Source organism: Pseudarthrobacter sp. GQ63 (assembly GCF_059758765.1).
In genome coordinates this window covers 1-96,198 of the sequence record NZ_JCAXEF010000013.1, presented here as the reverse complement: position 1 = coordinate 96,198, position 96,198 = coordinate 1, and the positions used below count along the sequence as shown (strand labels likewise).

80 protein-coding genes and 3 tRNA genes are annotated in these 96,198 nt (G+C 64.2%); 45 read left to right on the top strand and 38 right to left on the bottom strand.

The annotated features are described in order from the left end of the window. Window positions 1–195: 195 nt before the first annotated feature. Window positions 196–1,002 (bottom strand): LysR family substrate-binding domain-containing protein, encoded by an 807-nt coding sequence (locus AC6CHP_RS17505; RefSeq protein WP_188729178.1) that lies wholly within the window; start codon window positions 1,000–1,002, stop codon window positions 196–198. Between AC6CHP_RS17505 and AC6CHP_RS17500 the strand changes: the two genes are divergently transcribed. Beyond that, entirely contained in the window at window positions 1,001–1,405 is a 405-nt protein-coding gene (locus AC6CHP_RS17500; protein WP_104186612.1) for a DUF5997 family protein, read from the top strand. The two genes, AC6CHP_RS17505 and AC6CHP_RS17500, sit on opposite strands and share 2 nt — an antisense overlap. Before the next feature lie 31 nt (window positions 1,406–1,436). On the opposite strand, the gene AC6CHP_RS17495 is transcribed toward AC6CHP_RS17500, so the two are convergent. Next, window positions 1,437–1,817, bottom strand: a complete 381-nt coding sequence (locus tag AC6CHP_RS17495; protein ID WP_498231292.1) for a VOC family protein — start codon at window positions 1,815–1,817, stop codon at window positions 1,437–1,439. A gap of 154 nt (window positions 1,818–1,971) precedes the next feature. Here AC6CHP_RS17495 and AC6CHP_RS17490 point away from each other — a divergent pair, with 154 nt between their 5' ends. Next, window positions 1,972–2,574, top strand: coding sequence for a hypothetical protein (locus AC6CHP_RS17490; RefSeq protein WP_188728494.1), 603 nt, complete (start codon window positions 1,972–1,974; stop codon window positions 2,572–2,574). Window positions 2,575–2,634: 60 nt separating this feature from the next. Further along, entirely contained in the window at window positions 2,635–3,243 is a 609-nt protein-coding gene (locus AC6CHP_RS17485; RefSeq protein WP_498231290.1) for a DUF6919 domain-containing protein, read from the top strand. Between the two features lie 63 nt (window positions 3,244–3,306). Here AC6CHP_RS17485 and AC6CHP_RS17480 read toward each other — a convergent pair whose 3' ends face one another. Together AC6CHP_RS17480 and AC6CHP_RS17475 are read right to left on the bottom strand one after the other, a co-directional pair. Next, window positions 3,307–3,789, bottom strand: a complete 483-nt coding sequence (locus tag AC6CHP_RS17480; protein ID WP_188728490.1) for a pyridoxamine 5'-phosphate oxidase family protein — start codon at window positions 3,787–3,789, stop codon at window positions 3,307–3,309. A 111-nt stretch (window positions 3,790–3,900) separates the two neighbouring features. Further along, window positions 3,901–5,289 carry a flavin monoamine oxidase family protein gene (locus AC6CHP_RS17475; RefSeq protein ID WP_498231300.1) on the bottom strand — a complete coding sequence of 463 codons (1,389 nt, stop codon included), beginning with the start codon at window positions 5,287–5,289 and terminating at the stop codon, window positions 3,901–3,903. A gap of 139 nt (window positions 5,290–5,428) precedes the next feature. Between AC6CHP_RS17475 and AC6CHP_RS17470 the strand changes: the two genes are divergently transcribed. The 3 genes from AC6CHP_RS17470 (at window position 5,429) to AC6CHP_RS17460 (ending at window position 8,078) form a co-directional block, all read left to right on the top strand. Next, a complete protein-coding gene (locus AC6CHP_RS17470; RefSeq protein ID WP_498231298.1) occupies window positions 5,429–6,127 on the top strand; it encodes a TetR/AcrR family transcriptional regulator C-terminal domain-containing protein in 699 nt (232 codons plus the stop codon). A 114-nt stretch (window positions 6,128–6,241) separates the two neighbouring features. Then, window positions 6,242–7,369, top strand: coding sequence for an L-talarate/galactarate dehydratase (locus AC6CHP_RS17465; RefSeq protein ID WP_498231288.1), 1,128 nt, complete (start codon window positions 6,242–6,244; stop codon window positions 7,367–7,369). 10 nt (window positions 7,370–7,379) lie between these two features. Continuing rightward, window positions 7,380–8,078 (top strand): FadR/GntR family transcriptional regulator, encoded by a 699-nt coding sequence (locus AC6CHP_RS17460; protein WP_498231286.1) that lies wholly within the window; start codon window positions 7,380–7,382, stop codon window positions 8,076–8,078. Window positions 8,079–8,273: 195 nt separating this feature from the next. Here the strand turns inward: AC6CHP_RS17460 and AC6CHP_RS17455 are convergent. Continuing rightward, window positions 8,274–8,356 (bottom strand) — tRNA-Leu (locus AC6CHP_RS17455). Between the two features lie 375 nt (window positions 8,357–8,731). Here AC6CHP_RS17455 and AC6CHP_RS17450 point away from each other — a divergent pair. Genes AC6CHP_RS17450 through pknB form a run of 7 tightly spaced genes read left to right on the top strand, consistent with a single transcriptional unit; the run spans window position 8,732 to window position 18,176 of the window. Further along, window positions 8,732–9,475 carry an FHA domain-containing protein gene (locus tag AC6CHP_RS17450; RefSeq protein WP_188728484.1) on the top strand — a complete coding sequence of 248 codons (744 nt, stop codon included), beginning with the start codon at window positions 8,732–8,734 and terminating at the stop codon, window positions 9,473–9,475. After that, on the top strand, window positions 9,472–9,954 hold the full coding sequence (locus tag AC6CHP_RS17445) for an FHA domain-containing protein FhaB/FipA (RefSeq protein ID WP_104186625.1): 483 nt from the start codon (window positions 9,472–9,474) through the stop codon (window positions 9,952–9,954). Before AC6CHP_RS17450 ends, AC6CHP_RS17445 begins: the two co-directional genes overlap by 4 nt. Window positions 9,955–9,956: 2 nt before the next feature. Then, window positions 9,957–11,624 (top strand): PP2C family protein-serine/threonine phosphatase, encoded by a 1,668-nt coding sequence (locus AC6CHP_RS17440; RefSeq protein WP_498231284.1) that lies wholly within the window; start codon window positions 9,957–9,959, stop codon window positions 11,622–11,624. Further along, entirely contained in the window at window positions 11,621–13,018 is a 1,398-nt protein-coding gene (locus tag AC6CHP_RS17435; RefSeq protein WP_104186628.1) for an FtsW/RodA/SpoVE family cell cycle protein, read from the top strand. Before AC6CHP_RS17440 ends, AC6CHP_RS17435 begins: the two co-directional genes overlap by 4 nt. After that, window positions 13,015–14,475 (top strand): peptidoglycan D,D-transpeptidase FtsI family protein, encoded by a 1,461-nt coding sequence (locus AC6CHP_RS17430; protein ID WP_498231281.1) that lies wholly within the window; start codon window positions 13,015–13,017, stop codon window positions 14,473–14,475. The genes AC6CHP_RS17435 and AC6CHP_RS17430 overlap by 4 nt, the downstream gene beginning before the upstream one ends. Next, window positions 14,472–16,202, top strand: a complete 1,731-nt coding sequence (locus AC6CHP_RS17425) for a protein kinase domain-containing protein (RefSeq protein WP_377192474.1) — start codon at window positions 14,472–14,474, stop codon at window positions 16,200–16,202. Before AC6CHP_RS17430 ends, AC6CHP_RS17425 begins: the two co-directional genes overlap by 4 nt. A 15-nt stretch (window positions 16,203–16,217) precedes the next feature. Then, window positions 16,218–18,176, top strand: a complete 1,959-nt coding sequence (gene pknB, locus AC6CHP_RS17420) for a Stk1 family PASTA domain-containing Ser/Thr kinase (protein ID WP_498231279.1) — start codon at window positions 16,218–16,220, stop codon at window positions 18,174–18,176. Window positions 18,177–18,193: 17 nt separating this feature from the next. On the opposite strand, the gene AC6CHP_RS17415 is transcribed toward pknB, so the two are convergent. Genes AC6CHP_RS17415 through AC6CHP_RS17405 form a run of 3 tightly spaced genes read right to left on the bottom strand, consistent with a single transcriptional unit; the run spans window position 18,194 to window position 19,799 of the window. Continuing rightward, window positions 18,194–18,835 carry an anthranilate synthase component II gene (locus AC6CHP_RS17415; protein ID WP_104186637.1) on the bottom strand — a complete coding sequence of 214 codons (642 nt, stop codon included), beginning with the start codon at window positions 18,833–18,835 and terminating at the stop codon, window positions 18,194–18,196. Then, entirely contained in the window at window positions 18,832–19,002 is a 171-nt protein-coding gene (locus AC6CHP_RS17410) for a hypothetical protein (protein ID WP_498231277.1), read from the bottom strand. Before AC6CHP_RS17410 ends, AC6CHP_RS17415 begins: the two co-directional genes overlap by 4 nt. Window positions 19,003–19,004: 2 nt before the next feature. Continuing rightward, window positions 19,005–19,799 (bottom strand): class E sortase, encoded by a 795-nt coding sequence (locus AC6CHP_RS17405; RefSeq protein WP_498231275.1) that lies wholly within the window; start codon window positions 19,797–19,799, stop codon window positions 19,005–19,007. Between the two features lie 174 nt (window positions 19,800–19,973). Here AC6CHP_RS17405 and AC6CHP_RS17400 point away from each other — a divergent pair, with 174 nt between their 5' ends. After that, entirely contained in the window at window positions 19,974–20,225 is a 252-nt protein-coding gene (locus AC6CHP_RS17400; RefSeq protein WP_188728473.1) for a cell division protein CrgA, read from the top strand. 51 nt (window positions 20,226–20,276) lie between these two features. Continuing rightward, on the top strand, window positions 20,277–20,888 hold the full coding sequence (locus AC6CHP_RS17395) for a DNA-3-methyladenine glycosylase I (RefSeq protein ID WP_188728471.1): 612 nt from the start codon (window positions 20,277–20,279) through the stop codon (window positions 20,886–20,888). Window positions 20,889–21,127: 239 nt separating this feature from the next. Here AC6CHP_RS17395 and AC6CHP_RS17390 read toward each other — a convergent pair whose 3' ends face one another. The 3 genes from AC6CHP_RS17390 to AC6CHP_RS17380 all read right to left on the bottom strand — a co-directional run bounded on the left by AC6CHP_RS17390 (window position 21,128) and on the right by AC6CHP_RS17380 (window position 23,558). Beyond that, window positions 21,128–21,595 (bottom strand): carboxymuconolactone decarboxylase family protein, encoded by a 468-nt coding sequence (locus AC6CHP_RS17390; protein ID WP_498231272.1) that lies wholly within the window; start codon window positions 21,593–21,595, stop codon window positions 21,128–21,130. Window positions 21,596–22,124: 529 nt separating this feature from the next. Further along, window positions 22,125–23,003: a rhomboid family intramembrane serine protease gene (locus AC6CHP_RS17385; protein ID WP_498231270.1), complete on the bottom strand. Its 879-nt coding sequence runs from the start codon at window positions 23,001–23,003 to the stop codon at window positions 22,125–22,127. Between the two features lie 9 nt (window positions 23,004–23,012). After that, window positions 23,013–23,558 carry a peptidylprolyl isomerase gene (locus AC6CHP_RS17380; RefSeq protein WP_104186651.1) on the bottom strand — a complete coding sequence of 182 codons (546 nt, stop codon included), beginning with the start codon at window positions 23,556–23,558 and terminating at the stop codon, window positions 23,013–23,015. 155 nt (window positions 23,559–23,713) lie between these two features. On the opposite strand from AC6CHP_RS17380, the gene AC6CHP_RS17375 reads away from it, so the two are divergent. Next, window positions 23,714–24,646, top strand: coding sequence for a hypothetical protein (locus AC6CHP_RS17375; RefSeq protein WP_188728465.1), 933 nt, complete (start codon window positions 23,714–23,716; stop codon window positions 24,644–24,646). Window positions 24,647–24,788: 142 nt separating this feature from the next. Continuing rightward, window positions 24,789–25,664, top strand: coding sequence for a glycosyltransferase family 2 protein (locus AC6CHP_RS17370; protein WP_377192484.1), 876 nt, complete (start codon window positions 24,789–24,791; stop codon window positions 25,662–25,664). A gap of 21 nt (window positions 25,665–25,685) precedes the next feature. On the opposite strand, the gene AC6CHP_RS17365 is transcribed toward AC6CHP_RS17370, so the two are convergent. The 12 genes from AC6CHP_RS17365 to dnaA all read right to left on the bottom strand — a co-directional run bounded on the left by AC6CHP_RS17365 (window position 25,686) and on the right by dnaA (window position 38,995). Further along, window positions 25,686–26,636 (bottom strand): DMT family transporter, encoded by a 951-nt coding sequence (locus AC6CHP_RS17365; protein ID WP_498231268.1) that lies wholly within the window; start codon window positions 26,634–26,636, stop codon window positions 25,686–25,688. A 97-nt stretch (window positions 26,637–26,733) separates the two neighbouring features. Beyond that, window positions 26,734–26,809, bottom strand: a tRNA-Ala gene (locus AC6CHP_RS17360). 71 nt (window positions 26,810–26,880) lie between these two features. Beyond that, window positions 26,881–26,997: a DLW-39 family protein gene (locus AC6CHP_RS17355; protein WP_219816817.1), complete on the bottom strand. Its 117-nt coding sequence runs from the start codon at window positions 26,995–26,997 to the stop codon at window positions 26,881–26,883. 69 nt (window positions 26,998–27,066) lie between these two features. Beyond that, window positions 27,067–27,140: transfer RNA gene (locus tag AC6CHP_RS17350), tRNA-Ile, on the bottom strand. Window positions 27,141–27,237: 97 nt separating this feature from the next. Further along, window positions 27,238–27,936 carry a DUF3566 domain-containing protein gene (locus tag AC6CHP_RS17345; protein ID WP_498231266.1) on the bottom strand — a complete coding sequence of 233 codons (699 nt, stop codon included), beginning with the start codon at window positions 27,934–27,936 and terminating at the stop codon, window positions 27,238–27,240. Next, window positions 27,933–30,608: a DNA gyrase subunit A gene (gyrA, locus tag AC6CHP_RS17340; protein ID WP_498231265.1), complete on the bottom strand. Its 2,676-nt coding sequence runs from the start codon at window positions 30,606–30,608 to the stop codon at window positions 27,933–27,935. The genes AC6CHP_RS17345 and gyrA overlap by 4 nt, the downstream gene beginning before the upstream one ends. 54 nt (window positions 30,609–30,662) lie before the next feature. Beyond that, window positions 30,663–32,750: a DNA topoisomerase (ATP-hydrolyzing) subunit B gene (gene gyrB / locus AC6CHP_RS17335; protein ID WP_498231263.1), complete on the bottom strand. Its 2,088-nt coding sequence runs from the start codon at window positions 32,748–32,750 to the stop codon at window positions 30,663–30,665. A gap of 380 nt (window positions 32,751–33,130) precedes the next feature. Further along, entirely contained in the window at window positions 33,131–33,691 is a 561-nt protein-coding gene (locus AC6CHP_RS17330; RefSeq protein WP_104186669.1) for a DciA family protein, read from the bottom strand. Next, complete coding sequence (recF, locus tag AC6CHP_RS17325; protein WP_188729174.1) at window positions 33,675–34,886, bottom strand: DNA replication/repair protein RecF; 1,212 nt, start codon at window positions 34,884–34,886, stop codon at window positions 33,675–33,677. The genes AC6CHP_RS17330 and recF overlap by 17 nt, the downstream gene beginning before the upstream one ends. A 46-nt stretch (window positions 34,887–34,932) precedes the next feature. Continuing rightward, complete coding sequence (gene gnd / locus AC6CHP_RS17320) at window positions 34,933–35,817, bottom strand: phosphogluconate dehydrogenase (NAD(+)-dependent, decarboxylating) (protein WP_498231295.1); 885 nt, start codon at window positions 35,815–35,817, stop codon at window positions 34,933–34,935. Between the two features lie 103 nt (window positions 35,818–35,920). Further along, complete coding sequence (dnaN, locus tag AC6CHP_RS17315) at window positions 35,921–37,045, bottom strand: DNA polymerase III subunit beta (protein ID WP_427116643.1); 1,125 nt, start codon at window positions 37,043–37,045, stop codon at window positions 35,921–35,923. Between the two features lie 525 nt (window positions 37,046–37,570). Further along, entirely contained in the window at window positions 37,571–38,995 is a 1,425-nt protein-coding gene (gene dnaA, locus AC6CHP_RS17310) for a chromosomal replication initiator protein DnaA (protein WP_104186677.1), read from the bottom strand. Between the two features lie 467 nt (window positions 38,996–39,462). Here dnaA and rpmH point away from each other — a divergent pair, with 467 nt between their 5' ends. The 8 genes from rpmH (at window position 39,463) to AC6CHP_RS17270 (ending at window position 45,185) form a co-directional block, all read left to right on the top strand. Continuing rightward, window positions 39,463–39,600, top strand: a complete 138-nt coding sequence (gene rpmH / locus AC6CHP_RS17305; RefSeq protein ID WP_003800212.1) for a 50S ribosomal protein L34 — start codon at window positions 39,463–39,465, stop codon at window positions 39,598–39,600. Between the two features lie 39 nt (window positions 39,601–39,639). Continuing rightward, entirely contained in the window at window positions 39,640–40,050 is a 411-nt protein-coding gene (gene rnpA / locus AC6CHP_RS17300; protein WP_174178543.1) for a ribonuclease P protein component, read from the top strand. Next, entirely contained in the window at window positions 40,043–40,438 is a 396-nt protein-coding gene (gene yidD, locus AC6CHP_RS17295; protein WP_498231259.1) for a membrane protein insertion efficiency factor YidD, read from the top strand. Before rnpA ends, yidD begins: the two co-directional genes overlap by 8 nt. Before the next feature lie 15 nt (window positions 40,439–40,453). Next, window positions 40,454–41,434: a membrane protein insertase YidC gene (gene yidC, locus AC6CHP_RS17290; RefSeq protein WP_498231257.1), complete on the top strand. Its 981-nt coding sequence runs from the start codon at window positions 40,454–40,456 to the stop codon at window positions 41,432–41,434. Continuing rightward, a complete protein-coding gene (locus AC6CHP_RS17285; protein ID WP_188728450.1) occupies window positions 41,434–42,000 on the top strand; it encodes a Jag family protein in 567 nt (188 codons plus the stop codon). The genes yidC and AC6CHP_RS17285 overlap by 1 nt, the downstream gene beginning before the upstream one ends. A 21-nt stretch (window positions 42,001–42,021) precedes the next feature. Further along, complete coding sequence (gene rsmG / locus AC6CHP_RS17280; protein ID WP_188729172.1) at window positions 42,022–42,672, top strand: 16S rRNA (guanine(527)-N(7))-methyltransferase RsmG; 651 nt, start codon at window positions 42,022–42,024, stop codon at window positions 42,670–42,672. Window positions 42,673–42,761: 89 nt separating this feature from the next. Next, window positions 42,762–43,829, top strand: coding sequence for a ParA family protein (locus AC6CHP_RS17275; protein WP_308421959.1), 1,068 nt, complete (start codon window positions 42,762–42,764; stop codon window positions 43,827–43,829). 63 nt (window positions 43,830–43,892) lie between these two features. Beyond that, window positions 43,893–45,185, top strand: a complete 1,293-nt coding sequence (locus AC6CHP_RS17270; protein ID WP_498231254.1) for a ParB/RepB/Spo0J family partition protein — start codon at window positions 43,893–43,895, stop codon at window positions 45,183–45,185. Between the two features lie 4,112 nt (window positions 45,186–49,297). On the opposite strand, the gene trxA is transcribed toward AC6CHP_RS17270, so the two are convergent. From trxA to AC6CHP_RS17245, 5 genes are all read right to left on the bottom strand, one after another. Next, a complete protein-coding gene (gene trxA, locus AC6CHP_RS17265) occupies window positions 49,298–49,624 on the bottom strand; it encodes a thioredoxin (protein ID WP_104186691.1) in 327 nt (108 codons plus the stop codon). Between the two features lie 35 nt (window positions 49,625–49,659). Then, window positions 49,660–50,616, bottom strand: coding sequence for a thioredoxin-disulfide reductase (gene trxB, locus AC6CHP_RS17260; RefSeq protein WP_498231252.1), 957 nt, complete (start codon window positions 50,614–50,616; stop codon window positions 49,660–49,662). 255 nt (window positions 50,617–50,871) lie between these two features. Further along, entirely contained in the window at window positions 50,872–52,446 is a 1,575-nt protein-coding gene (locus tag AC6CHP_RS17255; protein WP_188728445.1) for a protein kinase family protein, read from the bottom strand. Between the two features lie 165 nt (window positions 52,447–52,611). Next, the gene (gene murJ / locus AC6CHP_RS17250) at window positions 52,612–54,825 is read right to left on the bottom strand and encodes a murein biosynthesis integral membrane protein MurJ (RefSeq protein ID WP_498231250.1); all 2,214 of its coding nucleotides are present in this window, start codon (window positions 54,823–54,825) and stop codon (window positions 52,612–52,614) included. Between the two features lie 72 nt (window positions 54,826–54,897). Then, the gene (locus AC6CHP_RS17245; protein WP_104186702.1) at window positions 54,898–55,398 is read right to left on the bottom strand and encodes an NUDIX hydrolase; all 501 of its coding nucleotides are present in this window, start codon (window positions 55,396–55,398) and stop codon (window positions 54,898–54,900) included. A 207-nt stretch (window positions 55,399–55,605) separates the two neighbouring features. Between AC6CHP_RS17245 and AC6CHP_RS17240 the strand changes: the two genes are divergently transcribed. The 15 genes from AC6CHP_RS17240 to AC6CHP_RS17170 all read left to right on the top strand — a co-directional run bounded on the left by AC6CHP_RS17240 (window position 55,606) and on the right by AC6CHP_RS17170 (window position 74,287). Further along, on the top strand, window positions 55,606–57,129 hold the full coding sequence (locus tag AC6CHP_RS17240; RefSeq protein ID WP_498231248.1) for a CCA tRNA nucleotidyltransferase: 1,524 nt from the start codon (window positions 55,606–55,608) through the stop codon (window positions 57,127–57,129). Further along, window positions 57,126–57,710: a histidine phosphatase family protein gene (locus tag AC6CHP_RS17235; RefSeq protein ID WP_104186705.1), complete on the top strand. Its 585-nt coding sequence runs from the start codon at window positions 57,126–57,128 to the stop codon at window positions 57,708–57,710. Before AC6CHP_RS17240 ends, AC6CHP_RS17235 begins: the two co-directional genes overlap by 4 nt. 589 nt (window positions 57,711–58,299) lie before the next feature. Next, window positions 58,300–58,437, top strand: coding sequence for a hypothetical protein (locus AC6CHP_RS17230; RefSeq protein WP_188810656.1), 138 nt, complete (start codon window positions 58,300–58,302; stop codon window positions 58,435–58,437). A gap of 163 nt (window positions 58,438–58,600) precedes the next feature. Further along, complete coding sequence (locus AC6CHP_RS17225) at window positions 58,601–60,067, top strand: glycosyltransferase family 87 protein (RefSeq protein WP_498231246.1); 1,467 nt, start codon at window positions 58,601–58,603, stop codon at window positions 60,065–60,067. Beyond that, window positions 60,060–61,508: a phytoene desaturase family protein gene (locus AC6CHP_RS17220; protein ID WP_377192512.1), complete on the top strand. Its 1,449-nt coding sequence runs from the start codon at window positions 60,060–60,062 to the stop codon at window positions 61,506–61,508. Before AC6CHP_RS17225 ends, AC6CHP_RS17220 begins: the two co-directional genes overlap by 8 nt. Window positions 61,509–61,577: 69 nt before the next feature. Beyond that, window positions 61,578–63,566 (top strand): penicillin-binding transpeptidase domain-containing protein, encoded by a 1,989-nt coding sequence (locus AC6CHP_RS17215; RefSeq protein ID WP_498231243.1) that lies wholly within the window; start codon window positions 61,578–61,580, stop codon window positions 63,564–63,566. 25 nt (window positions 63,567–63,591) lie between these two features. Further along, complete coding sequence (locus tag AC6CHP_RS17210) at window positions 63,592–65,274, top strand: ABC-F family ATP-binding cassette domain-containing protein (RefSeq protein WP_498231241.1); 1,683 nt, start codon at window positions 63,592–63,594, stop codon at window positions 65,272–65,274. 131 nt (window positions 65,275–65,405) lie between these two features. Beyond that, entirely contained in the window at window positions 65,406–66,179 is a 774-nt protein-coding gene (locus AC6CHP_RS17205) for a DeoR/GlpR family DNA-binding transcription regulator (protein ID WP_498231239.1), read from the top strand. After that, the gene (locus AC6CHP_RS17200) at window positions 66,176–67,369 is read left to right on the top strand and encodes an MFS transporter (RefSeq protein ID WP_188728432.1); all 1,194 of its coding nucleotides are present in this window, start codon (window positions 66,176–66,178) and stop codon (window positions 67,367–67,369) included. Before AC6CHP_RS17205 ends, AC6CHP_RS17200 begins: the two co-directional genes overlap by 4 nt. Window positions 67,370–67,433: 64 nt before the next feature. Beyond that, the gene (locus AC6CHP_RS17195) at window positions 67,434–68,933 is read left to right on the top strand and encodes a bifunctional phosphatase PAP2/diacylglycerol kinase family protein (protein ID WP_498231237.1); all 1,500 of its coding nucleotides are present in this window, start codon (window positions 67,434–67,436) and stop codon (window positions 68,931–68,933) included. Between the two features lie 153 nt (window positions 68,934–69,086). Then, window positions 69,087–70,034: an ABC transporter ATP-binding protein gene (locus AC6CHP_RS17190; RefSeq protein ID WP_188728429.1), complete on the top strand. Its 948-nt coding sequence runs from the start codon at window positions 69,087–69,089 to the stop codon at window positions 70,032–70,034. Next, entirely contained in the window at window positions 70,031–70,882 is an 852-nt protein-coding gene (locus AC6CHP_RS17185) for an ABC transporter permease (protein WP_188728427.1), read from the top strand. Before AC6CHP_RS17190 ends, AC6CHP_RS17185 begins: the two co-directional genes overlap by 4 nt. A 27-nt stretch (window positions 70,883–70,909) precedes the next feature. After that, window positions 70,910–72,262 carry a sensor histidine kinase gene (locus AC6CHP_RS17180; protein WP_188728424.1) on the top strand — a complete coding sequence of 451 codons (1,353 nt, stop codon included), beginning with the start codon at window positions 70,910–70,912 and terminating at the stop codon, window positions 72,260–72,262. Next, window positions 72,259–72,951, top strand: coding sequence for a response regulator (locus tag AC6CHP_RS17175; protein ID WP_188728423.1), 693 nt, complete (start codon window positions 72,259–72,261; stop codon window positions 72,949–72,951). Before AC6CHP_RS17180 ends, AC6CHP_RS17175 begins: the two co-directional genes overlap by 4 nt. A gap of 34 nt (window positions 72,952–72,985) precedes the next feature. After that, window positions 72,986–74,287, top strand: coding sequence for a M18 family aminopeptidase (locus tag AC6CHP_RS17170; protein ID WP_498231233.1), 1,302 nt, complete (start codon window positions 72,986–72,988; stop codon window positions 74,285–74,287). Here AC6CHP_RS17170 and AC6CHP_RS17165 read toward each other — a convergent pair. The 5 genes from AC6CHP_RS17165 to AC6CHP_RS17145 form a co-directional block, all read right to left on the bottom strand. Then, window positions 74,284–74,949 carry a NeuD/PglB/VioB family sugar acetyltransferase gene (locus AC6CHP_RS17165; RefSeq protein WP_498231231.1) on the bottom strand — a complete coding sequence of 222 codons (666 nt, stop codon included), beginning with the start codon at window positions 74,947–74,949 and terminating at the stop codon, window positions 74,284–74,286. The genes AC6CHP_RS17170 and AC6CHP_RS17165 overlap by 4 nt on opposite strands. Further along, entirely contained in the window at window positions 74,946–76,076 is a 1,131-nt protein-coding gene (locus tag AC6CHP_RS17160; protein ID WP_427116792.1) for a DegT/DnrJ/EryC1/StrS family aminotransferase, read from the bottom strand. The genes AC6CHP_RS17165 and AC6CHP_RS17160 overlap by 4 nt, the downstream gene beginning before the upstream one ends. A gap of 85 nt (window positions 76,077–76,161) precedes the next feature. Then, window positions 76,162–77,307, bottom strand: coding sequence for a Gfo/Idh/MocA family protein (locus AC6CHP_RS17155; protein ID WP_427116620.1), 1,146 nt, complete (start codon window positions 77,305–77,307; stop codon window positions 76,162–76,164). A 40-nt stretch (window positions 77,308–77,347) separates the two neighbouring features. After that, the gene (locus AC6CHP_RS17150) at window positions 77,348–78,910 is read right to left on the bottom strand and encodes a sugar transferase (RefSeq protein ID WP_181038133.1); all 1,563 of its coding nucleotides are present in this window, start codon (window positions 78,908–78,910) and stop codon (window positions 77,348–77,350) included. Between the two features lie 188 nt (window positions 78,911–79,098). Continuing rightward, on the bottom strand, window positions 79,099–81,789 hold the full coding sequence (locus AC6CHP_RS17145) for an AAA family ATPase (RefSeq protein WP_498231229.1): 2,691 nt from the start codon (window positions 81,787–81,789) through the stop codon (window positions 79,099–79,101). 582 nt (window positions 81,790–82,371) lie between these two features. Here AC6CHP_RS17145 and AC6CHP_RS17140 point away from each other — a divergent pair. From AC6CHP_RS17140 to AC6CHP_RS17130, 3 genes are read left to right on the top strand one after another with little or no spacing between them, the layout of a single operon-like run. Then, window positions 82,372–84,228 carry a hypothetical protein gene (locus tag AC6CHP_RS17140; RefSeq protein WP_498231227.1) on the top strand — a complete coding sequence of 619 codons (1,857 nt, stop codon included), beginning with the start codon at window positions 82,372–82,374 and terminating at the stop codon, window positions 84,226–84,228. Continuing rightward, window positions 84,225–85,250 (top strand): aminoglycoside phosphotransferase family protein, encoded by a 1,026-nt coding sequence (locus AC6CHP_RS17135; protein WP_498231225.1) that lies wholly within the window; start codon window positions 84,225–84,227, stop codon window positions 85,248–85,250. Before AC6CHP_RS17140 ends, AC6CHP_RS17135 begins: the two co-directional genes overlap by 4 nt. A 37-nt stretch (window positions 85,251–85,287) precedes the next feature. After that, window positions 85,288–86,775 carry an O-antigen ligase family protein gene (locus AC6CHP_RS17130; RefSeq protein ID WP_498231223.1) on the top strand — a complete coding sequence of 496 codons (1,488 nt, stop codon included), beginning with the start codon at window positions 85,288–85,290 and terminating at the stop codon, window positions 86,773–86,775. Window positions 86,776–87,052: 277 nt separating this feature from the next. Here the strand turns inward: AC6CHP_RS17130 and AC6CHP_RS17125 are convergent, their stop codons facing one another. Further along, the gene (locus AC6CHP_RS17125; protein WP_498231221.1) at window positions 87,053–88,522 is read right to left on the bottom strand and encodes a lipopolysaccharide biosynthesis protein; all 1,470 of its coding nucleotides are present in this window, start codon (window positions 88,520–88,522) and stop codon (window positions 87,053–87,055) included. A gap of 362 nt (window positions 88,523–88,884) precedes the next feature. Between AC6CHP_RS17125 and AC6CHP_RS17120 the strand changes: the two genes are divergently transcribed. Both AC6CHP_RS17120 and AC6CHP_RS17115 read left to right on the top strand, forming a co-directional pair. Then, window positions 88,885–89,958, top strand: a complete 1,074-nt coding sequence (locus AC6CHP_RS17120) for a glycosyltransferase family 4 protein (RefSeq protein WP_498231219.1) — start codon at window positions 88,885–88,887, stop codon at window positions 89,956–89,958. 244 nt (window positions 89,959–90,202) lie between these two features. Then, window positions 90,203–91,486 carry a hypothetical protein gene (locus AC6CHP_RS17115; RefSeq protein ID WP_377192538.1) on the top strand — a complete coding sequence of 428 codons (1,284 nt, stop codon included), beginning with the start codon at window positions 90,203–90,205 and terminating at the stop codon, window positions 91,484–91,486. 183 nt (window positions 91,487–91,669) lie between these two features. On the opposite strand, the gene AC6CHP_RS17110 is transcribed toward AC6CHP_RS17115, so the two are convergent. From AC6CHP_RS17110 to AC6CHP_RS17095, 4 genes are all read right to left on the bottom strand, one after another. After that, the gene (locus AC6CHP_RS17110; protein WP_188728402.1) at window positions 91,670–92,011 is read right to left on the bottom strand and encodes a YciI family protein; all 342 of its coding nucleotides are present in this window, start codon (window positions 92,009–92,011) and stop codon (window positions 91,670–91,672) included. An 18-nt stretch (window positions 92,012–92,029) separates the two neighbouring features. Next, complete coding sequence (locus AC6CHP_RS17105; RefSeq protein WP_498231216.1) at window positions 92,030–92,809, bottom strand: hypothetical protein; 780 nt, start codon at window positions 92,807–92,809, stop codon at window positions 92,030–92,032. Between the two features lie 314 nt (window positions 92,810–93,123). Then, window positions 93,124–94,257, bottom strand: coding sequence for a glycosyltransferase (locus tag AC6CHP_RS17100; RefSeq protein ID WP_377192544.1), 1,134 nt, complete (start codon window positions 94,255–94,257; stop codon window positions 93,124–93,126). 92 nt (window positions 94,258–94,349) lie between these two features. Further along, a complete protein-coding gene (locus AC6CHP_RS17095; RefSeq protein ID WP_498231214.1) occupies window positions 94,350–95,921 on the bottom strand; it encodes a tyrosine-protein kinase domain-containing protein in 1,572 nt (523 codons plus the stop codon). Window positions 95,922–96,198 lie beyond the last annotated feature (277 nt).

Sequence of the window (96,198 nt, the reverse complement as noted above, 5' to 3'; positions counted from 1 at the left end):
TCCGAAGGCCAACACGCCGCCACCGACGTCAAAGACCGCACCACCGACGCCGCAGGCAACGTCAAGAACACCTAAATTGTGTGGATAAGAAAACAGGCCGGCTCCTTTCGGAGCCGGCCTGTTGCCGTTAACGCTATGAGTGCTGCCTGCACGGGCTGGCGCCTGCCAGCCCGCGTACGTATGGGGCGAACCAGGCTACCGCTTGCCCTTCTTCCGTGAACCCTTGCCCCGCCCCTTGTCCGGGTTCGGCGCGTACCGCTGGGCCACCTTGGGCGCCTTCTTGGCCCCGGTACCCCGACGGTCCGGTTTGGGCTCTTTCTTGGTTTTCACCGGCTGGGCCGACGGCTGGCGGGAGCTTTGCGCAGTCCGTCCGCGGACAATCCCGATGAACTCCTCAATCACTTCATCCGTTGAATCCGAGGCCCACGCCACGGCGATCTCCGTGCCGGGGGCACCGGTGAGCCGCCGCGCCACGGTGTCCTTGACGTTGAAGTGGCGGGCGACGGACATGGGGAGGATGGCCAGTCCGGCGCCCGTGGCCACCACCTGCAGCGCGGGCCCGGGGCCTCCGAGTGCAGCCACGTCAAGGAAGGACTCCTGTTCCAGGTCGGCCAAGGCCACTTCCTCGAACACGGAAATCTCATGGCCCTTGGGCGCCACCACTACCGGCTGCTCCTCGTACAGCGGAATGACGCTGAGGCCTTCGCGCTCCACGGGGAGCCGGACGAAGCTGAGGTCGGCTGAACCCTCGCGGAGCACCTCAACCTGCGCGCCGTCGTCGGACATAAACGCCTGCAGCGGTACGTCCGGCATCCGCTCTTCCCACCGCCGGATCCATTTGCCCGGGGTTACCCCGGCCACATAGGCAATGCGGAGCAGGCGGGGGGCGGTGTCTTCCGCCTGCCCGGCCGGCTGGTCCTGGTCACCGGGACCGGTTGTCTGGGGGATGTCGTGGGAGGGCACGTCTTCACAGTACCGTCCGCCCGGATACCCTTGAAGCATGACCTCTGCGAACTCCCAGTCCATGAAGCCGGCCACTGTTGCCAAGAAACTTGGCATCTATCTGCCCGCAACACCGCAGGAGTTCCAGGATTCGACCATCACCCGCGCCGAGTTCGCCGAACTGCAGGCCAACCCGCCGGAATGGCTTGCCGAGCTCCGCCGCAACGGCCCGCACCCCCGCCCGGTGGTGGCGCAGAAGCTGAACGTGTCCATCAGCGGCCTGGCGCGCGGCGGCGTTGAGGACGCGCTGACGACGGCGGAGATCACCGCGCTGCTGCAGGCTCCCCCGCAGTGGCTGGTCACCGAGCGGGCCACGCATGCCGCCGTCCGGGCCGAGGCGCAGCGCGTCAAGGAAGAATCCGCGAAGAAGGACGCCAAGAAGGCCCGCGCCAAGGCCGAGTAGGCCCGCTCGAACCGCAACGGTCCCGGGAGGCTCAGTCCTGGTGCAGCTGGATGTAGTTGCCGCAGCCGTCGTCGAACACGGCGCTGATCCCGGAGGGGTCCTCGGCCGGCTCGCCCTTGAAGCTGACCCCCGCCGCCAGCAGCCGCTCATACTCCGCCCGCACGTCCGGCACGCCGAAGACAATGGCCGGGAGCCCGGCGTCGTGCACGGCGTTCATGTACGCGGCGCCGATCGGGTTGTCGCTGGGCTCCAGCAGCAGCCCCACGGAGCCGGCGTCCGAGCCGGGGTCCTTGATGATGTACATGTTGTGCTCGGGCATGGCCATCAGCGTCTCGAAGCCCAGCGTTCCTGTGTAGAAGGCGTGGGCGGCGGCGGGGTCCTTGACGTGGATGCTGCACATTTTGAGTCTCATGGACCCACGGTACGTGGCGTTCAGCCCTCCGGAAAGATGCCCGTTCCGGCCCCGGCCGTCCGGACCATTGACCGGCCATCAGGAACGGGGTGGAATGGAATTACCAGCCCGGGATTCCGCGGCCCGGGCACGCGCTGGAAGTCAGGTGTCGGCCATGGGGGAAGGATTCTTCGAGGGTCTGGTCCAGGGGGCCTGGGCCCTGCTGCTGTGCGGCCCGGTGCTGGTGGCCAGTGTTGCGGCCACCGTCTTCGTGGTCCGGCGCCGCGCCCTTGCCGGAGGAAACGGGCCAACTGAGCGTTCGGACCAGCTGTTCTGGGACCTGTTCCTTGGGGCAGCCGTTGCTGTTCCCGCCTTGCTGATCCCCACGATGGTCTCGCCGTGGACAGGCCTGTTCCTGGGAGCAGCCGGCATTGCCGCCGGCGTGGCCGCCTACCGGGGGACGCCGAAGTATCTTGCGCGGCGTGCGGCGCGCGACGACTACCGGGCGGTGGAGTCCGCGCACCTTGCAGCGCAGGCCCGGCACGACGAGCTGATCGCCCGGTGGCGGCGGTATGAGCTGGATCCGGCCTGCTCCATTGATTATCCCGCGCTGACGGACGTCCGGACCCCCGAGACCTCGGCCCTTATCAAGGCCATGCGGCAGGCTGACGAGCTGCGCGGTGCGCCCCACCGGGGATATCCCGACGCCGTCACCAGCCTGGGTGCCACCCTTGCCGCTGCTGAGAAGGCAGCGGGCGTCCCGGCGGAACAGGCGTAGACGTTACCCGCTGTGTCGCAGGCCGTGGAACGGGTAACCCTGCGGCGATAACATCCAATGATGGATCCCCAGGAGTTGCCAACCCATGACCAGTTCGGCCGGCGGCTGGAGGACCGCGGTGCCTGGCGGCAGGCCACCACCCTGGCTGCGGCCGGCGAACTGACTGCCCGCTGGCTGGAAGGCGAAAGCCAGTACCAGCCCGGAACCTTCGCCCCCGGCTTTGACGACGAAACCCGGCCGATTGCGTCTTCCCTCGCGGAACTGAACCGCAACGGACTCTTCACCAAGGAGTCCCAGCCCGGCCTCCGCCCGGGTCCGGCGGCGCAGCGGCAGTACGTGACGGGGTTCTGCTCCGCGGCCGCCGCCTCAGCCCTGATCGGCCTGTCCTCCCGCACGGAGCTGGTCACCGTGGCGCACGCCCCCGGCGAGTCCAGCAGCGCCGCGATCCCGGTGACGCTGGCAGGCACTGAAGTCACCACGGTGCTGGGTTCCAGCGAGAATCCGGTGGACGAGGAACAGATCCGTGACTGGGCCGAGGAAACCAACGAATCGCTGGCGCTGCTGCTCGCCGACTCCTGGTATCTGGAGGTCTTCGACCCCGCCTGGGGCAGGAATGACCTGCTGCTCCCGGAGGTGCTGGCCGCCCTCTCAGCGGTGGAGCCCGGTTAAGGGCACACAGCAGAAGGGCGGGGCGGCCTCAGCCGCCCCGCCCGTCGAATTCGCTGGCAGGCCCTAGAGGTCCACCGTGCCGCTCTCGCCGACGCTCATCTGGCTGTTGGTGACCTTGGACTTGACCCACTGGAGCACCGTGGCGGCGGTGCCGCCGGGGCTGGTCCAGTATTCTGCCGAGTCCGAGTCAACGCGGAGCAGGCACACCTCAGGGGTGTCCGGACCGTCCGGGAACCATGCTTCGACAGCCTGGTTCCACATTTCGCGGATCTTCTCCCGGTCCGTGACAACCTCGGCCGTGCCCGCAACGGAGACCCATTCGGTGTTCTTGCCAAAGGAGACGTTGACGCGGGGGTCCGCCCGGACATGGGCCACCTGCGAGGTGCCAAGGCCCGTAAAGAACCACATGTCGCCGTCGTCCTTCACGTCCTGGACAGCCAGCGGCCGGCTCACGAGGGCGCCTTCTTCGTTGATGGTGGTCAACATCCCGATGTGGGAACCGTTGATGATGTCCGTAACCTTGCTGATGCTCTCAGTGTCAGTCATATCTCACCTCGTTCGTCTGCGTGCGGGGGAACTCCCCACGGGCCAGCCTATTGGTAAGCATGCTTATTTTCCAGCCCGGAAGGGCCTGTCCGCCCTGCGCTGAAACCGGGGTCAGGCTCCGGCCGGGACGGCCACGCGGGCCGCTTCGAGGATCCGGGCCGCGGTGTGCCGGCCCATCCGAATGGCTCCGTCAACATGCTGGTAGCCTTCGGCGGCCAGGTCGGAGGAGGACCAGTAGATGGGACCCACCGGGGCATGCTGGTCCTTGCCGTAGCGGTGCAGGCCGCCGAGGTCGTAACTTGAGGCGTAGGCGCCGCGGGTCCACTCCTCGGAACCCCAGTCCGATTCGTAGTACACCTCCGGTTCCAGCGCCTCGGCGCCGAGGAACCCGGCAATGGACTCCAGGATGGCGCGCCTGCGCTCTTCGGCACCCAACTCGAAGACGGCGTCGGCCTTCTCATCCGAGACGAACCCCACCAGGGTGCCCCTGGTGTCGCCGAAGTTGGTGTTGTCGTACACCTCCTGGACCAGGGATCCGGCGCCGAAGCAGGTACCGGACAGTCCGGAGTTCCGCCAGAACGGGCGGCTGTAGACGGCGTGGACCTTGATGACCAGGCCCAGCGACTGGTGCTGGTGCATCTGGTGCTGGCGGCGGGGCAGCGGCGGGTTGAAGGAGACGCGTGAATAGAGGTTGGGCGGCACGGCCATGATCACGAACCGCGCGTTGACGGTTGCCCCGTCCGAGACCACTTTGACGCTGTGGCCTTCGGTGTCCGGCTCCCAGTTGATGGTGCGCACCGGGGAGTTAAGGACGACGTCGTCCCCCAGCTCCTGCGCGAGCAGCAGGGAGACCTGCTGCATTCCTCCCACCACGCGCCGGTCCAGGATGAAGTCTTCATCCGTGAGGTGGGTAAAGGACCCCGCCGACGCCGCCATCAGCACGGCCTGCAGGGCAGAGAAGGCGTGGGCCGGCTTGGTGAGCATGCCGCCGGCGATGAAGAGGCCGATGTTGTTGCACGCTTCCTCATTGGACGAGTGCTGCCGCAGCCAGTGATGGAAGGAGATGGTGTCCAGCTCGCGCGCCTTCGGGTGCGCCCATGGCTCGGTGGCTCCGATTTCCGCTGCAAGCCCGTCCAGCAGTGCGGTCAGTTTGTCCATCTCGGCCTTCGTGTCCGGGTCCACGGGGAACGAATCGCCGGTGTAGCGCACGGGGACCCCGTCCGCGCCGATGTACATCGACTCGCCCTCGCGGTACCGGGGGTAGGTCTGCAGGCCCAGTTCGTCCAGGAGTTCCAGGAGTACGGTCTGGTCCGGCGAGACCCACTGGCCGCCGATCTCCAGCATGGCGCCGTCAACCGTGCCGGTCCAGGTGCGGCCGCCCACGCGGTCCCTCGCCTCGAGCACGGCAACGGTCAGGCCGGCCTTCTTCAGTTCACGGGCTGCGGTGAGTCCGGACGGCCCGGCTCCAACGACCACGACGTCGCGGTTCAGGTTCAGCATGATGTCCTCTCTTTGGTCCTGCCAGGTGACGGGAACCACTAAATGAATGGCATTCATTTATTAGAACTATAGCCGGTCCTGTCATGGACGGGAAGTGCCCGGTGGAATAATGCTGGAGACCACCGACGAAAGGGCAGGCATGCCGGCAGTATCAGCCACTCAGGGGCGCCCCGCGGGGAGTGCCGGCACCCAGAGGCGAAGGGCCGGCAGGCCGTCGGCCGCCGTCCTGGACAAGGCCGGAATCACCACGGCGGCACTGGAGCTGATCAACCGCAAGGGATATGACGGCCTCACCATGGCCGCACTGGCCAAGGAACTGGACGTGGCGCCGTCGGCCCTCTACAACCACGTGGCAGCCAAGCGGGACGTCCTCCTCCTGGTGGAGGACCACCTCACCTCACTGGTGGATGTGTCCGGCTTCGGCTCGGCACCGTGGGAGGAAGCCGTCCGCGGCTGGGCCTGGAGCTACCGGAACGTCTTCGCCGAGCACACGCCGCTCATCCCGGTCATCGCCGTCCTTCCGGTGACTGACGCGCCGCAGACCCTGGCCATGTACGAGACCGTCAGCAAGGGATTCCTCGACGCCGGATTCCCGCAGGAGCGGATTGTCTCCTCCATCGTGGCCCTGGAATCCTTTATTTTTGGCTCCGCCTATGACGTGACGGCGCCGGCCGATATTTTCGAGTCGGGCTCCATGGCGAAGGCAACGCCGCACTTCACGGCTGCCGTGCGGAGCGCAGAGGGACAGGTGGACGGGCCGCCCGCAGACGCGGCGTTCAGCCTGGGGCTTGAGGCGCTCATCGCAGGACTGGGCGCCCTGCGGGAGCAGCGGGATTAATCCAGCCTCCCCACAACATTCCCCGGTGGAATGGGTTCCACTTGTAATACAAGTACTCCACTTATATCCTAAGAGGGCGGGCGAAGGAGCCCGCCCCCGCCTGAAGGAGAACCCGTGAGTACCGTCGATCTGATCCGGCACGTCAAGCTGTCCACCGCCCGCCTGCCCCTCGCTGTTCCCATCAGCGACGCGAAGGTCTTCACGGGCCGGCAGAAGCCCATGACCGAGGTCATCTTCCTCTTCGCCGAAATCACCACGGAACTGGGGCACACCGGCGTCGGCTTCAGCTACTCCAAGCGCGCCGGCGGTCCGGCGCAGTACGCACATGCCAAGGAGGTCGCCGGCGGCATCATAGGCGAGGATCCCAACGACATCGCGAAGATCTACACCAAGCTGCTGTGGGCCGGAGCGTCCGTGGGCCGCTCGGGGGTGGCCACGCAGGCCCTGGCCGCAATCGACATTGCCCTCTACGACCTCAAAGCCAAGCGGGCCGGCCTGCCCCTGGCAAAGTTCATGGGCTCATACCGCGACTCCGTGCAGACCTACAACACCTCCGGCGGCTTCCTCAACGCCAGCCTCGAGGAAGTACAAGCCCGCGCCACGCAGTCGCTGGAGGAGGGCATCGGCGGCATCAAGATCAAGGTTGGCCTGCCGGACAGCAAGGAGGACCTCCGCCGTGTCGCCGGGATCCGCGAGCACATTGGCTGGGACGTTCCACTGATGGTGGATGCCAACCAGCAGTGGGACCGTGCCACCGCCCTGCGGATGGGCCGCCAGCTCGAGGAGTTCAACCTCATCTGGATCGAAGAGCCCCTGGACGCCTACGACTTCGAGGGCCACGCGCACCTGGCACAGGTCCTGGACACTCCCATCGCCACCGGGGAAATGCTCGCCTCCGTGGCCGAACACAAGGGCCTCATCAGCGCGAACGGCTGCGACATCATCCAGCCGGATGCGCCCCGGGTGGGCGGCATTACCCAGTTCCTGCGCCTTGCCGCCCTGGCGGATGAGCGCGGCCTGGGCCTGGCACCGCATTTCGCCATGGAAATCCACCTGCACCTGGCCGCCGCCTACCCGCGCGAGCCCTGGGTGGAACACTTCGACTGGCTGGATCCGCTGTTCAACGAACGCCTCGAAACCAAGAACGGCAGGATGATCGTCCCGGACCGCCCCGGCCTGGGCATCACCCTGAGCGACCAGGCGCGCGCCTGGACCACCGAATCAGTGGAGTTCGGCGCGTAACCTAGTTGCCATGAGCCGGAACCTCACCGCGGACCTCGCCGCTGACCTTCGCACCCGCATCGTCGACGGCGTCATCCAGCCGGGCGAGAAGCTCCCCAGCGAAAACACCCTGATCAGCGACTTTGGCGTCAGCCGTACCGTGGTGCGTGCCGCCCTGACCCGGCTGCAGGCCGAGGGACTTGTGGAAACCGAACGGGGAAGGGGCAGCTTTGCCCTCACCCCGCCGTCGGACGGACCCTCTCCTGCTCCGGGGGCGCGTCCGGTGGCCACCATGGAGGACCGGCTGCACCTGCTGGCGTTCCGCATGGGGGTGGAAGCGGAGGCCGCGGCACTGGCAGCGCGCAACCATACAGAGCGGCAGTTGCGGGCCGTCACCGCAGCGCTGGAGGAATTCACCGCAAGCGCGGGGCACCCGGCGCACGCCATGAAGTCGGACTTCGAGTTCCACCGGGCCGTAGCCGCCGCTTCCGGCAACCCCTATTATTCCGATTGCCTCGCGGCGCTGGGCCAGACGATGATCGCGATGCCGCGCACCCGGCTGATGACCGGCGTCGAACACTACGGCCGGGACCACTTTGACCAGGTGGTGCAGGAACACAGGTCCATCGCGGAGGCCATCGCGGACGGGGATGAGGCTGCCGCGGCGGCTGCCATGCGCAGCCACCTGGCGAATTCACGACGCCGGTTCAAGGCATCGGCGCGTCCCTAGCGGGCGGGGAATATCGCCGCCGCGTGGCACCAACCCGGCTCCCGTCGTCGAACCAGGCTGTGCGGCACCCGGGCTTGGACATAACACCCCGTAACACCTGGGTGAGAAGTCCAAACAGCGGTGCAATCAGCATTATGCAAACTCAGTGAACGCAGAAGAGCCCCGGTCCTTAGACCGGGGCTCTTCCTGTTTGCGTGCGCGAGGGGGGATTTGAACCCCCACACCCTTTCGGATACTGGCACCTGAAGCCAGCGCGTCTGCCGTTCCGCCACTCGCGCGCAACTTCTTTCATCCGGCCACGGCCGGTTTCCCGGATCCGCAACCCTGTGAAAGCAGCGAGATCAAGCATAACGGACAGTGGACGGAAATTACCAATTGGGCTTCCGTGCGCCTGCCCGGCTCCGGCGGAACCCGGAAATTCGTGCCCCCGCCCGGGGATGGAACTGGGGCCGGATCCGGCCCGGCTGCGGCTTCGGAGTGAACTTTTGCAGGCGGCGGGCCGTTGTTGATTAAGGTCATTCACAGGCCTGCCCAGTAGTATCGGATGTAGGAGTGGCTGCCGCACGCGCGCACGCTCCTGAGTTGTGAACTGCACGGCGGGTGAAGTTCCGGAACGGAAACTGCCCCGCAGCCGGGGGGAAAGGAGAAGAATCATGGGTCTGCTGGACAAAGTTGAACGCGGCATTGAAAAGGCTGTCCGGGGCGTCTTCTCCACCGGCTCCCGCGCCCAGGTTGAGCCTGTGGAAATCGCCAGCAGGCTGCGCCGCGAGGTGGACCACAAGGCCCTTACGGTCTCGGCCGGCCGCACACTGGCACCCAACGTTTTCGACGTCCAGCTCAGTGAAGACGACTTCAAGAGGGCCCAGGAATGGGGCACCCCGCTGGCCGAAGAACTGTGCGATGTGGTGATCAACCACGTCCGCAGCCAGGGCTACACGCTTCAGGGATCGGTGCGGATTTCGTTCCGCCGGGACACGGAGCTGCGCGCCGGCGACTTTGAAATCATCTCCACCACCGAAAAGACCCAGGGTTCCCCGGCGGGCGCCCCCGCACGCTCCAACGTGCCGGCAGCTCCCAGCCGCCAGCCGGTCCGGCTCCAGCCCGTCCTGGACATCGACGGGCAGCGCTACTCCCTCAACGCGCCGTCCATCGTGCTGGGCAGGTCCTCCGATGCCGACATCCATGTCGAGGACACCGGCGTTTCCCGCCGCCACCTGGAAATCCGCACGGCCGACGGCGTGACCAGCGCAGTGGATATGGGATCCACCAACGGCAGCTACGTCAACGGGCAGAAGGTGTCAGGGAGCACCGAGCTCACTGACGGCTCCACCATCACTATGGGACGGACAAAAATCATCTTCCGCCTTCTGCCTGCCGGCCCTGGTGGCCGCGCATGAGCGACCTGACCATCACAGCCCTGCGCTTTGGCTTCCTCCTGCTCCTCTGGGTGCTGATTTTCAGCATCGTGTCAGCGATGCGGCGGGACCTCATGGTGGGGCGCAAGGCGGCGTCCGGCGCTCCAACCCAACGCGAGGTCCGCAAAAACCCGGGCCTGGCGGAAGCCGCCCCGCAGCCGGTTAAGCAGCAGGCCCACCAGTTGGTTGTCATCGAGGGACCGCTGAAGGGAACCACCCTTCCGCTTGCCGCCAGCCCCATCCTCCTGGGACGGGCCCAGGAGGCCACGCTGGTCCTGGAGGACGACTACGCCTCCGGCCGCCACGCACGGCTGTTCCCCCAGGGCAGCCGCTGGTTCATCGAGGATCTCGGCTCAACGAATGGAACGTACCTGGCGGACCAGCAACTTACCCGTGCCCTGCCGGTTGAGCCAGGGGTACCCGTGAGAATCGGCAAGACGGTTATCGAATTGAGGCCATAGCCGTGGCCGCCACGCAATTCCCCGCAAACGGGCACCAGCCCCCGCGGCGGCCCCTCATCATGCGCTTCGCCGCGCGCTCCGACGTCGGCCGCATCCGCTCCAAGAATGACGATTCCGCCTACGCAGGGCGGCACCTCGCCGTCGTCGCGGACGGAATGGGTGGCCACGCAGGCGGCGATGTTGCCTCCGCCGCCACCGTCCTGGACATGATCCACCTGGACCGCGGCGGCTACCAGGGTGACGCCGGCACGGTCCTTGCCGATGAAATCCAGACCGCGAATTCGCTGCTGTCCGAACTGGTGCACCAGAACCCCAAGCTCGCGGGAATGGGCACCACGGTCACGGCCCTCCTGCTGGCCGAGGGAAAGCTCCACTTCGCACACATTGGCGATTCCCGGGCCTACCGCCTGCGCGACGGCGAGTTCAAGCAGGTGAGCGTGGACCACACGTTCGTCCAGCGGCTCATCGACGAAGGCAGGCTCCGCCCGGAGGAGGCCGAGAGCCACCCGCACAAGAACGTCCTGATGCGGGTCCTTGGCGACGTCGACGCCAGTCCCGAACTTGATCTCGACACCCTGGACGTTCGGCCGGGCGACCGCTGGCTGCTTTGCTCCGACGGGCTCAACTACGTTGCGGGCCACGCCGTGGAGCGGACGGTACGGGAGACCAAGGACCTCCGCGAGTGCGTGGAAACCCTGGTTGACCTGACCCTCGAAGCCGGATCCCCGGACAACGTCACCGTGATCATGGTGGAAATCGTCGAAGAAACGCCCGACGACGTCAGTACGGCCGCCGTCGAAGTCATTCCGTCCACGAATGCCGCCTTGGCCGCTGCCGCGGCAGCCCGGAAGGACACCCCGCCGGAGGGCAGGAATGCCTCTGCCCAGGATGCCGGGGACCCTGCCTCCACCGAAGCGAAGGACTCGGGAGGTTCCAAGGACGCCGGCGGTGCTCCGTCCGTGCAGGCGGGCGCCACCGATCCGCACCTGGGCGAGCACCTGTCCGCGGAAGTCCTGCGGGAAGAGCTGGCGTCGCGACCGCACGAACTTGTGGGTGCTGCCGCTGCGGCCGCCGAGTCCGGTTCCATCCCCACCATCGCGGGGCGCACTGTGGCGCGCAGGGCAGCAACCCTCCTCACCCACAGGGCCGAACAGCCGGGCAACGACGCCGAGGAAGCCCTCGTACCGCCCAAGCCGCGCCGGTGGGTCACCTGGACCATCGCCGCTTCGGTGCTGGTGGCGCTGACTGTGGGCCTGTGGCTGGGCTATGCCTGGACGCAGACCCGGTACTACGTGGGCGAATTCGATTCACGGGTGGCTATCTACAACGGGGTTTCGCAGCGCCTGGGACCCATCGGACTGTCCAGCCTGGAGACCGTCACGGAGATCCGGATGGATTCCCTGCCGCCCTTTTCCCAGCAGCGGGTCCGCCAGACCGTTCCCGCCAACGACCTGTACGACGCCCAGCGCATCGTAAAGAACCTTGAGCTCACCGGGACCACGTCTCCAGAACAGGACTGCCCGGCGCCTTCTCCGTCCCCGGCAGCCTCCACCCCTGCCCCGGCGCCCACGGACTCCGCGGCCGCTGCACCGGCCCCGGACGCTTCGCCTGCGCCGGCGGGCCCATCCCCCTCACCCAGCCCCTCCGTCACCTGCGAGGCGGTCCAATGAGCCAGCTCAGCACCATGCCCAAACCGCGCCGCAACGTAGAACTTGCACTGCTCCTGCTCGCCCTCGCCGTAGGCATCGGCGCCAACATGCTGGTGGGCATCGACCGGGAGAACGCGTTTGATTCCGACTTCTGGTTCCAGTCCGGCCTCCTGGCCGTTGCTGCCCTGGTCTTCCACGGCGTCCTTCGCCTTCGCGCAAAGTATGCAGATCCGGTAATACTTCCGCTCGTGGTCGCGCTGAACGGGATCGGGCTTGCCATGATCCACCGGCTGGACGCCCCCGGTGACGACACCGGAAACAACCAGCTCCGCTGGACACTCATCGCCATGGCCGTGGCCATCGGGGTGATCTGGTTCCTGAAGGACCACAGGATCCTCCGCCGGTTCACCTTCATTTCACTGGCTGCCAGCGCACTCCTCCTGATCCTGCCGCTTGTTCCGGGCATCACCGCCGGCGAGATCCTCGGCGCACGGGTCTGGATCCGCCTAGGCCCCATGACGTTCCAGCCCGGCGAGGTCGCGAAGATCACCCTGGCTATATTCTTCGCTGGTTATCTTTCCTCCAACCGGGACCTGATCCTGCTGGCGGGCCGCAAGGTGGGGCCGCTGCAGTTCCCGCGTTTCAAGGACATGGGCCCCATGATCACCGCGTGGCTGGTCAGCATCGGTGTGCTCATCTTCCAGCGGGACCTGGGCTCCTCCATCCTCTTCTTTGGCCTGTTCATCGTGATGATCTACGTGGCCACCAGCCGGATCAGCTGGGTTGTCATAGGCCTGGCCCTCATCGCCGGCGGCGGGTTCGTGGCCGCCCAGGTGTTCTCCCACGTGCAGCTGCGCATCGACGGCTGGCTCAATGCCTTCACACCGGAGGTCTACGACCGGTTTCCCGGCGGAAGCCGGCAAATCATTCAAGGGCTCTTCGGCATGGCCAACGGCGGCCTGGTGGGCACGGGACTGGGCCAGGGCCGCCCGGACCTGGTTCCCTTCGCGAACAGCGACATGATCATTGCTTCCCTGGGCGAGGAATTGGGGCTCATCGGCCTGTTCGCCGTCGTCCTGATGTACCTGCTGCTGTTCACCCGCGGTTTCCGGGCTGCCCTGGGCACCCGGGACGCGTTCGGAAAGCTCCTTGCCTGCGGGCTGTCCTTCGCCGTGGCGCTGCAGTGCTTTGTGGTGATCGGCGGCGTGACCCGCCTGATTCCGCTGACGGGCCTCACCACACCGTTCCTGGCGGCGGGCGGCTCGTCCCTGCTGGCCAACTGGATCATTGTTGGCCTGCTCCTGATGATTTCGCACACCGCGCGCGGCCCCGTGGACACCACTCCCTTGCCGCCGGGCAAAGGATCGGAAGCACCAGGCATTGATACTCCTACCGAGGCGGTGAAACACCTGTGAACCAGGCAATACGGCATTCATGGGTGGCGGCCGTCGCCATGTTCGCACTCATCTTTGGAGCCATCAGCTACGTCCAGGTGATCGGGGCCGACGAACTCAAGGCCAACCCCTGGAACCAGCGCGCCGTCCTGCAGAGCTTCTGCAACGACCGTGGCGCCGTCATTGTGGGTGGATCCCCCGTGGCGGAATCCGTGGAGACCGGTTCGGAAACCTGCGCCTTCCAGCGCACGTACCCGCAGCCGGAGGCCTACGCAGGGATCACGGGGTACTTCTCGCAGAACTTCGGCGCCACCGGCCTGGAGCAGTCCATGGGAGCGGAGCTTGCCGGCAACTCGGACCAGCTGTTCCTGGACCGGGTGGGGCAGCTGTTCCTCGGAAACCAGCCCAAGGGCGCATCGGTGGAACTCACCATCGACCCCGAAATCCAGCAGCTGGCCTATAGTCTGATCCCGGACGGGCAGCGTGGCTCCATTGTGGTCACCAATCCCAAGACCGGCGCCATCCTGGCCATGGTGTCCAAGCCGTCCTATGATCCGAACCTGGTGGCCACCCAGGACCTCGCCGCGGCCGATGCCAGCATGAATGAACTGATCAAGGTGCCCGGGATCAACCTGAACCCGAACGTCAGCGGACCCACCGGGGAACTGCTGGCCCCTGGCTCAGTGTTCAAGCTGGTGGATACCGCAGCGGCCCTGGCATCCGGGAAGTACAACAAGGACAGCGAACTCCCCAACCCTGCGGAGCTGCCCTTCGAGGGCATCCAGTACCGCCTGCCCAACTACGCGGGCGGCAACTGCTACACCCGGGACACAGCCAGTTTCGCCTTCGCACTCCAGCAGTCCTGCAACACCCCCTTCGCAAGCATTGCCCTGGACCTTGGCCGTGACGCCATTGCCGAACAGGCGGCGAAGTTCGGGTTCGGCCAGGACATGGGCGATCAGCTCAAGCTGGACTACGCCAGCGGCAACACCTTCCCTGATGACCTCGACGGCCCCGGCCTGGCGCAGTCCGTCATCGGGCAGAAGGACGTCAGGGCTACGCCGTTGCAGGTGGCACTGATGACCGCCGCAATCGCGAACGACGGCGTCCAGATGCAGCCCACCCTCATCAAGACCCTGCGCTCCCCGGACCTCCGCGTGATTGATGAACCCCAGCCAAAGCAGTTGCGGACCTCCACTACCCCGGACATCGCCAACCAGATTACGGAGTGGATGGTAAGTGCGGTCAGCGAGGGCATCGCCAACCGGGCGGCTGTTCCCGGCGTCCAGGTGGCAGGAAAGACCGGAACCGCCGAGCTGGGCAACGGAGCGAACAACTCCTGGTTCACCGGCTTTGCCCCCGCAAACAACCCCCAGGTGGGTGTCACGATCGTCATGGAAGGCGTGGACATCACCACCGGAGCCCAGCTAACCAGTCCGAACGCGAAGAGAATTTTTGAGGCGGTGTTGAATAAGTGAGGCCTACAACCGGAATCACCCTCGGCGGGCGGTTCCAGCTGACCACGCGGATCGCGATTGGTGGCATGGGTGAAGTGTGGAAGGCGAAAGACCTCGTCCTGGGCCGCATCGTCGCGATCAAGGTGCTGAAAGAGGAGTACACGGGCGATCCCGGGTTCCTCCAGCGTTTCCGTGCCGAGGCCCGCCACACAGCACTCCTGAACCACGTGGGCATCGCCAACGTCTTTGACTATGGCGAGGAGGAAGGTTCCGCCTACCTGGTCATGGAGCTGGTCCCCGGCCAGCCGCTGAGCAGCATCATCGAACATGAGCAGGTCCTTTCGCCGGACCGTACGCTGTCCATCATCGCGCAGACCGCCCGCGCCCTCTCCGTTGCGCACGCGCAGGGCCTGGTGCACCGCGACGTGAAGCCAGGCAACCTCCTGATCACCCCTGACGGACGGGTCAAGGTCACGGACTTCGGCATTGCCCGCCTCGCCAACCAGGTGCCGCTCACCCAGACCGGCCAGGTGATGGGCACGGCGCAGTACCTGGCACCCGAGCAGGCCACCGGCCAGACAGCCACCGGTTCGTCGGACATCTACGCGCTGGGCGTCATCGGCTATGAGTGCCTGACCGGCCACCGCCCCTTCTCCGGCGAATCCCAGATTGCGATTGCCCTCGCCCAGGTCAATGACGCTCCGCCGCCCCTGCCGGAATCACTGCCCACCCCGGTACGTGCCCTCCTGATGTCCATGCTGGCCAAGGACCCCAAGGACCGTCCGGAGAACGCCATCAAGCTGGCCGAAGCAGCAGAGGCCATCCGCAACGGTGACATCAGCGCAGCCCGCGCAGCCGTCCCGGGAATGCTCCTCTTCGACGCTGACACCGGCCCCATCACGGCTCCGGTAGACACTGCGACGGCGCCGACCGGCGTCATCGGCGCACAGCGGGATGATTCCACAGACCGGACTTCAGCTCTGCCGGTTGTTGGCGCGGGTGCAGCGGGTGCAGCCGCTGGAGCGGCGGCCGGCGCTGCGGGTGCAGCAGCCGACGCCGATGCCCCCCAGGGGACGCTGGCCCGGGCCAACGCCCTCGCTGCGGAGCGCAAGTGGGTTCCGGAAGACACAACGTACGACGACGATCCCGCCGATGAGCCCCAGCGCAAGGGCCGCAGTCCCTGGACCTGGCCGCTCATCGCCCTGATCCTGCTGCTGCTGTTCGCGCTGGTGGGGTTCTTCCTCAGCCAGCGGGGAATCCTTTTCCCCTCCGAGGACCCCACGTCCGGTGTAACCACCAGCAGCGCGGCACCGAGCAGCGCCAGCCCCACCCGGACAAGCCAGTCCGCCACCCCCACGCAGACCCGCTCGACGCCGACGCCGACCACCGAGCCCACCCAGGAACTGGTCAACGTGATACCGGCCGCCTACCTGGGCAAGGACTACCGGCAGGTGCAGGCAGACCTCGCCGCATTGGGCCTCGCCGTTACGGTTGTTCCGCAGGAGAGCACCGCCGATGCCCCTGGACGTGTCCTGGAACTGAACCCCACGGGGGCCGTTCCGGAGGGCACTGCCATCACCGTCGTTTACGCCGTGGCGCCCGAACCAGAGCCCACAACATCTGCCCCAGCTCCGGCTCCCACCGCAGCACCCACCACCTCGTCGGTGGCGGCGCCCGCCCTGGAGTCACCCCTGCCCGATTGCACGGACGGCCAGCAGCCGGGTACGCCCCCAACCTGCAACCAGTAGCCGCCAGGACATCCCATGAATGAGTCACCGCGCACCCCATTGCACCGTGAGGACAGCCTCCCGGTGGATAATCGCCGCGTCCTGAGTGGCCGCTACGAACTGGGCGGCCTGATCGGGCGCGGTGGCATGGCAGACGTGTACCGCGGCGTGGACACCCGGCTGGGGCGGACGGTGGCCATCAAGCTGCTGCGCCCGGACCTTGCGCGTGATCCGCAGTTCCAGGCCAGGTTCAAGCGCGAGGCACAGGCTGTGGCCGCCCTGAACCACTCTTCCATCGTCGCCATCTACGACACAGGCGAGCACCTCGTCCACGATGGCTCCGAGGACGTCCGCGTGCCGTACATCGTGATGGAATTCGTGGAGGGGAAAACCCTCCGCGAACTCATCCGCGGCCACGACGTCACCATTGGCCAGGCCATCGACTACTGCATGGGCGTCCTGGGTGCGCTCGAGTACAGCCATAAGGCCGGGATTGTCCACCGGGACATCAAACCGGCCAATGTGATGTACTGCGAAAGCACCAACTCGGTGAAGGTGATGGATTTCGGGATAGCCCGCGCCATCGCGGATTCTTCGGCCACCATGACCCAAACCCAGGCCGTGGTGGGCACTGCCCAGTACCTGTCTCCCGAACAGGCCCGCGGTGAGGCCGTAGACGCGCGGAGCGACCTCTACTCCGCTGCCTGCCTGCTGTACGAGATGCTCACGTCCCGTCCGCCGTTCGTCGGCGACAGCCCCGTTTCGGTGGCCTACCAGCATGTCCGCGAAATAGCGGAGCCGGCGAGCACCCTCAATCCGGAGGTCACTCCGGCCCTGGACAGCGTGCTGGCAAAGGCCCTGCAAAAGAACCGGGACGACAGGTTCCAGGATGCGGCGGCCTTTCGCCGTGCCCTGCGCGCTGCCCGGTCGGGGGTGCCGGTTCCTGCCGTACCGGCCTCCGAAGCCCCGACGGACCCCAACGACCACGTCCCGGCCCCATCTGCTCCGGCCACCGAAGCGTTCGGAGTCACAGGGGCGGGCTTCCTGGACGATGCTCCTACCGGCAGGCTGGCCGCAACGCATGCGTCCGCCGGTGACCGCGGGGCCGGTTTCCCCCTGGCAGCCGGCATGGATGACCGGACCCAGGCGGAGGCGCTGCCGCTTGGCCTCCCTCCGGAACGTGAGCCGAGCCCCCGGCAGAAGTCCCGCCGTCGTGCATGGATTGCCACCCTGGTGGTCTTCACCCTGCTCGTCCTGGCCGGCGGTGCGCTGTGGCTGTACAGCACCGTCAACCGGCCGGCCCCGGAGATTCCGAAAGTCCAGATCCCGGTGGTCGCTGCCATGACAGAATCGGCGGCGCTGCAGGAACTGTACAACGCCGACCTCAAGCCAAGGATTGTCCGGTCGCAGCACGATACCGTTCCCAAGGGCACGGCTATCGGCACCGAACCGGAGTCCGGCGCGTCCATGGATCCGGGGGCGGAGGTGGTCCTGAACATTTCCGAGGGCCCCAGCGCCGTGATGATCCCCGAAAGCCTCCCGGGGAAGACGGAAGCGGCAGCCAGGGATATCCTGCGCCAAAGCGGACTGGTTGGTGCCCCTTCCACCACCACGGCCAACAGCGCCACGGTTCCTGCCGGAATTGTCATCACCACCACCCCCGCGCCGGGCCAGATGGTCGGGGTAGGAACCAGCGTCGAACTGATTGTGTCCACGGGCAAGGTTGCGCTGCCGGAACTGCGGGGACGCACCCGCGAAGAGGCTGAAGCCGCGCTCAAGGAACTGGGCCTGGTCCCTGCGGTGATCGAGGTGGAGAACGCCCAGGTGGAGGCAGGAAGGGTGACGGACCAAAGCGATCCGGTCAACGCCACAGTGGAGCAGGGCAAGACCGTCACGATCGTGGTGGCCAAAGCTCCACCACCACCCCCGCCGAGCCCCGAGCCGACAGCGACGCCGACACCCAAGCCGACCCCCACTGACAAGGATGACGACTGAGCGGGTCAGCCTGCAGGTCAGTGCTGGATCAGCGGACTCAGTTTGGCTGCCCGGGCGGCGGCGCCCTTCATCCCCAGCGACTCCAGCCAGTTTCCCAGCATCTGGTAGCCGCCTTCAGTCAGCACGGACTCCGGGTGGAACTGCACGCCGCACAGCGGCGCCGTCCGGTGCTGGAGTCCCATCACCACACCTGTTGCGGTCTCGGCAGTGATCTCCAGGACGTCAGGAATCGATTCGCGGACGGCTGCCAGCGAGTGGTAGCGCGTAGCGGTAACGGGGGAGGGGAGCCCGGCGAAGACGCTCGTGCCGATGTGCTGGACCAGGGACGTCTTGCCGTGCATCAGCTCCGGGGCGTGCGTGACCTTCCCGCCGAAGGCCTCCGCCAGGGCCTGGTGCCCCAGGCACACACCGAACATCGGCACGCTGTTCTCGCCGCACCACTTGATCAGCTCAATGCACACCCCGGCTTCCGCGGGGTTGCCGGGACCGGGTGAGATGAGCACACCGTCACGGGTGCCGGCCAGTTCAATGGCCTCCGCCAGTGTGACGTCGTCATTGCGGACAACCGTGGTCTCGGCGCCGAGTTCCTGGAGGTAGCCCACCAGGGTGTAGACGAAGCTGTCGTAGTTATCCACCACGAGGATTTTGGTTGTGGTCATGGCTGGCTTGCTGAACCAATCGTTGAGTCGGTGAATTGGGTGTATTCGGACATCCAGGGAAAAAGGAACTGAACCATCAATACCAGTGCGGCAGCGATGAGCACCAATGAGGTGATGATCCGCAGCCACAGGGGCCCGGGAAGCTGCCGGAAGATCCAGCCGTACATGCTCAGCCCTTTCCGATCGCCGCAGCCACCTGGTCCGCGATTTCGGCGGGGGGGCCTGCCGAGGCGGGGCGCCAACTGTCCAGGAGCGAGTAGGCAATGATGCGTTCTTCGGCCCCATAGCGGGGGTTGCAGCTTGTCATGGTCAGGTATCTTTCGGTGGGGACGGTCCCCGGGAGTGTCGGCACCGGTTCAAGGACGTCGGTACGCGATGGCATCACGATCTGGTTGTTCCGGAAGACATAGACGTAATAGCCGTCCTTGGTCTGGACGTAGATCTTGTCCCCGGGAACCAGGGTGTGGATGTTGTCCAAAACGGCGCCGTGGGTCTGGCGGTGCCCGGCAACGGCGAAATTGCCGACTGCTCCCGGCATGGCGGTGGTGCCGTAGTGTCCCAGCCCCAGGGTGTCCAGCACATCGCCGGTGGTGCCCTCCACGATGGGGCGGGTGTAATTCTCGCCGAACCGCGGGATGTACATGATGCCGATAGTGCCGGCGTGGCCGGGTGCGGCGGACACCACCGGCTCGCCGAAGTCCTCACCGGCGGGAGCCGCAGAAGCGTCCGGGGCGGCTGGTCCGGCCGGGGCAGCGCCGCCGAGGTCCTGGGCGAATTCCTTGATCACTTCGCTCTGCCTGGCGTCCGATTCGACGTTGGTCCACCACAGCTGCCAGGCAACGAACAACAGGAGGATGATGCCGGCGGTGATGAGCAGCTCGCCAACCACCTGGACAGCTCCGCGCAGAATTACGACGCCGGCAGGCGCCGCAGCGGCTCGCCCCGCCTTCTCCTGCAACACCACGCGTTCTCCTCGGGGCGGTTCCATCGGGCACCGGCGGCCCGTGAACTACGGCTAGAATTGGCTGCTAGTAAGAATCCAGATTTGACCAAGATCGCGCAGACCGCTGGCAATTTCCTTCTTGCAGGATACCAAGCCCGGAACGCCGAGCTTGCCTCAGCCCGCCAAGGAGAGCCAGTGCCCGAGTCAAAGCCACGCAAGAAGACTGCCAGCACCACCACGCAGGCTTCTTCCCAGACGTACAAGCCGAACGCGGTGTGGTTCAAGCCCGTGATGTTCGGACTGATGATCATCGGCCTTTTCTGGATCATCACGTTCTACATCAGCGAAGGACGCTTTCCCGTCCAGGCGTGGGAGTCGTGGAACATCGTGGCCGGTTTCGGTATCGCCATCGTTGGATTCCTGATGACCACCCGCTGGCGCTCATAGCTTCTTTTCCCGGACGGCCGGCAGGCCGGACCTTAGCCCGTAGGGAAACGCATGCCCCCTGACGATCACGGTGTCCAGTTGGGCGGAGACGGCCTGGCCCGCCCGGCGTGGGCGTCCTCAGACCCGTTGCTGCGGGACTACTACGACCATGAATGGGGCATGCCCGTCAGGGATGAGCAGGGCCTCTACGAACGCATCTGCCTGGAAGGTTTCCAGGCCGGGCTTTCCTGGGCCACTATCCTGCGCAAGCGCCACGCGTTCCGGACAGCTTTTGCCGGCTTCAACCCCGACGCCGTCGCACAGTTCACTGAGGCCGACGTCGAGCGGCTGCTGCAGGACGCCGGCATTGTCCGGAACAGGCTGAAGATACGTGCCGCGGTGACCAATGCCCACGCGACTCTTTCGTTGCGGCAGGACGGCGGCCTGGTGGACTTTGTGTGGCAGTTCCAGCCCGAAGCAACCCCCCGCCCCCGGACCCACGCGGACATCCCCACCCAGTCGGCGGAATCCATCGCCCTCTCCAAGGCCCTCCGGAAGAAGGGCTTCGCCTTCGTGGGCCCCACCACCATGTTCGCCCTTATGGAAGCCATCGGAATGGTGGACACCCATCTGGTGGGAAGCCACCGGCGGGGATCCTCCGGGGTTTGGCCGGACGCAGGCTAGGCGGAAGCGCCCCTGGCAGGCCCGCCCGGTCTACTGCGCCAACGGCGGCCGCATGACACCACGGCCCGCGCGCTTTCCCCAGCTGTTAGGAACCTTATCCACAGCCACCCGCCCATCGGAAGACGTTCAACGTGCCGATCCCCGCCGCGACGGCGGCACGCGCTAATCCTGCACCCCGGACGCAGTTATTAACAGTGTGGAATACCTGTGGATAACGGACGGGGACAGGCCCGGCAGGCTTAGCGCTCCTTGCGGACCGGGTGGTGGCTGGTGATCGACACCCGGTTGAAGGCGTTCATGGCAATGGCCAGCCAGCTGACCACGGAGAATTCCTCCTCCGTCAGGTGTTCCCTGGCATAGGCTTCATCCTGCTCCTGTGAGCTGTGGCCGGGGAGGGACGTGATGCTCTCGGCCAGGGCCAGGGCGGCACGCTCCTTTTCGGTAAACAGTGCGGTGTCCCGCCAGGCCGGCAGGACGGCCAGCCGCTGCGGAGACTCTCCTGCCTGGACCGCATCCCTGACATGGAGGTCCAGGCAGGAGGCACAACCGTTCAGCTGTGAGATCCGCACGTGCAGGAGTTCCATGGTCCTCAGCTCCATTCCCGCCTCCTGCGCCGCTTCCTTGACCTTGAGCCCCAGGCCATTGAGCGCGCGCCACACGGCGGGGTGCTGCTTGTCGAGGAAGATGTGCTTTGTGGTCGCAGTCATGGACCCTCCTGTCGGAAAACGGACGTAAGCCAAGGGTAGGCGCCCGGAGCTTATCCACTTACCAACATGCCGATACCCACAAGTTATCCACAGTTGTGGATACAAGCGGAGTCAAGCTGGGCTGCCGAGGCCTGCACGCTGCAATGCGGGCCTGTACACAGACGTGAACTACAGCGTTGTTGTTTATTAACAATGTGAATAACGGTGTTGATAGTTCCGTTCTGAACGCCGGCCAGGGCCCCTTGGGAAAGGACTTTCCCAAGGTTATCCACAGAACCGCATTCTGCGGCCGGTTTGTCCACTTAAACACACCCATATCCCCAGAGGTTATCCACAACTGTGGAGAAAAGTAGGCCTGTTCTGGGGAAAACGGCCGCAATTCAGCGGTTTGGGAGGATCTGCACAATGAACTACATGCCTGTAAGTTACCAACACTGTGGATAAGGGCTGTGGAAAACAAAAACCCGCCGTCCTCGGGACGGCGGGGTTTTTTGTGCGTGGTGTGGGTATCGGCTGCCCGAACCTGGTCCTAAAGGGAAATCCGGACCCAGCTGAGGGCAATGAGCAGCAGGAGGACTCCGGTCAGTCCTGCCGCCTGGAGGAGCCGCTGCCGCGGACCGCGCGGAGTGTAGGCCAGGACCGCGGCGCAGAGGCCGCCGGTGACAAGTCCGCCCAGGTGCGCCTGCCAGGCGATCTGGGGAATGATGAACCCGATCACCCCGTTGATCGCGATGAGCACCCACAATTGCCGGGTGTCACCGCCACGGTGGCGCTGTACCAGCAGCATGGCCCCGAAGAGGCCAAAGATGGCACCCGAAGCACCGACCACTCCGTACAGCGGCTGACCAGGTGTATAGAGCGGAGTCAGCAGAAGGTAGCCAACAGAGCCGCCCAGCGCTGACAACAGGTACAAGACCAGGAACCGGACGCGGCCCAGGAGCGGTTCAAGGGCCTGGCCGAAAATCCACAGCATGTACATGTTCAGCGCGATGTGGAGGATAAACCCCTGTGAGTGCAGGAATGCGGCCGAAAGCATCCGCCACGGTTCGAATTCCCCGTATTGGGGCTCCGCGTAGTAGTTCGCAAAACCGAGGCTCTGATAGATGCCATCGTTGGGCACCAGCCACTGCAGGACATACATCACACCGCACAAGGCGATGATCCCGAACGTTACCCGTGGCTTGCCGGCAGCTACGGCGCCGCCATAGACGGTCCGCACCTCCGGCGTCGTGCGTTTTGTTTCGTTGACGCAGTCAACGCATTGGAATCCGACGGCGGCCGCCCGCTGGCAGTCGGGGCAGGCCGGTCGTCCGCAGCGCTGGCAGCGGACGTAGGAGGGCCGGTCCGGGTGCCGTGGGCACACCGGAACCTGGGCGGACGGCTCAGCCGCCGGAATTCCGTAGCTCATGGTGCGGTATTACAGCTGTTCGATGTCGATGCTGTTGATGGTGACATCCTCCACCGGACGGTCGCCCATGCCGGTGCGCACGCCCTCGATGGCGTCAACAACCTTCTTGGAGTCGTCGTCTGCCACCTCACCGAAGATGGTGTGCTTGCCCTGCAGCCAGTCGGTGGGGATGGTGGTGATGAAGAACTGCGAGCCGTTGGTGCCCTTGCCCATCCGGATGCCGGCGTTGGCCATGGCCAGCTTGTAGGGCTGGTTGAAGCCCAGTTCGGGGTGGATCTCGTCATCGAACTGGTAGCCCGGACCGCCTGTACCGCGGCCCAGCGGATCGCCGGCCTGGATCATGAAGTCCTTGATGATGCGGTGGAAGATGGTGCCGTTGTACAGGGGCGTACCGCTCTTGTCTTCGCCGGTCTCCGGGTGGGTCCATGCCTGCTCACCCGTGGCGAGGCCAACGAAGTTCTTGACCGTCTTGGGGGCGTGGTTGCCGAAGAGGTTGACGACAATGTCGCCGAGGCTGGTGTGAATGGTTGCTTTTGCAGTTGCGATGGCAGTCATAGGCCCTATTCTTCCACGGCGGCCCTGGGAGCGAACGGCTGCCGTCGCAGTTCCGCGCTGGGTGAAATCCTCCTAAAATCCGCTGGGGGAATAGCAGGTGAACACCAAGCCACGTAGGCTAACCACAGAACCGTCACATTAATCGGGAGGTAGTTGTGAAGAAGTCGGACCGTATTGCCCGTGACCTTGAACTGTCAGTCACCAGCGCAGTGGAGAATGCCAAGGATTGGGCAACCCCCCGTGTGGAAGCAGCCATTGACCGTCTCCAGCATGGCCTGGACACCGCATCTCCAAAAGTCCAGGAAGGCCTGAAGTCCGCGGCCCACAACCTGGCCGACGGTGTAGCAACGGTGACCCCGCGCATCCAGGACGGCCTGGCCCAGCTCGCTCCGAGGATCAACGACGCTGTGGACAACGCGTCGCCCCGCCTGCACGAGGCCCTGGACAAAGCAACCCCGGTGATCCTGAACGCCCGTGACCGCGTGGTTGTGGAATACCTGCCTCGACTTTCGGACCAGATCGGTTCTGCCTCCGACGCCGTGCACCGCACGCTGGAGAACACGCCTGCACGGGTGGACGCCGTCGCCCACAAACTCGGTGACGTGGGAATCATCCACGCCATCCAGGAACAGGCGCAGGCCACCGGTACCCAGCTGAAGGCCGCAGCAACCGAAGCCGGCCGCACGGTGGGAATCCAGCTTGCACAGCCGGAACCCCCCAAGAAGAAGCGCGGCTGGCTGGTTTTCGGTGTGATCGCTGCTGCGGTTGCAGCCGGCGTCGCGGCCTGGAAGGCTTCCAAGCCGGTCGAAGACCCCTGGAAGACCCCGTCCCCGGTAACACCCACGCCGGCACCCGTACCCGCCACCACGGTGAACGAGGTCCAGGAGTCACCGGTAAGCGCGGCAGCTCCGGCAGCCGCCGAGGCCGGCACCTCCTCCGACAAGGCTGAGGAAACCGGCGAGAAGGCAAAGCACGTGGCCGAGGAAGCCGCTGACAGCACAGCGAAGGCAGCCACGGACGCGAAGACCGCTACCAAGAACATCGCCTCCAACATCGGCAACGGTGACAAGGGCGCATCACAGTCCTGAATCAACAGTCCTGATGTACCCGGTCCTCGGTGGGCCGGAACAGCAGCCGGAAGGGCCTCGCCGCAGGGCGGGGCCCTTTTCCCGTCACCGATGGTTTCGGTGTTTCGGAGGCGGGACGCCGTTCGGTGCTAGATTTGAACCGATGTCAGCCGAACAATCCTCTGGGGATGCCTTGAACGACGCAGCAGACCTGCCCCGCGTGTCCATTGTCATCCCGGCGTATAACGAGGAGAGCGTCATCCGGCAGTGCCTCATAGCTGCCATCTACCAGTCCGTCCCGGCCCACGAAATCGTGGTGGTGGACAACCTGTCCAAGGACCGCACGGCCCGCATTGTGCAACAGATGCAGCTTGAGTACCCGGAGACCCCCATCGTCCTGCTCAGCCAGGACAAGGAGCAGGGGCTGATCCCAACCCGGAACTTCGGGCTGGACCATGCCACCGGGGATGTCCTGGGCAGGATCGACGCCGATTCGGTGGTGGAACCGGACTGGGTGGAGCAGGTGCAGAAAGCGTTCCTCGACCACTCCGTCCAGGCAGCCACGGGCCCGGTGGTGTACTACGACATGCCAATGCGCCGCTTTGGCCTCAAGGCAGACGACAAAATGCGCCAGCTCATGTTGAAGCTGGCCAAGCACCAGTACCATTTCCTCTTCGGCTCCAACATGGCGCTGCGTTCCACCGCATGGGAAACCATCCGGGCAGAAACCTGTCGGGACGAAAAGGACGAGATGCATGAGGACATCGACCTGTCCCTGCACCTGGCCGAGAACGATCTGAAGATCCAGTACTGCCCCCAGATGGTGTCCGGGATGTCTGCCCGCAGGCTTGAGGATTCACCGCGGGACTACCGCTACTACGTCACCCGCTTCGACCGGACCTACAAGGCCCACAACGTCAAGAAGATGGCACTGAAGGCTCCCATGGTGGTGTTCTTCTCCGTGTACTTCCCCGCCAAGCTCCTGCGGGCCATCCACACCGTCAATACCGCCCAGCCTGTGCGCCGCGGCGGTCAGTAGAGGGCACGCAGCGCGCCGGCGTCAGTCGGTTCCCAGCTCCGCGAGTGGCCGGTCCGACGGCGGTTCGTTCCGCCCGTTTGCCGCTGGCCTTCCGCGGCGTGCGGCTTTGCCTGACCGCTGGCCCAGCACCACAACGGCGAGACCCGCCAGGATAAGCCCCAGGCCGGCGTAAGTACCGGCGGGAAGTGCTTCGTGGAGGAAGACCGCGGCAAGAAGCGCAGCTCCCGGGATCTCCAGGAGGATGATCATGGAGACCAGGAGCGGACTCATGGTGGCCAGCAGGTGGTTGAACGCGGTATGCCCCACCAGCTGTGCACAGACTGTGATGGCCAGGATCCCCAGCCAGCCGGCGGCTTCAAAGCCCACCAGCGGTTGCCTGCCAAGGAACGCCAGTACGGCAACCAGGGCTGCACACATCCCGTAACAGAGCGTGGTGTAGGTGCCCGTCGTCATGCTTTGCCGGGCTTTTCCCCCTGCCAGTGTGTAGAGGCCGGCCAGCGCCCCGCCGGCAACGGCCAGTAGGTCACCCAGCCGGGCATCCGGCGAAGAGCCCATGTCGAATCCGGTGATCGCAACAACGCCGCCAAAAGCGATGCCGAGGCCAGCCAGCACCTGCCACCGGTGGCGGGTGCCGCGGAAGAGCTGGAAGACCGCTATCCAGGCTGACTGCAGGCATACCAGTGCCGTGGCCGCGGCAACGGAGGTGAGCTGCAGGGAGGTGATGAAGCAGGCGAAGTGCAGGGCCAGCGCACCGGCGGCCAGCACACACCAGCGGAACTCACGTTGGGTGATCCTGCCGAACTGCCGGGGTTCCCGGATGAGGGTGGGAGAGGCCATCACGGCAGCGCCGATGGCGTTGCGCCAGAATGCAATGGCCAGGGCACTCACAGTGGTGGCCCCGAGGGTGGCAGCAATCAACGGGCCGGACGAGGCGACGCCCAGTACGCCGATGGCTGCGAGAAAGAAGTTCACTGCACTACCCTAATGGGCGGTCCGGACCGGATGCTGCGGGGTTCCGGTGCCAAAGCAAAAGTCCCGGCCAGCGTTTCCGCTGACCGGGACTTTCCTATGGTGGAGGCACGGGGACTCGAACCCCGAACCCCCTGCTTGCAAAGCAGGTGCGCTACCAATTGCGCCATGCCCCCATAAGAAGCAACCCGTCAATCATACCCTAGAACCAGGGAGCCTTTGACCAGCTCCTCTCCGGGCTCCGGGGCTAGTCCACCGTATCGGTTGACTTGCTCCAGACATCTTTCCGGGCCTCGGATTCCTGTGCTTTCCGGTAGAGCAGGACGCCTGCGATTGCCGCTGCCACTACAAGCAACTTCTTCACATGCTCCCCGTTCCGGTCCGGCTGCGGGTTACGCAATCCAAACCTACACTTGAACCTGCACAGGTTCCGTGGGCGTACCAGGACTTGAACCTGGGACCTCTTCGTTATCAGCGAAGCGCTCTAACCGCCTGAGCTATACGCCCCGATGCCTCATCGGGCCGAGACATGACTTTACAGCACATCCCGGCCCGATCTCAAATCGGGCCTTTCCGCGGCTGTCAGGCCTGCGGAAAAGGGACTTTAGTCGTCCGTGAGGGTAACGCCGATACCGCCCACCAGGGTGGCGGAGATGTTGTACAGCACAGCGGAAAGCATGGAAAGCGCGGTCAGCAGGACCACGTTCACCACCGCAATGATGGTGGCGAAAGAGGCCACCTGGCCCAGGGAAGCAACCTTCTTCAGCTCAAAGCCGCCGCCCTCGGAGCCGGCCAGCGTGCCCAGCAGGCTGTCCACCTGGTCGAAGATGCCCGTCAGGTCAAGGACGGTCCACAGGACAATGGCGGCCACCACCGTGACGATTCCCAGGGCCACGGACAGGAGGAAGGCCATCTTCAGGACAGACCACGGGTCCACCTTGCTGATGAGCAGCCGGGCGCGCCGGACCTTTGCCTTCGGTGCAGGCTTCACAAGGCCGGGGTTGCCCTGGCCCGGAGCGCCTCCTGCTGGGCGCTGGCCGGCTGCTGCGGGCCGCTGTCCCGGTGCCGGGCGCTGGCCGGGCTGGCCGGGCTGGCCTGCAGGACGGTCGTTCTGGCCCTGTGCCGGACGGTCACCCTGTGCAGGACGCTGGCCGGGAACGGCGGGGCGTTGCCCGGGGGCGGCGGCGGGGGCGGCCGGGCGCTGCTGCGGACGGACGGGAGCGTTTACCCGTGGTGCGGCTGAGGGCCGGTTTCCGTCCGGAGCGGTGCTGTTCGACTTGGGAAATGAGTCGGGATTACTCACTCGTTACCTTCCGTGTAGTCTTCGTTCGGCTCAGCGTCGCCCGAGGCGTCCTCTGACTCAACGGCCGGTGATTCTTCTGCCACTGCTGGGCTGGTGGAATCCTCGGGGGATCCGCCATCTTCAGCCAACGTTACGTCATCCTCCGGCGATTCCTCGCCCTCAAGACCCCGTTCGCTGTTGCGTGCCACCTCGATAATCCGGTCATTTTTGTCCGGCTTGGCAAAGATGACGCCCATGGTGTCGCGTCCCTTGGCAGGGACTCCGGCAACCGAGGAGCGGACCACCTTGCCGCCCTCCATGACCACCAGCACCTCGTCCTCTTCCTGGACAATCAGTGCCCCCACCAGGTCACCGCGTTCTTCCGCGAGCTTGGCTACCTTGATCCCCAGCCCGCCACGGCCCTGGAGCCGGTATTCCTCAACAGCTGTCCGTTTGGCGTAGCCGCCCTCGGTGACGATGAAGACGTAGGAACCGTCGGTCACCACGTTGGCGGCCAGCAGCTCATCCTCTTCGCGGAATTTCATGCCGGTGACGCCGGAGGTGGCCCGGCCCATGGGGCGGAGCGCATCCTCGGTTGCGGTGAAGCGGATGGACTGGCCCTTGCGGGACACCAGCAGCAGGTCGTCGGTCTCGGATACCAGCTGCGCGGAGACCAGCTCGTCCCCGTCGCGGAGGTTGATGGCAATAACGCCGGCGGAGCGGTTGGTGTCGTAATCCTCCAGCCGGGTTTTCTTGACCAGCCCGCGCTTGGTTGCCAGCACCAGGTAGGGAGCCTGCTGGTAGTCCTTCAGGTCCAGGACCTGGGCGATGTGCTCGTCCGGCTGGAATGCCATCAGGTTGGCCACGTGCTGGCCCTTGGCGTCCCGTCCGGCCTCCATCAGTTCGTAGGCCTTGGCACGGTAAACGCGGCCCAGGTTCGTGAAGAAGAGGAGCCAGTGGTGCGTTGTCGTGACGAAGAAGTGCTCCACCACGTCGTCACCGCGGAGCTGGGCACCCTTGATGCCCTTGCCGCCGCGCTGCTGGGAGCGGTAGTTGTCGCTGCGGGTGCGCTTGACGTAGCCGCCCCGGGTGATGGTGACCACCATTTCCTCTTCGGGAATGAGGTCCTCCATGGACATGTCGCCGTCATAACCCATGAGGATCTTGGTGCGGCGGTCATCCCCGTGCTTGTCCACGATTTCGCCCAGCTCGGTGCTGATGATTTCCCGCTGGCGCTGCTCGGAGCCGAGGATCTGGTTGTACTCGGCGATCAAGGCTTCGAGTTCGGCGTGCCGGTCCTGGATCTTTTGGCGTTCAAGGGCGGCAAGGCGGCGCAGCTGCATATCCAGGATGGCCCTGGCCTGCAGTTCGTCGATGTCCAGCAGTTCCATCAGGCCGTCACGGGCTGCCTCGGTGGTGTTGGAGGCGCGGATCAGGGCGATCACTTCGTCCAGCATGTCCAGTGCCTTCAGGAGGGCCCGCAGGATGTGGGCTTCCTCCTCAGCCTTGCGCAGCCGGTACCGGGTACGGCGGGCAATGACGTCCATCTGGTGGGTTACCCAGTGGCGGATGAAGGCGTCCAGGCTCAGCGTCCGCGGAACGCCGTCCACGATGGCCAGCATGTTGGCGGAGAAGTTGCTCTGCAGTTCGGTGTGCTTGTAGAGGTTGTTCAGCACCACCTTGGGCACGGCGTCGCGCTTGAGGACGATGACCAGCCGCTGTCCGGTGCGGCCGGAGGTCTCGTCCCGGAGGTCGGCAATGCCCTGGATCTTCCCGTCCTTGACGAGTTCGGCGATCTTGATGGCCAGGTTGTCCGGGTTGGCCTGGTACGGAAGCTCGGTGACCACCAGGCAGGTGCGGCCCTGGAGCTCCTCGACGTTTACCACGGCACGCATGGTGACCGAACCGCGGCCGGTCCGGTAGGCATCCTCGATGCCCTTGTGGCCCAGGATGGTGGCGCCGGTGGGGAAATCGGGGCCCTTGACGCGCAGCAGGAGTTCTTCCAGCAGTTCCTCGCGGCTGGCCGTGGGGTTGGCCAGGTACCACTGCACCCCGTCAGCTACCTCGCGGAGGTTGTGCGGCGGAATGTTGGTGGCCATGCCGACGGCGATACCCGAGGAGCCGTTCACCAGCAGGTTGGGGAAACGGGCAGGAAGGATGGTGGGTTCCTGGTTCTTGCCGTCGTAGTTGTCCTGGAAATCGACGGTTTCCTCGTCGATGTCACGGACCATTTCCATGGCCAGCGGCGCCATCTTTGTTTCGGTGTACCGCGGTGCGGCAGCGCCGTCATTGCCCGGGGAACCGAAGTTGCCCTGGCCGAGGGCCAGGGGGTACCGCATGGTCCAGTCCTGGATAAGGCGGACCAACGCATCGTAGATCGCGGTGTCACCGTGGGGGTGGTACTGGCCCATGACCTCGCCCACCACGCGGGCGCACTTATTGAAGGAGCGGTCCGGCCGGTAGCCGCCGTCGAACATCGCGTATAGGACCCTGCGGTGGACTGGCTTCAGTCCGTCGCGGACGTCGGGGAGTGCACGGCCCACAATGACGGCCATCGCATAGTCGAGGTAGGACCGCTGCATTTCAGTCTGCAGGTCCACCTGCTCCACGCGGTCTATCAGCACGTCGCCTTCAAGAACGGTGTCCGGAGTGCCGGCTTCGGAGGCCGGGTTCTCGGGTGTTTCGTCGCTCATTTTAATTTCCGTTTCAGGTATATGTCAGTAATCGAATATCTACCGGACCGTGTCCTAGATATCGAGGAACCTGACGTCCTTGGCGTTCTGCTGGATGAAGTTGCGGCGCGACTCGACGTCCTCGCCCATAAGGACCGAGAAGATCTGGTCGGCGGCGAGGGCATCGTCCATCGTCACCTGCAGCAGCGTGCGGTGGTCCGGGTCCATGGTGGTGTCCCACAGCTCGGTGTAGTCCATTTCGCCCAGGCCCTTGTAGCGCTGGATGCCGTTGTCCTTGGGAATCCGGCGCCCGGCAGCCTGTCCGGCCACGAGTTTCGCGTCGCGTTCGCGGTCGCTGTACACGTAGTCGTGGGCGGCGTTGGACCACTTGATGCGGTACAGCGGGGGCTGCGCCAGGTAAACGTAGCCGTTCTCGATCAGGGGCCGCATGTAACGGAACAGCAGGGTCATCAGCAGGGTTGTGATGTGCTGGCCGTCCACGTCGGCATCAGCCATCAGGACGATCTTGTGGTAACGAAGCTTGGAGAGGTCGAAGTCCTCGCCGATGCCTGTGCCGAAAGCGGTAATCATGGACTGGACTTCGGCGTTGCCCAGCGCTTTGTCCAAGCGCGCGCGTTCCACGTTCAGGATCTTTCCGCGCAGGGGAAGGATGGCCTGTGTCTCCGGGTTGCGGCCGCGCTTGGCGGAACCGCCGGCGGAGTCGCCCTCCACGATGTAGACCTCGCATTTCTCCGGGTTCTTCGAGGAGCAGTCGGAGAGCTTGCCGGGCATGCCGAAGGATTCCAGCGGGCTCTTGCGGCGGGCATTGTCACGGGCCTTGCGTGCGGCCATCCGTGCCTGCGCCGCGGAGATCGCCTTCCGGATGACGTCGCGGGCAGGGCCCGGGTTGCGCTCCAGCCAGTCGCCCAGGCCGTCGGTGACCACGCGCTGGACAAAGCCCTTGACCTCGGAGTTGCCGAGCTTGGTTTTGGTCTGGCCTTCGAACTGGGGTTCGGCGAGTTTCACGGAGATGACGGCGGTGAGGCCTTCGCGGATGTCATCGCCGGTCAGGTTGTCGTCCTTTTCCTTGATGATTCCCTTTTCGCGCGCGTAGCGGTTGATCAGGGACGTCATCGCGGCCCGGAAGCCCTCTTCGTGGGTGCCGCCCTCATGCGTGTTGATGGTGTTGGCGTAGGTGTGGACGCTTTCGGAGTACGCGTTGGTCCACTGCATCGCCATTTCCAGGGCAATCTTGCGGTCCTTGTCCTCGGTTTCGAAGGCGATGACGTCCTCGTGCACCACGTCGACCTTCTTGCCCGAGTTCAGGTGCTTGACGTAGTCCAGCAGGCCGTCGTCGTACTGGTACACCACGGTGCGGTGTTCTGCGCTGACCTCGCCCTCGGTGACCACGGCGTCCAAATTCAGGTCGGCGTCGCCGTCCGCTTCAGCGGAAGTGCGCTCGTCCGTGAGCGTGATGCGGAGGCCCTTGTTAAGGAAGGCCATCTGCTGGAAGCGGGCGCGGAGCGTCTCGAAGTCGAACTCGGTCACTTCGAAGATCGCCGGATCCGGGTAGAACGTCTGGGTGGTGCCGGTGCGGTCCGTCTCTTCGCCCTTGACCAGGCTGCCCTGGGGCTTGCCTCCGTCCGCGAAGGACATGCGCCAGACGTGGCCCTGGCGCCGGACTTCCGTATCCACGCGGCTGGACAGGGCATTCACGACGGAGATTCCCACGCCGTGGAGCCCGCCCGAAACGGCGTATCCGCCGCCGCCGAACTTTCCGCCAGCGTGCAGGATGGTCATGACCACTTCAACCGTGGGCTTGTGTTCCGTGGGGTGCATGTCCACCGGGATGCCGCGGCCGTCGTCCACAACCTTCACGCCGCCGTCGGCCTGAAGGACAACCTCAATGTGCGTGCAGTAGCCGGCCAGTGCCTCGTCCACGGAGTTGTCAACAACTTCATAGACCAGGTGGTGGAGTCCGCGGGGCCCTGTGGAGCCGATGTACATGCCCGGACGTTTCCGGACGGCTTCCAGGCCTTCAAGGACAGTGATGTCGCTGGCGCCATATTCACGCTGCGTCCCTGGCGCGGCCGGGGTGTCAGGCGTACGGGCATCCTCGACTGCGGGTTCAGCTGCCAGAATATCTGTATTGTCGTTAGCCACAGGCGCTGTCGACTCCTCTGTTCTCGATGATGGCCGGCCGAATCCTCCCCGGTTACTGCAAGGAAGTCATCCGCCAACAGGCACAAACTTGTAGCGCCGATGTATGGCTGACGGTGGATCCGCACTCCGCGGGCTTGAAACGCGCGGAAAACGGACCCAGTCAACGTTCACCCGCGCCCAGTTATCTACAACGATTCTACCGTGCAGGCGGCCAATTCCCCGCATTCCAGGGCCTTCCACGGGCGGTGGTGTGCCTGCCGGAGGCCGTTAGCCGCGCCTTGGGCGCACTGGCAGGACGGCCTCCGGGTGCCTATACACCCTCCCGCCCTTTTAGGGCTCTACACGCCGTTACGTCGATTTTCAAGAGTGCGCTGCCGGCACTACCCGTAGGTGTCGCGGGGACCCCGCCCGTTCACGGACCTGCCGCCCTTGCGCCAACTTGGTGCAGATGGGCCCAGAACCTGGATGCTCGTGACCACTCCGTCCCCCAGCTCCACCCGGAACTTCTCCAGAAGGCTGGTGCTGAGGAGCCGGAGCTGGGTGGCCCAGGCAGTCGAGTCGCAACGGACGTGGAGGGTGGTGTCGGTAAAGCTCTCGGGAGTGCAGTGGGCCGAAATTTCGGGGCCAACCAAGGTGGCCCATTCGGCCATCACGGATCCGACCGCCACCGGCGACGTCCAGCCGCGCTCCGCCACCAGTCGCCCCACCACCTTGCCCAGGCCGAGGGGATCGCGGCCGCTGGCGTGGAACTGGCTGAAGCCGCGGGTGTCGCGGATGCCTTTTTTGGCTTTGGCAGTGCCCGGGCGGGATGCGGTTCTGCGGATTTCGCCCCGGGCTGCGGCGGCCTCCCGCATCCTGTTCAGGGCAACCTGGGGAGCATCGATGTTGTCGGGGTCGCGGCCGGGCTGAAGCCCGCCGCCTTTTTCACTGTCCCTGCTCATCAATACCTCCCGGGATGACTTTCACCCGCCGTCCGGAGAGCTCTTCCGGGATGTCGGCGTCAACGGCGGCGGTCACCAGGACCTGTTCCGCGCCGGAGACTATTGCGGCCAGTTTACGCCGCCGCTGGACGTCCAGCTCGGCAAAAACGTCGTCCAGGATGAGGATGGGAGCCGAGCCCCCTGTCCGGGTGTCGTCCAGCATCACGTAATAGGAGGCGAGCCGAAGGGACAGGCACATGGACCAGGTTTCGCCATGGGACGCATAGCCCTTGGCCGGTGCCTGGCCCAGGATGAGTTCCAGTTCGTCACGGTGGGGGCCCACCAGCGAGATGCCCCGCTCTATCTCCTTGCGCCGGGAGTCCGAGAAGGCCTTGACATACCGTTCCGCCAGCTGTTCCACGGACAGCTGGCGCAGGTCCTCCACGTCCGCTGCGGCACCCCCGGCAACGGTGCCGGCTGCACGCATCAGCGGGGCGCCGTCGTCGTCCATCTGGTTTTGGAGGCTGGAACGGTAGACGGCGTCGGCGGGTTTGGATGCATCGGTCAGCTCCGCGTAGGCACGGCCCAGGTGCGGCCGCAGCCGTTCCACCAATTCAAGCCGCGCGTGCAGCAGTTCGGCTCCGGCTTTCGCCATGTGCTGGTCCCACACATCCAGGGTCGCCTCATGGGCGGGCGTAAATTTTCCTGCGCGGGCTGATTTGAGCAGCGCATTCCGCTGTTTCAGGACACGGTCGTAATCGCTGCGGGTGGCGGCGTGGTGCGGGACGAGGCTGGCGAGCAGTTCATCGAGGAAGCGGCGTCGGTTGGAAGGATCGCCCTTCACCAGGGCCAGGTCTTCCGGCGCGAACAGCACCGTCTGGCAGATACCCAGGAGATCGCGTGCCCGCACCGGATTGCTGCGGTTGATGCGCCCGCGGTTTGCCCGTCCCGCATTGATCTCCAGTTCCAGGACGGTAATCTGTTCCCCGCGGACCAGCCTGGCCCGGACCAGCGCACGTTCCGTGCCGAACCGGAGCAGGGGCGCGTCCGAGCTGACGCGGTGTGAGCTGAGCGTGGCCAGGTAGCCGATGGCCTCCATCAGGTTGGTTTTGCCGATGCCGTTGTATCCCACAAGGACAGTGACGCCCGGCTCCAGGGCCAGGTCCACCTGGGCATAACTGCGGAAGTCGGTCAGGGAGAGGTGTTCTAGGTACACGCGGTTTTTCGGCAATTCCGGGAACCTCGCGGCTCCCTGCTGGGTATTACTTGGCGGGACGAGTGGCGTGGCCGCCGAACTGGTGCCGCAGCGCGGACACCATCTTCATGGCCGGGGAGCTGTCCTCGCGGGACTCGAACCGGGCGAACAGCGCCGCAGTGATGGCCGGCGCCGGAATTGCATTGGCAATGGCTTCTTCCACGGTCCACCTGCCCTCACCGGAATCCTCGACGTAGTCGTCGATGTTTTGCAGTCCCGGATCCTCATCGAGGGCTTTGACCAGCAGGTCCAGCAGCCAGGACCGGACCACGGTGCCCTTTTGCCACGCGCGGAACGTTCCGGGCAGGTCACTGATGATGTCCTTGGAAGCCAGCAGCTGGTAGCCCTCGGCATATGCCTGCATCAGGCCGTATTCGATCCCGTTGTGGACCATCTTGGCGTAGTGGCCTGCGCCGATCCCGCCCACGTGGACAAAGCTGTCCGCCCGGTCACCCTCGGGACGCAGGGCGTCGAAGACAGGAAGCGCGCGCTCAATATCGGCCGCGTCGCCGCCGGCCATGAGGCCGTAGCCGTTCTGCAGTCCCCAGACTCCGCCGGAGACTCCGCAGTCCGCGAAGTGGATCCCCTTGGCGGCAAGGAGTTCGCCGTGTTTCTGGTCCTCGGTGAACCGGGAATTGCCACCGTCGATCACCAGGTCATCCTCGTTGAGTTTTTCGCCCAGTTCCTTGATAACGGCGTCGGTGATGTCGCCGGCAGGAACCATGACCCAGATGAGCCGCGGCGTGGGAACTGCAGCCAGGAGCTCATCGATGGAGGCGGCGTCCGTAACGTCCGGGTTGCGATCGTATCCGGTGACCTCAACGCCGCCATTGCGCAGCCGTTCGCGCATGTTGAACCCCATTTTGCCAAGGCCGATCAGTCCAATGTGCACGGTGGAACTCATTTCTGCGCTAGGGGTCGGGTGTCATCAGGGGATGCCCAACTAGGTAGCAGTAGGTGTCGTTTTGGGCGCCCAAAACGACACTTGGTGCTACTTAGTTGGGGAGGCGGACCGGCATCACCAGGTAGCGGTAGTCATCCTGGTCTTCGCCGTCGGCGTCTGCCTGGGCTGTGATCATGGCGGGCTTGGGTGCCGTGGTGAAGGAGAACCGGACAAATTTGGTTTCAATCACGCTCAGCCCCTCCACCAGGTAGTGGGGGTTGAAGGCCACGGTGATGTCCTCACCGGAAAGCTGCGCTTCCAGTTCCTCGGACGCCTGGGCGTCCTCTCCGGTGCCGGCGTCCAGGTTTAGCTGGCCCTGCGTGAAGGCCAGGCGCACCGGGGTGTTGCGTTCCGCCACGAGGGAGACGCGCCGCACTGCCTCTACGAGTTCCTGGGTCTGCACGGTGGCGTGGATGGGGGTGGAGTCCGGGAACAGCGAGCGGATCTTGGGGTAGTCGCCGTCAACCAGCAGGGAGGTGGTGGTGCGTCCGCCGCTTTCGAAGCCAATCAGACGGCTCTCGTCATCGGCGAGGGCGAGGTGAATGTCGCCGCTGTTGCCAAGGGTCTTGGCCACTTCGTTCAGGGTCTTGGCCTTAACCAGCGCGCTGGTTGAAATGCCGGGCGTGACCGGCTTCCACGGCACCTCCCGCATGGCCAGCCGGTAGCGGTCGGTGGCGAGGAGCGTAATGAGGTCGTCCTCGATCTCCATCCGCACGCCGGTGAGGATGGGCAGGGTGTCATCCTTGCTGGCGGCGATGATCACCTGGGACACCGCTTGGGCAAAGGAGTCGCCGGGAACGGTACCGCTGATGGGCGGAAGCGCGGGAAGCGGCGGGTACTCGGCTTCCGGCATGGTGGCCAGGTGGAAGCTGCTGCGGCGGCAGGTCAGGGTGACTTTGTTGCCGTCCGTTTCGACGTCGACCGGAGCCGACGGCAGGCTGCGGCAGATGTCTGCCAGGAGCCGGCCGGAAACCAGGATGGTGCCCTCTTCCCTGATGTCCGCTGCGATTTCCAGGCGGGCAGAGGTCTCGTAGTCAAAGCTCGAGAGGCTGACGGTGCCGGCTTCGGCTTTCAACAGCAACCCGGACAGGACCGGTACGGGCGGCCGCGGAGACAACGAGCGGGCTGTCCAGGTGACGGCTTCTGCCAGGACGTCCCGATCGACTCTGAACTTCACGGAAGGGTGCCGCCTTTCATTGCTGCTGCGTTGATGTTCCTGAAACGTCCCGCCGGGAGTTCCGAAGAGTTGTTGCCCCGCTCGTGTTCCTGCATGGTCCGTGCTGCCGGAACCACACGAAAACCCGAGGATGGGAGCGCTGCTGACAGCTTAGCCGGAAGATCCGGGATTAACCCATCCCCCCAAGCCAGCCGGGCCCCTTTGGGCCGGTCGGCCTGGAGAGGTTCGGGAGGGCGGACCGGTCTTGTTGTTTGAGGGATTTCAATTTCTTGGGATTAGTAGTGTTAATAACTGCTGTGGAAACTGTGGATAACTCCCCCTCACCGCGAGATCCGGCGGTTAAGGCCTGTTCATGGACTGTGGGCGGCGGAGGTTTTAAACAGGGTGTGGATGGGGACAACATTTTTCGCGATTTTTCGAATCCACAGGCGCCTTAAGGGTTTTAAGCCCATTAACCGCGGTTGTCCCCTTAAGTATCCACAGGCTTATCCACATGCACCTGTTAATAAGGTATAGAGACGGCGGCTACGAGTCGCGCTGCTGCTGCTTGATCCGGTTGGTCAGCTCCGTCACCTGGTTGTAGATCACACGGCGCTCGGCCATCAGCTCGCGGATCTTCCTGTCGGCGTGGATCACGGTGGTGTGGTCGCGGCCGCCAAGCTCCTGGCCAATCTTCGGCAGCGACATGTCCGTCAGTTCACGGCAGAGATACATAGCGATCTGTCGTGCAGTCACCAGGGTCCGGGTGCGCGATTTGCTGCACAGCTCCTCCATGCTCAGCTTGAAGTACTCGGCGGTCTGCTGGAGGATCTGGCTGGACGTGATCTCCTGGGCGCCGTCGTCGGTGATGAGGTCCTTGAGGACCATCTCGGCAAGGGCCACGTCAACGGGCTGGCGGTTAAGGCTGGCGAACGCGGTGACGCGGATCAGGGCGCCTTCGAGCTCACGGATATTGCTGGAGATTTTTGATGCGATGTACTCGAGCGCGTCATCCGGCGCGGACAGGCCTTCGCTGAGCGCCTTCTTGCGGAGGATCGCAATCCGGGTTTCAAGTTCCGGCGGCTGGATGTCGGTGAGGAGGCCCCATTCGAAGCGTGACTTCATGCGGTCCTCGAACCCTGCCAGCAGCTTGGGCGGCTGGTCCGAGGTGATCACTACCTGCTTATTGTTGTTGTGCAGCGAGTTGAACGTATGGAAGAACTCCTCGAGCGTCCGGTCCTTGCCTGCGAGGAACTGGATGTCGTCGATGAGCAGTACGTCGACGTTGCGGTAGGTGGTCTTGAAGCTTGCACCTTCATCGTCGCGGATGGAGTTGATGAAGTCGTTGGTGAACTCTTCCGAATTCACGTAGCGGACGCGGATGCCGCTGTAGAGCCGGCGGGCATAGTGGCCGATTGCGTGCAGGAGGTGCGTTTTTCCGAGTCCGGAGTCGCCGTAGATGAACAGCGGGTTGTACGCCTTCGCGGGTGCTTCAGCCACTGCGACGGCAGCGGCGTGGGCGAAGCGGTTGGACGAACCGATGACGAAGGTATCGAAGACGTACTTCGGGTTCAGCCGGCCGAACTCGTGCGACGTGCTGGGCAGCATCGGCTGCGGCTTCTGCTCGATCAGCTGGTCCGCGGAGAAGGACGGCTCGACGACGACGGGTTCAGGTTCCGTGTGGATGGGCACCAAATCGGTATCGACGTCGATGGCGCAGCGGATGTCATCGGAGAAGACGTTGTGCAGCGCATCATCCAGTGCGTCCTTGACCTGGGTCTGGAGCACTTCGCGGGTCAGCTCGTTGGGGACGGCCACCAGGAGGGTGGAACCGATCAGGCCCTGGGCCTGCGCGAGGATGACAAAGCCCCGCTGACGTGGTGAAACACGGTGGTCCTGTTCCAGCAGGCTGACAACACGCCGCCAGGAACTTCCGACAGTATTGGCGTGGTTGGCTTCGTCTACTGTCATCAATCGGTTCCCTCAAAACTTGCTTTGCCTGCATTGCCTGCAGCCGCAAGTCATGAACCAGGATGGATTCAGCTTCATCCACAGGGTTATGCACAGTCCGTGGATAATCGGCTACTGGGCCACTCTAGGGGATGAAAAGCCTAGAAGATAGCTGGCAAGTAGCTTGTGGATAATTACACCGGTGTGGTTCGGAAAAGGGGGCTGTGAGCCACTTCATCCACAGGCTCCCGGGGCAGGTTAGGCACAGCTGGGGATAGAGGACACAAGGGGTTCCGGTTTGACTCGGGGGCTTAAATTGCCCTAACGTTGTGAAGTCCTTTGTGTCCGCTTTTTGGCCCCATCTGAATCTCTCAAGCGCAGTGCGTTTGGGCAGCCGGGGGAAGCGTGCATATACAAAACTTAGCGTCGGCCAGTTCTTCCCCATATTGATCGGGTGGGCGCACCTTTGATCCACTGGAGTAACTAACGTGAGCAAGCGGACTTTTCAGCCGAATAACCGCCGTCGAGCCAAGAAGCACGGCTTCCGCCTTCGTATGCGTACCCGTGCCGGCCGTGCCATCCTGGCAGCCCGTCGTGGCAAGGGTCGCACCGAGCTGTCGGCCTAAATACTGACTCGTCGGTAGACATTTCTTTGCGAGTTTAAGGTGCTGGCCACCCGTAACCGTTTGAGGACTGCATCCGATTTTTCAACAACTGTACGTTCCGGTGTCCGCAATGGACGCCGGAACGTAGTGTTATATACGGCAGCCATTGCTGCTGACGAACCCAGCCGGATCGGGTTCATCGTTTCCAAGAGTGTAGGGAACGCTGTGGTCAGGAACCTCGTTAAGAGGAGACTGAGAGAAGCAGGTGCTGCCTCGCTGCGCGAGCACGGTACCGGGTTTGCCATAGTGGTCCGGGCGCTTCCTGCGTCCGCAACTGCCAGCTGGGACCAGCTGCTGTCTGATTACAATGCCGCATTGGAATCGACGATGGTCCGGCTGGCCGGCCGCCCCGCAAGGGCTGCTGCCAAGGATTCGGCCGGTACAACACAGGAGGGGACACCGCGTGCGTAACGCCACCGCCGTCGTCGTTACTTCTCTCCAGCGTGGTGCTGCATCCGTGGGGCTGTTCCTGTGGAACCTGCCCCGGAATATCCTCATTGTTCTTCTCAAGGCCTATCGCAAGGTGATTTCCCCCTCGTACGGCCAGGTGTGCCGGTTCTTCCCCTCCTGCTCGGCCTATGCGCTGGAAGCTGTCACTGTCCATGGCGCTGTCAAGGGAAGCTGGCTCGCTGTCCGGCGCCTTGGCCGCTGCCACCCATGGAACGCCGGCGGTGTGGACCACGTCCCCGCTGGCCATCGGGAATGGCCTGAGCACCAGACCCCCACAATTGTTGTGCTGAACAACCCGGACAAGTACCTGGCTGCTCGGACTGATGGAGAAGGCCGCAGTGCGGCCTGACGAATAGGGATAAGTATGGACTTCTTTGAAACAATTATGTTTCCGTTCAAATGGCTTGTGTCCATCATCATGGTGGGATTCCATGAGGGACTGACTGCCATTGGGCTGCCGGAAGCCTCCGGCTGGACGTGGACGCTGTCCATCATCGGCCTGGTGCTGGTGATCCGTGCCGCCCTGATCCCCGTGTTCGTCAAGCAGATCAAGGCCCAGCGCGGCATGCAGCTGCTGCAGCCCGACCTCAAGAAGCTCCAGGACAAGTACAAGGGCAAGACCGACCAGCTGTCCCGCCAGGCAATGGCGCAGGAACAGATGGCCATGTACAAGAAGCACGGGACCAACCCCTTCTCGGCCTGCCTTCCCATGCTGATCCAGATGCCGTTCTTCTTCGCACTGTTCACAGTGCTGTCCGGTATTTCGACGGCGAGCCGAGAGGGCGAGGGTATCGGTGCGATGAGCCCAGAGCAGGTGGTGCAGTTCGACAAATCCACCATCTTCGGCGCCCCGCTATCGGCAACGTTGCTTCACGGCACGCCCCCCGGTGGCAACGTGGTTGCCGTCTGGATCCTCTCCATTGTCATGATCCTCGCCATGACTGCCTCGCAGTTCATTACGCAGAAGCAGATCATGGCCAAGAACATGTCCGAAGAAGCCATGGCCAGCCCCTTCATGCGCCAGCAGAAGATGATGCTTTACATCCTTCCGATTGTCTTCGGTGTTGGCGGCATCAACTTCCCGATCGGCGTCCTCATCTACTGGACCACCACCAACCTGTGGACCATGGGACAGCAGTTCTTTGTGATCCGCCGCATGCCGACGCCGGGATCCCCCGCCGCAAAGGCCCTCGCCGAACGCCGGGCTGCCAAGGGCCTTCCGGCCCTCCCGATCCTGAGCGGCAAGAAGGATGAGGCAGCCGACGCCGCTGCTGCCGCCGCGGCCGTGGCCCAGGCCAAGGGCCAGCGTATCCAGCCACAACGCAAGAACAGGAAGAAGAAGTAATGTCTGCCGAGAGCACCGAACACGCCCTGTCCGAGGAGATCATTGACGATCAGGACGCGTCCGAGAACGGGGAGGCTTCCCTGACCAAGGCTTCCTCAGCCAGCCGCCTGGAGGAAGAGGGAGACGTGGCAGCGGACTACCTCGAGGAGCTGCTGGACATCGCCGACATCGATGGAGACATCGATATTGAGGTCCGTAACGGACGGACCTACATCTCCATCGTGACCGAGGAAGAGTCAGATGCCCTGGACAGCCTGGTGGGTGAGGACGGCGAAGTCCTCGAGGCCCTCCAGGAACTGACCCGGCTTTCGGTGCTGTCCGCAACCGAGAACCGCTCGCGGCTGGTGCTGGACATCAACGGTTACCGGCAGGAGCGTACCGGCCACCTGCAGAAGGTTGCCGAGGACGCCGCCGCTTCAGTGAAGGAAAGCGGCCAGCCGGTGGCACTTGAGCCGATGAGCGCCTACGAGCGGAAGATCGTCCATGATGCCGTTGCTGACCTGGGACTGGTCAGCGAATCCGAAGGCGAAGGCGCCGGACGCCACATCGTTGTATCCGCCGAGTAGAGAATGGCTGATCCGCTAACCATGGTTGACATTACGCCAGCTGAGCTTTCGGCCGCGGAGAAGATCTTCGGCGACCGGTTGGACCTTGCTAAACGCTATGTTGAACACCTGGCGACCTCCGGCACGGAGCGCGGCCTCATTGGACCGCGGGAGATCCCCCGCCTGTGGAGCCGGCACGTCCTTAACTGCGCCGTCATTGAGAGTGCGATCCCCGAGGGGAGCCACGTCGCCGATGTCGGCAGCGGTGCAGGCCTGCCCGGGCTGTGCCTGGCGATTGCCCGGCCGGACCTGGAGCTGACCCTCATCGAGCCGCTGGAACGCAGGGTGATGTGGCTCCAGGAAGTTGTTGACGACCTGGGCCTGGACAACGTCACAGTCATGCGGACCCGGGCTGAACTGGCCGTGGGGCACGTTGAGGCGGATGTGGTGACGGCCAGGGCTGTTTCGGCCCTCAGTAACCTCGCAGGCCTGACCATTCCGCTTCTTGGCGGCAAGGGCGAAGTAGTGGCCATCAAGGGCCGCAGTGCCGCCGAGGAGATCGAAAAAGCCGCCAAGACCATCCGTAAGCTTGGGGGCGTCGAGACGTCGGTTCTTACGGTTGGTGAGAACCTCCTGGAGGAACCCACCACCGTGGTTCGCATCGTTGTAAACAAGTCCCAAAAGAAGGCCTAGTTCGGGCCCGGTGGCCTAACTCTGGCGGGTCCAGCGGTTAGGCTAGACAACGGCAGCAAATTTGGCTGAACGAGAGTGAGTGTGCCCCAGTGACCAGTAGTGAAGCCTCCACACAACGGATACCCCCGTTTGTGTCTTTGGGGTCAGCACGTTCTGTCGCTGGTCCTATCGCGACCCCCGCCAGAGGCGGGATTCACCCGGAACGGGTTTCGAAGGCCGCCAAGTCAGCAGCCGTTTCACGTGAAACAACTGCTGGCGGTAGATCCAACGTTATTGATGCGATCGACGATTCCAGCCCCATTGCCCGTGAGCTGGCGCATGAAACCAAACGCCGTGAACGCCTGGTAGGCCGCCAGCTGCCGCGCCCTGAGAACACCCGAATCTTCACGGTCTCCAACCAAAAGGGTGGGGTGGGGAAGACCACCACCACCGTGAACATTGCGGCGGCGCTGGCGGCGGCTGGCCTCAATGTCCTGGTGATCGACATCGACCCGCAGGGCAACGCTTCGACCGCCCTGGGGATCGAACATCACGCGGACGTGGACAGCATCTACGATGTCCTGATCAACGACGTACCCCTCGCTGATGTGGTGGCACCGTGCCCGGACATCGGAAACCTGATCTGCGCACCCGCCACCATCCACCTGGCCGGCGCGGAAATTGAGCTGGTGTCCCTCGTGGCCCGTGAGCAGCGGCTCCGGCGAGCCATTGACGTTTATGCCAAAACCCGGGAAAAGAACGGGGAACAGCGGCTTGATTACATCTTCATCGATTGCCCGCCGAGCCTTGGACTGCTGACCGTCAATGCTTTCTGCGCAGCCAACGAGGTACTCATCCCGATCCAGTGCGAGTACTACGCACTTGAAGGACTGAGCCAGCTGCTGAAGAACATCGAGATGATCCAGAAGCACCTGAATGCCGATCTGGTGGTGTCGACGATCCTTTTGACCATGTACGACGGCCGTACCAACCTCGCAGCCCAAGTTGCGGCCGAGGTTCGCCAGCACTTCCCGGATCAGGTCCTCTCTGCCGTGGTTCCGCGCTCGGTGCGCATCTCGGAAGCACCGAGCTACCAGCAGACGGTAATGACGTACGACCCTTCCTCCAGTGGAGCCCTGTCTTATCTGGAAGCCGCTGCTGAAATAGCAGAGCGCTAAAATCTTCAAACTGCAACGACGGGAGCCTGGCAACGCCTGGCTCTACCACTGGAGGGATTACCAATGAGCGAGAAACGACGCGGCCTGGGCCGCGGTCTGGGTGCGCTGATTCCAAGTTCCGCCGCCGCCAACGGGTCGGGTAACGCGACAACCGTCTCGCGTCCGGTAGATCTCTTCTTCCCTGAGGGACGCAAGAAGACGGAGTCTTCAGAGGAGGCCGTCGAGCCCCAGTCGTCGAAGCCCGCAGCAGACAAGGCTACGGCGGCTACGTCCACCAAGCCCTCCTCAGCTAAATCCAGTACTGCCAAGTCTGCTGCGGGCAAGGGAACAGATGCTGGAAGCCCGGCACCCAAGCCCAGCGCTGCCGCGAAGGCAAAGACGGAGACCGTGGCCACATCGGCCGGCGCAACAGACGATGCCGGTGACACCGAGCAGGAGCCGACGACCGGCATGCCTGAAGCGGCGGCGTCCGCAGATGTGCCCAGCGAGCGATCGGAAACCCCTGTGTGGGATGACGGCGGCGTGGACCTGGTCGAGGTTCCGGGCGTTCGGTTTGCTGAGATTCCGGTTGGCGATATCCACCCCAACCGCAAACAGCCGCGCTCCGTCTTTGATGAAGACGACATGGCGGAGCTTGTCCACTCGGTACGCGAAATCGGTGTCCTCCAGCCAATTGTGGTGCGGAAATCAACCGAAGACGGTAGTGAGCCGTTTGAGCTGGTTATGGGTGAACGCCGGTGGAGGGCAGTACAGGCTGCCGGCCTCGAAACTATCCCCGCAATAGTCCGTGACACGACCGACGATGACCTGCTTCGGGATGCGCTGCTCGAAAACCTGCATCGCAGCCAGCTGAACCCCCTGGAAGAGGCTGCCGCCTACCAGCAGCTCCTTGAGGACTTCGGAACAACTCATGAGCAACTGGCTGACCGCATTGGCCGATCCCGCCCCCAGGTCTCGAACACCCTGCGGCTGCTCAAGCTGCCCCCGTTGGTGCAGCGCCGTGTAGCAGCCGGCGTTCTCTCGGCAGGCCACGCCCGCGCCCTCCTGGCGCTTCCTGACGCCGCGGCCATGGAGCGACTGGCCCAGAAGATTGTTGCGGAGGGTATGTCGGTTCGTGCCACGGAAGAAGCTGTGACGCTGTACCAGGATCCGGCGAAGCCTGCGAAGAACAACATTCCCCGTCCGGGTGCCCGTCATGAGCGGCTCGACTACTTGGCGTCGTCGCTTTCGGACCGGCTTGATACGAACGTCAAGATCTCCCTTGGTGTTCGTAAGGGCAAAGTAAGCATTGAATTCGCGAGCGTCGAAGACCTCAACCGGATTATGGAGGTTTTGGCGCCCGGCCAGACCGGATAGCGGGATGTGTTTAGGTAGGGCCCGATTCACTCCGAATCGGGCCCTAGCTGTATCCAGGAGCTTCACCCATTCGATTCGAGTATGGCGGATGCTCGTAAGATCTCGGGAGGTCGTCCAGCCACTGTGTGTTACGGATCCTTTGGACGAGCAGCCGGGGCTGGATGGGGGGAGGCTGCATGGCTGCTGGTTCCGAGTATCGGCCATGCGACGATTTCGAACTGATTCCGCTCGGCAACTTTGTCTTTGGCCGAAACACATGCTGCTGGGTAGCCAACCCAGGGTTTCGGACATCTGGGAGCTGAATAGTGGCCACAGCTAGTCTAGAAAGCGGGCTGGGGCCAAAGAGAGGTCATAAGTGGAATGAACGCATTTGCTAGTTTCTGCTCCTAGGCTGAGGTTCTATTCTGCGTAGATTAGCGTTTCACGTGAAACAGGCGGGGCCCCCGGCGCTGTTCTCGTCCAAGACGAAGGGGCTTCAGCGAGTGCAGCCACTCTGAAAAGGGAAGCGCCGTCCGCTAACGCCACCATTTAATCGTCGTGATGAGATTTTCTGAAGCCCCATCGACGCCTAATGAGTGACGATACGTTCTCTACGTCCGTGGTTACCGTCCGGCCGTGATCCTGGAACCTTTCGGAACGATGATCTGACGTCGTGCGGGTGTGGACGGTGCTCGTGTACTCGGTTCACGCCACGTAGAGCTGATGTGTTCGAGACGTTCGGACCTCGAGGACCGCTTCTCCCCGCACGTTTCACGTGGAACATGTCGGGTCGGTGCCTCTTGCTGACTGTCTCATCGGCCGCGTCAATTTGTGCACGGTGTTGTCGGCATTACGGCCACTCCAGCGAACTCCGGTCTGGGAGCTGAGAAGCGCTACGAAGGGGGGTAGATACCGCTGTGTTGTGTCGGAACGCAGTGCCGTCGTCAGAGCCTCTGCAGGGGCCTCGCGTCGCCCGTTAGGACATAAATACTGAGGCGAAGTGCCGGGCTCCCCCCTGCCACTCATTTTGGCGGTGGAGGCCCGCTTAGGGACCTATTGCTGGGTCGAGCGCGCCCAAGCCGCTAATCAAAAGGCATTGGGGCAAACCTCGGCCTCCGCTGTGCCCGGATTGTTTCACGTGAAACAGTGCGAGGAAGACCAACTGCGGAATAGGACTGAGGACTGACCGGAACTAGACCGGAACAAGGCCCAGCGCTGCGACAGCGAGTCGGAATCATGTGCCGGCTAGTGAAGCCATACGTGGGACACAAGTAGCCTCGATGACCTCTGCCTTGAGTGGACGCACTCCCCTATGCACGACCTACCACGCATGCTCACTCCCAAAATGAGAGCCTTCTCGACTCTCAACTGTCCAGCTCCGGTTACCGCTTGAGATACCCGATGGGACCTAAGCAAACTTCACACGTAATGACCACGATCTCAAGTTTGCGTACATAGAAGATATGCCGCCCATTCAGATGATCGGCGATGCGCGACAGCGGGCAGAGGAACCCCCTGGGGAATTGTCAGCGGATTGCTCGTCGAAAGGAGACATGTGGTGGTTTATATGCAGCAAGCCTCCATTGGTGAGTTTGACGCTTGGATCCCACCGTCACCTACCAACGTCCACGCAACTCGGGCTATGCGTCCATATTCGTGGCTGCAGAATACTTATGCGGGCTGTCGGCGACGCGAGCGGGCCTACGTCGGTTGTGTGAACGCACGGGAGCGATATCGCCTTAGCGAATAATAGCGATCTCTGAGCGCCGTGGGGTAAGCGCGACCCAGACGCGGATGGGTGTCGGCCATCCGTGGATATCGTTGTGGATAACTATGTGGACGATGCGGCTCTCTGATCCGTATTGAGCGCGCACAGAATCGCATCATGAGGTATCTAGTGGCCATTGTTAAAGCAACGATTAGGGTCCTGATGGAATGGAGTCGCATGCGTTTCACGTGAAACATGGTCGAGGAACAAGGAGAGGCACCTCACAGTCCCGATAATTCAGTCAGAAATGTTTACTTTGTACATACACAGCAGGCCCAGATGGCAGTGCGACTCTGAACTGCGAGGAGGCTGAGTAGGTTGAGTGCTAGCTGAAGCGCCGTATCGAAAACTTGACTGTCGGTGTCCGAGTTGCGCAGGACACGGACATGACTCCGTCGACCTGTGGATATCACTGTGAATACCGGACGCTGCATCTGTGGAAAAGCATGTGGATATCCTGCCGCCACCAGACCCTTTCCCGCTATATTTCAGAGTAAAAACTACCCCAAAATCTCGTGAGGCGGCACTTTAGTCTGGATGCTTCAAAGCCAAGAGAGCACAATCCACGAGTAAGCCAGGTGATGTAGTCCGGCATGTACAGGTGTCGTCTGCGAGAATCCACGCCGCCGGTTCTCCGCTTCCCCGCGGCACTTGGAGGATGATTGCTCTTCTGTGATTCGGAACGCCGCAACGATCTCGATCAATCGGGGCATTCTTGTGGGTCACCTGTGGCCCGACCGCTACGACCTCAGTACTCTGGGCTCCCGTGGCCAATTCTGGTGTGAGACGAGTGCAAAGGAACAGTAAGGGCTTGTGCCGCGGTCAATCACGAGTCGGTCACTGAACGGACGCTGTCGCGTTCTGGCGCTACGGGCGTTTAGGCAGTTCGGAATGCGACAGAACGGGCTCACCGCTGGGGTTCGGTGCCGCGACATCGACTTGGAAGGTTCCACGCGGTCCAGCGGCGACCCTTAGCCATGCATGTTTCACGTGAAACGGCGTCCCCTGTCCCAAGTTCACTGAGTTCGGCTTCGGATTGCCATTGCTGTCAACGGAATTCTTGGAGTGACCTCGTGCGACCTAGGCGGATGCATATCTCCCTATGCCCGTTACCGACTACGTCTGCAAGCGACAGGTCACAGTCGCCGGACGACTAGTCTGGATGGTTAGGGAACGCTGTGTCTCTGCTCGTGCAGGATGTCACTGTTCTAGGAAATGCTTGCTGAGTGCTCCCAGTTGCCCTTGAGCAGGGCACCGCAGTGAGTTTGGTACGCGGAGCGTCCATCACTCACGAAAACCCGTTGCCTACAGGTTCTCTGGATAGTCGCGCCTGTATAATCGTCCACTGCGCCCTCGAGTGCCCGGTGATTGACGGAATGAAAAGCCCTCTCGAGCCACGCATCAGTTGAAGTGTTGGTGTTTCGAATGTTGCGGCGAATGTGCGGAAGGCCCAACGGCTCGAGGTGCTGCCCGTAGGACTGTTGGACGCACTCTTGCCTGGTAGGAACGCCTGGGAGATCTGGCTAGGCTCGCCAAGGCTATAAGGCACCCCAAGATGGACACGCCTGTACCAGTGCGCCTACTGCAACGCGTGGCTAGGTGCCACCTAAGCCGTTCCTACTCGTGACGGGTCACCGAATATGTCGATTAGGGCGCAACCCGCCGGCTGTAGCAAGAACCTTAGGTTTTATTCGTCATTTGCAGTATTTATGCCCCTTTGTTTCACGTGAAACGGCCGGGTGCCGCTAAATGTTTCACGTGAAACAGGCCGACTCCGTCACACCTTGGCTAGTTCTGCCTGGTTCACCGACATCGCGTACCAAGGTCCCCACTGATCTACCTGAGGCTACTTCCCTCGGCGTGTATGGAGGCGGAACCGACGTTCTACTGCCTTAGCCCTGCTCAACAAGCGCGTACGCGTGGGTCGCCATAGCGTCCTGGAAATAGGGACATCCGGGCTACTGAAGCTGTCGTGAGAAGCAACTGGTCCGGGGCCTCGGAGAACCGGTGACAACATGCACCGTCACCGGGTGGAATATGGAATGCTGCACCAAAAGCATGCGAAACCCTTCGTATGGTGATTGATGTAGTTGGGAACGCGATTCGGGACCCGTCTTGCACGAGACCCCTACTTCCATTCCTGCTCGTGGTGGCGCGCCAACTAGCTATTGCAGACAGCGCGACTGTTTCACGTGAAACAGTCCAAAAGTTCCAGGTCGAAATCATCACGGCGTACCCGAACCTTAGGGAGCGCCGACCGATCTGTGCGAGATAGGTGGACTTATGCATTGTGCGAACAAAAAAGTGGCCACCGCTCCTGCAGTGGCCACTTTTTAGTGCTCGACTCATACGAGCCCGTGAGAGTTTAGGACAGGACGTCCGCAAATTCCTTTTCAAAGAACTGCTTCGGCTTTGCGCCGATGACCGTACTCTTCACTTCCCCACCCTGGAAAAGGTAGACGGCCGGGATCGACGTAATGCCGTATTCGGCGGCGATCGCGGGGTTATCGTCCACGTTCACCTTGACGACGTCCACCTTCTCGCTGTACTCGACCGAGATTTCATCCAGGATGGGACCCAGTTTGCGGCAGGGACCGCACCATTCAGCCCAAAAATCAACGATTACCGGCTTGTCGGAGGACAGTACGTCCGTGCTGAAACTTGCGTCTGTTACGTCTTTTGCGTTGCTCATAACCTGATCTCTCTCTTCGGGTATCGTGGCGGTACTTACGCGGGCAAGTCTGCGAGGTAGTGCTCAACATCAATTGCCGCTACACAGCCGGAGCCGGAAGCGGTGATCGCCTGGCGGTAGGTGGGGTCCACCACGTCACCGGCTGCAAACACTCCGGGAATGCTGGTTCTCGAGCTGCGTCCTTCGACGGCGATGGTGCCCTCAGGGGTGAGGTCCAGAATGTCCTTGACCAACTCGGTCCTCGGGTCGTTGCCGATCGCAACGAACACGCCTGTTACTGCGAGATTCGAAACACTGCCGTCGATTAGGTTCTTGATCTTCAGCCCGGTGACCTTGTCCTCGCCGATGACGTCGTCCACAGTGCTGTTCCAGACAAAGCTGATCTTCTCGTGGGCCAGGGCACGGTCAGCCATGATCTTGGAAGCCTTGAGGGAGTCCCGGCGGTGCACAACCGTGACCGTCCTGGCAAACTTGGTGAGGAACAGGGCCTCCTCCATGGCGGAGTCGCCACCTCCGATCACGGCAATGTCCTGATCCTTGAAAAAGAAACCGTCGCAGGTTGCACACCAGCTAACTCCGTGTCCGGAGAGGCGCTTTTCGTTCGGCAGGCCCAATTCGCGGTAGGCCGATCCCGTGGAGAGAATGACGGCTTTTGCCTTGAAGCTCTCACCGGTGGCGATGGTGACCGTCTTTACCGGGCCTTCAAGTTCAAGACTCGTAACGTCCTCGAACTGGATCTCCGTGCCGAAGCGGACAGCCTGCTTTTCGAAGTTCTCCATGAGGTCCGGACCCATGATCCCTTCCGGAAACCCCGGATAGTTCTCAACGTCTGTGGTGTTCATCAGTTCGCCGCCGGCAGTGACGGAGCCGGCAAGCATCAGCGGCTTCAGGTTGGCACGTGCTGTGTAGACAGCTGCCGTGTAACCGGCCGGGCCTGAACCGACAATGATGACATCACGTACATCGGACGCGGTGTTTTCTGCGATGGTCACTGAACGGTGAACCTCTTCCTTGGTTGACGCGCCCCTCGTGGAGGCCGGCCACATGGCACAACTGCTGGGTGTTCCTGATTATTCCGGCGCCTGGACATGGTGGACCACCGGTACACGGCAGGTCGCCGTCACCGTAGGCGCCCTTTCAAGGTTACCGCCCCGGCAAGGGGCCGCCGCCTGCTGCAGGGTTTGATCAGAGTTCCGCCTTCGTGCCGGCCGTGGCCGTCCCGAAGGCTACAGCCAGAAGGAACCTGGTTACTGGACCTTGATCTCGGCGAGCCGGATGCCGAATCCGTAGCGGGTCTTCGGAGCAGCCAGCCGCGGCAGGGAGTTGATGGAGACGATCACATACTCGGCCTCCACGGGCTCCGCCAAAGGTATGGTCAGGTCAGTGGACGTGAAGCTGTTGGTTCCTACTGCTTTAGCCCCATCCAGTGCAGGACGGTCGTTGGTATAGACAGTGATGTTGCCGCCGGAGCCACCAAGCTGCGAAAGCGTAATGGAGGACACCATGGCCGGGTTCTCGAGCTTCACCACTAGGGGCACGCCCTGGGGTGCCAGTCCGCCCCAGTTCTCGGTGGCGAACTCCATGTCGGACCAGAAGCTCGCGGCGTTACCGTCGTACGCCCTGACGAGGTCGCCGTCAAAGGTGGCAGCAAAGTCGAAGTTGCCCTGCCTAGTGATGCTCTCGATGGCCGGGGGTGCAGCGGGCGGTGCCGTTGTGGGTGCCTGCGTCGGAGCCGAGGTGTCTTCAGGAGCGCTGCTGTTGGTGCCGGGTGCCGTGGGCACCGCCTGCGGCTGCGAGGTGAACAGGCTGCCGAGGTTGGTGACGGCAAACACCAGTCCGGCAATGAGCACCACCGCCAGCAGTCCACCAACCAACCAGCGCATGGACCGGGGCTCGCGGGCAGGTTCGTCACGGTCGTCGTCGTCATAACGGTCCTGATCGGGGACGGACGCACCGCCACCAGCTGCCGGTGCAGCCGACCGTGCAAAAACGGAAGATTTCTTCTTCTTGGTCTCTGGTTCGTCGTCGGCTGACGAGTCCATCGGGGCATGCTCTTCAGCGTGCGCGTAATCGTCATCGGACCACAGCGACACCTTGGGCTTACCGGCCGGTGAGCCGGGTGATCCTTGCGTGTGGCCTACAGCCGGCGTGTGGGCGGTCTGGTGGTCCTCGGGGCGTGCTGACCGATCGGTTCCGGAGCCGGAGGCAGCGGCCGCACCTGCGGCTCCTCCCGCAGCAAGAGCTCCACCGGCTGCCGCTGCCCGGCCTCCAGCGGAGGCCCCGTTGGACGAGCGTCCAGAGGAAGGCGCGGCAGCGGGACGAACTGGTGGTTTCGGGGGAACAGCCGGCGCTGCACGGTAAGGATCCACCTGGCTGGCGTGGTTGTCCGAGTAGTTGATGTAACCGGCTTCTACATGGTCTTCATCGTCGTAGGGTTCCGGCTCGTTCGACCGCGGCTGGCCAAAGATTTCGCTTCCCAGGGTGTCCGTGAAAAACGGTTCCACGTAGGGAGGATTGGAGGCCACCACCAGGTCCAGCAGATCCGCTGCAGAAGTGTGGTTGGTGATGAGGTAGGTGGCTGCCTCGCTCATGCCGAGGTCCAGGACCTGGACGGTGCCGGGACGTTCGCCGGTGGCCACTTCGCGGGCGCTCTGGGCAACCTGTTCGGTGTTGCCGGGTCCGGCCACCAGTATGCTGACGGGACGGTTCAGGACCTGATCCACACCGTCCAGCACCAGATCGTGGTCGTGCGACGCCAATACCGTGGCAGTGACCTTGTAGCGGCCACCCAGTACTGATCCGACATCGATCGGGTTGGACACGTGTTCCTCCTAGACTGTCCGGGATTGCCGGCTTGAATAATGCAACCACCGTCCAGGAGCCGGCGGGCGCCTGACCCCTGGATGCAACTACCCCTGTACCTTTCCGATCCTAGCCGATTGCGTCCCTTCCACCTTGGACGACGGCGGCCGGAAACCGCGGGAACGTCACTTTTTCCGGGGTTTCCTCGGCTTGAAATGGGGGTTCTCGCCGGGCTTCCCCTGGAAGGTGCGGCGCCCTGGAAGGGGGATCTGCTCCCGCAGGAAGCCGCCCCGTGCCGTGCTGGGCTGGTCCTCCCCGGGGAGGTAGTCGCCGTCGGACGTTGGCGGGCCATCGCCGTCGAGCGGTTCCTTCCCCCGCGCCCCGAGCCCGGGCGCCTCCTGTTCCGGGGCCGGCCCGGCCCTGAAGGATACGGCGTCGAACTCACCGGAAATCCTGGGGATGAGGCCCGTGTCAACGGACGTGGTGGGACGGTCCGGCTGCTGGCGCCCACCGGACGGTGAATCAGACGGTGAATCAGACGGCGAGTCTGATCGGGAACCGGATGGGGAATCTGACGGCGAACCGGAGGGCGAGTCCGACGGCGGGGTCCCGCCTCCAGCGGGAGGTGCGGCCGGTCCACCGCGCCCCAGCCGGCCGAGGAGGGGCCGGAGAAGGTCGCGAAGTTCGGAAACCCGGAACAGCTTAAGGAGGAAGAAGTAGGCCACCAGCATGATTGGGCCCACCACGACGACGGTGATGAGGGCTGACAGCCTGTCCTGCCAGGCAAACCCGTCCGGACAATAGCTCCCCAGGAGCCACAGGGCACCGGCTCCGGCGATGGCGGAACCAAGCGCTGCGTACCCCATGCGGATGTAGGAGTTGGCGATCCGTGGCCCGTCCAGGTGACCCAGGAGGCGCCGCAGGAACCAGGCGCTGATGACCACGGAGAGGATGTTGCCCACCATGTAGAGGACCGCGATGGCGTAGATGATCTGCGTGACCGGCAGGAACTGGATGGCGAACGCCCCGGCCACGTAGACAATGGCCAGGAGCAGCTGGACGTAGAACGGTGTGCGCGCATCCTCATTGGCGTAGAAGACACGGGACATCATGAAGTTGGCGCTCATGAACGGCGTGCTCAGCGCCAGGATGGTGAGCGTCTGGGCCAGCATCACTCCGTCCTGGCGGAGCCCGCCCGAGAAGAACATGCCCAGGGGACCTGCCAGGGCAAACAGCGCCAGCGCACCGAACACGGTTGCCACCGCCATGGTCCGCAGGCCGTGCGAGAGGGCGTCACGCAATGCATCACGGTTGCCGTCCTGGGAGGCCCGGGTCATCCGGTTGAACAGCACCGTGGCCAGGGACAGGGCAATGATGGAGTGCGGCAGCAGGTAGAGCTGGCTGGCCACCTCCAGCACGGCGTTTCCTGGCAGCATAAAGGCCGCGGGGTCCCCCGCCTGCTGCAGCCGGATGCGCTCGGCGCCGGGAATGGTTGCGATGCGCATGACGTACAGGAAGGCGAGCTGGCCGACGGCGGCAGTCAGCAGGGTCCAGACGCTCAGCTTGGCTGCCTGGCCCAGTCCCACCCCCCGCCACCCGAAACGCGGGCGGATCCCCAGCTTGAGCCGCATCACGGGGATCATCAGGATGGCTGTTTGTGCAACGACACCGATGGTTGAGAACCCGGCCACCAGGAGGGTTTGTGTGTCGCCCCAGTTGTCGAGGGTGTGCGGGTTCACCTTGTTCTCGCCGAAAATCCAGATGAACATCCCCAGGCCGGCAATCGCCACCAGGTTGTTAAGGATGGGTGCCCACATGGCGGGGCCAAAGGCTCCGTTGGCATTCAGGACCTGGGTCAGGAGGGCATAGAGGCCGTAGAAGAAGATCTGCGGCAGGCACCAGAAAGCGAAGGCCACGGCCAGCGCTTTCTGCTGCGGAGTGTATCCCTGCGTTGTGAGTTCAATAACCCAGGGGGCCGCCAGCGTCACCAGCGCCGTCAGTCCCAGCAGGAGCAGCACAGCCAGCGTCAGCAGCCGGCTGATGTAGTCCGCTCCCCTGTCCGGGGCCTTGCTTGCCTTGATGATCTGCGGGACCAGGACAGCGTTGAACACCCCGCCCGCCACGAGCAGGAAGATCAGGTTGGGCAGGTTGTTCGCATTGATGAAGGTGTCATTGACAGTGGAGCCCAGGCCGAGGGCCGTGCCCAGCATCCAGGTCTTGCCAAAGCCCAGGAACCGGGACACGAGCGTCCCTGCGGCCATGATGGCACTGGACCGTGTTTCACTGGCAGCCACGGCGCCAGGGGTGCTGTCCGGGCCCGCCGGCTCGGGGGGAACGCCGTCCGGGGCGGCGTCGCCGGGCCGGCCGGCTTTATCGGAAGGAAAGTTGGTAGCTGACATCGACTTCATCGTCTCACCCGAAGGCGGTTAAAGCCGCAACGCCGGGGCCCTGAGCCCGGGATACCTGCAGTCCTAGAGGTGCTCCGGGAGGACCTCGCGGGCGAGGTCGGCAATCCGGCGCTCGTTGGGGAAGGACAGCTTCCGGGCCAGCTCCTGGATGGGAACCCACGCCACGTCCACGGCTTCCTGGTCCGGATCGTTCTCGATGGTCAGTTCGCCGCCCGTTGCCCGCAGGAGGTAATGGTGGACCGTCTTGTGGACCCGGTGGCCGCTGACTGTAAACCAGTAGTCAATGCTTCCGAGCGGCGCGAGGATGTCCCCCTCGATGCCGGTTTCTTCGGCAATTTCCCGGACCGCTGCCTGCTCGTTGTTTTCCTTGCCCTCCGGATGGCCCTTGGGCAGGCACCATTCCAAACGTCCGCCGCGGTTAAGGCGGGCGATGATCGCAACCCTCAACTCGGCGTCGGACGTGTCCACTACAACACCGCCGGCAGAGACCTCCTCAACCGTGGGCAGCGATGCCGGTGCCGCATGCTGGGCAGGGGCAACGTGCGCACCGATTGCCGACGGCAATGGTGCGTTTGTCCTCCTGCCGGGAGCGCTCGGTACTGGATGGGCCATGGAGTCCACTCTAACGACTGTTGCCCGTTCGTGATGACCGGAACATGACACCAACATGGACTGCATATGACGCACTTTGCCGGCGGTGGAGTGATTCCGCACGATCTTGACCGTATTTTGGCCTGCCGACGCGCTGGTTTCTGACAAGCTTAAGTAACTATGGCTCACGCACATCACAAGACTGATTCCCCGACCGTTGATTTCCAGGTGGACCCGGTGGTCCTGGAGCTCGGCCGGCGCTTCGTGGACGCCGGCCACGAGCTGTCACTGGTGGGCGGCCCGGTGCGTGACCTTTTCCTGGGCCGGACCTCCCCGGACCTGGACTTCACCACCGATGCCACCCCGGACCAGACGGTTGCCCTCATCAAGAAGTGGGCGGACAACTACTGGGAGATCGGCCGCGCCTTCGGAACCATCGGCATGCGCAAGGCAGGCTTCCAGATCGAAATCACCACCTACCGGGCGGAGGCGTACGATCCCGATTCCCGCAAGCCCGTAGTGGCCTTCGGTTCGTCCCTGACAGATGACCTGCTCCGGCGCGACTTCACCATTAACGCCATGGCCCTGAAGCTGCCCTCCCTGGAACTGGTGGATCCTTTTGGCGGCGTACGCGACCTCCATGCCTCCGTGCTGGCCACTCCCGGGGCGCCGGAAGCGTCCTTCTCGGATGATCCGCTGAGGATGATGCGCGCGGCGCGCTTCGCCGCCCAGCTTGGAGTCTCCGTCCACGAGGACGTCCGGCAGGCCATGACGCAGATGGCCGAACGGATCACCATCATTTCCGCCGAACGGGTGCGGGACGAACTGGTCAAGCTCATCTGCGGCGCCCGCCCGCGCGTCGGCGTGGACCTGCTGGTGGACACAGGACTCGCCGAGTTCGTGCTGCCCGAGGTTTCGGCGCTGCGGCTGGAATCGGACGAGCACCACCGGCACAAGGACGTCTACCAGCACTCCCTGCAGGTCCTGGAACAGGCAGCGGAGCTGGAGACGGACAGTGAGGGCCCGGTGCCAGGTCCGGACTTTGTGCTGCGCTTCGCAGCATTAATGCACGACGTCGGGAAGCCGGCGACGCGCCGCTTCGAACCGGGCGGCGCGGTGAGCTTCCGGCACCACGACATGGTGGGAGCGAAGCTCACCTCCAAACGGATGAAGGCGCTGCGTTTCGATAACGACACCACCAAAGCCGTGGCCCGCCTCGTGGAGCTCCATATGCGCTTCTACGGTTACGGGGACGCCGGCTGGAGCGACTCCGCAGTCCGCCGCTACGTGACCGATGCCGGGCCGCTGCTGGAAAGGCTGCACCGGCTCACCCGCTCCGACGTCACCACCCGCAACCAGCGGAAAGCCGAACGCCTGGCCTTCGCCTACGATGACCTCGAGGCCCGCATTGCCGCCCTCCGCGAACAGGAATCGCTGGATGCCGTGCGGCCGGACCTTGACGGCGCCCGGATCATGGCCCTGCTGGGCATCAAGCCCGGTCCGGTGGTGGGGCGTGCCTACAAGTTCCTGCTTAACGAGCGGATGGAGAACGGTCCGCTGCCTGCGGGGGAAGCGGAAGCACGCCTGCTCCGCTGGTGGGCAGGCCAGCCTGAATCAGCAGATGCCGTCCCCCCATCCCCGGCGCCTGACGCTGGAACGTCGCCCGCCGTCGTCGAGCCGTCCCCTTCTGAGGAGTCCAAGTGACCAGTCCTGCCCTTGCCCCCCGGCCCCAGCTCTGGATCCTCCGCCACGGCGAGACGGAATGGTCCAAGAGCGGCCAGTACACCGGGCTCACGGACCTTCCGCTGACCGTCGAGGGTGAACAGCAGGCCGTGGAAGCCCGGAAGGTGCTGGATCCGGTCGACTTCGACCTGGTGCTCACCTCGCCGTTGAGGCGCGCGCGGCGGACGGCCGAGCTTGCCGGCTTCCCCGACGCCCAGCACGAACCTATGGCTGTTGAGTGGAACTACGGCGATTACGAAGGGATCAGCTCGGACCTGATCCGCAAGGACAATCCGGACTACCTCATCTGGACCCACGGCGTTCCCAACGGCGAAACGCTGGACGAGGTGGCCGCCAGGGCAGACAAAATTATCGGGCGCGTGCTCGAGTCCGGCATGGACAATGTGCTGATTGTGGCCCACGGCCATTTCTCAAGGATCCTTACCGCACGCTGGCTGGAATTGCCGCCTGCCGAAGGCCGCCATTTTATTCTGGGTACCGCAAAAGTCTGCACTCTCGGGTGGGACAAAAAGACGCCTGCGATCGTCCGATGGGGTCTCTAAAAGAGACCACCAAAATAAGGTTGGACAATTTTTGGATATTAAGTAGCCAATAGTCCAACCGGTGGTGTAATTTTATTCCTGATCCCAGAGCGTCTTGCCGGGATCGCGGCGCACGCTGCCGGGTCCTTGGCCCGTGCGGCGGCAGAGCAGAAAAGGAGGTTGGGAAAATGATTACTTTGACTAGCGGATGGAAGATGACCATCACCGCTGCCCCGGCCCCTGATGCTTTTGCGCGCCCCTTTAGGGATTACGCCGGCTCCTAGCCGCTACTGCCGCCTGGAGCCCAGGCAGCAGCGTTCCGCAGCGGGCACCGGTCCGGCAGTGGCTGGACACCGGCTTAGTGCAGGTGCAACTCCTCCAACCGTTCTGGCGGGATCGCGGACTTCCCCCTTCGCATTCTTCCGTCTTTCTTCCCTGCGCAATGCTGCTTTAGTGCAGATGTGCAGGGAATTGGCGCCAGTTTCTGCGTAATTCTATTCGTGCTGCCCATAATGCCCTGCTGCATTCTTTGATATATCCGCCATAAAAGGGCTCAATTGCCGTGCCCATTTATGCATGCCGAACCCCACATGGAAAGGAGGTGATGGCCATGAAAAAGTTCCGAAAACTCCTACTGCCGGCCCAAGGACGGCGCAGCAGCCGGAGGAAGTTCAACGAGACCCTGTTGGAAAAGCAGCGCGAAGATGTATTCGTCCTGATGCACCAGCAGATCGGCGGTACCCGCTAGGGACGATGCCGCCCGGATGACCCGGGCAGCCACGAAGAAGTACCTTCGCCAGGAGGCACCGTGAACACCAGCGAACCTGTGGCCGGAGCCCACGCGGTCGACGCGTGGGCTCCGCCGTCCGTGGCGCCAACCGGGTCCCGGGCACGGCGGTAAGCTCGAAGCCATGGAGGACACCCAGCCGCCCGAGCATCGAGGAAGGCTGCGCCTCGTTGTTCCAAGCCGCAGCGATATCCTCCTGAGGAACTTCACGGAATTGGTGGGCGGCCCCCTTGGGTCCCGGTCCGCGCCGGGCATTGTTTCCCCCGGTGTCTTCACCGTGGAGCGGGTACTGATCCTGCTGACCGTCCTGGCGGCACTGGCAGGCATCCTGCTGAAGGGATACTGCCGTGCCAACGGATGGGAATCCCCCACCCAGTTCTACGCCACCTGCTATTCCGACTTCCCCGAACTATTCCGGAACCGCGGACTGGCAGACGGCAACTTTCCCATCCTGGGCACGGGGAGCCAGTTTGAGTACCCTGTCCTGACCGGCCTTATTGCCGGGATAACGGCCTGGCTGGTCCCCGGCGCCGGAACCCCGGATGCCCGGATCCTGGCCTACTTCGACATCAATGCCGCCCTTCTGGCCGCCGCCGCGGTGGTCACGGTCCTGGCCACCGCCCGGATGGGCGCCCGCCGGCCCTGGGACGCAGCCATGGTGGCTTTGGCGCCGGGCATCATCCTGGCCGGCACCATCAACTGGGATCTCTGGGCGGTGGCCCTGCTTGCCGTGGGCATGTACTTCTTCTCCCGGGAGCGGCTGGTACTGGCGGGAGTCTTCATCGGGCTTGCCACGGCCGCCAAGCTGTATCCACTGCTCATTCTGGGCGCCATCCTCCTGCTTGCCCTCCGGACCGGACGGTTCCAGCCGTTCCTCAAGACTGCGGGGGCCGCGGCCGCCTCGTGGACCGTTGTCAACCTCCCCTTCGCCGTCGCTAATTTCCCGGGCTGGGCCTACTTCTTCCAGTTCTCGGCAGACCGCGGCGCCGGCTACAGCTCACCATGGTTCGCATACAACCTGGTGCTTGGCCGGTTAAGGGGGCAGGAACTGAGCGGTGCAGCCGTAGACCTGCTGTCTCTCGGCTTGTTTGCGATTGGCTGCGGCCTCATCGCCCTTGTTGCCCTGACCGCACCGCGCCGCCCGCGCCTGGCCCAGCTTGCCTTCCTGATTGTGGCGGCCTTCATCCTGACCAACAAGGTGTATTCACCGCAATTTGTTGTATGGCTGATCCCGCTCCTCGCGCTGGCCAGGCCGCGGTGGCGCGACTTCCTGGTCTGGCAGGGCATCGAGGGCCTCCACTGGGCTGCGGTGTGGATGTACCTTGGACAGGTGACCAGCGCAGGCTCCTCCCAGCACAACCTGGATATGCCCTACTACGTCCTGGCCGTGGCCGCGCACATGCTGGCCCTCGCCTACCTGATGGCGCGGGTGACCTGGGACATCTACGACCCCACCTACGATCCCATCCGCCGGCACCACCTGGACGATCCGCACGGCGGTCCGTTCAACGGGGCACCGGACAGGTTCCGGCTGAACCTGCGCCGCCGGGCCGGTTCCACGCTCCCGCAAAAGGCAGCATCCGATGCCTGACGTGACGGTGGTGGGCGCAGGACCCAACGGGCTGGCCGCCGCGGCCGTCATGGCGCGGGCAGGGCTTACCGTGGAGGTCTTCGAAGCCGCGCCCGTGGTCGGCGGCGGAACCCGTACGGCAGAACTCATGCAGCCGGGCCACTTCCACGACGTCTGCTCGGCCGTTCATCCAATGGCACTGGCCTCGCCCTTCTTCCGGGCCTTCGAGCTTTCCCGGCGGATGGAGCTTGTCACTCCTGAGCTCTCCTTCGGATCACCGCTGGACGGCGGACGGTCCGCCCTCGCCTACCGGTCGCTTGACCGGACCGCAGCGGGACTCGGCCGGGACGGCGCTGCGTACCGGCGGCTGATGGGCCCCATCGTGCGGAACATCGACGACGTTATGGACTTCACGCAGAACCAGCTCTTCCGCCTTCCCCGCAATCCCGTGGCCGCGGGCATTTTCGGCCTGCGGACCCTGGAGCAAGGCTCGGGCCTCTGGAATGCCAGGTTCCGCGAGGAGCCAGCTCCTGCCCTCCTCAGCGGTGTTGCGGCCCATGCCGTGTCCCGCCTTCCGTCCCTGGCCGCGTCCGGAGCAGGGCTGATGCTCGGGGCACTGGGCCACGCTGAAGGATGGCCCATTCCCCTGGGTGGATCTGCTGCCATCGCCGCCGCCCTGGCAACGGACATCGAGGCGCATGGCGGCACCCTTCACACAAACACCCCCATCAACCGGTTGACGGACCTTCCCCCGGCGCGGGCCACGCTCCTTGATGTCGCGCCGCGCGGACTGGTGGACATGGCCGGTGACTCCCTTCCCGCCCGCTACCGCAAAGCCCTGGAGTCATTCCGCTACGGGAACGGATCGTGCAAGGTGGACTTCATCCTGTCCGGCCCCGTGCCGTGGCAGGCGGCGGAACTGGCTGACGCCGGAACAGTCCACGTAGGCGGAACCAGGGAGGAACTGGCACACGCGGAAAACGAGGTCAGTGCCGGCCGGCACCCCGAACGGCCCTACGTGCTGGTGGCCCAGCCGTCCCGGTTCGACCCACGGCGCGCTCCCGCCGGCCGCCACACCCTGTGGACCTACTGCCACGTACCGGCCGGTTCAACCAAGGACATGGCGGAAGCCATCACCGCACAGCTGGAGAGGTTTGCCCCCGGTTTCAGGGACCTCGTGGTGGACACCAACGTGGTGACGGCGGCGCAGCTGGCAGAGTACAACCGGAACTACATCGGCGGGGACTTCAGCGCCGGCACCATGGACCTTCGCGGCCTGGTTCAGCGGCCCGTAGTATCCCGGCATCCATGGCGCACTCCCCTGCGCGGCGTCTACCTTTGTTCCTCCTCCACGCCGCCCGGCCCTGGGGTCACCGGCATGCCCGGCCTGCACGCGGCAACCCATGCGCTGAAGGACATATTCCACCTGCCCGTTCCGTCGTTGGGCCTGGGTGGCGCATAGCAGCCGGCAGCGCCCGTAGAACCGCCAGCATGGCCGGACGCACTGCATGTCCCGGGGCATAATGGCCGAATGGGGAAATCAACAAAACTTTCTGTTGCCGTAGCTGCGCTCGTTCTGGGAACCTCTTTGGTGGCCTGCGACGACGGCAGGAGCGGGGCAGAAACCGCAGCACAGCAATTTGCCACAGCCGTTTCGGGACTAGATGTTGCGGGGGTGGCCTTCGACGGCAAGGACGCCGCTGCCGCCAACGACCAGCTGCGCGGCGTGTTCAAGGCACTGGATCCACAGAAGCCCGCGGTTGAAGCAGGCGGCATCACCCTGGACGGCGACAACGCCTCGGCGCCTTTGAACTACACCTGGAAATTCGGCGATGCAGAGTGGAAATACACCGTACCGGCGAACTTCAAGAAGTCCGGGGACAAATGGCTTACGGTCTGGGACCCGGCAACCCTGGCACCCGGCCTCGCGGACAGCGAGATCCTCACCAAAGGCGCCCAGTCCCCGCAGCGCGCGGATATCCTCGGGGCGGGGGACGTCCCCCTGGTCACCTACCGTCCCGTGGTGAACGTCGGCATCGACAAGCCCCAGCTCGGCACTGCCGACCCCACCGACGCTGCCACCAGGCTCGCTGCCCTCGTCGGGGTTGACCCGGCCGGCTACGTCCAGCAGGTGCAGGCCTCCGGCGCGGAAGCCTTTGTTTCAGCGATTACCCTGCGGGAAGAAGGCCGCACCATCACCAACGAGCAGATTGCAGCCATCCCCGGCGCCCGTGCCATTCCCGCCTCGGTGCCGCTGGCACCCAGCCGGACCTTCGCCCGAGCCGTGCTCGGCACTGTCGGGGAAGCCACTGCTGAGCAGATCGAAGCCTCGGAAGGTGCCCTGTCAGCGGGCGATGTGACCGGCATCGGCGGGTTGCAGCAGCAGTACGACGAACAGCTCAGGGGGACGGACGCCGTCGTAATCCGCGCGCAGCGCGCCGACCTGACGCGCGAACAGATCCAGTCCGCAGCAACTGACCCCCGGCGCGTGCTCTTTGAAGTGGCGCCTGAGCCCGGTACACCGCTGAAGACCACCATCGACCCGACGCTGCAGGCACTGGCGGAGACCACCCTGGAGGAAGTCGGCCCGGCGTCGGCGATCGTGGCGCTGCGCCCTTCCAGCGGTGCCGTCCTGGCCGTGGCCTCGGGTCCCGGCAGTAACGGCTACAACACGGCCATGCTGGGCCAGTACGCGCCCGGGTCGATCTTCAAGATGGTGGACTCGCTCGCCATGTTCCGCAACGGGCTGACCCCTGATTTCAAGGTTGAGTGCACGCCGACGCTGACGGTGGACGGGCGCACCTTCAAGAACGCCGACGGTTATCCCGAAAGCTCCCTGGGCTCCGTCACCCTGCGTGACGCCTTTGCGCATTCCTGCAATACGGCGTTCATCGCCGCCCGGGACACCGTGTCACAAGGACAGCTCGAGGCTGCCGCCCTGGCCATGGGCATCGCCGTCGAAGCGCCGTCCCTGGGCGCAGACGCGTTCCTCGGATCCGTCCCCGGCGAGGCGGCAGGGACGGAGCACGCCGCGTCCATGATCGGGCAGGGCAAGGTCCTGCTTTCTCCCCTGGCGGCGGCCATGATGGCAGGCTCCGTGGCCAAGGGCGCGCCGGTGTCGCCCCAGCTGGTCCTCAATCCCGACGGCGGTGCTGCCGCTGCCGGCACGACGAGCGGTTCCACGGCGCCGGCGGCGCAGCCTTCCGCCACCGCCACGGCGGAAGCGCCGTCGACGGCCTCGGGTGAGCCGATCACCGCTGCCGAGGCCGCTTCGCTGGCTGACATGATGCGCGCCGTGGTCACCTCCGGGCATGCAGGCTTCCTGGCGAGCGTTCCCGGTGAACCCGTGGGCGCGAAGACCGGGACGGCTGAATTCGGCAAAGAGACTCCCCCGAAGACGCATGCCTGGATCGTGGCTGTCCACGGGGACCTGGCAGTGGCTGTGTTCGTGGAGGACGGCGGACTGGGAGCGACGACGTCCGGGCCGCTGCTGAAGGAGTTCCTCACCGCAGCCGGGTAGCCGTGGCCGTGGGAAGATGGAATACGTGGCCCATATTGACGTTTCCGGCATTGACTACTTTCTTTCCGACGGCACCCAACTGCTTAACGGAGTGACCTTCAAAGTCCCGGACGGCACCAAGACCGCACTGATCGGCCCCAACGGCACCGGGAAGACCACCCTGTTCCGCATCATCGCCGGGGACCTGGTGCCGGATGAAGGCGTGATCGGGCGGTCCGGGAACATGGGCATCATGCGCCAGTTCGTGGGCCAGGTCCGGGACGGTTCCACCGTGCGTGACCTCCTGGTGTCCGCCGCCCCGCCTGCCCTGGCGGCAGCGGCGCGCGAGGTGGACGACGCCGAGCTGGCCATGGTGGAGCACGACGACGAGCCAAGCCAGATGCGGTACGCCCAGGCGATCGTGGATTGGGGAGATGCGGGCGGCTACGACGTCGAAACCGTCTGGGACGAGGTTTGCATGGCCGCGCTGGGACTTCCCTTTGACCGCGCGCAGCACCGCCCGGCGTCGAGCCTTTCCGGAGGTGAGCAGAAGCGGCTGGTACTCGAAGCGCTCTTTGCCGGGCCGGACGACCTCCTGCTGCTCGACGAACCGGACAACTACCTTGACGTTCCAGGCAAGCGGTGGCTTGAGGACAAGCTGAACGAGTCCAGGAAAACGGTCTTCTTCATCAGTCACGACCGCGAGCTGCTGAACAATGCCGCGGGGCGCATCGTGACGCTGGAACCCGGCATCAACGGTGCCGGTGCCTGGATCCACGGCGGCGGATTTGGCTCCTACGTGGAGGCGCGGGCAGACCGGAACGCCCGTTTCGAGGAACTGCGGAAGCGCTGGGACGAGGAGCACGTCAAGCTCAAGGAACTCGTCAACATGTACAAGAACAAGGCCGCCTTCCGCTCCGACATGGCCAACCGGTACCACGCAGCCCAGACCCGGCTGGCCAAGTTCCTGGAAATCGGGCCGCCGGAGGCGCTGCCCATCGAGCAGAACGTGCAGATGCGCCTCAAGGGCGGGCGGACCGCCAAGCGGGCCATCGTGGCGGAGAAGCTGGAACTCACCGGGCTCATGAAGCCCTTCTCCACAGAGGTGTGGTTCGGGGACCGCGTTGGCGTCCTGGGCTCCAACGGCTCAGGCAAGTCGCACTTCCTCAGGCTGCTGGCCACCGGCGGAACCGATCCGGAGCGGGAACACCTGCCCGTTTCCGACGTCGAGATCGCCGAAGTGCCGCACGAGGGCACCGTGAAACTTGGCGCCAGGATCCGCCCCGGATTCTTCGCCCAGACCCACGTCCGGCCCGACCTCCTGGGCAAGACGCTGCTGGAAATCCTGCACCGTGGCGATGAACACCGTTCAGGACTCGGCCGGGAGGCAGCGGCCGGGGCGCTGGACGGCTACGGACTCGCAGGTCAGTCGGAACAGAAGTACGAGTCCCTCTCGGGCGGGCAACAGGCACGGTTCCAGATCCTGCTGCTGCAGCTCAGCGGCGCCACACTGCTGCTCCTCGACGAGCCCACGGACAACCTGGACCTGCACTCCGCCGAGGCACTTGAGAAGGCCATCGACCATTTCGAAGGAACCGTCCTCGCCGTGACCCACGACCGTTGGTTCGCGCGCACCTTCGACCGCTTCCTGGTGTTCGGGTCCGACGGCAAGGTGTATGAGTCCGGAGCGCCGGTGTGGGACGAAAAGCGCGTGGTTCGCGTCCGCTGATCCAACGCTCTCTCACTCCCTGCAGCTTTTTGGCGATCCCTCTCTCACCGGTGAGAGAGGGATTGGTGATTTGCGGCGTTAAGTGAGAGAGCGTTCATGATCAAATGATCAGAGTTTGCTAGCATTTGATCATGAAGACTGACGAGCGGCACCGCACCATTGCCGGGCTGCTCCGCCAGCGCCATGAGGTAACCGTGGAGGAGCTGACGGTCGCCTGCGACGCGTCGGGGGCAACCATCCGGCGGGACCTCGAGATCCTGGCAGCGAACGGCGTCCTCCGCCGTGTTCACGGCGGCGCGCGGAGCCTCATCGGGCGCGGCGAAAATCCAGGCTATGGCCAGCGCGAACTGGAGGACCAGGACGCCAAGAAGCGCATTGCGGCCGCAGTAGCAGGGCTGTTGGGGGACCGCGAGCACGTCTGGCTGGACAGCGGCAGCACCGCTACGGAGGTGGCCCGCGCCATGGAAGCGAGGGAACTGACGGTCATGCCGATGTCGCTCAGATCGTTGAACGTCCTCGCGGGCGGCGAACCCACTGCAGGTACCCGCCCTACCCTGCTGCTGCCCGGCGGCAGCCTTGTCCCCGGGGAGCTGAGCTTCCGTGGCCCGCTCGCCGAATCCAACATCCGCTCCCTGCGCTTCGACACCGCTGTTGTGACACCCTGCGCCCTGGACCTCCAGGCAGGCCTCCTGGCCCACGACATCGACGACGCGGCAGTAAAGCGCGCCGGCCTGGAATCGGCCACACGGGTGATCGTGGCTGCCTCCGCCGCCAAATGGGACGCTCAAGCCCGGGCGCTGGTTGCCGGCCTGGAACGGGTGGACGTCCTGGTGACGGACAAGAATTTTAGCGCCGAAGAACGCGCGCAACTCGATGAATACTCCCTGGAAGTAGTGACTGTATGAGCATCAACACCGGTACCGGGCAGCAGGCAGGACTGAACGCTGCCGCCGCAGCCACTTTTGTGGTTTTTGGCATCAACGGCCTGGTCTTTGCCAGCTGGGCCGCGAGGATCCCCGCCGTCACGGAGACCCTGGAGATCACCTCCGGGCAGATGGGCACCCTCCTGCTGTGCACCGCCGTGGGTTCGCTCCTGGCGCTCCCTACCGCCGGGCTGGTGGTGGGCAGGATCGGGACCGCAAACACCGCACGTTTTGGCGGCATCCTGGCGGCCCTCGCGGGTGCCGGAATCGCCGCTTCGCTCTCGGTTGCGTCGATTCCCGGAACGGCCGTTGCCCTGTTCTTCTTCGGGATCGCAATCGGACTTTGGGATGTAGCCCAGAACATTGAGGGTGCCGACGTGGAGCATAAGCTGCGGCGCACCATCATGCCGCAGTTCCATGCAGCGTTCAGCGGCGGTGCCTTCGTCGGTGCACTGATCGGTGCCGGACTTTCCACCGTGGGCGTCGGCCTGCCCCTGCACCTGCTGGTCATCGCCGGTGTGGTTGTTGTGGTGATGCTGACTGCCCCGCGCTACTTCCTCCCGCATATCTCCACCGCCACACCGGACGGAGAACCAAAGGCAGCCAAGGGACCGTCAGCCTGGCGTGACAGCCGCACCCTGCTCATAGGCGTCGTGGTCCTCGGGGCCACCCTGACGGAGGGTGCAGGTAATGACTGGATCGCGAAAGCGTCCGTAGACGGCCTGGGCACCTCTGAATCCACCGGCGCGCTGATGTTCGCCCTCTTCGTGCTGGCCATGACGGCAATGCGGTTCCTTGGCGGCCGCGTCATCGATAAGTACGGCCGTGTTGCTGTCCTGAGGGCGAGCATGGCTGCCGCAGCGGCCGGGCTGTGCCTCTTTGTGCTCGCCGGAAACGTGTGGCTGGCCGCTGTGGGGGCCGCCTTGTGGGGGGTCGGAGCAGCGCTGGCCTTCCCCATGGGCATGTCTGCCGCTGCGGACGACCCGAAGCATGCTGCGACCCGGGTGTCCGTAGTATCCACACTGGGGTATATTTCGTTCCTCGCCGGTCCTCCCCTTCTGGGATACCTCGGCGACCTGACCGGCATACACCTGGCGCTCCTGGCCATTCTCGCGCCGATCCTCCTGGCACTCGTGCTGGCAGGAGCGGCAAAGCCCCTGAGGGCAGGGTAATACGGCGAACGGGCTTTTCCGCGAGGCTGGAGAACCTCCATTCACCGGACGGTAGGGTGATGGAATGCAGAACACCTGGCGAGGAAGCCATCGTTGGATCAGCCGCCTGGACAGATACCTGGTGCGGCATGTCTCGGATCTTCCGGGAGGCAACCATGATGCCTTCTTCCGCCGCCTCTCCGCCTCCGCAAACCACGGAAAACTCTGGATTGCGGCTGCCGCAGCGATGGCCGCCTTTCCGGGACGGCCGCGCCGTGCGGCACTGCACGGCCTCATCGCCCAGGCAGTGGCTTCCGCCGTCACAAACGGTGTTTTCAAAACCCTGCTCCCCCGGGCGCGGCCGCTGCCGGAACATCTTCCGGTGTTCCGGTTCGTCCACCCCCAGCCGACAAGTTCCTCCATGCCATCCGGGCACTCTGCGTCGGCCGTCGCTTTCGCCGTGGGTACAGGACTCGTCCAGCCCGTCATTGGGGCCGTGCTGGCTCCGGTGGCGGCAGGCGTCGCCTATTCGCGCGTCCACACCGGAGCCCACTGGCCTTCGGATGTCTTCTTCGGCTCTGTCCTGGGGGCCGGCGCTGCCCTCCTGACGCGCACGTGGTGGCCGGTGCGCCCCCCTTTCCCGGACGTGGCGCGAACGTGGACCACAGCAGCGGAACTACCCGGCGGCATGGGGCTCAGCATCGTGGTCAACACCCTCGGCGGGTCCTTCACGGAGGAGACGGCTGCCGCCCTGCAAGAGGTATTCCCCAAAGCGCATATTATGTCCGTCCATCCTGACCAGGACTTGCTCCGCGAGATCCGGCAGGCAGCCGAGCATCCCGGCACCCGTGCCCTTGGGGTCTGGGGCGGCGACGGAACCGTCGGAGCCGCGGCAGCTGCCGCCGTCGAGCGTTCCCTGCCCCTGCTGGTCCTCCCCGGCGGTACCCTGAACCACTTTGCCCGGGACGCCGGCACCGGGAGCCTCAAGGAGGCCGTAGCCGCCGCTTCCAGGGGAGAGGCGGCGCTGGCAGACATAGGGATCGTCACGGTGGAGCGCGGATTGGCCGGCAGCCCGGAAAGGGCACAGCTGACCATGCTGAACACCTCAAGTATTGGCCTGTACCCGAACTTCGTGCGCCGCCGGGAACAGCTGCAGCCTGCGCTGGGAAAACCCCTGGCCGGGGTGGTGGCGATGTTCCGTACCTTCGCGGCCGGAACCCACACCACCCTCAGTGTCGACGGCAGGCGGCACAAGGTGTGGATCGCCTATGTGGGGCGGGGCCGGTACTACCCGCGTGACCACGCCCCCTTGTTCCGGCCCGTGATGGACGACGGCGTGCTCGACGTCCGCATGATCACGGCAGACGAGTCATTCGCCCGGCTACGGCTGCTGTGGTCGGTGCTGACGGGTACCGTGGCAACCTCGCGCATCACCCATCTCTCAGAGGCAACCCGGGTGCGCATCGATGCCGGCGGGTCGCCGATGGCTTTGGCGGTGGACGGTGAGGCGCTGGCCGGTGTGCGCAGCGTCGAGTACACGGTGCGCCGCAGGACCCTTGCCTACTACTCGCCACAGCCCCGGTGACCACCGGTCATCCAAGGGGACTACCCTGACCTGTCCCTGAATCATCCCTGAGACCGGCGTAATCCGCCCCGGGCGTGGGTAGCGTGGTGCATACGTACCAGTCTTCTGCAACGCATCCCGCAGTCCACAAGCTGCCGTTCGAAGGAACATTCCATGATTGAGGCAACAGGGCTGACCAAGGTCTACGGCGATAAAACCGCCGTGGATGGGGTCAGCTTCACCGTCCAGGCAGGCCGCGTTACCGGCTTCCTGGGACCCAACGGCGCAGGAAAGTCCACCACCATGAGGATGATCATGGGACTGGACCGGCCGACGTCGGGTTCCGTCACCGTGAACGGGGTGCCGTTCGCGCAGCATGCCGCACCCCTGCGCGAAGTGGGCTCACTCCTTGACGCCAAGGCCGTCCACACCGGCCGCACCGCGTACAACCATCTCCTGGCCATGGCCGCGACCCACAGTATTCCAAGGAAGCGGGTCCAGGAGGTCATCGAGATGACAGGCCTGGGGGAGGTGGCCAAAAAGAAAGTGAAGGGGTTCTCCCTTGGAATGGGGCAACGGCTGGGCATTGCCGCCGCACTGCTGGGAGATCCCCAGACCATCATCCTCGACGAGCCAGTCAACGGCCTGGACCCGGAGGGTGTGGTCTGGGTGCGGAACCTGGTGAAGTACCTCGCATCGGAAGGGCGGACAGTGTTCCTGTCCAGCCACCTGATGAGCGAGATGGCCATGACCGCCGACCACCTGATTGTCATTGGCCGCGGCAGAATCATTGCTGATGCCCCCATCGGCGAAATCATCACGGGCAAGGGCCAGTCCCGTGCCCGCGTCCGGACGGACCAGCCGGAGCAGCTCATGCGCCTGCTCGCGGACGACGGCGTCTCCGTAGAGGTCCAGGACCACGAACTCCTTGAGGTCACGGGCCTGCCCGCCAGGGACATCGCCCGGACAGCCCTGGACAACAGGATCATGGTCTACGAGCTCACTCCCCTCCAGGCAAGCCTCGAGGAGGCGTACATGGAACTGACCAAGGACGAGGTGGAGTACCACTCCCTCATCACCACGGGAGCTGCGGCGCCCACCCATACCGGAGGACAGCAATGAGCACAGCAGCACTTCAATCCAGCCGGCCGCAGGGCACGGCTGGTCCCGGTCCCAGCTTCTTGCGCGTCCTCAACTCGGAGTTCATCAAGTTCCGGACCCTCCTCTCCACCCTGATCCTGGTGGGGTCCACCGTGCTGGTGATGGTGGGCTTTGCCGCCCTGAATGCCTGGGGCATCGGACAGTTTTCCGAGGCATCCCGAAACGATCCCCAGGCAGGTGCGGCCTTCGCCGCCCAGGGCGCTGACCTTACGGCGGGAATCCCGACATCCGGCATCGCGTTCGCGCAGCTCATCATCGGATCGCTGGCGGTTCTGCTCATGAGCTCGGAATTCACCACCGGCATGGCAAGGTCCACCTTCTCGGCGGTGCCCAAACGTACCCCGGCCTTCATCGCGAAGCTGCTGGTGGTGACGGCATGTGCCTTCGTGGTGACCGTGGCGTCGTCCCTGCTCGCGTACGTGGCAGCCACCCCCATCCTGGACAACTACGGTTTTGATATCGACCTCGGTTCCGACCATTCCCGGCGCCTCCTGCTGGTCAGCGGTGTGTACGTGGCAGCAGTGGCGGCAATCGGCATGTCCCTGGGGACACTCCTGCGCAATTCAGCAGGGGGCATCATGTCACTGGTGGGGCTGTTCTTCGTGGTCCCCATCGCCTTCCAGCTCATCCCCGGGGAATTCTTCGAGGAAGCGCGGAAGTACCTGCCGGACAGCCTCTTTGAACGGATCGTGACAGCCTCGCCCGCGGAAGACGCACTGGAGGTCTGGCAGGCCTGGACGTGGCTTGGTGTGTGGGTGGTTGTTCCTGTGGCTGCAGCCATGATCATCTTGAAGAAGCGCGACGTCTAGCATCCACGGAACGGGCGACCCCGACGTATGAACCAAACGGCATTTGTTAAGGACGCGCCGGCCGGGCAGGCCGACGCGTCCTTTGCCGAGCTCACGGCGAGGCGCAAAGGACGGCTTCGCCGGTACCTGCAGCGGCGCCCACTGGTCATGGACGCTGTTGTGGCCGCCAGCTACAGCCTCCTGGTGGCACCCACCGTGGTGGACGCGGCCAGGTCCGGCAACTGGCTTGCAGCCGCCCTGCTGGTGCTGGTGGCGGGGTCCATGTTCCTGCGGCGGTTCTATCCCGTGGGCCTTGTGGCCTTTGTCGCTGTGGTGGAGGTAGCGGTCACCCTGCTCCACCCCTGGGGCTCCAACGTATCCGCGGGACTGTGGTTCTCGCTGTATGCCGTGGCTCTGGCCCACAGCCGCCGCTTCGCACTCATCGCCATGGCCGCGGCTACGGCCCCGCTGGCACTCCTCTATCTCCTGGCGGCCGTGGGACCCATGGAAAACTCCTTCGTCCACGATCCGGGAGTCAACCCGGGCGACTTCCACCTCCTGACCAGCATCGCCACCGGCGCCAGCATCGCCCTGTCCAACATCCTGGCCACCGGCCTCGGCATCAGCGTCCGGCAACGCCGTGAGCACGAGCAGGAGGTCGCCGCCTGGGCCGCCCGGACCGCGAGTCTTGCCTCCGTCAACGAACGGAACCGGATTGCACGCGAAATGCACGATGTGGTGGCGCACTCGCTCACGGTGATGATCAGCCTGTCCGACGGTGCCGCCGTCGTGGTCCGGAAAAGCCCGGAGCGTGCCGGCGAGGTGCTCGGCGAACTGTCCCGGACGGGACGCACCGCCCTCGCTGACATGCGCCGGGTCCTGGGCGTCCTGCGTGATGACACGGGCACCGCTGCGCCCCGGCCGCCGCTGACTGCCGGGGACAGCCTGGCCAGCCTGCTGGACGGCTTCCGCACCGCGGGCCTGCCGCTGCACTACTCCCACACCGGGCCTGCCCTGCCCGGCGATGCTGCGTTCCAGCTCACGGTGTACCGGATCGTTCAGGAATCGCTTACCAACGTGCTCCGCTACGGCCGCGCCCTGACCCGGGTGGATGTCACCGTAGTCCGCTCCGGCTCCACGGTGACCATTGACGTGCTCGACGACGGCTCCGGAGTGACCGGGCATCCCGCCCAGGATGGAGGTACTTCCCCGTCCGGTGCTGCTGGTTCCCACGGATCCGGACAGGGGCTGGCCGGGATGGCTGAACGCTCCAGGATCTATTCCGGTTCCGTGGAAGCGGGGCCCAGCGGCCGGGGCTGGCGCGTGCACGCCGTGCTGTCTTGGCCCGAGGACGACTCCACCGGTTCCATCCGCCCCTACGAACTGCAAGGCAACCCATGACCGGAAACGCACCCATCAACGTCCTGCTGGCTGATGACCAGCCGCTGCTGCGGATGGGATTCCGCCTGATCCTGGAGGGTGAAGAGGATCTGAGGATTGTTGGGGAAGCCTCGGACGGGGCCGACGCGGTGCGGCAGGCCCGGGAGCTGAGCCCGGACGTGGTGCTGATGGACGTCCGCATGCCCGTGCTGGACGGCATCGAGGCAACGCGCGCCATCACCGCCTCCGGTTCCTGTGCCCGGATCATCATCCTGACCACCTTCGACGTGGACGAGTATGCCTTTGCCGGCCTCCAGGCAGGAGCCTCGGCCTTCCTCCTCAAGGACGTGGCGCCGTCGGAATTAGTTAGCGCTGTCCGGGTGGTGGCCAGCGGGGACGCCGTGGTGGCACCGCGCGTCACGCAGCGGCTGCTGGAAACATATGTCCGGGGTGCCGCCCGCCCGGCCCCGGCCGTTCCTGCACCTGACCCCCTGCTGGCGGACCTGACCCCGCGGGAAACGGAAATGCTGGAGGCGATGGCCGAGGGGCTGTCCAACGCAGAAATCGCCCACCGGTACTACCTCTCGGAAGCGACCGTGAAAACCCACGTCCGCCGCATCCTCACCAAGCTGCACCTGCGCGACCGGGTCCAGGCCGTTGTCTACGCGTACGAAACCGGCCTGGTGGTGCCGAGCAACCCGGACTACTGAGATCCGCGGCCCAACGCCGTCTAGACTCGAGACCATGCCTTCCCTTGCCTCCGCCGCAGACCATATCCAGGACCTTGGCGCCTACGTCAGCGCATCGCCGTCGAGCTTTCACGCCGTGCACGAGGCGGGGCGGCGGCTGGAGCAGGCGGGCTTTGCGCGCCTGGACGAACTGCAGCCCTGGGAGGGCGGACCGGGGCAGTACTTCATCATCCGGGACGGCGCGCTGATTGCCTGGGTTGTTCCCGAAGGGGCAGGGCCGGCCACCGGGTTTAACATCCTGGGCGCGCATACGGATTCGCCCACCTTCAAGCTCAAGCCCAAGCCCACCACAGGGGCCCACGGCTGGCTGCAGGCGGGCGTGGAGGTGTACGGCGGACCGCTGCTGAACTCCTGGCTTGACCGGGAGCTGCAGCTGGCCGGACGCCTGGTCATGCTGGACGGCACCGAACACCTGACCGCCACCGGGCCGATGCTCCGGTTCCCGCAGCTGGCCATCCACCTGGACCGCGCTGTCAACGACGGCCTGGCACTGGACAAGCAGCGGCACATGAATCCGGTGTGGGGGCTCGGCAATCCTTCAGATACCGACCTGCTGGCCGTGCTGGCGTCCCACGTTTCCGGCGCGTCCGTGGACGCTGCCGAAATTGGCGGGTACGACGTCGTCATGGCGGACACGCAGGCCCCTTCGGTTTTCGGGGGCAACAGTGAGTTCTTTGCCTCCGGGCGCCTGGACAACCTGTCCTCCACCCACGCGGGGCTGGCGGCGCTGATTGCGCATGCGTCCGCGCCCGGTACCGGCAGCCCGATCGCCGTCCTGGCGGCGTTCGACCATGAGGAAATCGGCTCAAATTCCCGCTCGGGTGCCTGCGGTCCCATTCTTGAGGATGTCCTGGTCCGGATCTCTGACGGGCTGGGCGCCACGGTGAGCCAGCGGCGGCAGGCACTGGCGGCGTCGTTCTGTGTGTCCGCAGACGCCGGACACGCCGTGCACCCCAACTACGCGGAGCGGCACGACCCCGCCAACCATCCGGTGCTCAACGGCGGACCGCTCCTGAAGATCAATGCAAACCAGCGCTACGCCACTGACGCCCCCGGCGCAGCGCTGTGGGCCCGGCTGTGTGCCGATGCCGGCGTGCCCTACCAGGAGTTCGTGTCCAACAATGCGATTCCGTGCGGTTCCACCATCGGTCCGCTGACCGCCACCCGCCTGGGAATCCGGACGGTGGACGTGGGCGTTCCACTGCTCTCCATGCATTCCGCGCGGGAGATGTGCGGCGTGGAGGATCCCTGGCGCCTGGCCGCGGTGACCGGGCTGTTCTTCCGGACGGCCGTCTAGCGGGACGGTTCCTTTCCGAAAGCGAACAGGTGCTGGTCGATTTCGTGGGCGGGGACGCCAACCCACGTTTCTCCGGCAGGGACGTTACTGAGCACGGCAGCGCCCATGCCCACGGTGGCATAGTCGCCCACCGACGTCCTGTCGCGGACGCTGGAATTCATGCCGAGGTAGGCAGCCTTCCCTATCCGGACTCCGCCGCCCAACGACACGCCCGCGCCGAACGTCGCAAAGTCCGCCACGTCGTCGTCGTGGGTGAAAGTCACCGAGGGCATTGCCACCACGTGTGAGCCCAGGGTGACGGCGGCTGTCAGGGTGACATTGCGCAAGAGGATGCTTCCCCGCCCTATCCGGCAGCCTTCGGGGTACTGCACCGAAGGATCCACCGCCGTTGCGTACCGCGATTCATGGATGCCCAGGGACGTGAGGCGGTCCACCACGGATTCCCGGGCCTTCCCGGACGCCAGGCACACCAGCAGGAACGCATGGGTGTAGTTGGCGGCATCATCGATGCTCCCCAGGACAGGCGCCCCGTCCACGGTGACACCTGCCATCTCCTTGTCATCATCCAGCAGGCCAACGACGTCGTACTGGCCACTGCTGCGCACCATCGCCAGGACTTCACGGGCAAGGCCGCTCACTGAAATAAGGATCAGCTCACTCACGTGCCCACCGGGTGCGCTGCGTTCCGGATGGCGTTGATGACGCGGTTGATGCTGGACGAGTCGATCTCATGGAACACGGGGAGGACCAGGGTGCGGTCGCTCAGCCGCTCCGTGGACTGCAGCCTGGCGTTGCCGTTGTCGCGCCAGCGGTACGCCGGCTGGCGGTGCGCGGCATACGCCCCGCGCCGTGCGGTGATGCCGGCGTCGGCCAGTCTTTCCAGCAGGGCCTCGCGAGTTATGGGGAACCCCGGGAGGACTTCCAGCCACAGGGATTGGTAGTTCGTGGTGCCGTACGGAGGATCGGACACGATCCTCAGGCCTTTGAGGCTCTTGAGGGCGTCGACGTACATGCCCGCGATCTTCCGGCGCCGTTCCACCATTTCCGGCAGCCGCCGCAACTGGATGATTCCGACGGCGGCCTGCAGGTCGGTCATGCGGTAGTCGAAGCCAACTTCGAGGCAGACCTCGCGGGGTGACAGGAACAGTTCTTCCCGGTTGAGGGCTGCCAGGCTGCTTGAATGTTCCCGCAGGGCCCGGGCCCGGGCCGCCCAGTCCGCCCGCCGGGTGGTGAGCATGCCGCCTTCCCCGGTGGTGAGGATGTGGTTGGGATGGAAGGACCACACGGTGATGTGGGCGCCGGCGCCCACCGGTTTTCCTTTGTACCGCGAGCCCACCGCGCAGGCAGCGTCTTCGATGACCGTGATTTCGTGGCGGTCGCACAGATCGCGGATGGGGTCCAGGTCCACGGGCACTCCGCCCTGGTCCGCCACGATCACCGCCCGGGTGTCCAGGGTCAGGGCGGCGTGGATGGTCTCCGCGGTCACGTTGCCGGTGGCAGGATCCACGTCGCAGAAGACGGGGCGTGCGCCGACGTACGTCACGGCGTTGGCCGTAGCGATATAGGACAGCGACGGTACAACGACGTCGTCACCGGGACCGATTCCCGCCACCACGAGGGCCAAATGCAGCGCGGTGGTGCAGCTCGACGTGGCTACTGCGAACCTGGCCCCCTGCGCGGCTGCGAAGTCGACCTCGAACTCCTTGACTTTCGGACCTTGGGTGACGCATCCGGAGAAGACCACCTCGGCAAGCGCATGAGCTTCCTCCTGGCCCAGCCAGGGCTTCATTACTTCGATGCGTGCAACAGCTGATTCGGTGGCCACGAGGCACCATCTTTCCTAGGAGGAACGGAACGGAGACCGGCAGTTCGTGTCACCTGGACCACAGGACGCTTTCAAGCCAGGAGCCTGCGGCCTGCTGCTGGTAGTCCTCGGGCCCTGGTACGTGGATGCTCGACGCCTGGCCTTCGAGGCCCCTGCTGCGGGTCACGGCCTCCAACATGCCAAGGACCCGCAGGCCGGACGTATTGGTGGACGGTGCCCGCTGGTGCCCGCGCGCCCGGCGGGCGAACTCGGCAGCCACGCGGTCCCGCGCCTCCTGCCCGAAGGCGGGCGCCTGTCCATCTTCGGCCGGCACCTGAAGTGCGCCCGGCTCCGCCCAGTACGGGGAGCGCCGCCGCTGCTGCGTGGACGAATCGGAGTCGAAGATGCCCAGCTGTTCCTGTGGAAGCGTGGCATCCCACACCAGGACAAGCTGCGAACCTGCAATGACCAGCTGATGGCTTTTCACGCGGCTCAGGTTGTTGACGTGCAGGTGCACCGTGGCGTCGTTGGGAAGCCGGAAAACCACGTGGCCAACACAGTCGCGGCCGGTTCCCAGCGGGTCACCCCCGAGCGCCGAAACTCCCTGGGGGTTGAGCCGCCCGGCGAACACATAGTCAAGGAGGGCAAGGCTGTCCGGGGCCAGGTCCCAGAAGACGTCCCGGTCAGTCCGGGCCAGGTTGCTTTCGGTCCGCACCGCTTCGACGAAAAGGATATCGCCCAGGGATCCGCTGCCCACCAACTTCTGCATCTTTTGCACGGCAGGCTCGAAACACTGGGCCTTGTTTGCCATCAGCACAACGCCCTTGGCGTCCGCCTCGGCAGCCATCTCCTGCCCGCGCTCAAGGCTGTCCGCCAACGGCTGTTCCACCAGGACGTGCTTGCCTGCCCGCAACGCAGTCATTCCGGTTCCGAACAGGGCGCGGAGGGGGGTGGCGATCGCCACCGCATCCACTTCCACGCTGTCCAGCAATTCGTCGATGGCCTCAAACCAGGGCGCACCGCCAAGCTTTTCCGAGACTGTCCCGGCCCGGCGGGAGTCTACGTCGCAGATGGCTGCCAGATCCCAGTCCGGGCTGGCCTGGAGGGTTTCGGCCATGCCCGCTCCGCGGGAACCTGCGCCAACCACCGCGATACGCAACCTGTCTGCGTTAACGCCGTCCCTGCCGTGACCGAAGTCCTTAGCGAAAGCTTCCATTCTCATCCTCTTTGTCAGTAGGCGCCGTCAGCAGGCACCGTCAGTAGGCGCCGGAAGGTTGGATGACGGCACGGAAAGTCCGCCACAAGATCAGCAGGTCACCCGGGATTGACCAGTTTTCGACGTAGTAGAGGTCCAGGCGCACTGCCTCGTCCCAGGACAGGTCCGAGCGCCCGTTGATCTGCCAGAGGCCAGTGAGGCCGGGCTTGATGAGGAGGCGCCGGTGGGTGTGCTGCTCGTACCCGCTGACTTCGCGTGCAAGGGGAGGGCGCGGTCCCACCATGCTCATGTCGCCGAGGACGACGTTCCAAAGCTGCGGGAGTTCGTCCAGGGAGTACTTCCGCATCCACCGCCCGCACCGCGTGACCCGGGGATCATTCCGCATCTTGAACAGGACCCCGGCACCTTCGTTGGTCTCGTGCAGCACGGCCTGGCGCTCCTCGGCATCCACCACCATGGACCGGAACTTGTACATGCCGAAGGTCTGGCCACCCTTGCCAATCCGGTCCTGGCGGAACAGGACGGGACCCGGGCTGTCCAGCCGGACGATGACGGCAAGGAGCAGCAACAGCGGCGAAAGTGCGGTAATGGCGGCACCGGCAAGGACAACGTCCATGACCCGCTTGAGGACGTGCTTGCCGCCGGAATATTGGGGAATGTCCACATGCATGAGCGGAAGACCTTCCACGGGGCGCCAGTGGATACGCGGCCCCGCGACGTTCGTGAGGGTCGCTGCCAGCACCATCTCGGCAGAGCACTCCTCCAGCCTCCACCCCAGTTCCCGGATGAACTTGTTCCCGCCCGGGAGGGGCCCGGCAACAATCACGGCATCGGCCTGCGCGAGGCGGGCAGTCCGGGAAATGTCATCCGTGGAAGAAAGGACGGGCACCAGCTGCTCGCCCACGCGCAGCCTGGCCCCCCGGCGCGAACCGGGAAGGCACACGCCGAGGATCTTGTAGACGGGGCCGGACTTCTTTTCGATCTGTTGGACCACGTACCGGACGTCCTCGGGTTCGCCGACGACGATGGCCCGTGACAGGTGCCGCCCCTTGGCTTTTTCAGTCGCCAGCCGGCGCCGGAAAAGCCAGCGGTTGGCGGTCAGCGACACGGTGCCCACCGGTAAGGCCACGGCGAACATGGTGGCGCCGCTCTGGATCGAGAAGACGACAGAAGCAATGGCAATTAAGCCAAAGAGCCGGAAGGTGGCCGAAATGACCCGTTTGTACTCGTCTGCACCGACACCCAGGACTTTGGGATCGCGTGTCCTGTAGATTTCCAGTGCAGCGATCCAGATCAGTGCCAGTGCAACGCTGGCCGCGATCCCGGCGGCCGTTGATGTCCTGCTCAGAAGCCCTGGACTCGCAAGGTGGTAGCCGAGGGCGACCGCCCCGGCGATCAGCAGCGAGTCCGTGACACGCAACAGGTTGATGTGGACCGAAATCCAGTCCGCGGAGGACGCCTTGCGGTCCAGCGCCGGGGGGACAAGGCTGACGGCCGGGCGGTAGCCGGGAGATACTCCCGGGGCAGGACCGTCGCCCGCCAAAGCGGGACGCTCGCCTGCCAGGCTGCCGGTGAGCGCTGAGCGTTTGGTCCCGTAAAACATGGGACGCCGCTGTCCGGTGACGGGTGCTTCTGCCATGGTGACCCCTTCCGGTATGTCCGCTTGTGCTCTTGCCGTGAAGCAAAACTAGTCACGGAAAGCCACCTGCGGAGGGTTTGCACGGGCCCTTTGTGGGTCCCGCGAAGGAATTTTGTGGATAATGCGGGTAGCTGCAGCAGCTGCAGCCGGCACTAGAGAACCGGCAGGATGTACGGCTCCGGAGCCGCCTTTTCCTTGCTGGCAGCCAGGGCAGTCAGCTGGGCGCGTGACTCAACCCCGAGCTTGCGGTAGATGGCGGTCAGCCTCACCTCGACGGTCCTCACGGAAACGAAGAGGGTTGAGGCGATCTCCTTGTTGCGCATGCCCCGGGCAACCATTCTTGCCAGGACGCGTTCGTGGTCAGCGAGGAGCAGCATGGCCGGGTTTCCCTGTGGGCCAGGTGCTTCCACCCGTTCGTCCAGCAGGAGCGCATCCACGTGCTGGATCCAGGCGTTGGCACCAACCTCGTCGAACATGACCTTGGCCCGCAGAAGACCGTCGCGGGCATCCCGCAGGCGGCCAAGTGCCTTCAGCCGTTCTGCATAACACAGCATGGTCCTTGCCCGTTCAAGCAACGAATCACGCGAGTTCCTGCCGTCCAGGGCCTGGCCGAACAACTGCAGCGACTGCTCACCGTCCGCAAGGATGGCACGGCTGCGGGCAACCGCCATCATCAGCCACGGTGAACGCAATCCGACGGAACGGCTCTCCAGGCTGAGGAGGGCCTGGGTTGCTTCCCGGTGGCGTCCCAGCCGGACCAGTACCTCCACGAGGTCCGCGTCGCAGCGCAGCAGCGTGGGATTGGTGAAACTCGTGCCAATCTCGGCCGCGCGTGAGAGCTGGGCAAGGGATTCTGCCAGGTCACCCCGAAGCAGTGCGAAGTGGCCCTGCCAGGCAGCAAGCTGGGCGGTGATGGCCGGGTGGCTTTCGGCACCGGCGAAGCGTTGTGCCTCGGCCGCGTAACTGTGGGCGAGGGTTTCATCCCCCAGCGCGTGGGCGCGCCAGACCCGGAAAACGTGGCGGAGCCCGCGGTGGTACTTGAACTCGGGTTCAAAAAGTTCAAGGTCATCCATCAGCTTGCTCGCCGTCCGGACGTTTCCTGCCCTGATCTCGTTGTCTACAGCCAGGAACAGGGCCGTTTCCCGCCAGTTCACGTGGGCGTCCCGTGTAGAGGTCCGCACCATGGCAAAGAGTTCCTGCGCCTGGTCGTAGCGCTCCGCGTAGCTGAAGGCACGGCCCTGGATCAGGAGGCCGGCCACGGAGCCGCCCTCGAGAGTGTACTTGCGTCCGGGCTGGACCCCGTCGCCGCTGGTGGACTCGGTGAGCAGCCTGGCACGTTCCGTAAGCTCAAGGCACTCGGCTGATGCCGCGTCCTGAAAATTGCCGGCGTACTGGAGAAGCTCGCACGCATCCTGGAATTCCCAGCGTTCCGCGTAGTACACCGCGGCGACGGCGAGGAGATTGGCGGCGAAGGCAGGATCGTGCTGGCCGAATTCCTTCACCAGGCGCAGCACCATGCTGGAACGGACTGCTCCCCCCTGGATGAAGTCGATTTCGAAGGAGAGCCCCGTCAGCCGCAGGATCAAGGCAGGATTCCGGGTCACCCGCTGTGCCCATTCCAGGTAGCGCCGGGCGTAAACAAACTCACCCCGGTTGAACAGCAGCTCAGCGATCGCCGCCAGGCGTGCCGCTGTTTCCGCTTCCCAGGGGTTGATGGTCAGGGCGCGTTCAACGTACTCCACAGCGAAGGACAGTTCGCCGCCCCGGATCAGGTCTACAGCATGGCGGAGCAAACCGAACGGGGTCTGCCGTTCCAGCGCCGTGAAGCTCAGATGCCACCTGCGGGCGTACGGGTCAGTGTCCTGGCACGCGTCCGCCAACGCCCGGTGGTTGGCCGTGCGGACTGCCGGGGTCATGGCGCCAAAGACGTACCCGCGAAGCAGCTGGTCCCGGATTGCAAGGTGCGGGCCAGTGCGGTGCACAATCCCGCAGGCCAGCAGTTCGTCCACGCCGGTCCACACATCCTTGCTGATCTTTTCCAGCGTGGTGATGTCGCTCCGGCATGAGAGGGACAGCAGATCCAGCACGTTCCGTGCCGGCGCGGTCAGTCCGCCCACCACCAAGGCGAATTCCGCCTCGAAGCTGCCGTTGCCGGGCAGGGGAACCGGGAGGGCGAACTTTCCCTCGGCCTGCCGTTCCAGCAGCCGGGCATAAAGTTCGACGGCGGCGAGCGGGTTTCCACGGGTCGCTGCGGCAACTGCGTGGGCGGCCGCCGTCGTGGCTTGCCGTGCGGGGATTGCTTCGAGCATCCTCACGGTGTCGCTGTAGCTCAGCGCCTGGAGGTGCAGCACGGCCAGGCCGCTGAACGGGCTGTCGGGGGTTTCGTCACGGAGGCATACGAACATGGCGATGTCCGTTCCGGACAGGCGGCGGGCCAGGAAGCCGATCACCGCCTGGCTGCCCGGATCCAGCTGGTCTGCGTCATCGATGACGATGACCGTCCGGGAGGATGCGCGCTGGTGCAGGCCGTTGAGGAGCATGGAGGAAATGGCCGGCACGTCCAGGGATCCGGCAGTATCGCGCAGGAGTTCATCAGCGATTCTGTTGAGTACGGGATCATCCATGGCGTTGAGGAGGGCCGTGACACCGGACAAAGGCCAGTCGGATTCGAACGCGCTTGCCCCGAGGAAAACGGTTTTGTAGTCGGAAAGTGTGGGGACTTCTGAAAGCAAAGCCGACTTTCCAACCCCGTGGCCACCGATCACCGCCAGGGCCGTGTCCTTGGGACCGCGGATCACCGAAAGAAGCCTGTCCAGCTCCTTGTTTCGCCCTAACAATGACATGGGTCCCCAATCCTCGAAGAAGGAGACCAAATTCTTTCGTTAGTAGTTGTTCCAATACTGTATGCCGCCATCCGGTTATGGATATAACCATTGGGTCGGCAGGCTGTCGGCTTGCACCTCCAGCACGGTTCCCAGCCGTTAAGCGAATATAGCCCTGAATTTATGCAAAGCGCCATATATCGTTCACTTAGTATTTGCTCAAGATCACCCCTGCTTTTCCTCAAGAGGGGAGCGGATGCCCTACCTACCTAATGGCCCGCACTCCACGGCCTCCCCTACCTAATGCCCACGACAGCCGGCAAGGTACCTATACCCGGCCGAGCCGGCAGCAGGATGCCCTTTACCTACGTAGTTCACGGGGCCAGGGCCGAAAAATGTGAGTACCCACTACTCGTGCCGCCCCATTAGGTAGGGGGTAGGCTCTCGGGACTGCCGTCGGATCAGCGGTGCCCTGCCTGCGTGCAGCGGGCAGGGCGCCGTCGAAATTCAAACTATCAAGAAGTGGTGAGCGAATTGTCGAATTCTCCCCAACTTCCGGTTTCCCAATCTGAGTCGGAATTTGCCAGCAAATATCCACATGGCATGAATTCAGGCGCCATTCCAAAGGTTAATTCGGCACTGATAGCGGTGTTCCGGGAACTCGATAAGTCCGGACTGCCGTGGGTTCTGCTGCGGGGTGAGGACGACTTGGTGCGGCCTGCGGGGGACGTTGACCTGCTTGTTTCCGCTGAGCTGGTGCCCGGCCTGGACCGCCATCTTGCCGGTGTGGGGTTCCGGCGCGTGGTCGCGCTGGGCCACGGGAGCCACCGCTTCTATTTCCGCTACCTCGCGGACGAGGATCTCTGGATCAAACTGGACGTGGTTTCGGACATCAGTTTTGGGCAGTTCCAGGAGCTCGGGACCGCCCTGGCCGCCGGCTGCCTTCGGCGACGGGTGGCCTTGGGGCCGTTGTGGCTGCCCGAAATCCAGGACCAGGCCTGGCTCCATATCCTTCACCTGGTGCTCGACAAGGGTGCAGTTACTCCCGCCAAGGTCCCGGCGGCCCGGTCCGCAGCTGCCGTGGCGACGGCCGAAAACCCCATCGCCCTGTTCCTGGACCGGAAATTTGGGACCGGAACAGCGGGAACGCTGCTCAATCTTCTGCAGTCCGAAAATTTCGACGACGTCCCCGCCACCTCGGCTGACCTGAAAAGCCGGTGGGCCGGCACCAGGGTTCCGCCGTGGCTTATCGGCTCGGGCAACAGGGCGCTGAGGCGGGTCGGCCCCAAGCTCAAGGGCCGCGGGCCCGTGGCAGGAGTGCTGGCCCCCGACGGGGCGGGCAAGACCACCCTGCTCCACGGCCTCCGCTCCAGCTGCCCCCTGCCGTCTGCCTATGTCTACATGGGACTGTGGTCCAGCAGTCCCATGGACCGGTGGCTCCAGAAGATCCGTGGCGGGTTCCTGGTCAGGAAGGTGTTCCGGATATTCCGCGCCGGACTTGCCGCGAGATACTACTCCCTCCGCGGCCGGGTGGTGCTGATGGACCGCCTCGCATTCGATGTCCTGCTCCCCGGTTCGAAGTCGGAAAGCCGCCTGGCCGCGATGACGGATGCGCTGGCCCTGCGGTTCCAGCCGCGCCCTGACCTCGTCCTGGTCCTTGACGTCCCCGGCGAGGTCATGTTTGCTAGGAAGGGTGAGCACACTCCCCAGAAACTGGAGGAATGGCGCAAAGCGTATCTGGAGCTGGCCGAGGAAATTCCCTCAGCGCACGTCCTGGACGCCAGCCAATCAGAATCCCAGGTCCGCGTAAAGGCCAGCGGGCTCTTGTGGGATGTGGCCGCGCCCAAAGGAATGGACGGGCAAGCCGGTACGGAACCGCTCCCCCTGCATCTGTGGACGCTGCTGGATTGGCGTTTCCTGCTTCCCGTAAGCCAACCTGACAAGCTCGGCTATGGAGGCGGGCTCAGCAGCGACGCGGTGGCGGCGATCGCCCTGCTGGACCCGTCCGCCCGCCGTATCGAGGCGTCTCACGGACCCGCCCCGGCCAATGAATTCGACGTCGTCCTGCTCTCCGAACCGGACGCGAGCCTGTTTGCCAGCGCCGCGGGGTCCCTCCGGCCGGGCGGCTGGATCTGCCTGCAGGTTCGGCGTTCATTTGGGTCCCGTCCGGGCCCGTATACCCTCGCGGGGTGGAAGCGGGCGCTGGAGAGGTCAGGCTTTGATGACGTGGCGGTCTACTGGCATGTGCCAACTCTCGAACGGCCAGCACGCTTTGTGCCTACGGCGTCGAGGACTGCGGTCCAAGATACCCTGGCGCATTATTCGGGCGTACGCTTTGGAAAAGCCAAGGCTGCAATCGGGAGGCTTGCGTTAAACCTGGGCGTGTTCAATGTGGCCGCCGCTGAAGGCACCGTTGTTGGCCGACGGGCTCCGGAAGCCGGCCGGCAGGAGTTGCAGTGAAATACATTGACCAGATCCTCCGCGATAACTACCGGGCGCTCGAGCTGAAGAAGTTCGGCCTCACCGGCCAGTGGGAAACACTCCTGCTGACGCCGCAGTTTGTCACTTCCCGGCACGTAGTGGCCCTCATTTTTTCCACGGACGCCCAGGTTCCCCGGCTCGTGGTCAAGATCCCCCGCCAGCCTGGAGACAACGAAAGCGTGCGCAAGGAAGCCGATGTACTGCTGCAGCTCAAGTCGCTGGGAGTAGGGTCCGAACAGGGCGCCCCGGAAGTTGTGGGAGTTCTGGACGTCGGGGGACAGACAGTGCTGATTGAGACCGCCGTGGTGGGCAGCCTGCTGGAGCCCCACCTCGTTGTGCAGGACTTTCCCCGTGCCTTGGACGCAGGCCTGAACTTCGTCGCTGCGCTGCCGTGCACCAGGCCGGTGCCGGAAAACACGGACTGGTACCAGCGGACCATCGCCGGCCCCTTGGCCGAACTGGCATCGCTGCTGCCGGCGGACACGGAAGTGGCCCGGCTAATTGACCGCACCCATGAGGTGTTGGCGCCACTGCGGGCCGAGCAGCTTCCGGCAGTTGTGGAACATGGTGACCTCAGCTACCAGAACCTGTTCCTGCAGCCGAACGGCCGCCTCCAGGTGGTGGACTGGGAACGCTCGCGCCTTGATGGCCTGCCCGCCCATGACCTGATTTTCTACCTGCAGTACATTGGCCAGTCGCAGGAAGATGCGTTGTCCTCCCGCCGCCTTCAGCTCCGGGCCTTCGAGAATGCCTTCAGCCCCGGGGGTTGGGCCTTGAAACCCCTGGCGCAACACCTGCGGCTGCGTAACGTGGAACCGGAACTGCTTCCCTACCTGGTCATCGCAACATGGGCGCGTTCAGCAGCCACAATGACCTACCGCCTGGCAGGACAGACCGTACATGACGGGGACACCGGCCACGTCCAGGCCGCGGTGACAGCTGACCGCGACTTCTGGCTCTGGCGCCATGCGGTCACCGGCTGGGCAGCGGTTCCTGCCTAGGGACGATCAGCCGCTGGTTGCCTGCACGCTCGACACTATGGGGGAGAAGATGTACACCAAGGAAACGGCTTCCGGGTTCTCGCCCCGGCTGGACATCGTCCCTTTCCTGTTGTTCGGCGGTGGGCTGGTACTCATCACCATCGCCGCCAGCCTCGGCTCGATCGCGATTCTTGCCGCAGTGGCAGCGGTGGTCTTCTTCTCTGTCACAGCGCAATTGATTCACCGGTTGGCTGAGCGAAAAGCCGAGATTTCGTTTTTCCTCATCATTCCGACGATCATGTCAGCGACGCAGAACGTCTATCTGACCACTGTCGCTGATGCCATGGATAGCGGACGGCTCCAGTTTGCCATCATCCTGAATTTCCTCTTCTCGGTTGCCCTGTATCTGGTTTTGATCTCGGCAAAAAAGCCGGTTCCGGAAGGGAAGGCCCTTCGGAAGCTGATCAAGGCAGTGACAACCTGCCTGGCCATCCTTGTTCTCTACGGTGCTGCGACCGTCGTGTTGTTCCAACATGATTTGGCAGCAGCAGCCGCCTCTTCAAGGAACATCGTGGCTCCTTTCCTGTTCCTCCTTATTGGCCTGCATGCCAGCTCCTGGGCCAGGCATGCCGTATACCTCCGCTATCTGGTGATGCTGGGCTTTGTGGCGATTGTCTTCGGTTTCATTGAAGCGAACACGCCTGATTTCTGGCAGACACTCAACCTCCGGGACCTGTGGGAGAAGAAGGGAATTTCTGTTCAGCAGGACTCCGGCCTGCCCAAGAACTTCTTTGCTTCGGAGCAGGTGGTTCCGGGTGAGTTCCTCAGGCGCATGGCGGGTCCCTTCGCGGACCCGGTGAATTTCGGAACCTTCCTCTTCGCCGTGTTCATGGCGGCATGGTATCTCCGCGGGCTGCTCTGCCAGATCGCAACGGTGGCAGCGATGGTGTTGGCGGTCAGTAAGGGTGCACTCCTTGGCCTGATCGTGTTCCTGGCATTTTGGACCCGCTTCTACGCATCGAGAACCAGCCACATCATTGCGCTGTTGCTGCTGGCTGCCGGGGCATACAACTTCTATTTGTTTACCGTTTCCAGTTCAACAGGCAGTACAGCGGCACACATTGACGGGTTCACCGCTGCCTTTGTGGAGTTCCCGCAGCATCCCCTCGGGCGTGGACTGGGCAGTTCCGGAGTGCTCGCTGGTCTATTTTCGGAAGGGTCCGAGTCCACGTCGGCCGTGACGGAGAGCGGACTGGGCATGGTCATCGGTCAACTCGGAATAGTCGGGCTGGCCGTGTACCTGGTGTTTTTTGTCCAGCTGTCGAGGCACGTAGTACGGATCAAAGACCTCCGCGATAAGACGTTGGCGGCAGGCCTCCTGGGCGGGTTTCTCTTGAATGCCGCCTTCAATGAGGTAGCACTCAGTCCCAACTCGGCGGCACCCTATTTCATCATCCTCGGCCTGGTCATCGGCTCGGACCTTGCGGCGCCAAAGGAGCCGGACGCCGTGCCTGGTGTCCCTCGCAGGGAGGCATCCCCTTTGTAAGGGACCTGGTTCTTAAGGGACGTGGGGCGGGAAGGGACCTCCGGGTCAACCTGGTCAAGCCGAGTCAGGCTGCGGCTTCCCCGGGAAGGACCCGCCGTCGCGCTTTGCCGTTCGACGGCACCGGCGGCGATAGGCGGTACATCGGCTCTATAGCTGCCCGACTACCGTCATTTGCGCCGTTGTCCTGCTGGCGGCAGGTGATCGTCGAACCGGCGTGCCCGGTCACGCTGACCGCGTCCGCATCTCCGTCTGAGCGGGGGCGGTTGCCCGAGCCCTCCTATTCAGCGGGGGCATTCTGCCGGCGGCGAACGAGGTGCAGCAGCTCATTGTGCAGGGTTGGGAATCCCCACCGGAGGACGCCGTACACGGCGGCTATGGCTGTCACAAACACCAGCGCCGCTGTCAGGGGAGCACCCAAGTACGGTTGCAGGAACATGATTGTTCCAGCCCCCGCCACGGCGATGCTGCAGGCAAAGGCCGGCAAAACAGCGCGCAGCATTGCTTTTGGTCCGATGTGGATCACCTTGGCAGCCACCGTCTGCATTCCGACGGCAAAGAGAAGTGCTGTTGCCATTTGGGCGCACGCAACGGCGATGATCCCGTATTGGGCAGCCACCAGCAGGACGGGCACCAACACTGCCAGCCGGATGAGTGAGAACGTGATCGAGATACCGGGGCGGCCTATGGCCTTGTAGACGTCGTTCGCGCCCGCTCCCAGGGAGCGTGCTGCCGCATACAAGGCCAGGAACACGAGCGGAATGACAGACTCAGACCATTGGCCGCCAAAGACCAGGGGAACGAGGATCGGTGCCAGAACTGCCAGGCCCACACCTGCCGTCATGCCGTACAGGGACTGTACGCGGACACCCTTCAGGTAGCCGTCCCGCAACCGTTCCGGCTGGTGCTGCACCTGGGTGTAAAGCGGGAACAGGACCGTGGAGAGTACAAAGAAGACGTTGATGATCAGGGCTTCGGGGAGCCTGAAGGCTAGCGTGTAGTAGCCCAGGGCCTGGGCGCCAAGGATCACGCCGATGATCACATAGTCGATGTCGAAGATGAGCCGCGCCAGGAGATTACTGCCTGCCACCGGAACGCCGAATTTAAGGTTTGCCCGGAGAGCGTCTTTGGCCACGCGCCAGATCTGCCAGGGAGCGCCCTTGCGGACCAGCCACCAGCACGTAGCAGCATACGCAACCGTCCCTGCCGCGGTGCCTGCCGCGAGCGAGAAGGCACCGTACCCTGCGAAGGCGAGGACCAGGCTCAGTACTCCTGTGACGAGCGCCCGGATAATCGGGGCCACCGCCAGCCTCCTGAACAGAAGGTCGCGTCGCAGCAGGGCTTCCGGAACCGCACCCAGCGACGTTGCCAGGACTGCGATGGACAGCACCTGCACCAGGGGGCCCACGTCCGGCAGCTGGAAAAGCCCGGCGATCCATGGCGCCGAAAAGAACGTCAAGAGTGCCAGGGATGTACCAAGAACCACTGAAACCAGCAGCGCCGAGCGGGCCGCGACGCCGGAGGGAGGCAAATAGACCAGCGCCTGCGCGACGCCGGCATCGGCGACGGTCTCGACGTAGGCCATGAGGACCAGTGCCGCGGCCACGAGGCCATACTGTTCAGGCGAGAGGAGGCGTGCCAGCACGATCGTCGTTATGAGGACGATCGCCTTCCCGCCCACCAGGGCAAGCCCCTGCCACACGGCGCCCCGGAAGCCGACACGGGCAAGTCCACCAGCAACGTTCGTCATGGGTTGGAGCCTTCCTGTGGCCTCATTGCAAAAGTTTACTGTCTGGGTGCGGCCGGGTGGGCAAAAATTCACAGTAATTGAGCAGTTATTGAGCTAAATACTGTTCCCGGGCATCTGAAGCCCGGGCTTCGGGCGTTCCGGGCCGGCATAGGGTTGAAAACGAATTGTTTGCTCAATTTTCCGGTTCGTCTCCTGGCTGCTGGTGCATACTGTAGTCAAGGCCGGACGAATCCTTAGTGGAAATTTCCAGGGGCCGTGCCGCCTAATTTTTCGTCCCTTTGGTGCAAAAGCGGAGTAACGTGGCTAATTCAGACGCAGTGCCTGTACCTAATAGTTCTCAAATTCCCGCAACACTCATTCTGGTGGCACCCCGTGTGGGTTCTGGTGGAGTCGGCGACTATGCGGAAGAGTTCATCGCCGCTGCTGTGCCCAACTTTTCCGCATTCCGTGAAATCAGGACTGCGGGACCGGGCAACGTCGGGCTCCGTGATGTGTTCCGTGACCGGCGAAGGCTCTCCAAGGCGGTGAAGGAATCCCTCGCTGCCGGCCGGGTGGTGGTTCACTTCGAGTTGTCAGCGGCGTCGCTGGGTCCCTTTTGGCTGCTGGCGGGCCGCTCGCGGGACATCGCCACAACGGCTACCGTGCATGACCCCCCGCTGGCCGCGTGGTGGCCTTTCCGCTTCAAAGGGGTAGCCAGGAGCAAGCTGCTTCACCACGGCATCCATCTCCCGCTGCGCCCTGCCAGTGCCCGGCTGGAACGGTGGCTGTTGCGGGACACCACCCTGTTTGCGCTCAGTGACGTCGGCGCGGCAGCGCTTCGAAAAACCTTCCCCGCCTGCCGGGTTGTCAGCACCTGGCACTTTGTGCCGCCCAGGCCTGCCCTGAAGCCTGCTTCCCAGCGTCCGCTGGCGGTAGGACTCTACGGTCACGCCTCTAAAGGCAAAGGGTTCGACAGGCTGGTCGAGCTTCGCCGCGAACTCCCGCCGGACGTCGAAATCCGCGTCGCCGGCAGGGGAACCGAACAGCTGCCGCCGATCCCCGGAGTCACCATCCTGGGAGCGGTCGAGGGGCCGCAGGAGGACGCTTTCTTTGAGTCCGTGAGGGCCATCCTTCTGCCCTACGACAAGACGAGCCGCTTTTATGGCAACATCCTGCCTGCCTCCGGGGTGGCCTCAAGGGCCTTCGCATACCGTACCCCCGTGATCGGATTTGACTCCGGGACGCTGGGTGAAGCCTCCAAGGCCGGCGGGCTGATCGTGGTCCCCGCTTCTGTCCGGGAACTGGCAGCGGCTGCCCACAGCACCATCACCGATCCGGCTGAGCTGGAACGCCTAGACCGCCAGATAACCGGGCTGCAGAGCGAGCGGACTGTCGCCCTGGCTGCCGCGCCGTACCTGGCCTACTGGACAGATGCTGTCAACGGGGGAGGTTCATGACGCACAGCCGGTTGTGGGTATCCACATACTCCCGACGTGGCACTTGTTGGGACATGCTGGTCGGCATAGCGTGAGGAAGGACGGATTCCGTCATACGCGATGCTTGCGATACTGCGGGTATTGAAACCTGTCCGGATGATTCCGGGGCTTGACCCTGCATTGCAGCGATTCTGGAGGCGTTGCAGCAAATCTCGAGAGGGACGACCAACTCGTGCTACTGCCTTTCGTTGTTACCGCTTCCGCCGTGATCAGTCTGGTGCTGATCCTAGGGCGCTCCTACCACGTACTAATCCTGCTGGTCATTGCGGCAGGCTGGTCGCAGGCGCCGCTCATCACCCTCACCAGGTCTGATGCCTTCCAATACCTGGATGACGTGCCTGCGGCGGTTCTTGTTGCAGCCGCCGTTATCAGGTCTTTCAGCTCCCAGGACAAGCGCCTGCACAAAGCGCTTGGGCTGATGCTGCTGCTGGTCATCCTGGTGGGTATCGGATTTATCCGATCACCGGATGCGGACATCGGCATTGCCCAGGCACGGCAGGTACTCATGCCGCTCGGGCTGGTGTTCGCCGGCTTCGTCTACCGGGACGACATCAAATGGCGGAAGATCAGCGCCTACCTGCTGCTGTTGGCCGGGCTGACCGTGGCATGGGCCTTGGCCGAGGAAGTCATGCAGGCGCCCCTCCTTGACCCGGCCTGGTACCACGTCAACGTTGTGGGCGGGAACCCCCGCAGCATGCGCATGGGATTGCCGCCCGCCTACTTCGCGGACGGAGTGTCCAACGGCGACCTCACCTTCCGCCCCGGCGGCCCCTTCATGAACCCTCCCGTCATGGGCTTCCTGCTTGGCCTCGGCGCCTTTGCTGCCGTCGCAAGGCTCAGGAGCTTCGCGCGGCTCGGGATGCTTGCTGCCATCGGCACAACCCTCTTTTTTGCGTATGCCAGGGCCGGCATCCTGATCTTCCTTGTGGTCACGGTGATCTATTTCATCTGGACCAAAGTGGGGAAGCATGCCGGCATTCTTGTAGGCCTCGGCCTTGGGGGGTACCTGTTCACCACCTTCATTGAGCAGGGCAACACTGCAAGCCATTCAGATGGCCTGTTGTCCGGATTCATGCTTGGCCTGCAGTCGCCTGCAGGCCTGGGCTTCGGCACAACCGGATACCAGGCCGCTCTTGAAGGCGCGTCCACCGGTGTGGGCAGTGAGAGCCTGCTGGGGCTGTATTTCGCGTGGATCGGCTGGCCCATGATTGCTGCCGCCCTCCTGCTCCTGGTCCACCTCGGGAGACTCCTCCGCCGTGTTCCAAGGACCCAAAGCCTGCCTGTGTGGCTGGCCGTAGGCTTCCTGCTGACTGTCGCTTCTTCCGAGTCCGCCTCCTCTATGGCATCCACCCCCGTGCTCTGGTTGACCGTGGGATCGGTGGTGGCCATGACGGTACCTCTGAGGCCCACAGTGAGGCCCGCGCCTGCGGTCATGGGTACGCGCTTCCCGTCCCGGCCGTCGTTGCCGCGGTCGACGTCGCGTCGGTAAGCCGCCGAGGCTGGGTCGCGGCACGCTGCGGCACCAGCGTCGGCCCCCGCAGGTGCAGGGGGAGTCCAAGCCAGCGTTCACAAGGACGCTGCACGCCCCTGCAGGGCTGCTGCACGCCGTCAGGATGATTTCCCGCCATCACGGTGTGGGGGCAGGGCAGGCCTGGCTGGGGAGGTGCCTCCGTCAGCTCTCGGGATCGTACTGGAACTGCCGGACCTCTTGGGGGCAGCGGCAGGCGATGGCTAGTTTGGCAGCCCATTCAAGTGCCGCTTCCCTGGAGGGCAGCTCGAGAACCGTGTAGCCGCCGTCGGGCACTGTGTGGCCCGGGTACGTGCCGTCGGTGACGGTGCCGTCGCCGGACACGCGCACGGGGGCCACGTTCTCGTCGATTCCGCCGCCGAAGACATACACGCCCGCCGCTTTGGCCTCGCCGATGACGGCGTGCGCGGCTTCGACCACCGCCTCGAAGTCCTCGGCGTGGACCACCATGGCGTCACTGGGGAACGAGATCAGGAACTTGGTCATGGAGGGGCTCTCCTGGAGCTAGCCGGGAAGTCGGGCTGAACCTTCGGCCAGCATGCGGTGGCCGAAGGCGCGCCAGCTCTCGGACGCCTCCTCATGAAAGAGTTTTGCAGCGAGGGCCGTTTCGGTTCTTCCCTGGCCCATTGCATACTCGATGGCAGCTGCCCACGCCTCGACCTCCTGGCCGGGCAGCACGTGGTCCGCTGCCACCAAGAGCCGTGATTGCGGTCCGTACAGTTTCTCCAGGCTCGTTCCGACGCGCCCGACGATCGGAACGCCGTGCTCAAGCGCGCGCATGGCGATGCCGCTTTGGTAGAAGCGCTTATAGGGGATGACTATGGTGTCGCTGGAGACGATCAGTTCCTCCAGTTCATCCTCCGGGACAAAGCGGGCATCGACATGCCAGCCCTCGACGGAAGGCCAGCCGCGGCCCACTATGTCGAGGTCGCATTTCGGGCCAAGCCTGCGGGCCAATGATTTCAGGAGGTCGATGTCCCTGTCGGCTTTGTACTGTCCCAGCACGCGAACCCGCGGCCTTATCCCTGACTGCTTGCCAATGGTGGCGTCCCTGGCGGCGCCGGCCGGGGGAAGCATCGGATGTGGCACCTGCGCCAGGCCTCCGGTGAGTCCGACGGCGTCCATGGCCTGGGCAGCTTCATCGCTGTGTACCAGTGTTCCGGGCCGATTCTTCATGCGTCCTACGAGGCCCGCCACCAGGGGGCTGCTGCCCACGGACCGGACGAGGGGTTGCGGATCGTGGTAAATGATGACCCCTGAGTCGCCGCAAAGGACTTTCATCATCAGGAGGTCCAGGAAACCCAATACCGGCCACGTGACGAGGACCCTTTCCGGTGAATTCCTCTTTCGCGTCCGTTGTCCCGCTGAATAAAGCATGGCGGTATATTCGCCGAGCCACCGAAATCGGCTTTTGCCGGATTGGGAAGGCTCGGTGATGGAAAATAATTCTGTTTCTATTCCTGCATCCGCTAATTGATGCAAAAGCGCCTCGGTGTAATGGCTTAACGCCACTCCAAGGGGATTCAAAACCAATATGCGGGGGTTTCCGCTGCATATTTGTCCGGGTGATGTGAGTGCGCTCGTGCGCAATCCAAAGGTCATTGACGCACCTCGCTGCCTATCTTGGCCGCCTTTTCCCCAAGGACCGCTTCCTGAAGTGTCAGTTCGTATCTCCGGCACACATCTTCCCAGTCGTAATGGGTGGCTGCGCGGGCCCGGTTCGCTGCCCGGGCCTTCGCCCGCAGGTCGTGGTCAGTCAGCATGCGCCGCAATGCACTCTCGATGGCAAGCGGATCCGGTGCCACCAGGTGTTCATCCGCCCGCAGGACCTCGGCGTTGTATGGCGTCTGCCGGGCAACGACGGGTGCTCCGCAGGCCATCGCCTGGACCAGGGCTGGATTGGTTCCGCCTACGCTGTGGCCGTGGAAATACGCGCCGGCATGATGCCAGAGGGAGAGGAGCTTCTTGTCATCACTGACGTGGCCGAGCCACTGGACGTTGGGATGTTCACCCAGCCGCTGGGCGGCCTCATCCAGCGGCCCGCCATATCCGCTAGATCCGACGATCACCACAGGATGTTGCTGCGCCAGGCGTTCAGCTGCCTGGAAAAACTCAGACACCGTGTTCTCTGGAACAAACCGGGCCACCATGAGCACATAGGACTCCGGTTCGAGGCCGGGAACAACCTCGCTGGGACTGGCGAGGTTGGCGCCGTACGGAATGAAGACGCTCTTGCGCCCAAAGTCCCGCTTCCAGCGCCGCTGTATCTCAAGGGAGTCGCTGATAAGAATGGTGCCGTAACGCGCCGTGAGCCGCGCGCCCAGCCGGAAGACGAACTTGGCGAAACGGTTCCACTTGGCGCGTTCCCATTCGATTCCGTCCACGTTCACCACGGTTGGTATTCCGCGAAGCTTCAGCAGCGGCAGGAAGAAACCGTTGGCAACGTTCATGACGAGCGCCACCTGGGGCTTGTGCCACAGGGCGTGAAGGACGGAAGACAGCCCGAAGGAGAGGGTGCTCAGTGACTTGCTCTCAAGCCCCACTGTCCTGGTGGTTCGGATGCGTGGGTCGCGTGCCTCGTCGTCGTCCTTGGTTTGGCCTGCCCGGCAGTAGACGTTGACGTCCCAGCCGGCATCGGCGAGGAAGGGTGCCAGGCGCCGGACTGCAGTCTCAAAGCCGCCATAGTAACTTGGGTAGCCGCGTGTCCCGATGACGACGACAGACTTGGACATGGGTTCTCCTAGATGAGTGTGTCGGCCGGTGCGCGCGTAACCGGGTTGGCTCGGTTACGGCGCACGTGGTAGCTGCAGGCGTTGGATGGTGCCTAGAAGGAAGTGACGCTCCGCGAAGTCTGTTCCCTGCTGGAACCACGGAATGCAGGGGGGCTTTCGGGCTCTATCACTACAGGTGAGTCGTCGTCCGCGTCTCCGGATGGGTCGCTGTCCGCAGAGTCCGGATCCGGGGAGTAGTACGAGTAGCCGTCAAACTCCTTAGCCGGCACGCAATTCAGAAGGGTTCCAAGAACGGCTCCATGCACCTTCCGGATGTTTCCAAGCGACTTTGTCAGCTGGTCCTTGGTTGTCCGGCCAGCCCTGACAACCACAATGGCGCCGTCCGCGATCCTGGCAAGGAGCACAGCATCAGTCACCGGGAGCAGCGGTGGAGCGTCAATGATCACGATGCCCTTTTCAGACAGGGATTCGATCAGCTGCTTCATGGCATGCGAGCCGAGGAGCTCGGTGGGATTGGGCGGGATCCGGCCGGAGCCCAAAATCGACAGGTTGGGCAGATCGCTCCGCTGCTGGAGAACGTCATCTACCTCTGCCTTTCCGGTGAGGACGTCGGTGATGCCTATTCCGGGGATTACGTCGAAGATCTTGGCCATGCTGGGGTGCCGCAGGTCGCCGTCAACAACGATGACCTGTTCCCCTCCGGCCGACATCGCGGAGGCCAGGTTGGCTGCAATAGTCGACTTGCCTTCCCCGCTCACCGAGCTCGTGACAACGATGATCCGGGGCGGGTTGTCCACGTCAAGGAACGTCAGGTTGGTGCGGAGTTCCCGGAGCGCCTCGGCGAAGGCGGGGCTCTGTGCCCGTGAACCAGGCGTAGGAGCTGCGGGGACGCCTCCCAGGACCTTGTTCTCGCCCGTCAGCCGGAGGTCGACCGGGAGGGCGCCGATGACCGGTACGGAGAAGAGATGTTCCACTTCAGCTGCGTTGTGCAGGCGGCGGTCCAGCCGGTCTCGAAGGAGCGCGGAAGCATAGGCCAGGAGGAGGCCCAGTGCTGCCCCGTAGAGAGCTGTCAGTGCCACGCCGGGAGAGACGGGTTTTGTTGGCAAAGCCGCTGGATCCAGCGGTACCAGAGAGAGGGGCGGCGTAACGGCTTCGAGGGCCTCGCCTGAAGCGGCAGTGGCGGCCCTCTCCCTTTCCTGGACCTGCTTGCTCAACTCGACGATCCAGGCGTCCGCAACCCGCTGGGCAATGGTGGGATCCGTCGACTCTGCCGTGATCCGGATTTCAGCAGTGTCGCGGGGTACGGACACGGAGATGGCACCCAGCAGGGCATCACTGGACATGTTTAGCCCGGTGGACAGGCGCACGTTGTCCGCCACGAGCCGGGATTCAGCCAATGACTTGTAGTTCTTTGCCCTTGCTTTGGCCAAGGTATCGCCGGCCAGCAGGCTGCTGACGTTGTCCGTCCCCACCGCAATAACAACTGCGCTGGCTTCAGCGGCATATATGCGGGGGCGGAACGTGCTCCACGCCGTGGCCAGCAGGGTGACGATCAGGGTCACAACCGCAATGTGCTTCCAGTACGTCCTCGCGACCCGGGCGTAGTCCCTCAGTCCCATCCCCGCGGCTGGTACGTCGCTGCCGCTAATATCCTGATTACTCAAGGATCCGATCCCTCCTGCAGGTTGACGTGCTGAATGGGCAGGTGCGGCGGAAGGGCCTGGTGCGGCCGGGTCGATTCGAAAGACCTTTTCTTCTGCCATGATTGCCCCTTTTCCGGCGGGTTTCCTGTGTCTCTGTGCCGCTTTGGCGTGTTGCCAAGCTAGTACGGGGCCGGATGCCGCGGTCCGATAAACCAGGGGGCTTGTGGCTGCCCGGGGGTAAGAATGTGGAAATTGCGGTTACCTGCAGCCCGAGGTCCCCACCCTGGCCTACCGCAGG

Excerpts from the sequence above, each read along its gene's own strand:
- AC6CHP_RS17500 (WP_104186612.1), top strand. The coding sequence starts at position 1,001 with ATGACCTCTGCGAACTCCCAGTCCATGAAGCCGGCCACTGTTGCCAAG.
- AC6CHP_RS17505 (WP_188729178.1), bottom strand. The coding sequence starts at position 1,002 with ATGCTTCAAGGGTATCCGGGCGGACGGTACTGTGAAGACGTGCCCTCC.
- AC6CHP_RS17495 (WP_498231292.1), bottom strand. The coding sequence starts at position 1,817 with ATGAGACTCAAAATGTGCAGCATCCACGTCAAGGACCCCGCCGCCGCC.
- AC6CHP_RS17490 (WP_188728494.1), top strand. The coding sequence starts at position 1,972 with ATGGGGGAAGGATTCTTCGAGGGTCTGGTCCAGGGGGCCTGGGCCCTG.
- AC6CHP_RS17485 (WP_498231290.1), top strand. The coding sequence starts at position 2,635 with ATGGATCCCCAGGAGTTGCCAACCCATGACCAGTTCGGCCGGCGGCTG.
- AC6CHP_RS17480 (WP_188728490.1), bottom strand. The coding sequence starts at position 3,789 with ATGACTGACACTGAGAGCATCAGCAAGGTTACGGACATCATCAACGGT.
- AC6CHP_RS17475 (WP_498231300.1), bottom strand. The coding sequence starts at position 5,289 with ATGCTGAACCTGAACCGCGACGTCGTGGTCGTTGGAGCCGGGCCGTCC.
- AC6CHP_RS17470 (WP_498231298.1), top strand. The coding sequence starts at position 5,429 with ATGCCGGCAGTATCAGCCACTCAGGGGCGCCCCGCGGGGAGTGCCGGC.
- AC6CHP_RS17460 (WP_498231286.1), top strand. The coding sequence starts at position 7,380 with ATGAGCCGGAACCTCACCGCGGACCTCGCCGCTGACCTTCGCACCCGC.
- AC6CHP_RS17450 (WP_188728484.1), top strand. The coding sequence starts at position 8,732 with ATGGGTCTGCTGGACAAAGTTGAACGCGGCATTGAAAAGGCTGTCCGG.
- AC6CHP_RS17445 (WP_104186625.1), top strand. The coding sequence starts at position 9,472 with ATGAGCGACCTGACCATCACAGCCCTGCGCTTTGGCTTCCTCCTGCTC.
- AC6CHP_RS17435 (WP_104186628.1), top strand. The coding sequence starts at position 11,621 with ATGAGCCAGCTCAGCACCATGCCCAAACCGCGCCGCAACGTAGAACTT.
- pknB (WP_498231279.1), top strand. The coding sequence starts at position 16,218 with ATGAATGAGTCACCGCGCACCCCATTGCACCGTGAGGACAGCCTCCCG.
- AC6CHP_RS17415 (WP_104186637.1), bottom strand. The coding sequence starts at position 18,835 with ATGACCACAACCAAAATCCTCGTGGTGGATAACTACGACAGCTTCGTC.
- AC6CHP_RS17410 (WP_498231277.1), bottom strand. The coding sequence starts at position 19,002 with ATGTACGGCTGGATCTTCCGGCAGCTTCCCGGGCCCCTGTGGCTGCGG.
- AC6CHP_RS17395 (WP_188728471.1), top strand. The coding sequence starts at position 20,277 with ATGCCCCCTGACGATCACGGTGTCCAGTTGGGCGGAGACGGCCTGGCC.
- AC6CHP_RS17390 (WP_498231272.1), bottom strand. The coding sequence starts at position 21,595 with ATGACTGCGACCACAAAGCACATCTTCCTCGACAAGCAGCACCCCGCC.
- AC6CHP_RS17385 (WP_498231270.1), bottom strand. The coding sequence starts at position 23,003 with ATGAGCTACGGAATTCCGGCGGCTGAGCCGTCCGCCCAGGTTCCGGTG.
- AC6CHP_RS17380 (WP_104186651.1), bottom strand. The coding sequence starts at position 23,558 with ATGACTGCCATCGCAACTGCAAAAGCAACCATTCACACCAGCCTCGGC.
- AC6CHP_RS17370 (WP_377192484.1), top strand. The coding sequence starts at position 24,789 with ATGTCAGCCGAACAATCCTCTGGGGATGCCTTGAACGACGCAGCAGAC.
- gyrA (WP_498231265.1), bottom strand. The coding sequence starts at position 30,608 with ATGAGCGACGAAACACCCGAGAACCCGGCCTCCGAAGCCGGCACTCCG.
- AC6CHP_RS17330 (WP_104186669.1), bottom strand. The coding sequence starts at position 33,691 with ATGAGCAGGGACAGTGAAAAAGGCGGCGGGCTTCAGCCCGGCCGCGAC.
- dnaA (WP_104186677.1), bottom strand. The coding sequence starts at position 38,995 with ATGACAGTAGACGAAGCCAACCACGCCAATACTGTCGGAAGTTCCTGG.
- yidC (WP_498231257.1), top strand. The coding sequence starts at position 40,454 with ATGGACTTCTTTGAAACAATTATGTTTCCGTTCAAATGGCTTGTGTCC.
- AC6CHP_RS17285 (WP_188728450.1), top strand. The coding sequence starts at position 41,434 with ATGTCTGCCGAGAGCACCGAACACGCCCTGTCCGAGGAGATCATTGAC.
- rsmG (WP_188729172.1), top strand. The coding sequence starts at position 42,022 with ATGGTTGACATTACGCCAGCTGAGCTTTCGGCCGCGGAGAAGATCTTC.
- AC6CHP_RS17270 (WP_498231254.1), top strand. The coding sequence starts at position 43,893 with ATGAGCGAGAAACGACGCGGCCTGGGCCGCGGTCTGGGTGCGCTGATT.
- trxA (WP_104186691.1), bottom strand. The coding sequence starts at position 49,624 with ATGAGCAACGCAAAAGACGTAACAGACGCAAGTTTCAGCACGGACGTA.
- murJ (WP_498231250.1), bottom strand. The coding sequence starts at position 54,825 with ATGTCAGCTACCAACTTTCCTTCCGATAAAGCCGGCCGGCCCGGCGAC.
- AC6CHP_RS17240 (WP_498231248.1), top strand. The coding sequence starts at position 55,606 with ATGGCTCACGCACATCACAAGACTGATTCCCCGACCGTTGATTTCCAG.
- AC6CHP_RS17230 (WP_188810656.1), top strand. The coding sequence starts at position 58,300 with ATGAAAAAGTTCCGAAAACTCCTACTGCCGGCCCAAGGACGGCGCAGC.
- AC6CHP_RS17225 (WP_498231246.1), top strand. The coding sequence starts at position 58,601 with ATGGAGGACACCCAGCCGCCCGAGCATCGAGGAAGGCTGCGCCTCGTT.
- AC6CHP_RS17220 (WP_377192512.1), top strand. The coding sequence starts at position 60,060 with ATGCCTGACGTGACGGTGGTGGGCGCAGGACCCAACGGGCTGGCCGCC.
- AC6CHP_RS17215 (WP_498231243.1), top strand. The coding sequence starts at position 61,578 with ATGGGGAAATCAACAAAACTTTCTGTTGCCGTAGCTGCGCTCGTTCTG.
- AC6CHP_RS17205 (WP_498231239.1), top strand. The coding sequence starts at position 65,406 with ATGAAGACTGACGAGCGGCACCGCACCATTGCCGGGCTGCTCCGCCAG.
- AC6CHP_RS17200 (WP_188728432.1), top strand. The coding sequence starts at position 66,176 with ATGAGCATCAACACCGGTACCGGGCAGCAGGCAGGACTGAACGCTGCC.
- AC6CHP_RS17195 (WP_498231237.1), top strand. The coding sequence starts at position 67,434 with ATGCAGAACACCTGGCGAGGAAGCCATCGTTGGATCAGCCGCCTGGAC.
- AC6CHP_RS17190 (WP_188728429.1), top strand. The coding sequence starts at position 69,087 with ATGATTGAGGCAACAGGGCTGACCAAGGTCTACGGCGATAAAACCGCC.
- AC6CHP_RS17185 (WP_188728427.1), top strand. The coding sequence starts at position 70,031 with ATGAGCACAGCAGCACTTCAATCCAGCCGGCCGCAGGGCACGGCTGGT.
- AC6CHP_RS17180 (WP_188728424.1), top strand. The coding sequence starts at position 70,910 with ATGAACCAAACGGCATTTGTTAAGGACGCGCCGGCCGGGCAGGCCGAC.
- AC6CHP_RS17175 (WP_188728423.1), top strand. The coding sequence starts at position 72,259 with ATGACCGGAAACGCACCCATCAACGTCCTGCTGGCTGATGACCAGCCG.
- AC6CHP_RS17170 (WP_498231233.1), top strand. The coding sequence starts at position 72,986 with ATGCCTTCCCTTGCCTCCGCCGCAGACCATATCCAGGACCTTGGCGCC.
- AC6CHP_RS17160 (WP_427116792.1), bottom strand. The coding sequence starts at position 76,076 with ATGAAGCCCTGGCTGGGCCAGGAGGAAGCTCATGCGCTTGCCGAGGTG.
- AC6CHP_RS17155 (WP_427116620.1), bottom strand. The coding sequence starts at position 77,307 with ATGGAAGCTTTCGCTAAGGACTTCGGTCACGGCAGGGACGGCGTTAAC.
- AC6CHP_RS17150 (WP_181038133.1), bottom strand. The coding sequence starts at position 78,910 with ATGTTTTACGGGACCAAACGCTCAGCGCTCACCGGCAGCCTGGCAGGC.
- AC6CHP_RS17145 (WP_498231229.1), bottom strand. The coding sequence starts at position 81,789 with ATGTCATTGTTAGGGCGAAACAAGGAGCTGGACAGGCTTCTTTCGGTG.
- AC6CHP_RS17140 (WP_498231227.1), top strand. The coding sequence starts at position 82,372 with ATGAATTCAGGCGCCATTCCAAAGGTTAATTCGGCACTGATAGCGGTG.
- AC6CHP_RS17130 (WP_498231223.1), top strand. The coding sequence starts at position 85,288 with ATGGGGGAGAAGATGTACACCAAGGAAACGGCTTCCGGGTTCTCGCCC.
- AC6CHP_RS17125 (WP_498231221.1), bottom strand. The coding sequence starts at position 88,522 with ATGACGAACGTTGCTGGTGGACTTGCCCGTGTCGGCTTCCGGGGCGCC.
- AC6CHP_RS17110 (WP_188728402.1), bottom strand. The coding sequence starts at position 92,011 with ATGACCAAGTTCCTGATCTCGTTCCCCAGTGACGCCATGGTGGTCCAC.
- AC6CHP_RS17105 (WP_498231216.1), bottom strand. The coding sequence starts at position 92,809 with ATGATGAAAGTCCTTTGCGGCGACTCAGGGGTCATCATTTACCACGAT.
- AC6CHP_RS17100 (WP_377192544.1), bottom strand. The coding sequence starts at position 94,257 with ATGTCCAAGTCTGTCGTCGTCATCGGGACACGCGGCTACCCAAGTTAC.